The following is a 114,404-nucleotide window of genomic DNA, read 5'->3' as shown; positions in this document are numbered from 1 at the left end:
GGGCGGACAGAGCACGGGAGGGGGCCGAGCGGGCCCGGCGAGCGGCGGTGCTGGTGACGGGGCCGCTGGGGCTGTGCTTTCTGCCGGCCTTCCTGGCGGTGGGAGTGGCGCCGGTGGTGGTGGGACTGGCCGGGGCGCTGCTGTGAGGCAGGAGAGGGGCCGACTCGTGGAGGGAGAGGGAGAGATGGGCGGAGCGAAGGCGCGTGTGACGGCGGCGGTGGCGCTGCGGAGGCTGCGAGCGGCACGGGACGCGGGGATGTCCACCGCCGAGTACGCGGTGGGGACGATCGCGGCCTGCGGGTTCGCGGCGGTGCTCTACAAGATCGTCACGAGCGGTGCGGTCAGCGCGGAGATGCAGCAGCTGATCGAGAGGGCGCTCAGTGCGAAGTTCTGAGAGCTCTGCATCTGTGAGTCCTGCACCTGAGAGTCCTGAATCTGGGAGCCCTGCTGGGAGTCCTGAAATCGGCGAGGGCGGGCCGGCGGACGAGAGTCCGGGGGAGGCGGCGGGGAGGAGTGAACGGGCGGGTGCGGACCGGGGGTTCGTGACGGCGGAGGCCGCCGTGGTGCTGCCCTCGCTGGTGCTGTTGCTGGCGGTCCTGCTGTGGAGCGTGATGGCCGCGGCGGCACGCATCCAGTGCGTGGACGGCGCCCGCGCCGGTGCCCGGGCGGCGGCCAGGGGCGAGGCGCCGGGCGGGGTACGGGCGGCGGTGCTGACGGCGGCACCACGCGGCGCGCGGATCAGCACGGCACGCGAGGGCGACCTCGTACGCGTCGCCGTCCGGGTCAGAACCCCCGGGCCCGGTCCGCTGACGCTCGGGCTGCGGGCGGACGCCGTGGCGATGGCGGAGGACACCGTAGGGGAGGGGGCCGTGGATGACGCGGGAGGGTGAGCGTGGCTCGGCGACCGTGTGGGCGGCGCTGAGCGCGACGGTGCTGTGCGTGGTGCTGGCGGCGGTGCTCGGGCTCGGCCAGGCGGTCGCCGCCCGGCACCGGGCGGGCGGCGCGGCCGACTTGGCGGCCCTGGCCGCGGCGGACCGCGCCCTGGAAGGGGCGGGACCGGCGTGCGCGGCGGCCCGCACGGTCGCCTCGGCCCAGGAAGCGCGCCTGCTGCGGTGCGGGGTGCGGGGCACGGTCGCGGATGTGTCGGTGAGCGTACGGGCGGGACCTTACGCGCCCTCGGTCCGCTCCCGTGCGGGGCCGCCGGGGACGGCGGAGGGAAGCACCCGTGCAGGGCGCGGGGGAGCGGTCGGGCAGCGGCCGACCCGGCTCACGGGGCGGACTTGAGGAGGGTGGTGAGGAGGCGGATCGCGCCGCGTTTGTGGAGCGGATCGTTGCCGTTGCCGCACTTGGGCGACTGGATGCACGAGGGGCAGCCCGCCTCGCACTCGCAGGCGGCGATCGCGTCGCGGGTGGCTGTCAGCCAGTCGCGCGCGGTGTGGAAGGCGCGTTCGGCGAAGCCCGCCCCGCCGGGCTGGCCGTCGTAGACGAACACCGTCGGCAGGAGGGTGTCGGAATGCAGGGGGACGGAGACGCCGCCGATGTCCCAGCGGTCGCAGGTGGCGAAGAGCGGAAGCAGGCCGATCGCGGCGTGCTCCGCGGCGTGCAGGGCGCCGGGCAGCACCTCGGGGTTGATCCGGCCGTCGTCGAGCTGGTCCTCGGTGACGGTCCACCAGACGGCGCGGGTGCGCAGCGTGCGGGGCGGGAGGTCGAGCTTGGTCTCGCCGAGGACCTCGCCGGTGATGATGCGGCGGCGCAGATAGGAGACGACCTGGCTGGTGACCTCGACCGTGCCGTAGCAGAGCCGGCCCTCGCCCCAGGGGACTTCGGACTCGGTCTCCAGGACGGAGACGGAGGTGGTGTCCCGCGCCATCGTCGTCCAGGGCGGGTTGGACTCCTCGACGAGGGCGGCGGAGTCGTCCAGGTCCAGGTGCTGGACGACGTAGGTGCGGCCCTGGTGGAGGTGGACGGCTCCCTCGTGGACGGTGCTGTGGGCCGCCGAGGCGTCGACGGTGCCCATCAGCCGTCCGGTGCCGGCTTCGACGACCTGGACGGGCCGGCCGCCGGAGCCGCGGATGTCGACGAGGTCGGCGGCGCTGTCCTTGCGGGTCCAGTACCAGGCGCGGCCCCGGCGGCGCAGCAGCCTGCGCTCTTCGAGCTGTCCGAGGAGCTCCGTGCAGGCGGGGCCGAAGAGCGTGAAGTCGGCTTCGGTGAGCGGGAGTTCGGCTGCGGCCGCGCACAGGTGCGGCGCGAGGACATACGGGTTGTCCGGGTCGAGGACGGTCGATTCGACGGGCCGCCGGAAGAGGGCTTCCGGGTGGTGCACGAGGAAGGTGTCCAGCGGGTCGTCCCGGGCGACGAGGATCGCGAGGGCACCCTCTCCGGTGCGGCCGGCCCGCCCGGCCTGCTGCCAGAGGGAGGCCCGGGTGCCGGGATAGCCCGTGATGATCACCGCGTCGAGGCCTGACACGTCGACGCCGAGTTCGAGGGCGTTCGTGGCCGACAGGCCGAGGAGTTCCCCGGTGTGCAGGGCGCGTTCCAGGGCGCGCCGTTCCTCGGGGAGGTAGCCGCCGCGGTAGGCGGCTATCCGGGAGGAGAGCCGGCGGTCGACGGCGGCGAGCCGGTCCTGGGCGATGACGGAGACGAGTTCGGCGCCCCGCCGGGAGCGTACGAAGTCGACGGTGCGCACGCCCTGGAGCGCCAGGTCGGTGAGCAGTTCCGCCGATTCGGCGGTGGCGGTGCGGCGTACGGGGGCTCCGCGTTCGCCCTCGAGTTCGGTCAGCGGCGGCTCCCACAGGGCGAACACCAGCTCGCCGCGGGGCGAGGTGTCCTCGGTGACGCCGGTGACGGGCACCCCGGTGAGCCGCTCCGCGGACTCGCCGGGGTCGGCCGAGGTGGCGGAGGCGAGCAGGAAGACCGGATCGGCACCGTACTTGGCGCAGATCCTGCGCAGCCGCCGGATCACCTGGGCGACGTGCGAGCCGAACACGCCGCGGTACGTGTGGCATTCGTCGATGACGACGTAGCGCAGGGCGCGCAGGAAGGAGGACCAGCGGGCGTGCCGGGGCAGGATGCCGCGGTGCAGCATGTCCGGGTTGGTGAGGACGTAGTTGGCGAACAGCCGTACCCATTCGCGTTCTTCGGGCGGTGTGTCGCCGTCGAAGAGGGCCGGACGGACGGCGTCCCCGAGCGGCGCGGCCAGTTCGGTGACGGCCCGTCGCTGGTCGGCGGCGAGCGCTTTGGTCGGCGCGAGGTAGAGCGCGGTGGCGCCGCGTTTGTTCGCTGCGCGAGAACCTTCGTCGAGCGCGTGCAGCACCGGCAGCTGGTAGGCGAGGGACTTGCCGGACGCGGTGCCGGTCGCGATGACCACCGATTCGCCGTCCAGGGCGTGTTCGACTGCCTGCGCCTGGTGTTCCCAGGGCAGTTCGATGCCGGTGGCCCGTACGGCGTCGATCACTTCCGGCCGGATCCGGTCCGGCCAGTCGGCATGGCGCCCCTGTCGCGGGGGCAAGTGCTCCGTATGGGTGACACGGGCAGCGCGATCCGCCCCCGCGGTGAGCCGGCCGAGAACCGCGCGGGGATCGCTGTGGGAGACCTTGCGGGATGGCACAGCACGTGAGCGTACGCTCGTTGACCGTGCACTCTGTCCGTCGGCGTTCCCCGTTCCCCGGCGCCGCGCTGACACTCAGGGTGTCACTGGCGTGACGGACAATGGCCGCAAGGCGTCGTGCGAGCAGGCGTGTAAGTGATTGAATGCCTCTGCGGCCGCCGATCCGTCCCCGCCTCGGCCGGGAGGCTTGGGGCGGACGACTCGATAGCAAGGTGCTGGAGGATCCGTGGACCTGTCCCTGTCGACCCGGACCGTTGGCGATCGGACGATCGTCGAGGTCGGTGGCGAGATTGATGTATACACCGCGCCCAAGCTGCGCGAGCAGCTGGTCGAGCTAGTGAATGACGGCAGCTACCACCTCGTTGTGGACATGGAAGGCGTCGACTTCCTGGACTCCACCGGTCTCGGTGTGCTGGTCGGAGGGCTCAAGCGGGTGCGTGCCCACGAGGGCTCGCTGCGCCTGGTCTGTAACCAGGAGCGCATTCTCAAGATCTTCCGTATTACCGGTCTGACCAAGGTGTTCCCCATCCACGGCTCGGTCGACGAGGCCGTGGCGGCCACCGACTGACATTCCATGGGCCCGGCGGCAGATCCGCCGGGCCCATGGCCGGACCGGACGCGAGGCCCGGGCTCCCCAGCCCGTCCCGTGAGTGATCGAGCAGGACCGAGGGGGTTGGCATGGCCACCGTGGAACTCCGCTTCAGCGCACTGCCTGAGCACGTGCGTACGGCGAGGCTGGTGGCCGCCGCCGTGGCACGCCGGGCCGGAGTGGACGAGGCCGTGCTGGACGAGGTGCGGCTGGCGGTGGGCGAGGCGTGTACGCGCGCCGTCGGTCTGCATCTGAGCCATGGCGTGGAGAGCCCGGTGCGGGTCGCGCTGATCGAGGAGGAGAAGAAGTTCTCCATCGAGGTCGGCGACGAGGCCCCGCCCCTGACGCAGTCGGCCGGCCGGTCCGAAGACCGGGGCGTCGAGGGCCTGTTGGTGCCGGGCGCGCGCAACGGACACGGCGGTGCCGGTGCGGACGACGACGAGGCGGACGGCGAGATGGGTCTCGCCGTGATCAGTGGTCTCGTCGACGACGTGGAGGTCACCTCCGACGAGAACGGCGGGGTCATCCGTATGACCTGGCCCGCCGCGCCGGAGCCCGTGCTCCCCTGAAGCTGAATCCGGGCCCCGTCCGGCCCGGCACGACGTACAGAAGGCCCCCAGCCGTTCCCGGCTGGGGGTCTTTTCGTGAGAAATGATCTGCTTTTTCACCCCGCCGGCGGGCGCGGCTTTACGGCGTCAGCTTATTTGTAAAGCTCCCTCGTGCGGGCGAATTATCGGAGCAGAATTTTCCTGATCTCCCCTGTCACAGCCGAATTGGCAGTGCTGCGCCCTGTTTTGATCTGGAGCGGCTCCATACAATCCGTCCACATCTTCGCAGCAGGAGCCGAGGGCACTCCGCTCGCCCCTGCCCCCGACGTCAAGGAGGACGAATGGCGGGGCAACTCACCCCAGTTCAGGACCCTCAGTATCTGGCCGACGCCGTACTCACCAGCGCCAACAGAGGGCTGGTCATCGTGATCGCAGTGGTCGCGCTGGCGGCACTGGGCGTCGCACTGGTGCTGGTACGTCAAGTGCTCGCCGCGGGCGAAGGCACCGACAGCATGAAGAAGATCGCAGCTGCCGTGCAGGAAGGCGCGAACGCCTACCTCGCACGGCAGTTGCGTACGCTCGGCGTTTTCGCCGTGGTGGTGTTCTTCCTGCTCATGCTGCTGCCGGCCGACGATATGAACCAGCGACTGGGACGATCGATCTTCTTCCTGGTCGGTGCGGTTTTCTCGGCGGCCACCGGCTATATCGGAATGTGGCTCGCGGTGCGCAGCAATGTGCGTGTAGCGGCTGCGGCGCGTGAGGCGACACCGGCGGAAGGAGAGCCGGAAAAGGATCTCACCATGGTCTCGCACAAGGCCATGAAGATCGCTTTCCGTACGGGCGGTGTGGTCGGCATGTTCACCGTCGGCCTCGGACTGCTCGGCGCGGCCTGCGTGGTGCTGGTGTACGCGGCCGACGCGCCCAAGGTGCTGGAGGGCTTCGGCCTCGGCGCCGCGCTCATCGCGATGTTCATGAGGGTCGGCGGCGGCATCTTCACCAAGGCCGCGGACGTCGGCGCCGACCTCGTCGGCAAGGTCGAGAAGGGCATCCCCGAGGACGACCCGCGGAACGCGGCCACCATCGCCGACAACGTCGGGGACAACGTCGGCGACTGCGCCGGCATGGCGGCCGACCTCTTCGAGTCGTACGCGGTCACCCTGGTGGCCGCGCTGATCCTCGGCACCGCCGTGTTCGGCGACGCCGGTCTGGCGTTCCCGCTGATGGTGCCGGCGATCGGCGTCATCACCGCGATGATCGGTGTGTTCGCGGTGGCGCCGCGGCGTTCCGACCGCAGCGGCATGACCGCCATCAACCGCGGTTTCTTCATCTCCGCGGTGATCTCACTGGTGCTGGTCTCCGTGGCCGCGTACGTCTATCTCCCCTCCAGCTACGCCGACTTGAACGGTGTGGCGGGGGACAACGCCAAGGAGGTGCTGGGTCACTCGGGCGACCCGCGGGTGCTGGCCATCGTGGCGGTGGCCATCGGCATCGTGCTGGCCGCCGTCATCCAGCAGCTGACGGGCTACTTCACGGAGACCACGCGGAAGCCCGTACGGGACGTCGGCAAGACCTCGCTCACGGGGCCGGCGACCGTCGTGCTGTCGGGCATCTCGCTCGGGCTGGAGTCGGCCGTCTACACGGCGCTGCTGATCGGCCTGAGCGTGTACGGGGCCTTCCTGCTGGGCGGCGGCACGGTGATGCTCGCGCTGTTCGCCGTGGCGCTGGCCGGCACCGGCCTGCTGACCACCGTCGGGGTCATCGTGGCGATGGACACCTTCGGCCCGGTCTCCGACAACGCGCAGGGCATCGCCGAGATGTCCGGCGACGTCGAGGGCGCGGGCGCCCAGGTGCTCACGGACCTGGACGCGGTCGGCAACACCACCAAGGCGATCACCAAGGGCATCGCCATCGCCACGGCGGTGCTCGCGGCGTCCGCGCTCTTCGGGTCGTACCGCACGGAGCTCGGCCACGCGCTGACCGACGCGGACCAGAGCGCCGGGAAGATGCTGGAGCTCCTGGACATCGCCCAGCCCAGCACGCTGGTCGGGCTGATCTTCGGCGCCGCGGTCGTCTTCCTGTTCTCCGGGCTCGCGATCAACGCCGTGTCCCGGTCGGCGGGTTCGGTGGTGTACGAGGTGCGCCGCCAGTTCCGGGAGAAGCCCGGGATCATGGACTACAGCGAGAAGCCGGACTACGGGCGCGTCGTCGACATCTGCACCAAGGACGCGCTGCGCGAGCTGACCACACCGGGGCTGCTCGCCGTGCTGGCACCGATCTTCGTCGGCTTCACCTTCGGGGTCGGCGCGCTGGCCGCGTTCCTGGCGGGCGCGATCGGCGCGGGCACGCTGATGGCGGTCTTCCTGGCCAACTCCGGCGGTGCCTGGGACAACGCCAAGAAGCTCGTCGAGGACGGGCACCACGGCGGCAAGGGAAGCGAGGCGCACGAGGCCACGATCATCGGCGACACGGTCGGCGACCCGTTCAAGGACACCGCGGGCCCGGCCATCAACCCGCTGCTGAAGGTGATGAACCTGGTCGCCCTGCTGATCGCTCCGGCGGTCGTGCAGTTCAGCTACGGGGACGACAAGAGCGTGCTGGTCCGGCTCGTGGTCGCGGCGCTGTCGATCGCGGTCATCGTCGGCTCGGTGTACATCTCGAAGCGGCGCGGCATCGCGGTGGGTGACGAAGACCACGCGGAAAGAACGGCGAGCCCGGGTGATCCGGTGACGGCTACCTGACCACCCGACGGGAAATCAGAACATAGCGGACCAAGCGGTCCCAATTCCCGGGCGGGCGAGGCGCGTTGGCGCTTCGCCCGTCCGTTCTTCGTGTGACGGATGTCCCAGAATGAGGCGCCGCGGAACCGGTGCGCTTTTAGTGCAAATGGCTGCAATCATGGACAGATGGTCCGTACGAGTCGCCGTCGACACCCTGTGGGCGTGTATGTTCCGGGCCGAACAGCCATGGAAGGGACCGATCCGGTGAACAAGAAGCTTGCGGCTGCACTGTCCGGCGGTGCGGTACTCGTACTCGCGCTGTCCGGTTGCAGCGACGACAGTGCGGAAAAGACGGACGCGTGGGCCAAGAAGGTCTGCGATCAGGTGGGGCCACAGGTCACGAAGATCAACAAGGCGAACGCCTCCATGGATGCGGCATCCAAGGACAAGAAGAAGTCGGCGAAGGAAGTCCAGAAGACCGACTCGGCCGCCTTCCAGCAGATCTCCGACGCGTACAAGTCGCTCGGCAGCGCGGTCGACAAGGCGGGCGCCCCGCCGGTCGACAACGGCTCGAAGCTCCAGAAGGACGCCGTGAAGGAGCTCGACACCCTGTCGACGAAGTACGGCGACCTGAAGAAGCAGGTCGACAAGCTCGACACCAAGGACTCGGCGAAGTTCGCCAAGGGCCTGCGCGGTCTCGCGCCCAAGCTGGACGAGCTGGGCAAGAGCGGCGACAAGGCACTGCAGAAGCTGCAGTCCGGTGACGTCGGCAAGGCGATGGCGAAGCAGGAAGGCTGCAAGCGGCCTTCTCCGAGCGCCTCCGCCGGCTCCTGACGGACCGCGCCGGCCGGCAGCCGGCGCATTCCGGCGCACAGGACGGCCGGGCAGCGGCTCGCACGAGAGCCGCTGCCCGGCCGTCGCCGTGTCGCGTGCCCCGGGGTCCGGCGGAACGCCGTCGCGTACCGCTCCGCCTCCACGGCGGCGGGACGCGACACAATGGCTGGCGTGAGTAAGAGCCAGCCCCTCCCCCAGGCAGACCCCGACCGCACCGCACGGCTCCGCGAGGCCCTGCTCGCCGCCGACTTCACCGCCGACGGCCTGCTGGAACTCCTCGGCGCGCCGGCGTACTCCGCGCTCGGCCGCAGCGAGACCGTTCCGGCCCTGCGCGCCACCCGCGGCGACAGCCCGCCGGAGACGCTGGTGCAGCTCTTCCTGCTGCAGCAGCCCGCTCCCCGCGAACAGGCCGCCGCGGCACTGCCGTTGGAGGACGCGCTCGCCGACGGCTGGCTGGTCCCGGCGGACTCCGGCGACGTACGCGCCGCCGTGGACCTGCGGCCCTACGGCGGCCCCGACGGGCAGGACTGGTGGATCGTCGCCGACCTCGGCTGCGCCGTCGGCGGCGCCTCCGGCAGCGCGGCCCGTCAGGAGGACGTCGTGCTCGGGGTGGGCGGCGCGTCCACCACCCTCGCCGGGATCACCGTCCGTACGCCCGTGGCCCGGGCCCTCGACCTCGGTACGGGCTCCGGCATCCAGGCCCTGCACGCGGCACCGCACGCCACACGTGTCACGGCCACCGACGTGAACCCCCGCGCACTGGAGTGCACCCGGCTCACGCTCGCGCTCTCCGGGGAGCAGCCGGCCGATCTGCGGGAGGGTTCGCTCTTCGAGCCGGTGGCGGACGAGGCACCCTACGACCTGATCGTGTCGAACCCGCCGTTCGTCATCTCGCCCGGCGCGCGTCTCACGTACCGCGACGGCGGGATGAGCGGCGACGACATGTGCCGCACTCTCGTCGCGCAGGCCGCCGACCATCTGGCGGACGGCGGCTACTGCCAGCTGCTCGCCAACTGGGAGCACCAGGACGGCGAGGACTGGCGCGACCGGGTGAAGTCCTGGGTGCCGCGCGGCTGCGACGCGTGGATCGTGCAGCGCGAGGTGCAGGACGTGCACCAGTACGCCGAACTGTGGCTGCGCGACGCGGGCGACCACCAGTCCGGCGCCGCCGAGTACGACGCCCGGTACGACGCCTGGCTGGACGAGTTCGAACGGCGCGGCACCCGGGCGGTCGGCTTCGGCTGGATCACGCTGCGCAAGACGGCGGACGAACACCCTTCGGTTGTCGCCGAGGAGTGGCCGCACCCGGTCGAGCAGCCGCTCGGCGACGTGATCCAGGGGCACTTCGAACGTCAGGACTTCCTCCGCTCCGTGGACGACGCGGCCCTGCTCCAGTGCCACTTCACGCTCGCCCCGGAGGTCGTGCAGGAGCAGGTCGGGCTGCCCGGCGCCGAGGACCCGGAGCACGTCGTGCTGCGCCAGAACCGCGGGATGCGCCGGGCGACGACCGTCGACACGGTCGGCGCGGGCTTCGCCGGCGTGTGCGACGGTTCGCTGTCCGCGGGCCGGATCCTGGACGCCATCGCCCAACTCGTGGACGAGGACCCGGTGGTGCTGCGCGAGCGCACCCCCGAGGCCATCAGGCTGCTCGTCGAACAGGGCTTCCTGCTGCCCGTCGAGGGACTCGGCGGCAACTGACCCGCCGTCAACCCGCCGTCAAGGGAAGCCGTTCACCCGCAGTTCGTACGGGCGACGGCCGCCGGTGCCAGGGTGCGCCCCATGGAGAGTGCACCCGCTGTCTTCGCCGGTTCGGTCCTCGCGCTGTTCGGGGCCGGACTGCTGCTGTGGCTCACGGTACGTACACGGTCCGGCCGGCCCGTCGCGGAAGGGCCGGCCGGATCCGCCGGAACGCGTCCCGGGACGATCGCCGTACTGACCGGACTTTCCGGGGTGATTTCCCTCATGACGGGTGTCTGGCTGCTGCTCTCCGGCTGAGCCGGGGCCGGTCTCCGGAAGCGGCGCGGCCGGATACGCGGCCGGGTTCCCGGTGCGCACCGGGCGGCAGGATGGATGGTTGTCGGGTTACCGTTCGAGTGGCGTTGCGGACTTTTACCGTTTGACACGGGGGCGGGATGTACCGTCACACTCCGCAGCGACACCGATGCCGTACGCCCACAGCCAACCGGAGAGAAGAGCAGAAGTTGTCCCCGACCAGCGAGACCGCAAACGGCGGGCGTCGACTCGTGATCGTCGAGTCGCCCGCCAAGGCCAAGACGATCAAGGGCTATCTCGGTCCTGGCTATGTGGTCGAAGCCAGCGTCGGGCACATCCGTGACCTGCCGAACGGTGCTGCTGAGGTCCCCGCCAAGTACAAGGGCGAGTCCTGGGCGCGCCTCGGCGTCAACGTGGATCACGACTTCGAGCCGCTCTACGTGGTGAACAGCGACAAGAAGGATCAGGTCAAGAAGCTCAAGGAGCTGCTGGCCGAGTCCGACGAGCTCTACCTCGCAACGGATGAGGACCGCGAGGGCGAGGCCATCGCCTGGCACCTCCGCGAGGTGCTGAAACCCAAGGTCCCGGTGCGCCGGATGGTCTTCCACGAGATCACCAAGGACGCCATCCAGGACGCGGTGCGGCAGCCCCGTGAGCTGAACCAGCGGCTGGTCGACGCGCAGGAGACCCGCCGCATCCTCGACCGTCTCTACGGCTACGAGGTCTCGCCCGTGCTGTGGAAGAAGGTCATGCCGCGGCTGTCGGCGGGCCGTGTGCAGTCGGTGGCGACGCGGCTCGTGGTCGAGCGGGAGCGCGAGCGGATGGCGTTCCGCTCCGCCGAATACTGGGACCTCACCGGAACGTTCGCGACGGGGCGGGCGGGGGACGCCTCGGACCCGGGGACGTTCGGCGCCAAGCTCGCGACGGTCGACGGCAAGCGCGTCGCGCAGGGCCGCGACTTCGGTTCGGACGGGCAGCTGAAGAGCCCCGACCAGGTGCTGCACCTGGACGAGGAGAACGCCCGGGCGCTCGCCGCCGCGCTGACGGACACTCAGTTCGCCGTCCGCTCGGTCGAGTCCAAGCCGTACCGCCGCTCGCCGTACGCCCCGTTCCGTACGACGACGCTGCAGCAGGAGGCCAGCCGCAAGCTGGGCTTCGGCGCGAAGCGCACCATGCAGGTGGCACAGAAGCTGTACGAGAACGGCTTCATCACCTATATGCGTACGGACTCCACCACGCTCTCGGACACCGCCATCACCGCGGCCCGTACGCAGGTGACGCAGCTGTACGGGGCGGACTATCTGCCGGACAAGCCGCGTGTGTACACCGGCAAGGTGAAGAACGCGCAGGAGGCGCACGAGGCGATCCGCCCCTCCGGCGACAGCTTCCGCACCCCGGCCCAAACGGGCCTGAGCGGCGACGAGTTCCGGCTGTACGAGCTGATCTGGAAGCGCACCGTCGCCTCGCAGATGAAGGACGCCACCGGGCACTCGGTGACCGTCCGGGTCGGCGGCGCGGCGAGCGACGGCCGGGACGCCGAGTTCAGCGCCACCGGCAAGATCATCACCTTCCACGGCTTCCTCAAGGCGTACGTCGAGGGCTCCGACGACCCCAACGCCGAGCTGGACGACCGCGAGCGGCGGCTGCCGCAGGTGAACGAGGGCGACGCGCTGACGGCCGAGGAGATCTCGGTCGACGGGCACGCGACCAAGCCCCCGGCCCGCTACACCGAGGCCACGCTGGTCAAGGAGCTGGAGGAGCGGGAGATCGGGCGTCCCTCGACGTACGCCTCGATCATCAGCACCATCCTGGACCGGCGGTACGTCTTCAAGAAGGGCACCGCGCTCGTCCCCTCCTTCCTCTCCTTCGCCGTGGTCGGCCTGCTGGAGAAGCACTTCGGCCGCCTCGTCGACTACGACTTCACCGCGAAGATGGAGGACGACCTCGACCGGATCGCCGCCGGTGACGCCGAGTCGGTGCCGTGGCTGCGGCGCTTCTACTTCGGCACGGGCGAGGAGGGCATCGACCCGGCCGCCCCCTCCTCCGGGTCGGCGGCTTCCGCCGCGGACTCCGGCAACGGCGACGGCGACCACCTGGGCGGGCTGAAGGAGCTCGTCTCCGACCTGGGCGCCATCGACGCCAAGGGCATCTCGTCCTTCCCGGTCGGCGAGGGCATCACGCTGCGCGTCGGCCGCTACGGCCCGTACGTGGAGGGCCCGCCCGACAAGGAGGGCGAGGCCGGTCAGCGCGCCGATGTGCCGGACGACCTGCCGCCGGACGAGCTCACCGTCGAATACGCCAAGGAGCTGCTGGCCAAGCCCAGCGGCGACTTCGAGCTGGGCACCGACCCGGAGACGGACCGTCCGATCGTCGCCCGCGACGGGCGCTACGGGCCGTACGTCACCGAGGTGCTGCCCGAGGGCACGCCGAAGACCGGCAAGAACGCGGTCAAGCCGCGTACCGCCTCGCTCTTCAAGTCCATGACGCTGGACACCGTCACGCTGGAGCAGGCGCTGAGGCTGCTGTCCCAGCCGCGTGTCGTGGGCACCGACCCCGAGTCCGGTGAGCAGATCACCGCGCAGAACGGGCGGTACGGCCCGTACATGAAGAAGGGGACGGACTCCCGCTCGCTGGAGGAAGAGGAGCAGATCTTCACGGTCACGCTGGAGCAGGCGCTGGAGATCTACTCCAAGCCGAAGCAGCGTGGCCGGGCCGCGGCCAAGCCGCCGCTGAAGGAGCTCGGCACCGACCCGCAGACCGAGAAGCCGGTCGTGGTGAAGGACGGCCGCTTCGGTCCGTACGTGACCGACGGCGAGACCAACGCGACGCTGCGGCGGGACGACGAGGTCGAGTCGATCACGCCGGAGCGGGGCTTCGAACTCCTCTCGGAGAAGCGGGCCAAGGGGCCGGCGAAGAAGACCGCGAAGAAGGCGCCGGCCAAGAAGACGGCCGCGAAGAAGGCTCCGGCGAAGAAGACGGCGGCGAAGAAGACCACCGCCAAGAAGACCGCCGCGAAGTCCACGGCCGCGAAGAAGACCACGGCCAAGAAGACGGCCGCGAAGAAGTCGACGGCGAAGAAGACCGCCGCGAAGTCGGCGGCCTCCTCCGAGGAGTCCGGCTCCGAGCAGTAACGGAGCCGCGCGGGCAACTCCCGTGCGGGTCCCGGCCGTTGGACGTCCTCGTGACGTCCGGCGGTCGGCATCCCGTACGGGAGAGCCACGCGAATCTCACAAATCCCACGGGGCCCGCCAGTTTGTCGGAGCACCGGCACAACAGCCCAGCTGCTGGCTATACGCTGGCAGGATGACGCGTGCAGAGCAGCCAACGGGCGTGACCCCGCCACCCGACGAAGCACTCGCCGCAGAAGCCCGGGAAAGTGCTGTCGGCGCACTGCTGCGCTACCCGCCGCTGCGGCGGCTGTGGAGCGCCCAGCTGACCGGCGCGATCGGCGACGCACTGGGCCTGCTGGTCCTGGTGCTGCTGGCCCTGCAGGCAGTGACAGTGCAGGGCGCCGCAGGCGAACAGCTCCTCGGCGGTGGTTATCGCGGCCTCGCGCTGGCCGTCACCGCGGTGTTCGGGCTGCGGCTGCTGTCCACGCTGCTCTTCGGCGCCGTCCTGCTCGGTCCGCTCACGGCGCTCGTCGCCCCCGGCAAGGGGTTCCTCGACCGGCGCTGGACCATGTTCGGCGCCGACGTGCTGCGTGCGCTCGCGCTGATCGTCGCCCCGCTGTGGATCGACTGGACGCCGGGCAACGCCTTCACGCTCATCCTGGTGACCGTCTTCGTCACCGGCATCGCCGAGCGCTTCTGGACCGTGGCCAAGGACAGCGCGGCCCCCGCTCTGCTGCCGGCCGCGCCCCCCGAGGGCGACGCCGTACGCCCGCTGCCCGACCACCACGACGCGCTGCGCCGGCTGTGGCTGCGCACCAGCTTCCTCTCGCTGCCCGTCGCCGCCGCCGGACTGGTCGTGGTCTCGCTCATCAGCAATCTGCTGGGCGCCGGCATCGACTGGTTCCACACCCACCAGGCGGCCCTCGGCTCGTACGTGGCGGCCGGACTGTTCGCCGCCGCGCTGTCCGTCGTCTACTTCCTGGAGCTGCCCGACTCGGCGGCGCCGCGCCCCCGTTCACCCCTGGAGGGGCTGCGCCGGCCCAAGTCGGCCGACGGCGCCGGCCCGGACAAGGGCCGTACGGGAGCGGTCCCGCTGCTCGTGCTCGCCTGCGGAACGGTCGCCGGCGCGGTCTCCGCCGCCGTCGCGCTCGCGCCGCTGCACGCCGCCGATCTGCACGGCGGTCCCGTCGGGTTCGGGCTGCAGGTGCTCGTGCTGACCGGCGGCACCGCCGCCGGCATCAAGCTCGCCCCCCGCGTACTGCCCGGCCTGTCCCGCCGCCGGCTGCTGGCCCTCGCGCTGGCGCTGACCGGCATCGCGCTGCTCGCCTCCGGCCTCGTCGCCGACCCGGCCACCGTCCTCGCGCTGGGCCTGCTCGCCGGGCTGTCGGCGGGCGTCGCCGCGCACACCGGGCACAGCCTCCTGGACCAGGAGAGCGAAGCCGCCCGCCGGCCGCGGATGACGGAGCACCTGCAGGCCGTCGTCCGTACGGTCATCGCCGTGTGCGCGCTCGTCGGCCCCGCGCTGGCCGCGCTGATCGGCCATCACCGGGTGCAGCGCGGCTCGTTCGTCTTCGACCACGGCGGCGCGGCGTTCGCGCTGATGCTCGTCGGCGCGCTGCTGCTGCCCGTCGCCGCGTTCGTGCTCAGCCGTACGGACGACCGGCACGGCGTCCCGCTCCGCCGGGACCTGCGCGAGGCCTTCGGCGGCGGCAATCCGAAGCAGGCCACCGCGGCGAGCGGCTTCTTCATCGCCCTGGAGGGCGGCGACGGCGCCGGCAAGTCCACCCAGGTCGAGACCCTCGCCGAGTGGATCCGCAACAAGGGCCACGAGGTCGTCGTCACCAAGGAGCCCGGCTCCACGCCGATCGGCAAGCGGCTCCGGTCGATCCTGCTCGACGTGTCCTCGGCCGGCATCTCCGACCGCGCGGAGGCGCTGCTGTACGCGGCGGACCGCGCGGAGCACGTCGACACCGTCGTACGGCCCGCGCTGGAGCGCGGCGCCGTCGTCATCTCGGACCGCTACATCGACTCCTCCGTCGCCTACCAGGGCGCGGGCCGCGACCTCTCGCCGACCGAGGTCGCCCGGATCTCGCGCTGGGCCACCGACGGGCTCGTCCCGCATCTGACGGTGCTGCTCGACGTGTCGCCGGAGGCCGCCAGGGAGCGCTTCACCGAGGCGCCCGACCGGCTGGAGTCCGAGCCCGCCGAGTTCCACCAGCGGGTGCGGGCCGGCTTCCTGACGCTGGCCTCGGCCGATCCGGCCCGCTACCTCGTGGTGGACGGCGGCCAGGAGCCGGACGTCGTCACCACCGCCGTACGGCACCGGCTCGACCAGGTGCTGCCGCTCTCCGAGGCGGAGATCCAGGCCCGCGAGGAGGCCCGCAGGGCCGCCGAGGAAGAGGCCCGGCGGAAGGCCGAGGAAGAGGCCGCGCGGAAGGCGGAGGAAGAGCGCCAGGAGAAGGAACGCCAGGAGCAGATGGCGAAGCTGCGCGCCGAGGAGGAAGAGCGCAAGCGCCGCGAGATCGAGCTGGAGAAGCAGCGGCAGGAGGCTCAGCGCGCGGAGGAGGCCCGGCAGCGGGCCGAGGAGCAGCGCCGCCGCGAGCAGGAGGAGCGCGAGCGGCGCGAGGCCGAGGAGCGCACCCGCGCCGAGGAGATCGAGCGGCAGCGGCGGCTCGCCGAGGAGGAGGCCCGGCTGCGGGCCGAGGCCGAGGAGCGCCGGCTGGAGAAGCAGCGCAAGGCGGAGGAGGCGCTGCTGCGGGCCGAGGAGCAGCGCCGGGCGCAGCACCCCGGTGCGACGCCGGCCGCCGCGCCGGACCCGGACGGCACCGACGCGGACACGGCCCAACTGCCGCAGGTGCAGCTGCCGGAGGAGTCCGACGCGGAGCGTACGACGGTGATGCCGGCGTACAACGAGGACGAGACGACGGTGCTGCCCCAGGTCGGCGAGACCGACGGCGGGGAGGACCGTACGCGCGAGATTCCGCAGGTCGACCCCGAGACGGGGCAGCCGCCGCGGCGCCGCTCCGAGTGGGCGGAGGAGACTCCGCTGGACGACGTCCCGTCCCTGGCGGACGAGCTGCTGGGCCCGCGCGACGACGACTCCTCGGTCACCCAGGAGCAGCCCCGCCCGTACGACCCGCGCCGGGACCGCCGCGACGACGAACGCTGACGCGGTACGTCCGCGCCGCGGGCCCGGTCCCCTCCGCGGGGGCCGGGCCCGCTGTCTTCTGTGGGGCCGGACCCGGTGGGCGTTCGCTGTCAGTGGGATGGCCGACAATGGGGGTCTCCGTACGAAAGGGGACGCGGCGATGGGCGTCTGGGACGACCTGGTGGGGCAGGAACGCCCCGCGGCGCAGCTGAGCGCCGCGGCGGCGGACGCCGACGCCTTCGTCACCGCCGAGGCCGAGGAGCGCGGTTCCGCCCGCCTCTCCGGTTCCGCCATGACGCACGCCTGGCTGTTCACGGGCCCGCCCGGGGCCGGACGGGCCACCGCGGCCCGGGCCTTCGCCGCCGCGCTGCAGTGCGTCAGCCCGGACCGTTCCCTCGGCGCCGCGCCCGGCTGCGGCTTCTGCGACGGCTGCCACACCGCCCTCATCGGCACCCACGCCGACGTGGAAGTGATCCGCACCGACCTGCTGTCCATCGGCGTCAAGGAGACCCGGGACCTCGTGCGCCGGGCGCAGATGTCCCCCGCGGGCGGCCGCTGGCAGGTCATCGTGCTCGAAGACGCCGACCGGCTCACCGAGGGCGCGGGCAACGTCCTGCTGAAGGCCGTCGAGGAGCCCGCGCCGCGTACGGTGTGGCTGCTCTGCGCGCCGTCCACGGAGGACGTGCTGCCGACGATCCGGTCCCGCTGCCGCCATCTCGCCCTCCGTACGCCCCCGGTGGACGCCGTCGCCGACCATCTGGTCCGGCGGGACGGCATCACACCGGACATGGCGGCGTACGCGGCGCGCGCCACCCAGGGCCACATCGACCGTGCCCGCCGGCTGGCCACCGACGAGCGGGCGCGGGCCCGCCGCGAAGCGGTGCTGAAGCTCCCGGCGCGGGTGCACGACGTGGGCGCCGCGCTGAAGGGCGCCCAGGAGCTGATCGACGCCGCGGGGGAGGACGCCAAGCAGGTCGCGGAGGAGCTGGACGCCAAGGAGACCGAGGACCTGCGCGCGGCCCTCGGCGCCGCCGAGGGCAAGCGCATGCCGCGCGGCACGGCGGGCGCCATGAAGGAGCTGGAGGACAAGCAGAAGCGCCGCGCGACCCGTACGCAGCGGGACTCGCTCGACCTCGCCCTCACCGACCTGACGGCGTTTTACCGGGACGTGCTGGCCCGCCAGTTGGGCTCCGGCGTGGCCCTCGCCAATGCCGAGGCGGCGGATGTGGTGGCCCGCATCGCGGACGGCTCGCGCCCCGAGCAGACGCTGCGCCGGATAGAGGCGGTGCTGGACTGCCGGCGTTCCCTGGACCGCAACGTCGCCCCGCTGCTCGCGGTCGAGGCGATGACCATGGCGCTGCGCTCGGGCTGACGCGCCCCTCCGGCGGGTACGCTCGCCGGACCTGCCGTACACGCGCTGTAGTGCGCCGCAAAGCGAGGGATGGTCCATGGCCACCAGGCGTCGCCCGTTCCGCACCTCTTCCGCCGTGCTCGCCGCGGCCGCTCTGGTGCTGATGTCCGGCTGTTCGTCCGGGAGTCCGGGCTCGGACGCGTCCGGCGGTACGGAGCAGGGGCAGGGGCCGGGACGCAGCGAGAGCGCCATCGGCGACGCGGACGCCGCGAAGCTGAAGCCGCTGCCGGAGAAGGTGCCGGCCGCGCTCAAGCCGTACTACGAGCAGAAGCTCAGCTGGCACGCCTGCGGCTCGCAGGGCTTCCAGTGCGCGACGCTCAAGGCCCCGCTGGACTACGACAAGCCGCAGCCCGGCAAGGACCTGAAGCTCGCCGTCTCCCGCAAGCCGGCCGAGGGCGGCGGAAAGCGCCTCGGCTCGCTCATGGTGAACCCGGGCGGCCCGGGCGGCTCCGCCGTCGAGTACGTACAGCAGGCGGCCGGCGTCGGCTATCCGCAGCAGATCCGCCAGCGCTACGACCTCGTCGGCATGGACCCGCGCGGCGTCGCCGGCAGCTCGCCGGCCGTGAAGTGCCTGGACGACAAGGCCATGGACTCCTTCACGCAGACCGACCAGACCCCGGACGACAAGGGGGAGGAGGGCAAGCTGTCCTCCTCGTACGAGAAGTTCGCGAACGGCTGCGAGCAGCGTTCCGGCGACCTCCTCGGGCACGTCTCGACGGAGGAGGCCGCGCGCGACATGGACGTGCTGCGCGCGGTGCTCGGCGACAAGAAGCTCAACTACACCGGCGCCTCGTACGGCACGTACCTCGGCGCCACGTACGCCGGGCTCTACCCGAAGCGCGCCGGACGGCTCGTGCTCGACGGCGCCATGGACCCGTCCCTGCCGGCCGAGCGGGTCAACCGCGACCAGACCGGCGGATTCGAGACCGCCTTCAAGGCCTTCGCGAAGGACTGCACGGAGCAGAAGTCCTGCCCGCTCGGGAAGAAGAACGTCGCCGACGCCGGGAAGCGCATGAGCGCCTTCTTCAAGAAGCTCGACGCGAAGCCGGCCGGCACCGGCGAATCGCGGAAGCTCACCGAGTCGCTGGCCACCACCGCGGTGATCCAGGCCATGTACGACGAGGGCTCCTGGCCGCGGCTGCGCGAAGGCCTGACGAAGGCCCAGAAGGGCGACGGCTCGCAGCTGCTGGCGCTGGCCGACGAGTACTACGACCGCGATCCTGACGGCTCCTACGGCAACATCATGTTCGCCAACCCGGCCGTCAACTGCCTCGATCTGCCCCCGGCGTTCAAGGGCCCGGACGATGTGAAGAAGGCCCTGCCCTCCTTCGAGAAGGCCTCCCCGGTCTTCGGCCGCGGCTTCGCGTGGGCCGCGCTCAACTGCGGCTACTGGAAGCAGAAGCCCGCCGGTGAGCCCCACCGCATCAGCGCCGAGGGCGCCTCGCCGATCCTCGTCATCGGCACCACCCGTGACCCGGCCACCCCGTACTCCTGGGCCCGCGGCCTCGCCAGCCAGCTCTCCTCCGGCCGCCTCCTCACGTACGAGGGCGACGGCCACACCGCCTATCTGCGCGGCGGCCCCTGCGTGAACGACGCCGTCGACCGCTACCTCCTCACGGGCAAGGCCCCCAAGGACGGCACCAGCTGCAAGCCGGGCGTGTAGGAGCGCCCGACGGGCCCGCGCGGCGCCGCGGCGTACGTCACCCCGGGCCGCTGCCCACCTCGTTCGGAGCACCCCCGAACACTGTGTAGACTTGTCCGCGCTGCGGCTGCCACGCCGGTCGCACGCGGCAAGCCGCCTTAGCTCAGTTGGCCAGAGCGACGCACTCGTAATGCGTAGGTCGGGGGTTCGACTCCCCCAGGCGGCTCAGATGAGGGCCAGGTCAGGGTTTTTCTGATCTGGCCCTTTTTGTGTGGTGGGGCTGGGAGTTTTCCAGGGCGGTGAGGTGGTCGATGAGGGTGATCGCGTCGTGCGGGCCGTCGTGGCGGCGGTCGCCGATGTAGAACGTGGGGGTGCCGCCGACGCCCGAGGCGCGGCCCGTGGCGGCGTCGTCGTGGGCGCGGTGGGCGTGGACGCCGAGGCGCATGTCGCGGTCGAAGCGTTCCGTGTCGAGGCCGACGGCGGCGGCGTGGGCGAGGAGGCTGTCGTAGTCGAGCGCGTCGCTGTGGGCGAAGAGCCGGTCGTGCATCTCCCAGAACCGGCCCTGGGCCGCGGCCGCTTCGCTCGCCTCGGCCGCGGTCTCGGCGTGCGGGTGGACGTCGGTGAGCGGATAGTGCCGGAACACGTAGCGGAGCCGGTCGCCGAAGTGCCGGCGTACCTCTTCGATCGCGCCGGTGGCGCGGCCGCAGAAGGGGCACTCGAAGTCGCCGTACTCGACGAGGGTGAGCGGCGCGTCGTGCGGGCCGCGGATGTGGTCCCGTGCCGGGGCGACGGGCACCAGCAGCCGGTCCGGGCTGAACTCCCCGTCGGGGGCCCGGCGTTCGGCGCAGCGGGAGATGAGCCAGCCGGCCAGTACGGCGAGGGCGGAGGCGAGGAGGACGCCGATACGGGCATCGTTCTGCAGGACGGGGTCCTCCAGGGCGAGGTCGACGATGAACAGCGAGATGGTGAAGCCGATGCCCGACAGGGCCGCGCCGCCCGCGACTTGGGGGAGCCGCAGCCCGGACGGCAGGCTGCTGCCCGGGATCAGGCGTACGGCCAGCGCCGTGGCGCCGGTGATGCCGACCGTCTTGCCGACGACGAGCCCCAGCACGATGCCCCAGGTCAGCGGGGGCCGGAGGGCGGCGGAGAGGGTGGGCCCGTCCAGGCGTACGCCGGCGTTGGCGACCGCGAAGAGGGGGACGATGGCCAGCGTGCTCCACGGGGACCACAGCCGGTAGAGCCGCTCGTTGATGGAGACGGCGCGTTCCATGCCGAGCCGCGCGAGCCGCCCGAACTCGGGGCTGGGGGACTGCCGGAAGCGGCGGGCCATCAGCGCCGCTTCCTCCACCTCGGTACGGCGGGGCGGGTAGACGGGCATCAGCAGCGCGATGGCCACGCCCGCGATGGTGGGGTGCACGCCCGAGGCATACACGCTCAGCCAGACGATCACGGCCAGCACCAGGTACGCGGGGCCGCGCCACTGTCCGAGGCGGGCCAGTACGGCGATGGCGAGCAGCCCGCAGACCGCCGGGATCAGCGGTAGGAGCGACAGGTCCGCGGTGTAGAAGAGCGCGATGACCAGCAGCGCGCCCACGTCGTCCGCCACCGCGAGCGCCAGCAGGAACGGCCGCAGCCGGCCCGCGCTGCGCGGCACCACCAGGGCGAGCACGCCGAGCAGGAACGCGGTGTCGGTGGAGATCACCACACCCCAGGCGCCGGCTTCCGCGCCGTCCGGGTTGAGCAGCAGGAAGAGCACCGCGGGTACGGCGAGTCCCGCGAGCGCCGCCGTCAGGGGGACGCGGGCCGTACGCCGGTCCGTCAGCTCGCCCATCACCAGCTCGCGCCGTACCTCCAGGCCGACGACGAAGAAGAAGACCGACATCAGCCCGTCGTTGACCCAGTGCCGCAGGTCGAGGGAGAGCACGGCGTCGCCCCAGCGCAGCGCGACCTCGGTGTGCCAGAAGCGCGCATAGCTGTCGCCCCAGGGCGAGTTCACCCACAGCAGCGCCAGGAGCGTCGCGGCGAGCAGCAGGCCGGCGGCGAAGGTGTCCGTACCGGCGGCCGCGGCGATACGCGTGGCCGCGCGCCGGACCGGTGACGGCTTCGGGGGTGTGGCGGGGGACGCGGAGGAGCCGGTGCTCATCGGGTGATTATTGACGAGTGGAGCGGTGAGTGCCTCGTGGGTGTCTCGCGGACGGGTGCGGCTCGCGCTGTGGTCCGGCTGATTTGCGCCGTTCCCCGCGCCCCCACCGGTCAGTGGCCGTCGAGGGCCCGCAGCCGCTCCAGTTCGCGCCGGTCCCGCTTGGTCGGGCGGCCCGCGCCGCGGTCCCGCTGCGGTACGGCGGCCTTCTCCGCGCGGGGCGGCGGCGGAGGGCTGTTGTCGACGTAGCAGGTCACGGCGACGGGGGCGCCGACCCGTTTCCGTACGAGCTGCTTCACGACGACGATCCGCTCGCGCCCCGCGTGCCGCAGCCGTACCTCGTCGCCGGCCTGCAGAGCGTACGCGGGCTTCACGCGGTCGCCGTTGACGCGCACGTGTCCGCCGCGGCAGGCGGTGGCCGCCTGCGAGCGCGTCTTGGTGAGCCGCACGGACCAGATCCAGGCGTCCACCCGGACGCTGCCCCCGCCGTCTCCGCTGCCTTCGCCGCCTTCAACTGAAGCCATGGGAACGACTCTAGGACAGGCACAGGCCCGTGCCCGGATATGTGCCGGATCTGCCGGGTCTGGGGAACCGCGGACGTTGGTAGCGTGTCGTAGTCCATGAATGCGGCGTGCCGCCCGGCCCGCGCTACACAGCCGATGAGGAGTCCTCCCAGTGACCCAGCTCGCCCTAGGTCCCTCCTGGCTGGACCCGGACTACCTGATCCAGACCTTCGGGCTGATCGGGATCCTGGTGATCGTCTTCGCCGAGTCCGGGCTGCTGATCGGCTTCTTCCTGCCGGGGGACTCGCTGCTGTTCACGACCGGTCTGCTGGTCGCGACCAACCAGTATCTGCACTACCCGCTGTGGCTGGTGTGCCTGCTGATCGTCGTGGCCGCCGTACTGGGCGACCAGGCCGGATATCTCTTCGGACGCAAAGTCGGCCCCGCGCTGTTCAAGCGTCCCGACTCGCGGCTCTTCAAGCAGGAGAACGTCGAGAAGGCGCACGAGTTCTTCGAGAAGCACGGCGCCAAGTCCCTGGTCCTGGCCCGGTTCGTGCCGATCGTACGGACCTTCACGCCGATCATCGCCGGCGTGAGCCGCATGCGGTACCGCAGCTTCGTGACGTTCAACGTCATCGGCGGTCTGCTGTGGGGCGCGGGCGTCACCCTGCTCGGCGCCGGGCTCGGGCAGATCGCCTTCGTACGGGACAACATCGAGGCGATGCTCGTCCTCATCGTGCTGCTCTCGGTGATCCCGATCGTCATCGAGTATCTGCGGGCCCGCTCCAAGAACGCGAAGGCCGCGAAGAACGGCGGGAACGGGACGGCGCAGGCCGCGGGCCCCGGCACGGGCGGCCCCGGTACGCCGGAGCCCCCGGCCCAGGGAGGCCGGGGGCGCCACGCGCGCCGGTAAGGACGTGCCCCGGAAGGGGCGCGGGGAACGGCGCGAACCCGGCCATGGACGCGGCCGCACCCGCCCGGCTCCCGCAACAGCGCACCCGGTCGGGCGTCCGCGGAGTCCCCACGAAGCGCTCAGCGCGCGGGCTCCGGCGCCAGTTCGGGTGTGGCGCCTTCGGCGCCATCGTCGTCGCCCCCTTCGGGGCCTCCCTTGTCGCGGCCGGGCAGGATTCTGGCCAGCCAGTGCGAGCGGCCGGCGGCCAGCGGGGCGATCACCGCGAGGATCAGCACGTAGCCCGCGATGAACGGGGACAGCCGCTCGTCGAGGTCGGCCGTCGCCGCCATCGTCGCGAGGATCAGGGCGAATTCGCCGCGGGCCAGCAGCGTCGTGGCGATGTTGGCGCTGGGCTTCGGGCCGAACCCGTACAGCCGCGCCGCGGAGATGCCGGCCAGCACGTTCATCACGATGGTCACCGCGACGGCGATCAGGACGGGGCCCGCGACCGACGGCAGGTCGCCGGGGTCGATGGACAGCCCGAAGGCGAAGAAGAAGATCGCCGCGAAGGCGTCGCGCAGCGGGTGCACCAGCTCGCGGATGCGTTCGCCGGAGGTGGTGTTGCCCAGCATCAGGCCGACCATGAAGGCGCCGATCGCGTCCGCGACGCCGAACACCTCGGCGATCCCGGACACCAGCACCGCCGCGCCGAGGAACGAGATGACCAGCAGCTCGTTGTCCTTGGTCGCGAACATCCGGCCGATGATCCGGGTGCCGTACCGGGCGGCGACGGCGAGCACCAGCAGGAAGCCGAAGGCCTTCCCGATCTGGAGCGCGGCGCTGACCATGTCGTCGGCGCCCGCCAGCACGGGCTGCAGGGCCGCCAGATAGAGCGCGAGGAAGATGTCCTCGACGACGATGATGCCCAGGATGGGCTTGGTCTCCGGACTGCCGATCCGTCCGAGGTCGACCAGCACCTTGGTGACGATCGCGGAGGACGAGATGCCCAGGACCCCGGCGAGGACCAGCGCCTCCGAGGTGCCCCAGCCCAGCAGGAAGCCGAAGGCGAGTCCGGCGCCCACGTTCAGCCCGAGATAGACCCCGCCGGCGGTGGCCATCTTCTTGCCGCCGGTCTTGAGGTCGTCCATGTGGAACTCGAGGCCGAGGTAGAAGAGCAGCAGCACCAGGCCGAGGGCCGAGAGCATTTCCAGTTCGTGCGGGTCCTCGATCAGCACGAAGCCCGGTGTGTTCGGGCCGAGCAGGATGCCCGCGAGGATGAACAGCGGGATGGTCGGCAGTCCGATGCGGTTGCCGAGCCGGGCGAGTACGGCGGCGGCCACGAAGGCGCCGCCCATGGCGAGCAGAGTGTCGGCGTGTCCCATGGTCACACCACCCCGGCTATGGAGTGTGCGGGGCGGCGCGCGAACGGGCCGGGTCTGGCGGGCGTCAGCGAGTTGATGGTTCCTCCTGTGCGTCCGGACGACCTCGGTCAAGAGAGCGTCAAGAAAGCGTCAATACTTAGCCTAGCAAACGACTTCTCACGCCTTCTGAAGACCCCGTCGGCCGCCCGGACGCACTCGCGCTACGCCTCCGTACGGCGCCCCCTGACCAGCCGCTTCAGCCACGGCCAGGCCAGCAGCAGCACGATCACGGCGTAGACCGTCGCCGCGAAGGGGGTGTTGACGAGGCCGGTCACGCTGCCGTCGCTGATCTGGAGGGCGCGGCGCAGCTGCTGTTCGGCGGACGGGCCGAGGATCACGCCGATCACCGCCGGCAGTACGGGCAGTCCGAAGCGCCGCATCATCAGCCCGAGGAGCCCCACGACGAGCAGGATCACCAGGTCGATGGCTTCGCCGCCGACCGCGTACGCGCCGATCCCCGCGAAGAAGAGGATCCCGGCGTACAGGTACGGGCGGGGGATGCGCAGCAGCTTGGCCCACACCGGGGCCAGCGGCAGGTTGAGCACCAGCAGCAGCACCATGCCGACGAACAGCGAGGCGATCAGCCCCCACACCAGCTCCGGCTCCCGCTCGAAGAGCAGCGGGCCCGGCTGGATTCCGTACTGCTGGAACGCCGCGAGCATCACCGCGGCGACGGCCGTGGTGGGCAAGCCGAGGGTGAGCAGCGACACCAGGGTGCCCGCGGCCGAAGCGGAGGACGCCGACTCGGGTCCTGCCACGCCCTCGATGGCGCCCTTGCCGAACTCCTTCTTGTGCTTCGAGAGACGCTTCTCGGTGACGTACGAGAGGAAGGTCGGGATCTCCGCGCCGCCCGCCGGGATCGCGCCGAACGGGAAGCCGATGAGCGGGCCGCGCAGCCAGGGCTTCCAGGTGCGCCGCAGATCGGCCCGGCCCAGCCACGGCGTACCGACCGGGATCGACTCCCCGCCGCCGCGCCGGAGATGGGCCGCGACCCACAGGGCCTCGCCGATCGCGAAGAGGCCGACCGCGACGATCACGACGTCGATGCCGTCCGACAGCTGGAGGCTGCCGAAGGTGAGCCGCTGCTGGCCCGTCATCTGGTCGAGGCCGACGAGCCCCAGGGTGAGGCCGATCAGCAGCGAGGCGAAGCCGCGTACTCGGGAGGAGCCCAGCACCGAGGTGACGGCGATGAAGGCCAGCACCATGATCGCGAAGTAGTCGGGAGCGCCGATGTCCACGGCCAGTTCGGCGACCGTCGGGGCAAGCGCGACCAGCAGGATCGTGCCGGCCAGGCCGCCCGTGAAGTGCCCGATGGCGGCCGCCGCGAGGGCCTGCGCGCCGCGTCCGGCCTTCGCCATCGGGTTGCCCTCGATGGCGGCGACCACCGCGGCGCTCTCACCGGGGGTGTTGAGCAGGATCGAGGTGGTGGAACCGCCGAACATCCCGCCGTAGTAGATGCCGGCGAACATGATGAACGCGCCCACCGGGTCCAGTCCGTACGTGACGGGCAGCAGCAGCGCGACGGCCATGGCCGGGCCGATGCCGGGCAGTACGCCGATGGCGGTGCCGAGGAGGACGCCGACGGCGGCCCACAGCAGATTGAGCGGCGTCAGTGCCGTACCGAAGCCGTCCATGAGGGAGTTGAGGGAATCCACTCAGATCACTCCCATCAGCGGGCCGCCCGGCAGCGGGACGCCCAGCGCGGTGTTGAAGACGAGATAGGTGAAGAGGGAGAGGGCCGCGGCGATCAGCGGGTCCCTGCGGAGGTTGCGGCTGCCCAGCGTGTACGCGGAGCCCCAGAACAGCCCCGCGCCGGACAGCGGGAAGCCGAGCGGGTCGATCAGCGCGGCGAAGGCGAGGAAGATCCCCGCGAGCAGCGCGACCGTACGCCAGTCGCCGGGCTCGGCGAGGTCCACGTCCTCGCCGCCCTCCGCCTCGCCGCGGCCGCCGCGCAGCACGTCGACGGCGAGGACGACGGCGACCAGCAGCAGCGCGCCGCCGACCACGTACGGCACGGTCTTCGGGCCGACCGGGCCGCGCTGGCCCGACACGGTGTCCATGGCGAGCGCGTCGCCCAGCACCAGCAGGCCGATCACCAACAGCAGGGCGCTGACGCCCAGTTCGGAGCGGCCGCGGAGTCTTTCGCGCAGCGTCTGCGGTGCGTCCGTCACTGTCCCAGCCCCTTCAGTACGTCGTCGACGCGCTTGTCCTGGGTCTTCAGGAAGCGGCCGTACGCGTCGCCGGTCAGATACGCGTCGTCCCAGCCGTTGGCGCGCATCGACTTCTTCCACTGCGGTGAGCGGTGCAGCGCGTCGAAGAAGCCGATCAGGCGGTCGCGTTCAGCGGGCTTGAGACCGGGGGGCGCCATGATGCCGCGCCAGTTCGTGAACTCCATGTCCACGCCGGACTCCCTGAGGGTCGGCGCGTCGAAGCCCTTGATCCGCTCGGGTCCCGTGGTGGCGAGCATCCGCAGCTCACCGGACTTGATCTGGTCGCGGTACTCGCCGATGCCGGACACCCCGAAGGCGACCTTGCCGCCGAGCACGGAGGCCAGCAGTTCGCCGCCGCCGTCGAACGGCACGTAGTTGACCTTCTTCGTGGGGATGCCCGCCTTCCCGGCCATCATCATCGGCGCGAGGTGGTCGGGGCCGCCGGCGGAGGAGCCGCCGCCGACGGGCAGGCTGCCCGGCTTCTTCTTCCAGTCGGCGAGCAGCTGCCGGAAGGTCTTGTACTTGGAGTCCTTGGAGACCACCACGATGTCCGGCTCCTCCACCAGCCGCGCGATCGGGGTGGCGTCGGCGAGGGTGGAGGGGGAGTTGTTGGTGTGCACGGCGCCGACCACGCCGAGACCCATGGACATCGTGAGCTTGCCGTTGCCGCGCTCGTTGACGAGCCGGCTCAGCCCGACGGTGCCGCCCGCGCCGGGCAGGTTGAACACCTCGATGTTGTGGTTGAGTTCGGCGTCCTCGGCGTTCTTGGCCGCTGTGCGCGCGGTGATGTCGTAGCCGCCGCCCGGGGTGTTGGGCACCATGAGGCGCAGACCGGGAATGTTCGTCCCGCTGTCGGAGCCGCTGCCCGTGGTGATCAGCGGCGGGCCGATCAGCAGGAGCAACGCAGCGCCGAGCGGGAAGAGAAGGGCTTTGAAGCGCACCCGTGTGCACCGCCTTCCGTGGCGTTCCGTTGTGGGACGCGCCACATCGTGCACAGTGGACTCCGCAGTGTCGCCCCTCGTGCACGGGGAAAAGTATTGGTCGTTGTGTACGTTGTGTTCACGGCTACGCTGCCGCCATGCTCCACCTTCGGATGATCTCGCCCGCCGCCCGCACGGATGAGCTGGTCGGCCTGCTGGAGAAGACGGTCGGGACGGCACATCTCGTGGTGATGACCGGTGCGGCCCGTGACCCGGCCGGGGACGTCGTCACGTGCGACATCGCCCGGGAGGCCGCCGACGGTCTGCTGCACAGGCTGCGCGAACTCGGCCTCGTACGCGAGGGGTCGGTCTCGGTCGAGCACATCGACCTCTCGCTCTCCGACCGGGCGGACCAGGCAGAAGTGGACGCGCCCGGCGAGGGCGTGGACGCGGTGCTGTGGGAGTCGCTGACGGGTGCCACACACGAGGAGTCCCGGCTGTCGGTGACCTATCTGGCGTTCCTCACCGTGGCGACGATGCTGGCCGCGTGCGGTGTGGTCACCGACAGCGCCATTCTGATCGTGGGTGCGATGGTCGTCGGCCCCGAGTTCGGACCGCTCGCCGGGGTGTGTACGGGGCTGGTGCGGCGCCGCCCGAAGCTGGCGGTCCGCTCCCTGCTGGCGCTGGTCGTGGGATTCGCCGTGGCGATGCTGCTGACCGGTGTCTTCGGGATGCTGATGGACGGTCTGGGGGTGTTCTCCCACGAGCAGTTCAGCAAACCGCACCCGGAGACCGCATTCATCTGGAATCCGGACAAGACCTCATTTGTGGTTGCGCTGCTCGCCGGTGTCGCCGGAATTCTCTCGCTCACCTCGGCGAAATCCGGCGCACTGGTGGGAGTGGCGATTTCGGTAACGACGGTGCCCGCTGCGGCATTTGCGGCACTGGCTCTGAGTTACACCGAATACAGCGAGATGTGGGGCGCCGTGCTCCAACTCGGCGTCAACGTCGCGGGGATTCTGCTCGCCGGTACGTTCACGCTCCTCGCGCAGAAGGCGTTCTGGGCCTGGCGCCGCGGCAGGGGCCCGGACAAGCGCTTCGCCCTGTAACGGTTAAAAGCCGTGCCGGCCCGGCCGCGGAAACGGGAGCGCCCCGCCACAGCCGGGCTGTGACGGGGCGCAACTCGCTTGCGGGGGACGGACGTCAGGTGTCCTTGCCGGTCGGCAGTACGCCGGCCGGGCTGGCTCCGCTGTCCGGGCCGTCCTCCTCGTCGGTGCCGTTGGTCGGCCCGATCTGGATCTCGAAGTCGCCGCCGTACTGCTCGTGTCCGGCGACCACGGCGGTCTCGATGGCCTCGGTGCCCCGCTCGCCGATGACGATGAGCCGGTCGCTGCGCAAGTCGCGGGTGAGCGCGATGCACAATCCGATCATGACGAGGGTGAAGGGCACCGCCACGAGAATCGTGAGGTTCTGCAAGCCCGTTAGCGCATCAGCCCCACCACCTCCGATCAGCAGCATGATCGCCGCCACCGCACCGGTGAGCACACCCCAGATGACCACGACGGGCGTGCTGGGCTCCAGCGTGCCCCGCTGCGACAGCGTCCCCATGACGATCGAGGCCGCGTCCGCACCGGACACGAAGAAGATGGCGACCAGGATCATCACGATCAGCGTCGTGACGCCCGCGATCGGGTACTCCTTCAGCAGGCCGAAGAGCTGGCCCTCCTGGGTGTCCTCGCCGGCCAGGTCGGTCCCGGTCTCCTGCAGGTGAATGGCCGTGCCGCCGAAGACGGCGAACCAGATGAGGCTGACGACGCTCGGCACCAGGATGACGCCGCCGACGAACTGGCGGATCGTCCGGCCGCGGCTGATGCGCGCGATGAACATGCCGACGAACGGCGTCCAGGAAATCCACCAGGCCCAGTAGAAGACGGTCCAGGAGGACAGCCAGGTCGCTGTCTCGGGGCCGCCCGTGGAGTCCGTACGCGACACCAGTTGCGCGAATTCACCGAGGTACGAACCGGTGGACGTCGGCAGCAGGTTGAGCATCAGGACGGTCGGCCCGACGATGAACAGGAAGACCACCAGGAGCGCGGCCAGCACCATATTGATGTTGGACAGCCACTGGATGCCCTTCTCCACGCCCGACACGGCGGACAGGATGAAGGCGAGGGTCAGCACCGCGATGATCACCACGAGCATGCCCTGGCTCACGTTGTTCGACCAGCCGACTTCCTTGACGCCACTGCTGATCTGCAGTGCGCCCAGGCCGAGCGAGGCGGCGGAGCCGAACAGCGTGGCCAGGATGGCCAGGATGTCGATGACCTTGCCGACGGCGCCGTTGGCGTGCCGGTCACCGAACAGGGGGGTGAAGACCGCGCTGATGGTCTGCCGCCGGCCGCGCCGGAAGCAGCTGTACGCGATGGCGAGGCCGACGACCGCGTAGATGGCCCACGGGTGCAGAGTCCAGTGGAACAGCGTGGTGGCCATCGCTGTTTCCATCTTCTCCGCGTCGTTCGTCGGGTGGGTTCCCGGCGGCGGATCGGCGAAGTGCGTGACAGGCTCGCTCACGCCGAAGAACATCAGACCGATGCCCATGCCGGCGCTGAACATCATGGCGACCCAGGACGAGGTCCTGAACTCCGGTTCCTCGCCCTCCTTTCCGAGCGTGATCTTCCCGTAGCGGCTGAACGCCAGCCACAGCGCGAAGACCACGAAACCGGTGGCGGCGAGTACGAAGAACCAGCCGCCGTTCTTCATGACGCCGGTCAGCATGGAGGCGGAGACGCTCTCCAGCGATTCGGTCGCGACCGAGCCCCATACGACGAAGGCGAGCGTCAGCGCGACGGTAACTCCGAATACCACACGGTCCGTCCGCGGCACCAACGCGGCTCTCAGATTGCTGGAGGAGCCTGGTGGCCCCTCATTTTCAGGTGCGTTCCGTTCCACCCGTTCCTCCGGCACGCTCAAGACCTTTCATCTCCTGGACTGGGTTAGCACTGCAAGCAACTACCCGGCTGCTCGCAATGCATGTGTTGATGAGCCGTCAACGATATGCAAAGAAGGTCACTGTGAGGTTTAGACCCTGGGAACCCGTCTGCTGAGCGGTCGTTGGGGCGGCGATCCTGGCGTATCCGGGGGTACGTGCGGACGTCCACGGACATTGGAGACCAGAGGGGCACGGGGGGCGACAGGTGGCATCTCCGCGCCAAGTGACCGAAAACCACCCCTTGGAGTGCTGGCGCGTCGGGCGTCGGCCCGGGCACGATCTGCCTCATGCCGCACCGCTGGGGACGTCCCAGCTGAACGATGGAGGATCCCATGCGCGCATTCTGGCGGACCGTGGTCCGTGTGGCGCGTGAAGTCGCGTACGGCGTCAATGCGTTGCACGCAATGCAGCACCGTGCGCCTCCGGTGGTCCCGCCGTATCCGCCGCCTGTGCTCTTCAGTTCGCCCCCGGCCCAGCGGCAGGCCCCGCCGTGCAAGTGCGCGTGCGCCGCGGAGACGGACACGGACACGGAAACGGACACGGAAGCCGGCGCCGGCCGCTGACTCCGGGCACGGCCTGTACGGGCACGGCGGGCGGAGCCCACGCGCCGGCCGGGGGTCATGGCGCGTCGATCCGGAGCGGTTCCACGTTCCCCTCCATCAGCGCCGCCAGACCGTTCACCGCGCTCAGCGAGGGCTGTTCCGCGATGTGCACGGACATTCCCGTACCGGCGCGCAGCCGCTCGTCGAGTCCGGGGAGCAGCGCGCTGCCGCCGGACAGCACCATGCCGCGGTCCCCGAGGTCCGCCACCAGGTCGGGCGGGCAGCGGTGCAGTACGTCGCGGACGGCGTCGAGCAGCCCGGTCACCGGCGGCCGGATCGCGGACCGTACGTCGTCGGGGTCGACGGTCACCGTACGGGCGAGGCCGGTGACCACGTCGCGGCCGATCACCTCGGCGCCGTCGGAGCCGCTGACGGCACCGGCGAGTGCCAGGTGCAGCGGCTGCATGTTCTGGCTGGGCAGCAGCAACTCGTGGTCGTTGCGCAGGTGCTGGACCACCGCGTGCCGGATGGTGTTGCCGCCCAGCGGCACCGACTCGGCCGCCACGATCGCGCCCAGCGACAGCACCGCGACCTGGGTGGTGCTCGCGCCGCACACCAGCACCATGGCCGCCTCGGGCTGGCCGACCGGCAGCCCGCAGCCGACGCCCACCGCGGTCGGGGTGTCCACGAGTTCGACCCGCCGGGCGCCCACCCCGGTCAGCGTCTCGACGGCCGCGCGGCGCGCGAGGGGGTCGGCGTTGTAGGGGATGGTGACGGCGATGCGCATGACGGGCCGGCGGCGGAGCCAGGCCCGCCGCAGCGTGGTGCCGAGGAGGGCGCGCAGCATCCGCTGGGCCATGTCGATGTCGACGATGGTGCCGTTGCTGACGGGCCGGACGACGCGGATGTGCTGGGGCGTGCGGCCGTCCATGCGCTCCGCGCCGGTGCCGACCGCCATCAGCGCGCCGGTGTGTGTGTTGACGGCGACCGCCGACGGTTCGTCGACGACCAGGCCCGAGCCCTTCACGTGGATGCGGACGCGGGCGGAGCCGAGGTCGACGGCGACGGAGCAGCGGCGGAGCTGATCGAGTCGGTAGGTCACGGTGTTCGGATCCTTCCCCGAGGTGAGCGAGCGGGCGGACCGCACATGACGGTCCAGTGATCACGATGAACTCCGTGGAGAGGCCCCGCCTGCCGGGCTGAGCCGGACGGGCGAGGCCTCTACTGCGCTCCGGGGGAAGGGAGCTGGCGGGGCGTCAGTCCGCCGCGCCGGCCAGCGGCTGTGCCGTTTCCTCGCTGAACTGCGTGCGGTACAGCTGCTCGTACCGGCCGCCCCGCGCGAGGAGTTCCGTGTGCGTGCCGCGTTCCACCACGTGTCCGTCCTCCAGGACCAGGATCAGGTCGGCGGCCCGTACGGTCGACAGCCGGTGGGCGATGACCAGCGAGGTCCGGCCGGCCAGCGCCTCGGCGAGGGCCTCCTGCACGGCGGCCTCGGAGGTGGAGTCGAGCGCCGAGGTCGCCTCGTCGAGGATCACCACCCGCGGCTGTGCCAGCAGCAGCCGGGCGATGGTCAGCCGCTGCCGTTCACCGCCGGACAGCCGGTAGCCGCGCTCGCCGACGAGGGTGTCGAGGCCGTCGGGCAGCGAGGCGACGAGCCCGTCGAGGCGGGACCGGCGCAGCGCGTCCCACAGTTCCGCGTCGGTCGCCTCCGGGCGGGGCAGCAGCAGGTTGGCGCGGATCGTGTCGTGGAAGAGGTGGCCGTCCTGGGTGACCATGCCGAGGCCGCGCCGCAGGGTGGCGGCGGTCAGATCGCGTACGTCCTTGCCGCCGATCCGCACGCTGCCGCTGTCCGCGTCGTACAGCCGGGGCGCCAGCGAGGCGATGGTGGACTTGCCGGCGCCGGAGGAGCCGACGAGGGCGACCATGCGGCCCGGTTCGGCGCGGAACGAGACGCCGTGCAGCACCTCTTCGCCGCCGCGGGTGTCGAGCGTGGCGACCTCTTCGAGGGAGGCGAGCGAGACCTTGTCGGGGGAGGGGTAGCTGAACCGTACGTCGTCGAACTCGACCGCGACCGGGCCCGCCGGCAGCTCCTCGGCGTCCGGCTTCTCCTCGATCAGCGGCTTCAAGTCGAGGACCTCGAAGACCCGTTGGAAGCTGACGAGCGCGCTCATCACCTCGACGCGGGCGCTGGCGAGCGCGGTGAGCGGGGCGTAGAGCCGGGTGAGCAGCATCGCGAGGGAGACGATGGTGCCGGCTTCGAGTGTGCCGCGCAGCGCGAAGAATCCGCCGAGCCCGTAGACGAGGGCGAGGGCGAGGGCGGCGACGAGGGTCAGGGCCGTGAAGAAGACCTCCTGGACCATGGCCGTGCGGACGCCCAGGTCGCGTACCCGCCGGGCCCGTACGGCGAATTCGGCGGACTCCTCGGCGGGCCGCCCGAAGAGCTTGACCAGGGTGGCGCCGGGTGCGGAGAAGCGCTCGGTCATCTGCGTGCTCATCGTCGCGTTGTGGTTGGCGCGTTCGCGCTCCAGGCGGGCGAGCCGGGCGCCCATCCGGCGGGCGGGGAGGACGAACAGCGGCAGCAGGACGAGTGCCAGCAGGGTGATCTGCCAGGAGAGGCTGAGCATCACGCCGAGCGTCAGCAGCAGCATCACGAGATTGCTGACGACGTCGGACAGCGTGCTGGAGAAGGCGCGTTGGGCGCCGATGACGTCGTTGTTGAGGCGGCTGACGAGGGCGCCGGTGCGGGTGCGGGTGAAGAACGCGACGGGCATCCGCTGCACGTGGTCGTAGACCGCGGTGCGCAGGTCGAGGATCAGGCCCTCGCCGATCCGCGACGACAGCCAGCGCGTGAGGATGCCGGTGCCCGCCTCCCCGAGGGCGATGAGCGCGATGAGTCCGGCGAGGGTGAGAACAGTGCCGGTCGCGCCGGAACCGCCGCCGGTGATGGCGTTCACGACCTTGCCGGCCAGCAGCGGAGTGGCGACGGCGAACACGGCGAGCAGGCTGCTGAAGACGAGGAACGCCGCGAGTTTGCGGTGGTGCGGGCGGGCGAAGCGGAAGATCCGGCGCAGCCCGTCGAGAGAGAAGGGGTGGTGGTCCTGGTGCGCGTGGCGCGAGTTGTACAGGGCGTTCCACGCGGTCATCTCCATGCTCATGACCCGAAGATAGAAATTGAAGTTAACTTCAAGTCAAGAGGGCGGGACGGAGCCGGCGCCGCGGGCGGGGCCGCACCCCTGCCCGCGGCGTACGGGACTCCCGTCCGTGGCGTACGGGTGCCGCCTACCAGCTGGACTTGCGGACGCCCGGGAGGAAGCCCGCGTGGGCCTGTCCGCGGAGGTTGATCCGGGAGAGACCGAAGGCGCGCAGGTGGCCGCGGGGGCGGCCGTCGATGCTGTCGCGGTTGCGGACGCGCGTCGCGCTCGCGTCCCGCGGCTGACGGTGCAACTCCCGCTGCGCGTCCAGCCGTTCGGCCTCCGGCGTGGCCGGGTTCCGGATGAGCTCCTTCAGCTCGGCGCGCCGCTGGGCGTACCGCGCCACGACCTGCTTGCGCTGCTCGTTCTTCGCGATCTTGCTCTTCTTCGCCATCAGACCTTCTCCCCTCGCGCGCGGATCCGGGCGACCGCCGCCTCGACGCCGATCGACCCCACGGTCTTGATGCCGCGGGTGCTCAGCGTCAGCCGTACGTGCCGGCCCTCGCTCTCCAGCCAGTAGCGCTTGCGCTGGATGTTCGGGTTGAAGCGCCGGCGGGTGCGCCGGTGCGAGTGGGAGATGTTGTTGCCGAACGCGGGCTTCCGCCCGGTCAGCTGGCAGTGCGCGGACACCTTTGTGCTCCTCCAGTCTTTATGAAAATGGTTTTCGTTTGTGTAGGGTAGCCCATATGGCCCGCAACGAACTACGTCCGGTGATCAAACTCCGGTCCACAGCCGGCACCGGCTTCACCTACGTGACCCGCAAGAACCGCAGGAACAACCCCGACCGCCTGGTGCTGCGCAAGTTCGACCCCGTCGCAGGGCGGCACGTCGACTTCCGCGAAGAGCGCTGACGCGAGAGCGCGAGAAGAAGAGGAGCAGCTCAGTGAAGCCCGGAATCCATCCCCCGTACGGGCCCGTCGTCTTCCGTGACCGGGCCGCAGACGTCGCCTTCCTCACCCGGTCGACCGCCACCAGCGAGAAGACCGTCGAGTGGGAGGACGGCAACACCTACCCCGTGATCGACGTCGAGGTCTCCTCCGCGAGCCACCCGTTCTACACGGGCACCGCGAAGGTGCTGGACACGGCGGGCCGCGTGGAGCGGTTCGAGCGCCGTTACGGCAAGCGCGGAGCCCGCTGATGGAGGGTCAGGACCGGCTGCCCGTCGTCCTCGTCGGCGGGCTGCACGCGGACGCGCGCAAACTGGCCGTCGACCGGCTGCTGCGGGACGCACCCGGCGCGGTGGCCCTGCACCACGACCTGACCACCGCCACAGCCGGCTCCGTACGCCGCACCGTGCGCTCGCACCGCGGGCTGCTCGACGAGGGCGCGGCGCCGCTGGTGAACAACTGCGCCTGCTGCGCCCTGCGCGAGGATCTCGTCCCCGAGCTGGAGCGGCTGGCCGCGGCCGGTGACTGCGAGCTCGCCGTCGTCGAACTGTGGGACTCCGTCGAGCCGAAGGCCATGGCGGAGGTCGTCGCCGCGCACGCCGGCGAGGGGCTGCGGCTCAGGGGTGTGCTGACCGCGGTGGACCCCGCGCTGCTGCTCCCGTACCTGGGCTGCGGCGACGACCTCGCGGAGGCCGGCCTCGCCGCCGCGCCCGGCGACCAGCGCACGGTCGCCGACACGTTCGCGCGGCAGCTGGAGTACGCGCCGGTGCTCGCCGTCGCGGACGGCGAGGAGGAGGCGGAGCCCGCAGACCTCGCGCTGCTCGCCCAGCTGCACCCGGTGGCCGACCAAGTACGGGTCGGGGCACCGGACTTCGCCCGCGCGGCGACCGTCGGCTTCGACGTCGAGGCGGCCGCCGCGCGGCAGCACCCCGCGTGCGCGCTGCTGCCGCAGGAGGCCGACGCGGAGGGCGTGGCGACCCTGGTGTGGCGCCGCCGCCGGCCGTTCCATCCGGGCCGGCTGTACGCCGCGCTGGAGGACCTCAGCTGTGCCGCCGTACGCAGCCGCGGGCGCTTCTGGCTCGCCGACCGGCCGGACACGCTGCTGGCGTGGGACGCGGCGGGCGGCGCGCTGTGCGTGGAGAGCGCCGGGCCGTGGCTGGCCTCGCTGCCGGACGCCGCGTGGGAGATGGTGCCGCCCGTACGCCGTGCCGCCGCGGCCATGGACTGGGACCCCGAACAGGGCGACCGCGCCCAGCACCTGGTCTTCACGGCGCCCGGCCTGGACACCGACGGGCTCTGCTCGCTGCTCGACTCGTGCCTGCTCACGGACGCCGAGTTCGCCGGCGGGCCCGAGGCCTGGCGGCTCTTCCCCGCGGCATTCGACGAGTTGCTCGACCCGGTCTCGTAACCCTCGGCGCCCGTACGCCACTTCAGCACTTCAGCATCGGAGGAACGCATCCATGGCCCGCCGCCCGTACGACCGCAAGCAGGTCAAGAACCGGCCGAACCCGCTCGACGCCGCGGGGATCACGTACATCGACTACAAGGACACCGATCTGCTGCGGAAGTTCATCTCGGACCGCGGCAAGATCCGCAGCCGTCGTGTCACGAGGATCACGTCGCAGCAGCAGCGGCAGGTGGCCCGCGCGATCAAGAACGCGCGGGAGATGGCGCTGCTGCCGTACGCCAGTCGCTGAGACGCGGCCTGCCGGCGGCTCGTCCGCGGTCCGTCCGCGGTCCGTCCGCGGTCCGTCCGCGGTCCGTCCGTCATCGGCCGGGGCTCCTGGGGAGCCCCGGCCGACTGCTGTGCGGGGGACCCCGCGTGACGGGACGGCAGCACTGTGCCACCCGCCCTGACCGGGCGTGATGAGGATGCGACAGCATGTCGTGCACGTGCATTCGCCCATGCAGCGGCATGTGAACGAGGGTTATGATCCGGGTAGTTGGGGCTTGCCGGGTACGTACCTGGCAGCCCCGCGTGCCACCCCCCACAGCACACACCCGGGAGACCCGAGTGCCTCACGCGTACAACGGTATGGCCGCGAAGGACCTCCAGGAGGTCTTGTGGCTGAAGAGCCGGCACAGCAATTCACAGGGCACGTGTGTGGAGTTCGCCAAACTGCCGGACGGCGACATAGCCGTACGGAATTCCCGATTCCCCGAGGGCCCCGCGCTCGTCTACACGACGGCGGAGCTGGAAGCGATGCTGCGCGGCGTCAAGGACGGCGAATTCGACCACCTCGTACAGGACTGACCGCTGAACCGGCCGGCCCGCGTACGGAATTGACCACCGCGCGGGCGGGGCCGGGCGCCCCGCCGGCTCACTCCCCCTCGGGAGCGAGCCGGAACAGCGCCCAGACGACCTTTCCGCGGGTATCGCCGGACAGCGGGTGCCAGCCCCAGCCGTCGCTGAACGACTTGACGAGGTGCAGGCCGCGGCCCGACTCGGCGGAGAAGTCCACGAATTCGTCCTCCTCCGTCGCGGTGGCCTCCGGGGCCTCGTCGCTGGGGTCGCGCACCGCGCACACCAGCCGGGCCGACCAGCGCACCAGATGCAGCCGCACCGGCGGCTCGGCCTCGGCCGCCGCGCCGGACAGCCCGTGCCGCAGCGCGTTGGTCACCAGCTCGGACACCACGAGCGCGACACCGTCGAACTGGGCGGTCAGGTCCCAGCGTTGCAGCGTCGTACGTGTGAACTCGCGCCCGCTCCGCACCGCGTCGTAGCGCGGCGGCAGTGCGCAGGAGGCGGAGCCGGAAACCGCGGACGGTTCGAGCGGCGGGAGCCCCTGCCACTGCCATAAGGGCTCCAGCACGGTCGATCCTTTGGTCCCCATGACGAGCCACTCCTGGCATTCACGGCAGTGATGATCCTGTGTGGATCCTGTCGGCTGTGCTCCCCCGGACGGTTCTCGCTGCGCACTGCCCCGATCCCCAACAGGGCTGGCACTGCGTGCACTTGCGCACTCCCCATGGTTCCCAAAGCCCACAGCAGATGCAAGGGCAGATGCACGTGCACGGGAGAGTTTCGATCGTGTGTAATCACATGGGCACGCAACGGAGCCCAGTGATGGCAGACTTCGCGTCAATCAGGGCGGAGGGTTGTTCGGAATGGATGCGAAACCGGAAAGCAGTGGCGCAACGGGGGCAACTGGCTCAAGTGGCTCCATGGTGCGCCGCATCCTGCTCGGGTCACAGCTGCGGCGGCTGCGCGAGGCGCGCGGAGTGACGCGGGAGGCCGCCGGCTATTCGATCCGGGCTTCCGAATCCAAGATCAGCCGGATGGAGCTGGGCCGGGTGAGTTTCAAAGCGCGGGACGTCGAGGATCTGCTCACCCTCTACGGAGTCACCGACGAGGCGGAGCGCGAACCGCTCCTCGGGCTCGCGCGCGAGTCCAACCGCGCCGGCTGGTGGCACAACTACAGCGACGTGCTGCCCGGTTGGTTCCAGACGTACGTGGGGCTGGAGGAGTCCGCCTCGCACATCAACACGTACGAGGTGCAGTTCGTCCACGGCCTGCTGCAGACAGAGGACTACGCGCACGCGGTGGTGACCGCCGGCCACCAGAGGGACCTCCCCCGGGACGAGGTGGACCGCAGGGTCGCGCTGCGCCTGGAGCGGCAGAAGCTGCTGCTGGACGAGCGCGCGGCGGACTTCCTGTGCGTACTGGACGAGGCCGCGCTGCGCCGCCCGTTCGGCAGCGCGGCCGTGATGGACGCGCAGCTGCAGCACCTCGCGGAGCTCTCGGAGCGGCCCAACGTGACCGTGCAGGTGGCCCCGTTCGCGCTCGGCGGGCACCCGGCGGAGAGCGGCGCGTTCACCCTGCTGCGCTTCCCCGAGCAGGATCTGAGCGACATCGTGTATCTGGAACAGCTGACCAGTGCGCTGTATCTGGACAAGAAGGAGGACGTCGTCCAGTACGACGACGTGCTGCGACGCCTGGTGGACGACAGTCTGTCGCCCGCGCGCACCCGGGATCATCTGGCCAAGATCCGCCAACTCCCGTAACCCGCCAGTACGATGACGTGCCATCAGCCCCTTCCACCCCCCCCCAGAAGGAATGGCATGTCCTACTTCGCGGAGCTGGCACTTCAGTACATCGACGGCGAGTGGCGACCCGGGAACGGCTCCTGGGACATCATCGACTTCAACCCGTACAACGGCGAGAAGCTGGCCGCTGTCACTGTCGCCACCGTGGACGAGGTCGACCAGGCCTACCGTGCCGCGGAGCGGGCCCAGCCCGCCTGGGCCGCCACCAACCCGTACGCCCGCCGGCTCGTCTTCGAACGTGCGATACGCATCGTCGAGGAGAGCGAGCAGGAGATCACCGAGGCGATCATCGCGGAGCTGGGCGGCACCCGGCTGAAGGCGGCCTTCGAGATCCACCTGGCGAAGGAATTCCTGCGCGAGGCCATCCAGCTGGCGCTGCGCGCCGAGGGGAAGATCCTGCCCTCGCCGGTCGACGGCAAGGAGAACCGCGTCTACCGCGTGCCGGTCGGCGTCGTCGGCGTCGTCTCGCCCTTCAACTTCCCCTTCCTGCTGTCGCTGAAGTCGGTGGCGCCCGCTCTCGCCCTCGGGAACGCGGTCGTCCTCAAGCCGCACCAGAACACCCCGGTGTGCGGCGGCGCGCTCGTCGCGAAGGTGCTGGAGGAGGCCGGGCTGCCGCCCGGGCTGCTGAACGTCGTCATCACCGACATCGCCGAGATCGGCGACGCGCTGCTCTCCCACCCGGTGCCCAAGGTGATCTCCTTCACCGGTTCGGACAAGGTCGGCCGGCACGTCGCGACCGTCGCGGCCTCGCACTTCAAGCGCTCGGTGCTGGAGCTCGGCGGCAACAGCGCGTTCCTCGTGCTCGACGACGCGGACCTCGACTACGCCGTGGACGCGGCCGTGTTCAGCCGCTACGTGCACCACGGCCAGGTGTGCATGGCAGCGAACCGGATCATCGTGGACCGGTCCGTGGCCGAGGAGTTCAGCGCCCGCTTCGTCGCGAAGGTCAGGACGCTGAAGGTCGGCGACCCGGAGGACCCGGGCACCCACATCGGCCCGCTCATCAACTCCTCGCAGGCGGAGAGCGTCAGCGCCGCCGTCGAGCAGGCCGTCGCGGCCGGCGCCCGTGCCCTGCTGCACGGCGGCGTGGACGGCAACGTCGTCTCGCCCAGCGTGCTGACCGACCTGCCGGAGGACGCCTCCGTGCTGCACGAGGAGATCTTCGGACCCGTAGCGCTGATCATCCCGGTGGACGGCGAGGACGAAGCCGTACGGGTAGCCAACGACACCCCGTACGGGCTGGGCGGCGCCGTGCACACGGCGGACGTGGACCGCGGCGTACGGGTGGCCCGGCGGATCGAGACCGGCATGGTGCACATCAACGACTCGACCGTCGCGGACGAACCGATCGTGCCCTTCGGCGGGGAGAAGCACTCCGGGCTCGGCAGGCTGAACGGGGAGCAGATGGTGGAGTCCTTCACCACCACCAAGTGGATCTCCATCCAGCACGGGCGCAGCGGCTTTCCTTTCTGAACGGTCCGGTTCCGGCCTGAACAGTCCGGTTCCGGAGGGGTTTCTCTTGTTTCCCGCGGGCCGTTCCGCGCCACGGGCGACTCCGCTAGCTTGAACAGCCCTGAACGGCTGCGACCGTTCCGACCGCCTGAGTGCTGACGAAAGCGAGTGATTCATGCCCACAGTCGTGCCGCCCGAGCAGACCGGCGACGAGCGGGGTGCGCTCCTGGCCTACCTGGACGCACAGCGCGGCGGAATCCGGCGCGTCGTGCACGGTCTGACGGAGGAACAGGCGCGCAGCAACCCGACGGTGAGCGCGTTCTCGCTGTCCGGCGTGCTCAAGCACGTCACGCTGGGGGAGCGCGGCTGGCTGCGCACGATGCGGGGCGAGGGCGGGGCGGCGTACGGCACGGAGCAGATGAAGGAGTGGGAGGACAGCTTCCACCCGCACCCCGACGAGACCGTCCAGGTCCTGCTCGACCGGTACGCGGAGGCCGCGCAGGCGACCGACGACGCCGTACGGGCCGTCGCGTCGCTCGACGAGACCTTCCACTCGCCCAAGGCCCCCTGGGACGACGGCGGTCCGCGCTCCTGGCGCTACGGTCTGCTGCACCTGATCGAGGAGACGGCCCGGCACGCCGGTCACGCCGACATCATCCGCGAGACCATCGACGGCAAGGGTGCCTTCGACCTCGTCTTCGAGACCGGCGCGATGCCGGAACCGGACTGGTCGGCCTTCGGGGAGTGACCCCCTCGCCGACTGCCGCGCGCTGACGGACCGGCCTGCGGGACCGGCCCGGCCGCCCGTCTAACCTGTGCGGGAACACAGGCTGGACGGGCGGAAGGCGGACGATGCCGGCGACGAGGCTGCTGGTGCTGGGCGCGGTGCGGCAGCACGGGCGGGCGCACGGCTACGCGGTACGCAGCGACCTGGAGATGTGGGGCGCGCACCGGTGGTCCAACGCCAAGCCCGGGTCGATCTACCACGCGCTCAAACAGATGGCGAAACAAGGCCTGTTGCGCGCCCACGAGGTCGCGCCGAGCGACGCGGGCGGCCCGCCGCGCACCGAGTACGAGCTGACCGGTGCGGGCGAGGAGGAGTTCCTGCGGCTGCTGCGGCAGGCGCTCACCGCCATCGACGAGAAACAGGACATGCTCACCGCGGCCGTCGGCTTCCTCGTCGACCTGCCGCGCACCGAGGCCATCGCCCTGCTGGAACAGCGCGTGGCGGCGCTGGAGGAGTGGCGCGACGACGTCACCCGGAACTGGATGCCGGGCGAGGACACGGTCCCCGAGTGGGCGCACCTCCGCGAGATCATGGGCCTCTGGGTGCACAACGCGGACTCCGGCGCCGCCTGGGCGCGCGGCCTCGTCCGGCGGCTGGAGGACGGCGCGTACGTGATGGCCGGCGAGGGCGAGCCCCGGAAACCGGTCCAGCCGTCCGGCTGACCCGCGTACAGGCCGGTCCGGTCCGGGAGACGGTGGAGTAAGGCGCTCACCCCATGGGGTGAGCGCTCGCCGCGGATCGCTGACAGTCCTTCCGGGACGCCCCTCCCGGAGCGCAAGGGCGGTCGCAGCGGGGAATCGGCTGGACAGCACAGGGTCACGTGAGCTCCTCTGGGCAGAAGCGTTCACAGTGGGAACCAGTGGGCCCTGAAGAGGCGTCGAGCATGTGGATTTAATTAGAGGCTTACGGTCTGAACAGACCCCAAATGGGCCTCAAGTGTTAAGGAGCGGACAGGAAGTGGTCGGTGAGCCCCAGGGGGCACCTTCCGGCGAAGGCCGGGGGAGGGACGGTGAGGCGGAAGAGCCTCCGGAGACCCCGGAGGATGCCAAGCCGGTTTCCGACGAGGCGCACAGCGCGTTCACTCCTCCACTGGGCGTCCCCGTGCCGCCCATGCCGGAGGACGACGCCCCGACATCCGAATTCGCCGTCCCCGAGGGGCTGCTGACGTCTCCTCCGCAGGAGCAGATCAGCGCGTTCACACCCCCCGAGGGCATCCCGCAGGTGTCGCTGGTCAAGCCCGGCGCGCCCTGGCAGGACCGGATGCGGGCCATGATCCGCATGCCGCTCGCCGAGCGGCCGGCGCCGGAGCGCCCGCGGCGTACCGAGGAAGCGGACGTCGGCCCTGCCGCGCCGCGCGTCCTCGACCTCACCCTCCGCATCGGCGAACTGCTGCTGGCGGGCGGCGAGGGCGCGGAGGACGTGGAAGCGGCGATGTACGGCGTGGCCCAGGCGTTCGGCCTGGACCGCTGCGAACCGACCGTCACGTTCACCCTGTTGTCGATCACCTATCAGCCGTCGCTGGTGGACGACCCGGTGACGGTCGGCCGGACCGTACGCCGCCGGGGCACCGACTACACGCGGCTCGCGGCCGTCTTCCGGCTCGTCGACGACATCACCTCCAGCGACGTCTCGCTGGAGGAGGCCTACCGCACGCTCGCGGAGATCCGCCGTAACCGGCACCCGTACACCAAGGGCGCCCTGACCATGGCCAGCGGCGCGCTGTCCGGCGCCGCCTCCCTGCTGGTGGGCGGTGACGGCGTGGTCTTCGTGCTGGCCGCGCTGGGCGCGATGCTGGGCGACCGGCTGGCCTGGCTGTGCGCCGGGCGCGGACTGCCGGAGTTCTACCAGTTCGTGGCCGCCGCGATGCCGCCGGCGACGATAGGCGTCGCGGTCGCACTGCTCGACCTGCAGTCCAACTCCGAGGTGAAGGCCGCCGCGGTCATCACCGGTGGCCTCTTCGCCCTGATCCCCGGACGGGCGCTGGTGGCCGCCGTGCACGACGGACTCACCGGCTTCTACATCACCGCCGCCGCACGTCTGCTGGAGGTCGTGTACCTCATCGTCGGCATCGTGTGCGGCGTGCTGCTCGTGCTGTACATCGGCTCCGCGCTGAACGCCAAGCTCGAACCCGACCAGTTGAAGCACATCGAGGCCCGCCCCGAGATCCAGCTGCCGGCGGCGATGCTGCTGGCGCTGGCGTTCTGCGTACTGCTCCAGCAGGAGAAGCACACCGTGGTGCTCGCGACGCTGAACGGCGGCGTCGCCTGGCTGATCTACGGCGCGATGACCATGAAGGTGGGCAACGAGTTCGTCGGGAACATCCCCGCGGTGCCCGCGACGGTGGCGGCGGCCGGACTCGTCGGTCTCTTCGGGCAGTTGATGTCGCGCTACCAGTTCGCGTCCTCATTGCCGTACATCACCGCGGCCATCGGACCGCTGCTGCCCGGTAGTGCGACGTACTTCGGGCTGCTGAACATCGCGCAGGGCCACATGGCCGACGGTGTGCAGTCCCTGTCCACCGCCGCGACCATCGCGTTCGGCATCGCCATCGGCGTGAACCTCGGCGGCGAACTGGCCCGGCTGTTCATCAAGTCGCCCGGCGTCGAGACGCCGCTGCCGGGCCGCCGCGCGGCCAAGCGCACCCGCGGCTTCTGACGCCCCGTCCCGCGGCGCCCTGTCAGAGGGGCTGAGGGGCCCGTACACAGCATGAAGGGGCGCGTCCCGCGGGACGCGCCCCTTCGTACTGTGCGGCGGGTGACCGGACGGCTCAGTGGCCGCCGTTGGCCTCCAGGCGCTTGACCGAGGCCTCGACCTCGGCCTCCGCCTCGGAACGGCCGACCCAGTTGGCGCCCTCGACGGACTTGCCGGGCTCCAGGTCCTTGTAGACCTCGAAGAAGTGCTGGATCTCCAGCCGGTCGAACTCGCTCACGTGGTGGATGTCCCGCAGGTGCTCCATCCGCGGGTCCGACGACGGCACGCAGAGCAGCTTGTCGTCGCCGCCCGCCTCATCGGTCATCCGGAACATGCCGATCACACGGCACTTGATGAGGCAGCCGGGGAAGGTGGGCTCGTCGAGCAGCACCAGCGCGTCCAGCGGGTCGCCGTCCTCGCCCAGGGTGTTCTCGACGAACCCGTAGTCGGCCGGGTACACGGTCGAAGTGAAGAGGTGGCGGTCCAGCCGGATGCGGCCGGACTCGTGGTCCACCTCGTACTTGTTCCGCGACCCCTTCGGGATCTCGATGACGACGTCGAACTCCAAGGGAGGCTCCTCCGTGATCAGCACATGTATCTGATGGTTAAGTGTCCCCCACGCACGTACACGCTCGCGAAAGGGGCTGGTCGAGGTGCGTGACACCGCGTCCGAGGTGCGCGACACCGCAGTCCGGGCGGGCCGTGCGGGCCGGGCTGTGGCCCTGAGGACCGCCCGGCAGGTCCGACAGCGCTGGCGGACCGCGAACCCCGCGCAGCGGCAGACCGTCCGCCTGACGGCGAGCTCCGCCGTGCTCGGACTCGTGATCGCGGGCACGGCCGTGGCCACTGCGGGGCCATGGGACTCGGGCCAGCGTACGGCCGAGCGCACGTGGGCGAACGCCCAGGAGTACCGGAGTGGCCAGAAGCACACCGGGGAGGACGGCGGCGGCGGACCGCCCCGGGCCCCCGACGTGCTGGCCGCGCTGGCCCCCTCCCGTGCGCCCGCACGCGGCTCGGGCTCCGGCAGCGGCGGCGCCGACAACGTGCCGCCGCCCACCTCGGCAGCGCTCGCCGACGTCGTCGAACCCCTGCTGGACAACGCCGCCTTGGGCTCCGTACGCACCGCGTCCGTCGTCGACGCGGGCTCCGGCCGGCAGCTGTACGAGAAGGGCGCCGGCACTCCCGCCGTACCCGCCTCGACCGTCAAACTGGCCACCGCCACCGCCGCGCTCTCCGCCCGCGGCGCCGACCACCGGATTGTCACCCGCGCGGTGCGCGACGGCGGTCACCGTGTCGTGCTCGTCGGCGGCGGCGATCCGACGCTGGAACCCGGTGACCTGGGGAAGCTCGCCGCGGACACCGCCCGTACGCTCGGCGGCAGCGGCACCCGGAAGGTCTCCCTCGGCTACGACACCTCCGCCTACCGGGGACCCGAACGGCACCCCATCGGGGTCAACGAGAACATCGCCCCCGTCAGCGCCCTGATGGTGCGTCAGGGGCGGCTCGACTCCTCGGACCAGGGGCCGGCGCCCCGCTCCGCCGACCCCGCGCAGGACGCCGCCGACGATTTCGCCGCGGAGCTGAAGAAACACGGCATCACGGTCGAGGGCTCCGCGGCGCAGGCGAAGCACAAGCCGGCCGAGGGCGCGCAGGTACTCGGCACCCACCGGTCCGCGCCGCTGTCCTCGCTGGTCGAACGGATGCTGACGCACAGCGACAACGACATCGCCGAGGCGCTCGGACGGCAGGCCGCGCTCGCCGACGGCGGCTCCGCCGGCTTCGCGGACACCGGCAAGGCCGTACGGAAGCGGCTGGACGCGCTCGGACTGCCGCTCGGCGGCGCCCACTTCGAGGACGGCAGCGGCCTCGACCGGGACGACAAGGTCACCTCCCGGCTGCTCACCCGGCTGCTGGTGCACGCGGCGGGACCCGACAGCCCCGGGCTGCGGTCCGTGCTGACCGGACTGCCCGTCGCCCACTTCACCGGCACGCTCGGTGAGCGCTACGACGGCCCGCAGGGCGCACCCGGCGCCGGCCTCGTACGGGCCAAGACCGGCACTCTGACCGGGGTCAACTCGCTGGCCGGCACCACCGTGGACGCGGACGGGCGGCTGCTCGCCTTCGCCTTCATGACCTCCGGGGCCACCGACCGGGACGCCGCGCAGCGCGGTCTGGACCGGATGGCTGCGGCGCTCTCCAACTGCGGCTGCCGCGACTCGCCTTCGGCGGGTTGATCCGGTGGCCCCGCCTCCGCTCCGGGCCCGGCGCGCGGTCTCCTCCCGCTGGGCCCCTTCGGCACGTACCGTGAAGTCATGACGAGCCTCGGTGGTGTGGAGATGGTCGACTGGAATCTCGCGGTCGCGACCGCGACCCGGCTCGTACGGCCGGGACCCGAAGTGAGCCGTGACGACGCCCGCGACGTCGTGGCCGAACTGCGCAGGCACGCGAAGGCATCCGAGGAGCACGTGCGCGGCTTCACGCGGATGGCGCCCGACCGCCCCGAGGAGGCGGACACCCCGGTGCTCGTCGTCGACCGGCCCGGCTGGGTCCGGGCCAACGTCGCCGGCTTCCGCGAACTCCTCTCCCCGTTGCTGGAAAAGATGCAGGACCGCCGCTCCGGAGTGCCCGGCGGCGCCGTGCTCGGCGCGGTCGGCGGCAAGGTCACCGGCGTCGAGGTGGGGATGCTGCTGTCCTTCCTCGCCTCGCGTGTGCTCGGCCAGTACGAGACCTTCGCGCCGGCCACGCGAGAACTGCCCGCGGGCCCCGGAGGCGGGGGCCGGCTGCTGCTGGTCGCGCCGAACATCGTTCACGTCGAGCGCGAACTCGACGTCGCACCGCACGACTTCCGGCTCTGGGTGTGCCTGCACGAGGAGACGCACCGCACCCAGTTCACCGCCGTGCCCTGGCTGCGCGACCATCTGCGCAACGAGATCCAGGAGTTCCTCGGCGAGACCGAGATGGACCCCTCCACGCTGCTGGAGAGGCTGCGCGAGGCGGCGCAGTCGCTCACCGGCAACAAGGAGGGCGCCGAGGGCGACGAAGCGGACGCCGCGGCGGCGCGCGAGGCCCGCGGCAGCATCGTCGAGCTGGTGCAGACCCCCGCGCAGCGGGAGATCCTCGCCCGGGTCACCGCCGTGATGTCCCTGCTGGAGGGGCACGCGGACTATGTGATGGACGGCGTGGGCCCGCAAGTCGTGCCCAGCGTCGCGGAGATCAGGGAGAAGTTCCAGAAGCGCCGGGCCAGCGGCGCGGGCCGGCTCGACCAGGCGCTGCGCAAGCTGCTGGGCCTCGACGCCAAACTGCGCCAGTACCGGGACGGCGAGCGGTTCGTACGGGCCGTGGTGGACGAGGTCGGCATGGACGGCTTCAACCGTGTGTGGACCTCGCCGAACACGCTCCCGACCAAGTCGGAGATCGCCAAACCGGCGGACTGGATCGCGCGGGTGCACCGCTAGCCCGCGAAAGCCCCCGGTTAGCCTGCGGATCCGAAAACTGACTACCGAACGCCTCGCCAATCACCCGTCCGAGGGACCGAGATCGCCGGGTGCGCGTGCGATGCTCGGGGAACACGGTTCGTCTCTGTCACTATCGACGCACTCTGCGTGACCAAGATTCCCCGTCGTTCCCCTCCCGAGGAAGTGAATCGGACATGGGTCCCCACCCCGCGGTCGCCGCGATACGTCTGGCGGTCCGCCGCACCCTCCACGACGTGCTCGGCGAGCACGCGGCACAGCGCCGCGCGACCGGCTCGCCCGCAGCACCCCCGCTCGTTCTCGTCGCCTGCTCCGGCGGCGCCGACTCCATGGCGCTCGCCTCCGCGCTCGCCTTCGAAGCCCCCCGCCTCGGTGTGCGCGCCGGCGGTGTCACCGTCGACCACGGACTCCAGGAAGGCTCCGAGGGCCGGGCCGACGAGGTCGTCTCCCGGCTGACGGCGCTTCAGCTCGGCCCCGCCGAAGCCGTCGCCGTCGACATCGCCCGCACGCACACCGGCCCCGAGGCCGCCGCCCGCGACGCCCGGTACGCCGCGCTCGACGAAGCCGCCGAACGGCTCGGCGCCGCCGCCGTGTTGCTCGGCCACACCCGCGACGACCAGGCGGAGACCGTCCTGCTCGGACTCGCCCGCGGCTCCGGTACGCGCTCGCTGTCCGGCATGGCCGCGGTGACCGGCGCCGAGGGCAGATACCGCAGGCCGTTCCTCACCGTCGACCGGCAGACCACCCGCAAGGCGTGCATGGTCCAGTCGCTCCCCGTCTGGGACGACCCGCACAACGCCGACCCCGCCTACACCCGCTCCCGGGTCCGGCACGACGCGCTCCCCGCCCTCGAAAAGGCCCTCGGCAAAGGCGTGGTGGAGGCCCTGGCCCGTACCGCCGCGCTGTCCCGGGACGACGCCGACGCGCTCGACGCCTGGGCCGACGAGGCGGAGCGCTCCGTGCGGACCGACGTGCCGGGCATGGACGGGGACGGCGGATGTGAGCTGGACACCGTGGGGCTGTACGCGCTGCCGCCCGCCGTGCGGCGCCGGGTGCTGCGCCGCGCGGCCGTCGCGGCGGGCGCGCCGGCCGGCTCGCTGTTCGCCCGGCACATCGAGGAGGTGGACCGGCTGATCACCGCCTGGCGCGGGCAGCGGGCCATCAATCTCCCCGGCCGTGTCGAGGTGCGGAGGCAGGGTGGCAAACTGGTCGTCCGGCATGGCTCAGTGGCCTCACCGACCTCACAGGGCTGACGCCCCGCACCGCGTCACCGCCCCGTGCACCGGGAGTACCGCGGGCCGAGACCTCGAGCGAGAGCGGCACGGGTGGACGAGAAAGACATGGGCACCGACCTCAAGTCGGTGCTCATCACCAAGGAAGAGATCGACGCGAAGCTGGCCGAGCTGGCCGCGACGATCGACGAGGAGTACGCGGGCAAGGATCTGCTGCTGGTCGGCGTCCTCAAGGGAGCCGTCATGGTGATGGCGGACCTCGCCCGCACCGTCTCCACCCCGGCGACGATGGACTGGATGGCGGTGTCGTCGTACGGTGCCGGCACCCAGTCCTCGGGCGTGGTCCGCATCCTCAAGGACCTGGACACCGACATCAAGGGCAAGCACGTCCTGATCGTCGAGGACATCATCGACTCCGGTCTGACGCTGTCCTGGCTGCTGTCCAACCTCGGCTCCCGCGAGCCGGAGTCGCTCAACGTCGTCACGCTGCTCCGCAAGCCGGACGCCGCGAAGGTCGACATCGACGTGAAGTGGGTCGGCTTCGACATCCCCAACGAGTTCGTGGTCGGTTACGGCCTGGACTACGCGGAGAAGTACCGCAACCTGCCGTTCGTCGGGACACTCGCTCCCCATGTGTACGGCGGCTGATCCCGTTTCTGACGGACAGTCGGACGCCGCGGCGCGTACGGGAACTCTCAACGGCGTCGCGCCGTTGGAGGATGGGAGGCGGACTCTGGTTGACCGTCCTCGGCGGCGCCGGGTGACAATGCTGGGGTACCGTCCGAAGGTCAGCGTTTTCAACTCACTGTGGCAGGAGGGACGGGGCGCTCGCGCTCCGTATGCATGGACGTGAAGCGATACTTCCGCGGGCCGGTCATGTGGATCGTGCTGGCCGTCCTTGCCGTGGTCGTGTTGATGCAGGTCGTCGGCTCGTCCGGCGGCTACAAGACGGTGGACACGGGTCAGGTCGTCCAGGCGATCAACCAGGACAAGGTCAAGTCCGCCGAGCTCACGACCGGTGACGAGCAGATCGTGAAGCTCGAGCTCAAGGACGGCGCCAAGGTCGACGGCAGCGACAAGATCAAGGCGAGCTACATCGACAACCAGGGTGTCGATGTCGCCAAGAGTCTGCAGGCCAAGTACGAGCAGAAGGAAATCCCCAGCGGGTACACGGTCACGCCACAGAAGCAGAATCCGTTCGTCGGGTTCCTGCTCTCGATGCTGCCGATCCTGCTGATCGTTGTCATCTTCCTGTTTCTGATGAATCAGATGCAGGGCGGCGGCTCCAAGGTGATGCAGTTCGGCAAGTCCAAGGCCAAGCTGATCACCAAGGACACCCCGAAGACGACCTTCTCCGACGTCGCCGGATCCGACGAGGCGTGCGAGGAGCTCCAGGAGATCAAGGAGTTCCTGCAGGAGCCCGCCAAGTTCCAGGCGGTCGGGGCCAAGATTCCCAAGGGCGTGCTGCTCTACGGCCCGCCCGGCACCGGTAAGACCCTGCTGGCGCGTGCCGTCGCGGGCGAGGCCGGTGTTCCCTTCTACTCCATCTCCGGCTCGGACTTCGTCGAGATGTTCGTCGGTGTCGGCGCCTCCCGGGTGCGCGACCTCTTCGAGCAGGCCAAGACCAACGCGCCGGCCATCGTCTTCGTCGACGAGATCGACGCGGTCGGCCGGCACCGCGGTGCCGGCATGGGCGGCGGTCACGACGAGCGCGAGCAGACGCTCAATCAGCTGCTGGTCGAGATGGACGGCTTCGACGTGAAGGGCGGCGTCATCCTGATCGCCGCCACGAACCGTCCCGACATCCTGGACCCGGCGCTGCTGCGTCCCGGCCGGTTCGACCGCCAGATCGCGGTGGACCGCCCGGACATGCAGGGCCGCAAGGAAGTCCTCGACGTGCACGCGAAGGGCAAGCCGATGGCGCCCGACGTGGACCTGGGTGCGGTGGCCCGGCGTACTCCCGGCTTCACCGGCGCCGACCTGAGCAATGTGCTCAACGAGGCGGCGCTGCTCACCGCGCGCGGTGACCAGAAGCTGATCGACAACAACTACCTCGACGAGGCGATCGACCGTGTCGTGGCCGGCCCGCAGAAGCGGACCCGGATCATGAGCGACAAGGAAAAGAAGATCACCGCGTACCACGAGGGCGGTCACGCCCTGGTGGCGGCGGCCTCGCCGAACTCCGATCCCGTCCACAAGATCACGATCTTGTCGCGAGGCCGGGCGCTCGGTTACACGATGGTGCTGCCGGACGAGGACAAGTACTCGACCACGCGCAACGAGATGCTCGACCAGCTCGCGTACATGCTGGGCGGGCGCGCGGCCGAGGAACTGGTCTTCCACGACCCGACGACGGGCGCGGCCAACGACATCGAGAAGGCGACCGCGACCGCCCGGGCCATGGTCACGCAGTACGGCATGACCGAGCGGCTCGGTGCGATCAAGTTCGGCTCGGACAACTCCGAGCCCTTCCTCGGCAAGGAGATGGCGCACCAGCGCGACTACTCCGAGGAAGTCGCCGGCCTGGTGGACGAAGAGGTCAAGAAGCTGATCGAGACGGCGCACAACGAAGCCTGGGAAATCCTGGTGGAGAACCGCGACGTCCTCGACAACCTCGTCCTCGCCCTGCTGGAGAAGGAGACGCTCGGCAAGGAGGAGATCGCCGAGATCTTCACTCCGGTCGTCAAGCGTCCGGCTCGCCCGGCCTGGACGGGCTCCTCGCGGCGTACGCCGTCGACCCGGCCGCCGGTCTCGGCGCCGGCGCTCGCCAACGGCGCCAACGGAACGAACGGCGCGAGCCCCGCTCTGGAGAAGGGCGGCAAGGAGATCGGTCCTCGTGACTCGGACGCGATCGTCGAGCCGGTCGATCCCACGGAGAACTGAGCACGGAATGCACACGGCGCCCCCCGGGTTCACCGACCCGGGGGGCGCGGTCATTTCCGGTGGCTGTGCGTACAGGACGAGGAACTACGAGGAACGGGACTGCACATGACCGACCCGGTGACGCTGGACGGCGAAGACGGCCCGATCGGCACTTTCGACGAGAAGCGGGCCGAGAACGCCGTGCGCGAGCTGTTGATCGCGGTCGGCGAGGACCCGGACCGCGAGGGACTGCTGGAGACGCCGGGCCGGGTGGCCCGTGCGTACCAGGAGATATTCGCGGGTCTTCAGCAGCGTCCCGAGGACGTGCTGACGACCACCTTCGACCTGGGCCACGACGAGATGGTGCTGGTCAAGGACATCGAGGTGTATTCGACCTGTGAGCACCACCTGGTGCCCTTCCACGGTGTCGCGCACGTCGGCTACATCCCGTCCTCCACCGGGAAGATCACCGGGCTGTCGAAGCTGGCCCGGCTGGTGGATGTGTACGCCCGCCGTCCGCAGGTCCAGGAGCGGCTGACGACGCAGGTCGCCGACTCCCTGATGCGGATACTGGAGCCGCGCGGCGTGATCGTCGTCGTGGAGTGCGAGCACATGTGCATGTCGATGCGCGGCATCCGCAAGCCCGGCGCGAAGACCACCACCTCGGCGGTGCGCGGACAGCTGCGGGACGCGGCGACGCGGTCGGAGGCGATGAGCCTCATCCTCGCCCGCTGAGCCGCAGGCACAGCGGGACAACCCACAGCGCAGTCAGACCGAAAGCAGAGCGCGCGCCCGGTGTCGAACCGGGCGCGCGCTCCGCTGTGTTCAGCTGTTCTGTGGTCGGGCTGACGGCTCAGGCCGCGGCTGCCGTGGGGCCTTCCTCATCGTCGTCGTCCGGGAGCCGGCAGACGCGCTCCAGGAAGACCGCCGCGGCGACCACCGCGATCCCCGCGAGGACGGCCAGGCCCGCGTACAGCGCCTGGTCGCGGCGGGCCGCGGCGTCGGGGGCGCCGAGGAGCAGGAAGGCGCCCGTACCGCCGTACAGCCCGGCGACGAGCGCCGCCACCAGGGCGCTGGCCTGACCGAAGAGCACGGCGCGGGCCGCCATCATCGGATCCACGCCCTTGGCGCCCGGCTCGCGCTCGCGCTGGGCCTTGAGCCGGGCACGCAGCGAGAGCGCCGTGGCGAGCAGCACGACGGCGATCAGAGCGAGGACGACCGGCGCGGCGACGGGCACTCCCGGCAGATCGCCGAGCGTGTCCCAGAGCCGCGCGCCCGCCCATGACAGCACCCCGGCGACGACGAAGAGTCCCGCCAGGGTGCGGATACGGAGTTCCCTCACGAGGATCCCAACGACTATTCGGGCGGACTGAGTTCCGCGTCCGCGCGGGCCACGACGCCCTCCCGGCCGACCGTCTCCAGCAGACCGGCCACGCTGCCGTGCCCGGGCACCTCGGCGCCGGGGTCCACGTCGTGCCACGGCGCCAGCACGAACGCCCGCTCGTGCACCCGCGGATGCGGCAGGGTCAGCGACGGGTCGTCGGAGATGACGCCCTGATAGGAGACGATGTCGACGTCGATGGTGCGCGGACCCCAGCGCTCCTCCCGCACCCGCTCCAGCGCCTCCTCGATCGCGTGCCCGCGTTCGAGCAGCGAGCCCGGCGGCAGGGTGGTCTTCACGATCACGACGGCGTTGAAGTACGCGGGCTGGCTGCCGGGGTCGACGCCCCACGGCTCCGTCTCGTACACCGGCGAGACGGCCTTGACCTTCAGGCCGGGGGTGTCGGCGAGCGCGTCGACGGCGCTCTGCAGCTTCTCCAGCCGGTCACCGAGATTGCTGCCGAGCGCGAGCACGGCGAATTTCGGGTTGTGCAGAGTCGAATCGGCCGCATCGACCTGGTGCACCACCGAAGCGGGCACCGGCTGTACGGTCGGGTCACTGTTCGGCGTCATGCGCGGCTCCGCTGGATAGTGATGGTCACGTCGGCAAAGGGGACGGCGATCGGGGCGTCCGGTTTGTGGACGACGACCTCGACCTCCTGGACGGCCTTGTGGGCGAGGCAGACGTCGGCGATCCGCTGCGCGAGGGTCTCGATCAGGTCGACCGGCTCGCCCTGGATGACCGCGACGATCTCCTCCGCCACGACGCCGTAGTGCACGGTCCGTTCGAGGTCGTCACCATCGGCTGCGGGCCTGGTGTCGAGGCCCATGTCGACGTCCACCAGGAACGTCTGGCCCTCCTCGCGTTCCCGCTCGAACACGCCGTGATGCCCGCGGGCCTGCAAGCCGTGCAACGCGACACGGTCCACGCGTATCACTCCCGTCGTCGGTCCTGGTCGATCGGTCTGTCCTCGGCCGGGCGTCCGGTCCGCGGTCGTACGGATGCAGCACGCCGTACAGGCGTGCTGCCGGATCGAATCTACCTGCGAACGCGGCCCGCTTTCCCCCTCGGGGGGCCGTGGACAGCCGTGCCCAGCGCTGTCCCGCGGCTCGCGCCGCCGCTTACCCGAAACCGCCCCGCGCCACTCTCGCATTCCCTGTGACATGGCCCGAATGAGTGTCATCCGGGGCGGGTTGCTGACCATTTCCGAACGCGATTGACCATGTTCATTGGATAGACAGCTCAGTCATTGGATGGACAGCTCAGTCACCGGGTGGATGGCTGGAGCACTGGACGCGTGGCTCAGAGTTCGATGTCGCCCTCGTCGGTCTCGCTGCCGTCCTCGTCCTCGCTCTCGACCAGCACGGGGGAGCCGTGGTGCGACCACACCTTCCACAGGCCGTCGTCGCCGCGGCGGAACACGTTGGTCGCCACGACCAGCCCGCCCACCAGCGGGCCCGCGGAGCCGTCGTCCTCGGCGGGGCCGCCGCTGAGGATGTTCTCCGTGCAGGTGACCAGCGCGGTGTCGCCGAAGACGGAGATCTCCACATCGGTGAGGAAGAACTGCACATAGTCGGTGTTCGCCATGATCAGCGCGTACGAGCGGAGCACCTCGCCGCGGCCCGTCAGTACGGGCCAGCCCGGGTGGATGACGCTGACGTCCTCGCTGTCCTCACCGTCCAGCCACAGGGCGCCGAGCGCGTCGATGTCGCCCTGCTCGACCGCCTCGTACAGCGCGGTGTTGGCGGTCTCGACCGCCTCGATGTCGGTGTGCGCGCCGCTCACTGCGGGCGCCCCGCGCCTTCGACCGCCCGCGCGACCCGTACGGCGTCGGCGCTCGCGCTCACTTCGTGCACCCGCACCGCCCAGGCGCCGGCCTGCGCGGCCAGCGCGGTGACCGCGGCCGTCGCCGCGTCCCGCTCGCGGGCCGGCGGCGGGGCCGCGCCCTCGGTGTCGGCCAGCACCCGGCCGAGGAACCGCTTGCGGGAGGCGGCGACCAGCAGCGGAAGGCCCAGTTCGGCGCGGAGTCTGCCGGTCGCCGCGACCAGCGCCAGATCGTGCTCCGCCTGCTTGGCGAAGCCCAGGCCCGGGTCGGCGACGATGCGTTCCGGCGCGATACCGCCCTCGACGGCGCGGTCCAGTGCGGCCTTCAGCTCGTCGGTGACCTCGCCCACGACGTCCCGGTACACCGCCCGGTCGTTCATGTCGGCGCTCTGGCCGCGCCAGTGCATCACCACAAACGGAGCCCCCGACTCGGCCACGGTCGGGATCATCGCCGGGTCGGCGCGGCCGCCGCTGACGTCGTTGACCAGCACCGCGCCCGCGGCCAGCGCCTGTTCGGCGACGGCGGACCGCATCGTGTCGACGCTGACCACCACGCCCTCGGCGGCGAGCTCCCGTACGACCGGCAGGACCCGGCGCAGCTCCTCGTCCTCGTCGACACGGGGTGCGCCGGGGCGGGTCGACTCGCCGCCGACGTCGATGAGATCCGCGCCCTCGGCGACGAGTTCGAGCCCGTGCTTCACCGCGGCCTGGGTGTCGAACCACTTGCCGCCGTCCGAGAAGGAGTCCGGGGTGACGTTCACGACTCCCATCACGGCGCATCGGTCCCACTCGGGAAGTCCGGCTACCTGGCCACGCGTAGCGTTCATGCGTCCAGCGTAGAGGTGACGGGAAGTCCCGCCGCGCGCCAGGCCTGGAAGCCGCCGTCCAGGTCGGTGACCTGCGAGAGGCCGAGCTGCTGGAGGGAGCGGGCCGCGAGGCTGGACGCGTAGCCCTCGTTGCAGACCACGATCACCGGCAGGCCGGTGCGGGTGGCCTCCGGTGCGCGGTGCGGACAGCTCGGGTCGAGGCGCCATTCGAGCTCGTTGCGCTCGACGATCAGGGCGCCCGGGATGGTGCCGTCCTGCTCGCGCAGCGCGGCGTACCGGATGTCGACGAGCAGCGCGCCGTCCCGCTGGGCGCGGGCGGCCTCGCCGGGGGCGACCCGGGCGAGGTGCGTACGGGACTCCGCGAGGAGGGCGTCGACACGGGACGCGGGGGTGTCGTCTTCGTGGCCGGCGGGCCCGGGCTCGGGCCCTGGCGCGGGCTCGGTGGCTGGGGCGTCGGGCTCGGGCTTGTGGTCGCGGGTCATTCCCACTCTCCGGGGCGTTCGATCTGCTCCAGGCGCAGCGTGGAGCCGGTACGGCTGTAGCGGCGCATCAGGGGGAGCGGCGGGTAGTAGGCGTGCACGGACACGGCGTGCTCGTGGGGCGAGCGGTTCAGTACCTCGTGCACATGGTGCGGGCCGAACGCGCGGCCGCGGCCCGCCGTGAGCCGGCGCTCCCGGTCGACTCCGTCGGCCAGTTCCAGGGTCCGCCAGCCCTCGGTGGGGAGGCGTGCGGCGAGGGACAGCTCCGTGAGCTCGCCGCCGGCCGCGGTGAACGCGCCGTGCGAGCCCCCGTGATCGTGCCAGCCCGTGCCGGTGCCGGGCGGCCAGCCGATGAGCCAGGCCTCACTGCCGCCGGGCCCTTCGAGCCGCAGCCACGTGCGGTCCTCGGGGTCGAGCGGGAGGGAGGACACGAGGGCGGTGTCGGCGGCGGCGCGGCGTACGAAGGCGAACAGGTCCGCCTCTGTGGGGGTTTCGCGGGTCTCGGTCGTGCTGCCGGGAGTGCGCAGGCGTGTGGGGGTGCGGAATGCGGATGCCTGAGTCATGGGTGTGCCGTCCTGAAGCGGGTCGGCCTGGCGGCCGGGGGTGGGGCGAGAACGGCGGGCGCGGGGGCGTACGTGTCGTACGTGTTGTCCGTGTCGTACGTGTTCGTGTACGTGGGGCCGTGTACGGGGGCCGTGTGCGGGGGTGTTCGCGGTGCCGCATTACGGCTTCCGCCTCACGGCTTCCGCCTCACGGTTTCCGCCTCACGGCTTCCGTCTCACGGGCCCGGCGCGCGGTCGCTCGCTTCTCGCGGGGGCGCTTGCTCGCTTGATCAGCGGGACGGCTGACACACGCAGCCCGCGTAGCGGACGAGGTCCAGATGGACCCTCCGCCAGAACGGGGTCGGTGCGTGCGTGCGCATGCGGGGAGTAGAGCACCGGGTGGGGGGTGGGGTCAATGCGGGGTGCCCCTGGCGGGGCGGGCCTCCACGGGTGGGGGCGGAGCCCCCGGTTCCTCCTTTCCTCGCCCCGGGGGTGTGGCCCCCGGTTCCTCTTTTTCCGCCCGGGGCGGGGCCTGGGGCGGCAGCCCTCCGGTTTCGCGCGGAGCGGGGGCGGGGCGGCGGCCTGGCCTCTCCTCGTGTCCTATCGGGGGCGGGCGTGTCCCCGGGTTTTGTGCGCGCAGCGGGGGTGTGGGGCGGAGCCCTCGGTTCCTCCTTTCCCGCCTGGGGCGGGGTCAGGGGCGGCAGCCCCCGTTCTTTCGCGCGGCGCGCGGTGGGGGCCGGGGCGGCTGCCCCGGAAGAAACGGGTAGGGGCGGGTCTGGGGCCAACCCCTCATCGGGGCGCGTGCGTTGCGTGCGTGGGGACAGGCCTCGCGGGTGCGGTCCGGTGTGCCCACCCGTTCCGCCCCTTGGGCGGACCAGCTGCCCACACCTCGGTGGGGGGTGTGCCCGTCCCGCGCGGCGGGGCCGCACATCCGACGTAGCCGGCCCTTGGCGGACCGTCTGCCCACACCTCGGTGGGACGTCGCGCGTTTTGTCAGGGGGTGGGGATTGTGGTGAGGGTTACTTGGTCTCGGGGGAGGTCTCGGGCGTCGGCGTCGATGGAGCGGCGCAGCGCCTCGTGGAGCCGGGAGGGGGTGAGGACGCCGAGGAAGTGGCCCTCCGCCTCCTCGTCGATCACCGCGATCCACCCCGCGTCGTGCTGCAGCATCGTGCTGAACGCCTGCTTGAGCGGCGCGCCCAGCGGGAGCCACGCCTCCATGCGGCGGGCGACGGACCGTACGGTGCCGTCCGCGGCCGGGGTGCCGTCCTCGGCGAGCGCGTCGGCGGAGACCCAGCCGTGCAGGTCTTCCGCGTCGTCGAGGACGACGGCCCAGTGCGCGTCCTGCTCGCGGAGTCTGGCGTCCGCTTCGGTGAGCCGGTCGTCGAGGTGGACGACGGGCGGCTGTTCGAGGTCGGCGTGCTCGACGGGTGTGACGGAGAGCCGCTTGAGGCCGCGGTCCGCTCCGACGAAGTCGGCGACGTACGGGGTGGCGGGGGCGCCCAGCACCTTCGCCGGCGGGTCGAACTGCTCGATGCGGCCCTCTCCGTAGACGGCGATGCGGTCCCCGAGACGGACCGCTTCCTCGATGTCGTGGGTGACGAACAGGACCGTCTTGTGGAGCGAGGACTGGAGCTTGAGGAATTCGTTCTGCAGGTGTTCGCGGACCACGGGGTCGACCGCGCCGAACGGTTCGTCCATCAGCAGGACGGGCGGGTCGGCGGCCAGCGCGCGGGCCACGCCGACGCGTTGCCGCTGTCCGCCGCTGAGCTGGTCGGGGTAGCGGTCGCCGTGCAGGGAGGGGTCGAGGCCGACGAGGTCGAGGAGTTCGGCGGCGCGTTCGCGGCGCTTGGCCTTCGGCCAGCCGAGCAGGTGCGGCACCGTCGCGGTGTTCTCCAGCACCGTCTTGTGGGGGAACAGGCCCACCTGCTGGATGACGTAGCCGATTTGGCGGCGCAGCTCGACGGGGTCTACCGAAGCGATGTCCCGGCCTTCGAGCAGGATCCGTCCGGACGTCGGCTCGATGAGGCGGTTGACCATCTTCATGGTGGTCGTCTTGCCGCAGCCGGACGGGCCGACGAGGGTGACGAGTTCGCCGTCGGCCACCTCGAAGGAGAGGCCGTCCACCGCGTTGGTGCCGTCCGGGTATCGCTTGCTGACGTTCTCGAAGCGGATCATGGGTCCATTCTTCTCTCCCTGCGCGCGGCTGTCCGGCCAATCGGGCGTGCACGGCATGAAGGGTGTGTTGCGGGAGTGTGGCACTCCCGGCCGGTTGTCGGTAGCGGGCGGTATGGTCACCGGAGTTGACCGCGCGTGACCGGTACGGGGAGGTGAGCGGCATGGCCCGACCCGGGCTGACCGGGCAGGACTGTCTCACCGCGAACGACTGGATCTGCGGTGAGTACGTGCGCAGCCGCAGCGGCGAGCTGGTGTCGGCGACGGGCCAGCACATCTGGATCACGGTCGCCGCGATCGTCATCGCGCTGCTGGTGGCGTTCCCGCTCGCGCTCACGGCGCGCCGCTGGCGTGCCGCCGCGGGCCCGGTGCTGGGGCTCACGACCGTGCTGTACACGGTGCCCTCGCTGGCCATGTTCGCGCTGCTGCTGCCGGTCTTCGGCGTCTCGGCCGCCGTGGTCGTGACGGGCCTGGTGCTGTATTCGCTGACCGTCCTCGTGCGGAACATACTGGCCGGTCTGGACTCCGTTCCCGAGGAGGCGCGGGAGGCGGCCCGCGGGCTCGGGTACGGACCGATGCGGCTGCTCTTCGAGGTCGAACTGCCGTTGGCGCTGCCCGCGTTGATGGCCGGCGTGCGGATCGCCACGGTGTCCGCCGTGTCGCTCACGACGGTGGGCGCCATCGTCGGTTTCGGCGGGCTCGGCAATCTCATCTACGAGGGCATGGAGACGCTCTTCAAGGCGCAGGTGCTGACGGCGTCGGTGATCTGTGTGGTGCTGGCGGTGGTGGCCGATCTGCTGCTGCTGGCCCTGCAGCGGGCGCTCACCCCGTGGGCGCGGCAGCGGGGTGCGGGGCGTGCCCGGCTGCGGTCGCTCCGCGTACGGAAGGCGGCGTGAGCATGGGCGTGTTCGGGGACGTCTGGACGTGGTTGAGCACCGCTTCGAACTGGGAGGGCGGCAACGGCGTCTGGTTCCGGCTGGGGCAGCACGTCTATCTGACGGGTGTCTGTCTGGGCATCGCCTGCGTGATCGCGCTGCCGGTCGCCCTGTGGCTCGGGCACATCGGGCGGGGCGGCGCGCTCGCGGTGAATCTGTCCAACGTGGGGCGCGCGGTGCCGACGTTCGCGGTGCTGGTGCTGCTCACGCTCAGCCCGCTGGGTACGGAGGGGGACTGGCCGACCGTCATCGCGCTGGTGCTCTTCGCCGTGCCGCCCCTGCTGACGAACGCGTACGTCGGCATGCGCGAGGCCGACCGCGATGTGGTGGAGGCCGCGCGCGGGATGGGGATGTCCGGCGGGCAGCTGCTGTTCCGGGTCGAACTGCCGCTCGCCTTCGGCATGGTGATGACCGGTGTGCGTTCGGCGGCCGTGCAGGTGGTGGCGACCGCGACGCTCGCGGCCCTGCCGGGCGGCGGCGGGCTGGGCCGGCTGATCACGGCGGGCTTCAACACGTACGACACCGCGCAGGTGGTGGCCGGCGCTGTCCTCGTCGCGGTGCTGGCGCTGCTGGTGGAAGGGGTGCTGGTGGCCGCGGAGCGGCTGCTGGACCCGATGCGCCGGCGGCGTACGGGGGCGGGGGCCGGCGGCGGACCGCCCCGTATCGGCGAGCCCCGGATCGATGACAAGGTGACTCCCGCTCACTCGACGGCCTGACCGGCGGCCGGACGTCCCCACAGTCCGAATCTGACAGCTGACGACCTGACGAATGGTGGCCCGCATGAACGAGTCCGTACGCACCGTGCGAATGTCCCGCGCCATGACGGCTGTCGGTGCGGCCGCGGCGCTGACCGTGGCGCTGGGCGCGTGCGGCGGCGGCAGCCTGGAGGAGCAGGGCGGCGGTGCGGCGGACGGCGGCTCCAAGGGGAAGCTGGTGGTCGGCTCGGCCGGGTTCACCGAGTCGCAGATCATGTCCGAGATGTACGCGAAGCTGCTCGCCAAGGCCGGTTACAGCGCCAAGGTCCAGAAGATGAACAACCGCGAGCTGTACGAACCGGCCCTGGAGAAGGGCCAGATCGACGTCGTCCCGGAGTACGCGGCGACGCTCGCCGAGTTCCTCAACGCGAAGAAGAACGGCCCCAAGGCGAAGCCCGTCGCCTCCAACGATGTGGAGACGACCGTGACCGCGCTGGAGAAGCTGGCCGGACCGCGCGGGCTGAAGGTGCTGGAGGCCGGCAAGGCCGTCGACCAGAACGCCTTCGCGGTCAGCAAGGGCTTCGCGAAGAAGCACAAGCTCAAGAGCCTGACGGATCTGGGCAATTCGGGCCAGAAGGTGAAGCTCGCGGCGGGTGACGAGTGCGAGGAGCGCCCGTTCTGCCGGCCGGGTCTGGAGAAGACGTACGCGATCGACGTCACCGGTGTGGACCCGAAGGGCGTCGGCACCACGCAGTCCAAGCAGGCCGTGAAGAGCGGCGCCGACCAGATGGTGCTGACCACGACGACCGACGCCACGCTCGACGACTTCGGTCTGACGCTGCTGGAGGACGACAAGGGGCTGCAGAACGCCGACAACGTCCTGCCCGTCGTCAACGCCAAGCAGGCCGGTGGGAAGAGCGTTTCGGACGCCTTGGACAAGCTGACCCGGGTGCTGACAACACAGGACTTGGCGGATCTGAACCGTAAGGTCGATTCCGAGCGGCAGAAGCCGAAGGACGTGGCGGCCGAGTACCTCAAGTCCAAGAACCTGCTCTGAGCGGTCAGTTGGTCCGATGACGGACGGGACCCGTGCACACGCCGGGTTGTGAGGGGATAACGATGCCCCTGTCCGGTGTTCGCCGGGACGGCACGCACGGTAAATTTCAGGCCATGCCACGTGGACGTCACCGCCATTCGCAGCCCCTGCACCGGCTCCTGCCCCCCGTCGCGGTCGCCGCCGTCGCGCTGGCGTGCGCCTGCGGCTCATGGCTGGTGGGCGAACCGGGCATCGGCGACCCCGCGACCGTGACGCTGCGCGGCCTGTGTGCCGCTGCCGCCGTCGCCGCCGTGACCGGCTCGGTGCAGGCGCGGCGCTGGGACCGGGTGGCCGGCAAGCGCGTGGGCGAGCTGAAGGCCCGGCAGGCCAGCGCCGACTGGCGCGCCGAGGAGCGGCAGGCCGAGCTGGAGGACGAGGCGGAGCAGGCGCGCGAGGCACGTACCCGCGCGGAGACCCAGCTGCGGGCCAAGCGCACCGAGCTGGCCCGGCTGCGGTCCGAACACGCGGACCTGCTGCGGCGTTACGCGCACGCCGAGGCCGATCTGGCGAGCGCCCTGGAGGGCCGGCGGCAGCTGGAGCTGGAGGCGGCCGAGCCGTCGAAGGCGCTCACCGCCGGGACCACCGACCACCGTGACGCCTCGGGTGCTCCGTCGGCGCTCACCTATCTGCAGGCGCGCGACGCGCTGCGGAACCTCGTACGGAACGCCATCAAGCAGCGGGAGCGCGCCGAGCGGGAGCGGCCCGTCGCGGAGCCCGACACCCGCAAGCCCGCCTCGGCCGTCGTACCGGCGCGCGGCTTCGAGCGGGAGCGGAGCCGTCAGGACGACGCCGCCCGGGAGAAGGGCGGTGCCGGCTGGGGAGCCGCCGCCGCACCGGACACGGGCCGGGAGGGCGCGGCCGAGACGTTCGACTTCTTCGGCAAGGGCGCCCCGGACACGGCGGCGGGCGCCCCGGACACGGCAGAGGCGCCGCGCGGCCGGCGCCGCCGCCCCGCCGTTCCCACACCGCTCGGCGACAAGGGCCCCCGTGCGGCGCGCGGTGGCGCGCAGCAGGGTGGCCCGGCCGACGGGGAGGACGGCTCCGGCCGGGCCCCCGCGAGCCAGCCCACCCTGCCGCCGAGCGCGGCGGCCCGTACGGCGCTCGGGACCGGCGCGTCCGGGACCGGGGCCACGGCCGGTTCGGGCACCGCCGAGTCCGGCACCCCCGAGTCCGGCACGTCCGATCCCGACACCGGATCCGACGACGCGGACCTGGACATCACGGAGCTGCGCAGCGCCATCTGAGCGCCCCCGCAGGCCACTTGGCGCCGGCGGCCGCTCGCCGGCGCCGGCCTACTTGTCGATGTCGCCGACGACGAAGAAGAACGAGCCGAGAATCGCGACCATGTCGGCGACCAGCGTCCCCGGCAGCAGCTGGGTCAGCGCCTGGATGTTGTTGAACGACGCGGAGCGCAGCTTCATCCGGTACGGCGTCTTTTCGCCCTTGGACACCAGGTAGTAGCCGTTCAGCCCGAGCGGGTTCTCCGTCCAGGCGTACGTGGTGCCCTCGGGCGCCTTCAGCACCTTCGGCAGCCGCTGGTTGACCGGCCCCGGCGGCAGTTCGGCCATCCGGTCCAGGCAGGCGTCGGCCAGGTCCAGCGAGTTGTACGTCTGCGCCAGCAGCACCTCGAAGCGCGCCAGGCAGTCGCCCTCCTCGCGGGTGACGACCTTCAGCCTGTCCCGCAGTCCGGGCTCCCCGTACGCCAAGTACGGCTCGTCGCGCCGCAGATCGAAGTCGACGCCCGAGCCGCGCGCGATCGGCCCGCTCACGCCGTACGCGTGCACCGTCTCCGGTGACAGCACGCCGACGCCGCGGGTGCGGCCGCGGAAGATCTCGTTGCCGAGCACCAGCTTGTCGAAGGTGTCCATCCGCGCCCGTACGGCCGCGACCGCCTGCCGGGCCCGGCCGAGCCAGCCTGCGGGCAGGTCCTCCTTGAGGCCGCCGACGCGGTTGAACATGTAGTGCATCCGCCCGCCGGAGATCTCCTCCATGACGTGCTGGAGGCCCTCGCGTTCGGTGAAGGCGTAGAACATCGGGGTGATCGCGCCCAGTTCGAGCGGATACGAGCCGAGGAACATCAGGTGGTTGAGCACCCGGTTCAGCTCCGCCAGCAGCGTCCGCGTCCACACGGCGCGCTCCGGCACCTCCATGCCGAGCATCCGCTCGACCGCCAGCACCACACCGAGTTCGCTGGAGAAGGCGGAGAGCCAGTCGTGCCGGTTGGCGAGCACGATGATCTGCCGGTAGTCGCGGGCCTCGAAGAGCTTCTCCGCGCCCCGGTGCATGTAGCCGATGACCGGTTCGGCCTCGCTGATGCGCTCACCGTCCAGCACCAGGCGCAGCCGCAGCACGCCGTGCGTCGAAGGGTGCTGTGGGCCGATGTTGAGCACCATGTCGGTGCTCTCGGCCGCACCGCCGATGCCGACCGTGGTCTCCGTCTGACTCATGGCCCTTAGTCTCGCAGCTTCGTTCCTGAGGTTGATACGGAGTGTCACAGGGCGCCCATAGGCTGGGCCGTATGGCGACAGAGCACGGCGATACGGACGGCGGCGCTGACGACAGCGACGCGGACAGCGGTGCGGCCGTCGGGACGGCGGGCAGTACGGACACCGGAGCCGGCGCGCGGTGGCGCGGAGTCGAGCGGGCGCTGCTGCCCATGCGGCGGCTCGTGCTGCTGTGCTGTCTGCTGCCCGCGACGGTCGCCGTGGCGCTGCTGCTCGGGCTGACCGCGGGCCCCGGCTGGGCGGCGTGGGCGCTGGTGCCGGCGGCGGCCGCCGTGTGGGGCTGGGGCGCGCTCGCCCGCAACTGGCGCTCCTGGCGGTACGCGGAGCGCGCCGACGACCTGCTCATCAGCCGCGGGGTGCTGTGGCGGGAGCTGACCGTCGTGCCGTACGGACGGATGCAGCTCGTCGAGGTCACCTCGGGCCCGCTGGAGCGGCGGTACGGGCTGGCGCGGCTCCAGTTGCACACCGCCGCGGCGACGACCGACGCCACGATCCCCGGGCTCGCCCCCGACGAGGCCGAGCGGCTCCGCGACCGGCTGACCGAGCTGGGCCAGGCCCGCTCGGCCGGACTGTGAGGCGTACGGCATGGCGGATCTGAAGCCGGCCCGGCAGGGGAAGTCCGTACGGCGGCTGCTCCCCGAGCGTCCCGAGGGCAAGCCGCTGCACCCGGTCACCCCGTGGCGCCGTGCGTGGGCGCCGGTCGCGGCACTCCTCGCGTTCTCCGTGCACGACTTCGAGCGCACCCGCAGCTGGTTCGAGAAGCTGACGCCGGGCTGGGTGCTGGCGGCGGTGCTGGTGCTGCTGCCGGTGGCCGCCGCGTACGGATTCCTGTCCTGGTGGTGCACCAGCTATCTGGTCACGGAGACCGAACTGCGCATCCGTACGGGCCTGTTCTTCCGGCGCACGGCGCACATCAGGCTGGACCGCATCCAGGCCGTCGACATCGGACGGCCGCTGCTGGCCCGGATTGCGGGCGTCGCCAAACTGCGGCTGGACGTGGTCGGCGCCGAGGCCAAGGACGAACTGGCCTTCCTCGGCGAGCCCGAGGCCCTCGCGCTCCGTGCCGAACTCCTCGCGCGCGCCGCCGGGATCGCCCCGGACGCCGTGGCGGACGCCGGGGAGGCGCCGTCCCGCGAGCTGCTGCGGGTGCCGCCGCGCACCCTCGCCGTCGCCCTGCTGCTGGCCGGCGGCGGCGTGCCCGCGCTGGCCGCGGCGGTCGTGGCCTCCGCGTTCATCTATCTCGCCGCGGACAGCGTGTGGCCGGCGCTCGCGGTCCTGCTGCCGCTCGGCGGACTCGCCTGGGCGAACAGCGCCGGCCGGTTCCTGCGCGAGTACGACTGGACGGTCGCCGAGTCGCCGGACGGGCTGCGCCTCGACTCCGGCCTCCTCGACCGTGTGCACGCCACCGTGCCGCCCGGCAGAGTGCAGGCCGTACGGGCGGTCGAACCGCTGCTGTGGCGGCGGCGCGGCTGGGTGCGGATCGAGCTGGAGGTCGCCGGGTCCGGGGCCGGCAAGAGCAGGGCGGACAAGCAGAAGGAGGGCGTGCTGATCCCCGTCGCGTCCTGGGACGAGGCGGAACGGGTGCTGGCGCGGGTGCTGCCCGGCACCGGACTCACCGAGGCGTGCGCGATGCTGCGTCCCGCGCCCCGGCGTGCGCGCTGGTGTGCCCCGGTGTGGTGGCGGGGCTACGGACACGGGGTGACGGACGCGGTGTTCCTCACCCGCGAGGGGCTGCTGCGCCGCCGTACGACGCTGGTCCCGCACGCGAAGGTGCAGAGCGTACGGCTGACGCAGGGAGCGTGGGCGCGGCGGATGCGGCTGGCCCGGGTCACGGTCGACCACGGCGCGAACGGGTCGGCGGCCGCACATCTGCGGGACGTGGGCGAGGCGTACGAGCTGGTCGACGCGCAGGCCGAGCGCTCCCGTACGGGCCGCCGCACGGCCCGCCCCGAGCGCTGGCTGACGTGACCGGGGCCCGTACGGGGGTGGCCGGAGTCCGTACGCGGATGACCGGGGCCCGTACGCGGACGGCGGCCCCGGAGGGCTGAACGGCCGTCAGCAGTGCGGGGTTTCCAGGGTGCCGGGGACGCGGGCGGCGTCCGCCGCGGCGGGCGCGTTCCGCAGCCGGCGGCGGAAGCGCAGCCCCTCCCACAGGGCGCGCAGCACCCGGGCCTCATGGGTGCCCGGCGCAGGGGGAGCGGGCAGGTCGTGCTGTGCGAGACGGTGGACATCAAGTGCGTACTGCTGCGAGATGCTCATGCCGTCGACGGTGCGGCCCGGCGGCACCCTCCCGCACGCCGATTGACGACGGGCGTCAATCGGCGGCCCGGCACCCCCGCCGAACACGGAGGATGGGGCCATGAGCGTCGTCGTCGACATCGCGGGACTGCCCGCGGAGCGGATCGCCTTCCGGCTGTCCCCCCTCGCCGAGCTGGGCACAGCGCTGCACGCGCTGTCCGAGCCCGGACACCACCCGGGCGTGCACGGCTGGGCCACCGCCACCAACGCCTCCTTCAAGCCGGACTTCGCCGACCGGCTGTGCGAGGCGGACTTCCTGTGGCGCACCAGCTTCTCCGACATCCTGATGGGCTTCGCGGGCATCCCGGACGCCGGCGTGCAGCCGGGCGAGACCCTCACCGAGGACCTGGACCTGGTGGACCGGCTCAGCGACGAGGACTTCGTCGCCGCCGCGCTGGAGTTCACCTGCCACAGCCTGTACGGCACGGACGCGCCCTCCCCGCTGGCCGACGCCGGGGTGAGGCGGCGCGCCCTGGACATGGCCGCGGCGCGCGGGCAGGTCCAGGAGGACTTCACCCGCCGCATGCTGGCCGACCCGCCGGGCGTACGGACGTGGATCCGCCGCCTGTTCGAGGACTGCGACGACGCGTTCTTCCGCGACACCTGGCAGCGCGTACGGCCCCAACTGGCCGCCGACGCACGGCACAAGACGCAGCTGCTGCGGCACAAGGGACTCGCCGACACCCTGGAGGCCGTCTCGCCCGCGCTGTCGTTGACCGGGGACGGCACGCGGATCGAGGCGGACAAGCTGACGGAGGGGCGTACGACGACGGCGGACACGGCCGGCGGGCCCGGCCTCACCTTCGTACCGACCGCCTTCAACTGGCCGCACCTGATGGTGCTGCACCGTTGGCGCTGGCGCCCCACCATCCACTACCCCGTCGCGGCACCCGACTTGGCGGCGCCGTCCTCCGTGGAGGAGCTGACCCGGCGGATGGAGGCACTGGCCCACCCGATGCGCATGCGGCTGTGCCGCAGTCTGGCCCGCGCCCCCTACACGACCGGTGAACTGGCCGAGACGTACGGCCTGTCGGCGCCCGAGGTGTCCCGCCATCTGTCCGTGCTGAAGAAGGCGGGACTGCTGACGACGCGCCGCCGCGGCCGGTACGTGCAGTACCAGCTGCAGCTGAACACGGTCACCCGGCTCGGCGGCGACTTCCTGGAGACAGTGCTGCGGTGACGGCCCACTGTCTGACCGTTCTGCCGCGGCAGAACGGTGAACCGGTCGTCGGCAGGATGGTGAGCCGGTCACCGGCAGGATGGTCAGCCGCCGGCCCGTACGAGGCCTGATTCGTACGCGAGCACCACCGCCTGCACGCGGTCGCGCAGTTCCAGCTTGGTCAGAATGCGGCCCACGTGCGTCTTCACGGTCGCCTCCGACAGGACGAGCTGTGCGGCGATCTCACCGTTCGACAGGCCCTGGGCGATGAGGGTCAGCACTTCCCGCTCACGTTCCGTCAGTCTCGCCAGCGCGCCCGTCAGTTGGGCGGGCTCCGTCGCGGGCAGTACGTCGGAGAACCGGTCGATCAGCCGTCGTGTCGTCGACGGCGCGACGACCGCGTCGCCGCTGTACACGGAGCGGATGGCGTGCAGCAGGTCGCCGGGCGGCACGTCCTTGAGCATGAAGCCGCTCGCACCCGCCTTCAGCGCGGAGAAGGCGTACTCGTCGAGGTCGAAGGTGGTCAGGATGAGCACCTTCGGATCGCCGGGCCCGCCCTGGCCGTCCTCGCAGATGCGGCGGGTGGCCTCGACACCGTCGACGTTCGGCATCCGCACGTCCATCAGCACCACGTCGACCTCCCGCGCGCGCAGCACGTCCAGTGCCTCCGCGCCGTCCCCCGCCTCGGCGACGACCTCCATGTCCTGCTGTGCGGCGAGCACCATGCGGAAGCCGGTGCGCAGCAGCGCCTGGTCGTCGACGAGCATCACGCGGATGGTCATGGAGACTCCGTTCCTGTCCGGCCTGTCGGCCCTGTCGCCTGTTGCCCTGTCATCTGCCGGCCCTGCCGGCCTGTCGTTCGCCGGCCCGCACTGCCGGCCGCCCGCACTTCCGACTGCCGGGCCGCTCCGTCACGTACGTCAGCGGGTGCTCTTGAGCGGCAGCACCGCGCTGATCCGGAAGCCGCCGCCGGGACGCGGCCCGGCCTCCAGGCTGCCGCCCACCATGCCCACACGTTCCCGCATACCGATCAGTCCGTGCCCGAGCCGGTCCGTGCCGCCCTCCTCGTACAGTTCGCGCTGCGCGCCCCGCCCGTCGTCCTCCGCCAGCACGGTGACCGCGTCGTCCGCGTAGCTCAGCCGCACCTTCGCGCCGACGTGCGGGCCGCCGTGCTTGCGGGTGTTGGTCAGCGCCTCCTGCACGATGCGGTACGCGGTGAGCTCCACGCTGCTGGGCAGCGGGCCCGGTGCGCCCTCCACGGTGAAGTCCACCGCGACGCCCGTACCGCGCACCTGCTCCACCAGATCCGCCAACTGCTCGACGCCCGGCTGCGGTACGTACTCCCCGCCGCAGCGCTTCCCGTCCGTGCCCTCCTCGCTGCGCAGCACGCCCAGCAGCCGGCGCATCTCGGCGAGCGCCTGCCGCCCGGTGCCGGAGATGGTCTCCAGCGCCTGCTTCGACTGCTCCGGCGCACTGTCCAGCACGTACGCGGCACCGTCGGCCTGCACCACCATCACCGACACGTTGTGCGCCACGACGTCGTGCAGCTCCCGCGCTATACGGGCGCGTTCGGCCGCCGCGGCGATCTTCGACTGGGCCTCGCGCTCCCGCTCCAGCCGCGTCGCCCGCTCCTCCAGCTGCTCGTAGTAGGCGCGCCGGGTGCGCATCGAATCGCCCAGCACCCACGCCAGCACGAAGGGGATCGTGACGAAGATGCAGCCGAACACCGTGCTGAGCAGCGACTGGTTCGGATCGGGCCACCGCACTGTCGCGACGGCGGGAGCGACGATCCCGCCCGCCAGCGCGACCCGGGACGGCCAGGCGGTGTTGCGGGACGACACCGTCGCGATGATCACCAGGAAGGCGAAGTCCGCCGGATTGGACTCGACGTCGGTCACCAGCTGTACGAGGCCGACCGCGACCGCCAGCAGCAGCATCTTCTCCGGCGCGCGGCGGCGCAGCGCGACGACGAGACACAGGGCGAGCACGACCGGAACGGCCGCGATCTGTTCGACGGGTCCGCGGCGTTCACCGTGCGGACCCACCTCCATGGTGGACATCCACCACGTCGCCGACACCATCAGCAGCAGGACAGCCCAGAGGGCGTCCACCCAGGCGGGGTGCCTGCGGATGAAGTCGTAGAGACGGTTCACTGAGTTTCACCTCGTGAGGCCGGGTCGCGCGGGCGCGGCGACCCGGTGCTCCGGCCGGGGGTCCGGGGGTCCGCCCCGGGGAGATGCAGCACATCACCAAGCGTATGGAGGCGGAGTACGTGCAGGGGTCAACCGGGCGGCCGATCCCTGGCTCCCCGACTACTCCCCAAGGTGGAGGGCCGACCTCCACACGTAGCGTGATCCGGGTGGACCCGGAGCGGAGGAGAGCACGGACGATGGACCCGGCAGACGGCGAATGGACGACCTGGAGCCGTGCGGCGGAGCGGGCGCTGTACGGGCCGGACGGCTTCTTCGTACGGGAGGCGCCCGGCGCGCACTTCCGCACCTCCGTGCACGCGTCGCCCCTTTTCGCCGGCGCGGTCGCACGGCTGCTGCTGCACATCGACGAACAGCTGGACCGTCCCGCCGTACTGGACTTCGTGGACGTCGGCGCCGGACGGGGCGAACTGCTGACCGGCGTACTGGCCGCCCTGCCCGCCGAAGTGGCCGCGCGGACACGGCCGTACGGGGTGGAGCGGGCGCCGCGGCCCGCCGGGCTCGACCCCCGCGTCGAATGGTCCGCCGAACTGCCGGACGGCGGACTGACCGGCCTCCTGTTCGCCAACGAATGGCTCGACAACGTGCCGGCCGACGTCGCCGCGACCGGCCCCGGCGGCGACGTACGGCAGGTGCTCGTACGGGCCGACGGGGAGGAGCGGCTCGGCGGCCCGCTGCCCGCCGAGGACGCCGAATGGCTCGCGCGGCACTGGCCGTTGGGCGGTGAGGACCGCGAAGAGGGACTGCGCGCGGAGATCGGCAGGCCCCGGGACGCGGCGTGGGCGGCCGCGGCCGGAACGCTGTCGCGGGGCCTCGCCGTGGCGGTGGACTACGCGCACGTACGGGGGGCGCGGCCGCCGTGGGGGACGCTCACGGGGTACCGCGGGGGGCGCGAGGTTCCGGCCGTGCCCGACGGCTCTTGTGACCTGACCTCGCATGTGGCGCTCGACGCGTGTGCGGCGCCGTACCGTGACGCCGCGCTGCTTTCGCAGCGGGAGGCGTTGCGGGTGCTGGGGGTGGACGGGGGGCGGCCGCCGCTGGCGCTGGCTTCTTCCGATCCGGTGGCGTACGTGCGGGCGTTGAGCGTTGCCGGGGAGGCGGGGGAGTTGGTCGACGCGTCGGGGCTCGGCGGCTTTACGTGGCTCGTCCAGCGGATCGGTGCGTGCGACTCCCCCTTCGGGGGGTGACCGCCTCGGCGCTTCGCGCCATTGCGCGGGGCGCGTGCGTTGGGTGCGTGGGGGACAGATCTCGCGGGTGCGGTTCCGGTGTGCCCGCCCGTTCCGCCCTCTGGGCGGACCAGCCGCCCACACCGGGGTGGGCTTAGCATGGAGCGGGCTCCGGGGTGGTCCGGGGTTTGTAGTACGTCCGGTACCTGGGTCAGGACCGGAACGGAAAACGGAAGGCAAGCCACTCCGTGGACGCACAGCATCCCGAACAGTTCGCCCGCGCCGAGGACCGTCCCGCACGGCTCAGCGTCGGTGTCGTCGGGGCGGGCCGCGTCGGCCCGGCCCTCGCCGCCGCGCTGCAGCTCGCCGGGCACCGGCCCGTCGCCGCGTCCGGCGTCTCCGACGACTCCCGCCGCCGCGCCGAGGCCCTGCTGCCGGGCGTACCCCTGGTCGATCCGCCCGATGTGCTGGCGGCCGCCGACCTCGTCCTCCTCACCGTTCCCGACGACGCGCTGCCCGGCCTGGTCACGGGGCTGGCGGAGACGGGTGCCTTCCGGCCGGGGCAGCTCGTCGCGCACGCCTCGGGCCGGTACGGCGTCCAGGTGCTCGAACCGGCGCTGCGCGCGGGCGCGTTGCCGCTGGCGCTGCACCCCGTCATGACGTTCACCGGCACCCCCGTCGACGTACAGCGGCTGGCCGGCTGCTCCTTCGGCGTCACCGCGCCGGAGGAGATCAGGCTCGCCGCCGAGGCGCTGGTCATCGAGATGGGCGGCGAGCCCGAGTGGATCGCCGAGGAGAACCGCCCGCTGTACCACGCGGCGATCGCCATGGGCGCGAACCACCTGGTCACGCTGGTCGCACAGGCGATGGAGCTGCTGCGCACCTCCGGCGTCTCCGCTCCGGACCGGATGCTCGGGCCGATCCTCGGCGCCGCCCTCGACAACGCGCTGCGCTCCGGCGACATGGCCCTGACCGGGCCCGTGGCGCGCGGGGACGCGGGCACCGTGGCGGCGCACGTCACCGAGCTGCGCAAGCACGCGCCGCACGCGGTCGCCGGCTATCTGGCGATGGCCCGTACGACTGCCGACCGGGCGCTGGACAGCGGGATGCTGAAGGCTTCGAGCGCCGAGGACCTGCTCGGGGTGCTGGCGGAGGAAGAGGACGGTGGCCGCGGATGACCGGCGACGAGGGCATACGGCTCGCCCATACGGCCGCCGAGCTGCGGGCGCTGCCCCGCGACGGCGGCCGGGAGCGGGCCGTCGTGATGACGATGGGCGCGCTGCACGACGGACACGCCGCGCTGGTCCGGGCCGCGCGGGCGCGGGTGGGCGACGGCGGGCAGGTGGTCGTCACCGTGTTCGTGAACCCGCTGCAGTTCGGCCCCGGCGAGGACCTCGACCGCTATCCGCGGACGCTGGAGGCGGACCTGCGGATCGCCGGACAGGCTGGCGCGGACGCGGTGTTCGCGCCGTCCGCCGACGAGGTGTATCCGGGCGGGCAGCCCGAAGTGCGGGTCACGGCGGGCCCGATGGGCGAGCGGCTCGAAGGGGCCTCGCGCCCCGGGCACTTCGACGGGATGCTCACCGTCGTCGCGAAGATGCTCCATCTGACCGCGCCGGACGTGTCCTTCTTCGGGCAGAAGGACGCACAGCAACTCGCCCTGGTGCAGCGGATGGTGCGGGATCTGAACTTCCCCGTGGAGATCGTCGGCGTGCCGACGGTACGGGAGCCGGACGGGCTCGCCCTCTCCAGCAGGAACCGCTATCTCTCCGAGCAGGAGCGCACCACGGCACTCGCCCTCTCCCGCGCGCTGTTCGCGGCGCGGGACCGGCTCACCGCGGAGGGCGCGCTGCACGCGCGGGCCACCGCGGCGCGGGCGACGACGTCCCGTGCGAGCGCGTCCCGCGCGGCGGCGCTGGCCGCGCTGGGGGAGCCGCGCGCCTCGGCCGACGCGCACGCGGTGGCGGGCGCGGAGAGCGCCGTGGCACGCAGCCGGCAGACCGTACGGGCCGCCGCCGCGGCGGTGTTGACGGACGCGCGGCGGTACCGGCCGCCGCTGGAGCTGGACTATCTGGCACTGATCGACCCGGCGGACTTCACCGAGGTGGGGGACGACTTCGAGGGCGAGGCGGTGCTGGCCGTCGCGGCCCGCGTCGGAACGACCCGCCTCATCGACAACCTCCCCCTGTACGTCACCCGTTCCGCGGGAACCGCCCCCGGAACCGCCCCTTCCGCAGGGCCCGCACCTTCCGAGGGGCCGGGCCGGTGAACCGGGACCGGGCAACAGCGGTGCGGGGCACGGGAGTCAACGGCCACGGAGGCGTCGTATGAGCGAGCACCCCATTGCCCGGCCCGCGTCCGCGCTGCCCGCGCCCGCCGCGGGATGGACGGTGGAGGCCGATGTCGTGGTCGTCGGGTCCGGCGTGGCCGGGCTCACCGTCGCGCTCCGCAGCGCCGCCGCCGGGCTGCGGACCGTCGTCGTCACGAAGGCGCGGCTGGACGCCGGTTCGACCCGCTGGGCGCAGGGCGGCATAGCCGCCGCGCTCGGCGAGGGGGACACCCCTGAGCAGCACCAGGAGGACACGCTCGTCGCCGGTGCGGGGCTCTGCGACGAGGAGGCCGTCCGTACGCTCGTCACCGAGGGGCCCGACGCGGTGCGCCGGCTCATCGGCGAGGGCGCACGCTTCGACACCGACCCGGCGACGGGCGGCATCGAACTGACCCGGGAGGGCGGCCACCACCGCCGCCGTATCGCGCACGCCGGCGGGGACGCGACGGGCGCGGAGATCTCCCGCGCGCTGGTCCGCGCCGTGCAGGACGCCGGTATCCGTACGGTCGAGAACGCGCTCGTCCTCGACCTCCTCACCGACGCCACCGGGCACGCCTCCGGGGTGACGCTGCACGTCATGGGCGAGGGCGAGCACGACGGCGTGGGCGCCGTGCACGCGCCGTCCGTCGTCCTGGCGACAGGCGGCATGGGCCAGGTGTTCGCCGCCACGACCAATCCCGCGGTGTCGACGGGCGACGGCGTCGCCCTCGCGCTGCGCGCCGGCGCCGAGGTGTCGGACCTGGAATTCGTGCAGTTCCACCCGACGGTGCTCTACCTCGGCCCGGACGCCGAGGGCCAGCAGCCGCTGATCTCGGAGGCCGTACGGGGCGAGGGCGCGCACCTCGTCGACGCCGACGGCGTCCGCTTCATGACCGGGCAGCACGAGCTGGCGGAGCTGGCGCCGCGCGACATCGTCGCGAAGGGCATCATGCGCCGCGCCGCCGAACAGGGCACCGGGCACATGTACTTGGACGGCCGGCACTTCGGCGCCGCCATGTGGGCCGAGCGGTTCCCGACGATCCTGGCCGCGTGCCGGGCGCACGGCATCGACCCGGTGACGGAGCCCGTCCCGGTCGCGCCGGCCGCGCACTACGCCAGCGGCGGAGTCCGTACGGATCTGCACGGCCGCACCACGGTGCCGGGGCTGTACGCGTGCGGGGAGGTCGCCTGCACGGGCGTGCACGGCGCCAACAGGCTCGCGTCGAACAGCCTGTTGGAGGGCCTGGTCTTCGCCGAGCGCATCGCGGCGCACATCGGCGCGCGGCCCGCGGCACGTACCGGCGCGCACGTTGCCGCACCGTCCGACGGGCCCGCCGCCGGCACGGGCTCTGTGGCACCCGCCGCCGTACCGGCCGGTGCACGTACCGTTCCGAGCGCCCCCACGCGCCTCACCGCGCCCCTGCTCCCGCCCGAAGCGCGCCCCGCCATCCAGCGCATCATGACCGAGGGGGCCGGCGTGCTCCGCTCGGAGCGCAGCCTCACCGAGGCCGCGGCCCGGCTGGACGCGCTGCCCTCCGAGTACGCACACAAGAGGGCCGAACCGGGCGTCGACACCTGGGAGACGGCGAATCTGCACCTCGTCGCCCGGGTCCTGACCGCCGCCGCGCTGCGCCGCGAGGAGACCCGCGGCTGTCACTGGCGCGAGGACCACCCCGAGCGCGCCGACGCCGCCTGGCGCCGGCACCTCGTGGTCACCCTCGGCGGGGCGGGCACCACCGGCGCCCGTACCCTCGACCTCCGTACGACCGCATCCACCGCTTTTCCTCCGGCAGCGCCCGCAGCGGACGCCGGGGCAGCACCCGAGGAGACACCGTGACCAGCTCCATCCCCGACCCGGAGGAGCGGCGGCCCGAGCCCGTCGATGTCCCCCTGCTCCACATCGGCGGCCCGTCCGCCCCGGCCGCGGGGACGGCCGGCGGCTGCGGTGACGGCTGTGGCTGCGGTGACGGAGGGGATGAGGGCCTCGACCCGCTGGAGTGCGGGCTCGACCCCGATCTGGCGACGCTGCTCGTCGAGGCCGGGCTGGACCCCGTACAGGTCGAGGACATCGCGCACCTCGCCATCGAGGAGGATCTCGACAACGGCGTGGACGTGACCACGCTGGCGACGGTGCCCGAAGACGCCGTCTCCACCGGCGACTTCACCGCGCGCGGTGAGGGCGTCGTGTCGGGTCTGCGGATCGTCGAGGCCGTGCTGTCGGTGGTCTGCACGGACGACGTCGAGGTCGAGCGGCACGTCGAGGACGGCGACCGGGTCGAGCCGGGCACCCGGCTGCTGACCGTCCGCACCCGCACCCGCGATCTGCTCACCGGCGAGCGCAGCGCCCTCAACCTGCTGTGCCACCTGTCCGGCATCGCGACCGAGACCCGCCGCTGGGCGGACCTGCTGGACGCCGCGAGCACGGGCACCACCGGCACCCGCGTACGGGACACCCGGAAGACGACGCCGGGCCTGCGCTCCCTGGAGAAGTACGCCGTGCGCTGCGGCGGCGGCGTCAACCACCGCTTCTCGCTGTCCGACGCCGCGCTCATCAAGGACAACCATGTCGTCGCGGCGGGCGGCGTCCCCGAGGCCTTCCGGCTCGTACGGGAGGAGTTCCCGGACGTGCCGATCGAGACGGAGGTGGACCGGATCGAGCAGATCGAGCCGGTGCTCGCCGAGGGCGCGGACCTCGTCCTGCTCGACAACTTCACGCCGGAGGAGACCGCCGAGGCCGTCCGTCTCGTCGCGGGCCGGGCGCGGCTGGAGTCCTCCGGCGGGCTGACGCTGGACACCGCCGCCGCGTACGCCGCGGCGGGCGTCGACTACCTCGCGGTCGGCAGCCTCACCCACTCGTCGCCGGTCCTCGACATCGGCCTCGACCTGCGGGACGAGCCGGCCGGTGAGGAGGCAGGCGCCTGATGCTGCTCACCATCGATGTCGGCAACACCCATACCGTGCTGGGCCTGTTCGACGGCGAGGAGATCGTCGAGCACTGGCGCATCTCCACCGACGCGCGGCGCACGGCGGACGAACTCGCCGTGCTGCTCCAGGGTCTGATGGGGATGCACCCGCTGCTCGGCGAGGAGCTGGGCGACAACGTCGAGGGCATCGCGATCTGTTCGACCGTGCCGTCCGTGCTGCACGAGCTCCGCGAGGTGACCCGCCGCTACTACGGCGACATCCCCGCCGTGCTCGTCGAGCCGGGCGTGAAGACCGGCGTGCCGATCCTGATGGACAACCCGAAGGAGGTCGGCGCCGACCGGATCATCAACGCCCTCGCGGCGGTCGAGCTGTACGGCGGCCCGTGCGTCGTCGTCGACTTCGGTACGGCCACCACCTTCGACGCGGTCTCGGCGCGCGGCGAGTACGTGGGCGGCGTCATCGCGCCGGGCATCGAGATCTCGGTGGACGCGCTGGGCGTCAAGGGCGCACAGCTGCGGAAGATCGAACTCGCCCGGCCGCGCAGCGTGATCGGCAAGAACACCGTCGAGGCCATGCAGTCCGGCATCCTCTACGGCTTCGCCGGCCAGGTCGACGGCGTCGTCGACCGCATCGCCCGGGAGCTGACCGACAATCCGGACGACGTGACCGTCATCGCGACCGGCGGGCTCGCCCCGATGGTGCTCGGCGAGTCCGCCGTCATCGACGAGCACGAGCCGTGGCTCACCCTGATCGGTCTGCGCATCGTCTACGAGCGGAACGTGGCCCGTTCCTGACGGAGTGACAGGTCCCGGGGATTGGAGAGCGGCCGGCGGTACGGGCCGGCCGCCACGCCGCAAAACGGGCGATAAGCACATTTAGTTCGTCATGCGCTTATCGTCGCCCCATGCCCACGCCATACGGTTTCCAGGGCGGCATGGCGTTCAGCGCGGACGAGCTGCGTGTGCTCCGAGGCGCCCTCGCCGCCGCCGTACTGCCCGGCTCCGCCCCCTCGCAGGGGGCGGAGGAGTACGCGCGCCTCGCCGCGGCCATGGAGGAGACGGCCGGCGAGGCCGACCGGCTCCGGTCCTTCCTGCTCGCCGATCTCACCCGCTACCGGGACGCGCTTCCCGGCTCGGCCGCCGGCTTCCTCGGACTGCTGGAGGACGCCCTCGGCGCCGGCTGTCCGCCGCGCCACGAGGACCTCGCGGCGCTCCGTACGCTCGCCGCCGAGGCGTCGGGCCGGGCCGAGCGGGAGCGCCGCCGCACGCTGCTGCGGCGCTGCGAGCGGCTGGCCGAACAGGCCGTCCGCACACGGCTGCTGCTGCTTCCCGGCGGCCGTACGGCGCCCGACGCCGCCGCTCCCGGACGGGAGCCGGAGCGGAAGCCCGAACGGGCCGAGCCGGCGCGTGAACCGGGCCGTACGCCCGCGCCGCCGTCCCGCCCCGTGCCCACCCCGGCCGAGGTCTTCCCGCCGCGCCGCCGCCCGGCCCCGCCCGCGGACAGCGCCCTGACGGCCTGAGGTCCGCCTCCCGGCGTTACGAATTCACCGGCCTTCTCCGCTGTGAATTCCGGCCCTCCGAGAGCGCCTTCCGGCTTCCCTCCGGTGCGCCCTCGGGGGGCCGGTGGCGCGGAGTTAAGGTGGAGGCCTGCTCATTGAGGAGGCCCAGAGCCATGGACTACGTATCCGCGCTGACCCCGCCGCTGGTGATGGCGGTCGCCTTCACCGCGCTCATCGTGACCATCGTGAAGAGCCAGGGCGGTGCGAACAAGAGCAAGGAAGACGCAGCCGTGGACGCCGCGTTCGCGCGGGCCGAGAGCACGAAGCAGCAGAAGAAGCGACAGGACGACTGATCGGAAAACATCCCTGAACCGGGACAACTCCGACTAGTGTTATCCCTGTGCCTCGGCCATTGGGAGAGTTGGAAGACGCCGTGATGACGCGGGTATGGCAGTGGAACCGCCCCGTCACCGTGCGAGAAGTCCTGGAGGATCTGCAGGAAGAACGGTCCATCGCGTACACCACGGTGATGACCGTAATGGACAACCTGCATCAGAAGGGCTGGCTGCGGAGGCAGCAAGAAGGCCGCGCCTATCGATATGAGGCAGTGGCCACCCGCGCCGCCTACTCCGCGGCTCTCATGAAGGAAGCGTGGGCCGCGAGCGACAACGGCGCCGCCGCGCTCGTGGAGTTCTTCGGGAGGATGTCGGCGGAACAGGCCGACGCGCTGAGGGATGCGTTGCGTGTCGTACAACTGAACGGCATCCGCGTCGACTCCCCCGAGCAGCAGGCCGGTTCTTCGGAGCGATAGCGTCCGTTCATGCCGCAACGCCCGCCGGAACCCCTGAGGGAAGTCACCGTTCGCCGCGCCCGGACCACTGATGTGCGCGCCGTGCGCCGGCTCCTCGACTCGTACTCGCGCGACAGCATCCTGCTCGACAAAGCCACGGTGACGCTTTACGAGGACATCCAGGAGTTCTGGGTCGCGGAACGCGACCACGACGCTGAGGTGGTCGCCTGCGGCGCGCTCCACGTGATGTGGGAAGACCTCGCCGAGGTGCGTACGCTCGCCGTCGCGCCCGCGCTGCGCGGTACAGGCGTCGGTCATCTGCTGCTGGAGAAGCTGCTGCAGACCGCGCGCTGGCTCGGCGTGCGGCGCATTTTCTGTCTCACCTTCGAAGTGGACTTCTTCGCCAAGCACGGCTTCACCGAGATCGGTGAGACGCCGGTCGACGGGGATGTCTACAGCGAGCTCCTGCGTTCCTATGACGAAGGCGTCGCGGAGTTCCTCGGTCTCGAACGAGTGAAGCCCAACACCTTGGGTAACACTCGCATGCTGCTGCATCTCTGAGTGGGCGGTCTCCGCGGCCCGTTGCCCGCAATCGGTGCGCGCTATGTCCGAAACATCCCGCCGCTTCCCGGGGCTTGACGGTCAAACTTCTCCAAGGGTTTGTGTTTCTCCGGGAAAAGCGGTTTGCTTTCGTCGGCAGTATCAGTATTCAGTTATCCATGACGAATGGGAGCAGCCGGTGGCTCAGAAGGTTCAGGTTCTTCTCCTCGATGACCTCGACGGTGGCGAGGCGGACGAGACCGTGACGTTCGCGCTCGACGGGAAGACCTACGAGATCGACCTCACCACCGCCAACGCGGACAAGCTCCGCGGCGCGCTGGAGCCCTATGTGGCGAAGGGCCGCCGCACCGGCGGCCGTTCGCAGCGCGGAAAGGGCCGCGCTTCCTCCGGCGGCGGAAGCAGCAGCCCGGACACCGCGAAGATCCGCGCCTGGGCGAAGGACCAGGGTTACGAGGTCAATGACCGGGGTCGCGTTCCGGCCAATATCCGTGAGGCCTACGAGAAGGCCAACGGCTGATTCGCCGGGACTGTCCGCGCCGTACGCGTCAGACGTGCACGGTGGCATTCCGTCGCCGCCGCACCGACCAGCCGTACGAGATCGACGCGGCCCGCTCCGAACCCCCGCTCGGGAGACCGTAGCCACACTGCGGTCTCCCGAGGGGTGTGCGGGGACCGGGCCGTGAGCTCCAGCCCCACCCCGTCCCACTCCAGCCACGCCAGCAGTCCCGGCAGTTCGTCGGCACTGCCCTCCGGCACCAGCAGCTGGATGCGCCTGCTCGCCCTGTCGTACGCGACGGGCCCGGTGGGCACCTCGCGCCGCAGCAGTGCCAGGCCCGCGTCGGCCGGCAGCTCCAGTGCGTCGGCGGGGCCTCCGGCTCCGAGGTCTCCCAGGGCTCCGAGGGCTCCGGGCGTACGGGGTACGGGAATCGCGAAGGTCATGCACGGAGCAACTGCCGAACACCCCACGGGTTACGCAGCGTTGGCGCACGGTTACCCACGGCTGATCTCCGTCATGCTCCGCATCCCCGCGCAAGGCTGTTCGCCAACAGCGGATGCGGGGGGCCGCTTGGGCCGTATGCGGCATGGACTGACGGGGCGACCGGGTAAGAAGTCCCTAGTGGAACGGGGGTGTGGATCGGCGATGTCAGCGAGCGACGGGCGTGTCGGGGAAAAGGCGTTCGCCGTCGGCGTAGTGGATCCAGGTGAATACGCCTGGCCTGCGGGAACATCGTCTCGCACCATCGGGTTGGAACTGTTGTCGGCCGTCTGGGGCACGGGAAGTGCAGCTCACGTGTTCTCCGCTCGTGCGGGGATGTTCCTGAGGATGTTCCTGGGTGTCGGCAGTTGGAATGAGCGGTCCCCGCTTGCGGGACTAAGCTGCGGAAGGACAGAGAGGGGAGCGTCCCCTCACTGCCTGACCGCTCTGAGGAGCGATTAACGATGTTCGAGAGGTTCACCGACCGCGCGCGGCGGGTTGTCGTCCTGGCTCAGGAAGAAGCCCGGATGCTCAACCACAACTACATCGGCACCGAGCACATCCTTCTGGGCCTGATCCACGAAGGAGAAGGTGTCGCCGCTAAGGCACTGGAGAGCCTCGGGATTTCGCTCGAGGCGGTCCGCCAGCAGGTGGAGGAGATCATCGGCCAGGGGCAGCAGGCCCCCTCCGGCCACATCCCCTTCACCCCCCGTGCGAAGAAGGTCCTGGAGCTGTCGCTCCGGGAAGCCCTTCAGCTCGGCCACAACTACATCGGTACGGAGCACATCCTGCTCGGCCTGATCCGCGAGGGCGAGGGCGTCGCCGCCCAGGTCCTCGTGAAGCTGGGCGCCGATCTGAACCGGGTGCGGCAGCAGGTCATCCAGCTGCTCTCCGGTTACTCCGGCGGCAAGGAGGCGGCCACCGCGGGCGGCCCCGCCGAGGGCACGCCCTCGACCTCCCTTGTCCTGGACCAGTTCGGCCGCAACCTCACGCAGGCCGCGCGCGAATCCAAGCTCGACCCGGTCATCGGGCGCGAGCAGGAGATCGAGCGCGTCATGCAGGTCCTGTCGCGCCGTACGAAGAACAACCCGGTCCTCATCGGCGAGCCCGGCGTCGGCAAGACGGCGGTCGTCGAGGGCCTGGCGCAGGCGATCGTGAAGGGCGAGGTGCCCGAGACCCTCAAGGACAAGCACCTCTACACCCTGGACCTGGGTGCCCTGGTCGCCGGCTCGCGCTACCGCGGTGACTTCGAGGAGCGCCTGAAGAAGGTGCTCAAGGAGATCCGCACGCGCGGCGACATCATCCTGTTCATCGACGAGCTGCACACCCTGGTCGGCGCGGGCGCCGCCGAGGGCGCGATCGACGCGGCGAGCATCCTCAAGCCGATGCTGGCCCGCGGCGAGCTGCAGACCATCGGTGCCACGACGCTGGACGAGTACCGCAAGCACCTGGAGAAGGACGCGGCGCTGGAGCGCCGTTTCCAGCCGATCCAGGTCGCGGAGCCGTCGCTGCCGCACACCATCGAGATCCTCAAGGGCCTCCGCGACCGGTACGAGGCGCATCACCGCGTCTCCATCACCGACGCCGCCCTGGTCGGCGCGGCGACGCTCGCCGACCGGTACATCTCGGACCGCTACCTGCCGGACAAGGCCATCGACCTGATCGACGAGGCCGGCTCCCGGATGCGCATCCGCCGGATGACCGCGCCGCCGGACCTCCGCGAGTTCGACGAGAAGATCGCGAACGTCCGCCGGGACAAGGAGTCCGCGATCGACTCGCAGGACTTCGAGAAGGCCGCCTCGCTCCGGGACAACGAGAAGCAGCTCCTGGCGCAGAAGGCCAAGCGGGAGAAGGAGTGGAAGGCCGGCGACATGGACGTCGTCGCCGAGGTCGACGAGGAGCTGATCGCCGAGGTCCTCGCCGCCTCCACCGGCGTCCCGGTCATGAGGCTGACCGAGGAGGAGTCCTCGCGGCTGCTGCGCATGGAGGACGAGCTGCACAAGCGCGTCATCGGCCAGCAGGACGCCATCAAGGCGCTCTCGCAGGCCATCCGGCGTACGCGTGCGGGCCTCAAGGACCCGAAGCGGCCCGGCGGTTCGTTCATCTTCGCCGGCCCGTCCGGTGTCGGTAAGACGGAGCTGTCCAAGACGCTCGCCGAGTTCCTGTTCGGCGACGAGGACGCGCTGATCTCCCTCGACATGTCGGAGTTCAGCGAGAAGCACACCGTCTCGCGGCTGTTCGGCTCGCCTCCCGGCTACGTCGGGTACGAGGAGGGCGGCCAGCTCACCGAGAAGGTGCGCCGCAAGCCGTTCTCCGTGGTCCTCTTCGACGAGGTCGAGAAGGCCCACCCGGACATCTTCAACTCGCTGCTGCAGATCCTGGAGGACGGTCGTCTGACCGACTCCCAGGGCCGTGAGGTTGACTTCAAGAACACGGTCATCATCATGACCACCAACCTCGGCACCCGGGACATCTCCAAGGGCTTCAACCTCGGCTTCGCCGGCCAGGGCGACACCAAGGCCGGGTACGAGCGGATGAAGTCCAAGGTCAACGACGAGCTGAAGCAGCACTTCCGGCCCGAGTTCCTCAACCGTGTCGACGACACGGTGGTCTTCCACCAGCTCACGCAGGAAGACATCATCCGCATCGTCGACCTGATGGTCGCTCAGGTGGATGAGCGCATGAAGGACCGGGACATGGGCATCGAGCTCAGCACCGACGCCAAGGAGCTGCTCGCCAAGAGGGGTTACGACCCGGTGATGGGTGCCCGGCCGCTGCGCCGGACCATCCAGCGGGAGATCGAGGACGCGCTGTCCGAGAAGATCCTCTTCGGTGAGCTGCGCGCCGGCCACATCGTGGTCGTCGACATCGAGGGCGAGGGTGAGGAGAAGAAGTTCACCTTCCGCGGCGAGGAGAAGTCGGCTCTGCCGGACGCTCCGCCGGTCGAGTCGACAACCGGTGGCGGCGGCACGAACCTCTCCAAGGAGTAACCGCCGCGCGGTGAGCCGTACATCGTGAAAGGGGCCCGGGTCATTGCGACCCGGGCCTCTTCGCGTGCTCAGGAGAGGATCCGGATTCCCTCCGGGACGTCGGTCACCCGGGGGAGGCGGGGGTTGACGCGGAGCGTCGTGAGCTGGGGGAACGCCGAGAGCCAGCTCATGTCCGCGTGCCCCAGGTCGTACGCCAGCCACAGATGCGTGAGCCCCTCCGCCGGCAGCCCCTTCAGCAGCTCCTCCACGCCGAACCTGCCGACGACCTGGATGCGTTCGCGTCCGCCCAGCTGCTGCAGGGCCGCCAGCTCCACCCGGTCGGAGACCGGAAAGTACAGCCCCTCCGGATCCAGGTGACGGATCACTTCGTCCGCGTACCGGTCCGTCTCGAAGTTCCGCCAGCCACGCGCCAGTTCGGCCCGCAGCTTCAGTGACGTACGGCCCCGCAGCTGCGCCAGATAGTGCACCGCCGCGTCGTCGTTGATCCGGGTCACGGTCACCGCCGCCCGGTGCGCCTCCTCGTCGGAGAGCGTCCGCGGGTCCGGCAGCATCTCCAGCACGATCGGCCCGACCCAGCCGAGGCCACGGGCCGCGGCGGCGTTCGCGGGCCGCACCATGTTCCGCGTCTCGCGGCGGATGCGCTCGTGCGTCTCCGGATCGAGCTCGGTGACGTGCTCCAGGCAGGCGGCGGCCAGCAGCCGCCGACGGTTGCGCTGCAGCCCCGTGTGGCCCGGCGCCAGCAGCCCCCGCAGCAGAGTGGCGCACTCGGCGGGCCGCGCGTGCGCCACCGCCATGCGGAAGACCTCCTCCCACTCCGGCTCGTGCGCGTGCCGCAGCAGCAGCTCGAAGTCGCCCTGGTCGACGGCCTCCTTGGCGGCCAGATAGTCCTGCACGGTGCGGTGCACGAACTCCACGGTGCCTTCCCCAAGCTCTCGGCTTCGCTCGAGCAGGGGAGCCCCCACTGCCTGTTCGCGCAGCAGCCCCGTCCGCAGCAGCAGATGCCCGAAGATCTCCTCGGGTTCGCCCTGCCCGTACGTGGCGGGGATCGCCGGCAGCGCGCCGGCGAGGACGCCGAGCGCCGTGTCGCGGTCCAGGTCGGAGCGTTCGTCGAGGAGCATCCGGTGTGCGAGCTTGCGCAGCAGCCGCTCCCGCGAGGCCCGGTGCAGCCGTACGGTGTCCGCGTGCTCCACGCGGCGCTCCGCGTCGCGGCGCTGGAGCAGCATCTCCATGGCCGCCTCGTACAGCTCCTTGCGGCCCTGCGGCAGAGAGCCGGACCGGTCGCGGTTGAGGGCGCAGATGAGGCCGCACATCAGGGGGTTGGTGGCCAGCCCGCGCAGCTCCCTGTGCAGCGGTACGGCCTGCAGCAGCCGCTCCCGGTAGGCGTCGAGGTGCGCGTGGTCCTTGCCCTCGTCGGTGCCGGCCGCGGTGTGCCAGGCGGTGATGAACGCGGCGACCTGGTCGCGGTCCATGGGCGTGAGCGTCAGCTCGCTGAAGCCCTCGTCGGCGAGCCAGTCCCGGTCCACGGCCGGCGGGCGGGACGTCACCAGGCAGCGGTTGCCGCTGTAGATGCGCAGCAGACGGCGCAACTGGGCGCGTATCTCGGCCCGTTGCGTCTCGGGCGCCTCGTCGATGCCGTCGACCAGCAGCAGCGCCCGCTCGTCGGCGAGTACGCGGGCGACCCACCCGTCGGGCGCCTCCGCGGCGAGCGGGTGCCGTACGGCGGCCAGGAACTCGTCGGGCGGCGGAAACCCGTCCCGGGCGAACCGGCGTACGGGCAGCACCAGCGGGATCCGCCCCCGCAGTACGGCCAGCTCGTCCGGCAGCTCGTCGCGGGCCGTACGCAGCGCCAGATACTGGATGAGGGTGGTCTTCCCCGAGCCGGCGACACCGCGCAGCAGCACCCGCTCGTTCCCGGCCAGCGCCCGGTCGGCGGCGGTAACGGGCTCCCCGTTGTCTCCCTCGTTGTCCCCGCTGCTCCTGCCGCTCCCGCCGGCCTGCGTGTCGAACTCGGCGGCGAGGCTCAGATAGGTGGCGTCCAGCGGCCACGTACCGGGCGTGTTCGGGTTGGGCAGGTCGATCCCGTGGATCGTGACCCGGCTGAACTGCTCGACGAGACTCTGCCGGTAGCGCTCCTCGAACGGAGCGTCCTCCGTGGACGGCGCACGCCGCCCCCGTACGACCTCGGCATCGTTCAGGTCGACCAGCTGCCCTATCCGGTGACTGCGCTCCGCCAGCCGGCCCGCCAGCGCGGGGGACCGCTGCAGCAGCTGATTCAGCAGATGCAGACACACCGTCACCAGCAGACTGTCGTGGAACCACGCGGCGTCGCTGGACAGTTCACGGTCCGCGCCGGGCACGGCGCTGCGCAGCCGCCGCGCGAAATCCTGCGGTCCGAGCCGTACGGCCTGCTCGTCGGTGACGTCCAGCTCCCCGACCGTCCACAGGGTGCGCGCCAGTACGTCCTCCACCCCGTCGACCTTCGTCAGCATGGGCGTGAAGTGCGTGTGCCGCCGCGCCAGCCGCGTCAACTCCCGCGCCACCCGCAGCAGATCCGCGTACCCGGTGCTCGGATCCGCCCCGCGGAACGTGGTCAGCGCGCCCAGCAACTCGGGCCCGCCCGAGTCCCCCTCCCCGGACACCAGAAGCTCCCGGATGACGGGCTCGGCAGCATCGGAGGCGATGCGTACTGCGGGTTCCATGACAGTGACGGGTCTCCCCGGACTTGCGGACGTCAGGCCAACGCACAGCCTATGCGGGGCGCTTGGCCGCGGGGGAGGGGGTGATCATGGGTGGCGGGGGCGGGGTGTGACGGTGAGCGTGACGTGCCCGGGGAGGCGTTCCGCGTTGCGGAGGTGCCGTACGCGGGCAGTGTGCACCGACTTCAGGTGCGGCAGCCGGCTCAGGGGAAGGAGGTCCGCTTCTGCAACCGGGCCGGTCAGCTGGAGCACTTCCAGCGCTGGGAAGTGGTCCGTCAGGGCGTCGAGTTCGAAGGCGTCGGACGAGTCTCCATGATGTGACAGTGCCAGGTGCGTGACCCCGGGGAACGTGGACTCGCCGGGTGGCAGAGCAGCAAGGTGTACGCCTTCGACGACGAGTTTTTCCAGCACCGGCAGATTGGCCAGTGCGCGCCAGTCGTCGGACGTCAGCGGGCGCAGGACGCGATAGAGATTCACGTCCGTCAATTGCCGGAACTCGGAAATCCCCGAGAGATCCTCGACGGTGGCGGGAAAGGCAAGGTCGGTGAGCGAGGCCGACCGGGGAATGCAGGAGAAGCCCGGCCAGTCGGTGCTGTCGCGCAGCGTGATCCATTCGAGCCCTGTCAGGCCGGCGAGCCCGGGCAGCCCCTCCTGCTCCTTGAAGTCCCACAGCCAGAGCTTGCGCAGGTCGAGAGCTCCCAGTGGTGACAGATCAGTGATGCGCGGGCAGCTGCGGAGATCGAGATGTTCCAGCCGGGGGAATGCCTCCAGCCAGCTCAGGTCGGTAAGCGTGCTGTTGTGCGAGAGGGTGAGTGCCACGAGAGAGTCCGGGGCCAGCGCCGTGGTGATCTGCTGGGGTGTGAATTCCCCCTGGAGCGTCACCCGCGCGGCGCCGCCGAGCCGTCGCAGACAGTCGAGCTCCGCTTGCGACCGGACACTGATGGTGGCCTCGGCATCCCCGGCGAGGTGCCGGATGACCCGCTCCCCGTACTCCTCGGTGTCGAACCGGTCCCAGTGGCCGCCCAGTTGATGACGGGAGTGCGTGTAGGCGCGCTTCCGGTAGCTGTCCAGAATGGGCAGCGCGGCGTCCGTGGCGACCTGTGCCGCCACGTGGACCGTGGCTTGGGCTTCGTCGGCTTCCAACGCCTCGGGCTCCGGCAGCAGCTCCAGCACCACCGGTCCGACCTGCGCCAACACCTTCGCCTCATCGATACTCCGCGGCGGAATCAGCGCCGCCGCCCGCTCCTCGACCTCCTCCCGCACCGCAGGATCAAGCTGCGTCGCGTGCTCCAGGCAGGCCGTCGCGAGCAGGTGGAGGCGCGTACGGTGCTCCTCCTCCGCGTCGCCGCGCGCGACGAGCTTGCTCAGCAGCCGCGCCCGTTCGTCCGCGCGGGCGTGCGCGACGGCCATCCGTACGACGTCCTCCCACTGGTCCAGATGCGCGTGCCGCACCAGCAGGTCGAAGTCGCGCTGCTCCACGGCGTCCCTGGCGCCGAGGTAGTCCTGGAAGGTGCGATGGATGAAGTCCACGGCGCCCGCGGCGGGTTCACGCAGCAGCCCGGACCGCTCCAGCAGATACCGGAAGACGGCGTCCGCGTCGCCCTGCCCGCCGACGTACGGCATAGACGGCAGCACGCGCTCCAGCAGCCCGACAGCATCAGTCTGCTCCATCTCCGAACGGCCGTTGCGGATCAGCCAGTACGCGAGCTTCTGCAGCAGTTCGGTCTGGGATTCCTCGTCCAGCTCCATCGAGCCGGCGCCGTGCATGTCGCGTTCCCGGTCGCGGCGTTCCAGCAGCATGCTGAGCGCCGCGTCGTACAGCGCCTTCCGCCCGCGCGGCAGAAAGCCGCGCCGTTCCCGGTGCAGGGCGCAAATCAGCCCGCACATCAGGGGGTTGGTGGCCAGCCGGCCCAGGTCGGCCTTGGTGCGTACGGCCTGGAGCAGGCTCGCCGCCAGCTCGGGTTCCGCGCCGGCCGCCTCGTGCCAGCGGTCGATGAAGACGGCGATGTCGTCCCGCTTCATGGTGGCGAGACCGATCTCGGAGAAGTCCTCGCCGCCGAGCCAGTCCTCCCGTATGGCGGAGGGGCGGGAGGTGACGAGCAGCAGGCTGTCCGGGAAGGCGCCGACGAGGTCGCAGATCCAGCGGCGGGTACGTTCCCGGTCCTGCTCGGGGACCTCGTCGATGCCGTCCACGAGCAGCACGCCCCGCCCGGCGCCCAGCACCCGGCCTGCCCACCCCTGCGGCTGCGAGCCGGCGAGTGGGCAGCTGACGGCGTGCAAAAAGGCGTCGGGCGTGGGCAGTTCGGACCCGCCGCGGGTGAGGGTGCGCAGCGGCAGGACGAACGGGACGCGGCCCATCAGATGCGCCATCCGCCCCGTGAGCTCGCCCTGCCGGGCGGTCGTGACGGCCAGCCACTGCACGAGGGTCGTCTTCCCGGAGCCCGCGTTGCCGCGCAGCAGCACACGCTGGTGACCGGCCAGCACCTGTTCCACAGGCTGTGCAGTGGTCCGGGGACCGTGGTGCAGGTCGGAGACCTCTTCCGGAGTGGAGGACACTGCTTCCAGGCTCAAGTACGCGGTGTCCAGCGGCCATTCACGTGCCGCGTTCAGATCGATCCCGTAGATGGTCAGCTTGCTGTGCTTGTGGGCGACGTACTGCGCGTACTGCTCCTCGAACCGGGCGTCCTCCGCGGAGCGGGACGGCAGCCGCTCGATCAGCAGGTCCAGTCTCGTGATCGCGTCGTTCAGCTGACGGCTCTGCTCGACGAGCGTCCGGGCGACGAACGTCGAGCGCTGCGTGAAGAAGTTCAGGATGTGCAGACAGGCCACGTGCAGCAGGGAGTTGTGCAGCCGGAGCCCGTCGGGCGACAGGAACAGAGGCCGGCGGGCCTCTTTCCGCAACAGCCACGAGAGGCTCTCGGGACCGAGCTGCACGGCTTGTACGTCGTCCATGTCGAGCTCACCGAGCACGTGCAGGGTGTGCATCAGCGTCTCGGAGACGATGTCCTGCTCCTCGACGGGCACCGGCGGGTCGTGCGGCCCGGTCTCCTGCACCGCCCGCTGGACCAGCTCCCTTGTGAGCCTGCGCATGTCCTTCTCGGTGAAGGTGCGCTTCTCGCCGGTGAAGGAGACCAGACTCGACACCCGCACCGGCCGGTCCACCAGCCCCGCCCCCGGGCCCTCCCGTACGAACAGCTTCTTCACCAGCGGCGCCACAGCACTCGAAGCAATCCGCGCCCCAACTACCCCCGCATCCATGCCAATCACCCTAGGACGCGGGGGTGACAGCGGTCAGCGGTTCGTACGGCACCGGGGGCAGCGGCAGGGTGGGTACGATGTCGGCTCCGGGAGGGGTGTGCCTTTCGGCGGGTGGCGCACCGTGCGGGCGAGGACGCGGATCCGGGTGCCGTCCGGCCGTACCCGGTACACGGTCAGCGTCATCTGCGGACGCGGCGCCGAGCTCACAGGTAGCCGCCGCCCAGTGCGACCCCGTGAATGACGTACGGGCCGACGTCGATCCTGTCCAGCGCGAGCGCGAGTGCCGTGCGGCGCTCCTGCTGCTCGTACGCGGTCACGTACGGCCGTACGAGGGGGCTGCGGCCGGCGTCCAGCGGTTGCAGCGGCAGCCCGTACGGCGAACGCGGGCGCGGCATCGGCGGGTTGGGAGCGGCCCCCTTCACGGGGCGCGGGCCCGGCGGGAGCGCCCCGTGCGGTGCGACGGTGCGCCGTCGCCTTCGCCGAGTGCCGGACCATGAGACGACGCGACGGATAACCTTGCGCATGCGGGCGCTCCCTTTGGGACCTTTGAGCGTTGGCCACACCCCCGGGTCGTTACCGCGACCGCGGGGGCCCCTTACGCAACGTCATCTTGCCGACGTACAACGGCCGGAGTGTTCCTCAACGGGGAACACTCCGGCCGTAACCTGCGGCGGTCCGCTACATGCCGACCCAGCCCGCCAGTGACGTCAGCCCTGACGGGGTGCGCCGCCGGCGGCGGACCAGCACGCCGATCGTGGAGCGCATCAACGGGTGGTAGCGGGCCTGCTGCGGGGCCGCCTCGCGGGCCAGGTGCAGGGCGCGTTCCGCCGCCTCCGGCCTGCCCATCTGCGCGTAGGCGCGGGCCATTTCTATGTGATACCTGCCCACCCGCATCTTCGGGTGCTCCACCGGGAAGCGGACGTCCCGGGCCTTCTTCGCGGCCTCGCCGAGCTTGCCCAGTTCCACGGAGTTGGCCACGTCGAAGTGGGCGACGTTGGTGGCGCCGAAGCTCGACCAGTAGACGCGGGGGACGTCCCGGCCGATGCGCGTGGCCGCCTGCCGCGCCAGCTCCATGTTGCCGTTGACGACATCCTCGTTCTTCGCCTGTGCGGCGGCGATCGCCGCCGCCAGATGGAGACTTCCGGTCACAGCAAGAGCCGGAACGGCGTCCGGGTGCTCGTGCTGCCCGACGAGCTGGTGGCCGCGGTCGAGCACGCGGAGGGCCATCTGGTTGTTGCCGCGCCGCAGCAGCATGCTGGAGCGCTTGTTGAGCCGGATGGCCAGCAGCAGCGGGTCCTGGGCCCGTTCCGCCATCCATCCCATGCGTTCGAGCGCGAGGGACGCCAGGTGCTGGTAGCCGAGCCGGTAGGCGAATTCGTAGGCCATCCAGTAGCACCAGCTCAGGGCGGTTGCTACGGCTTCCTGGTCCCGATCGTGCGGCAGCGTGCCGAGCGCCGTGGTCAACTCGCCCAGCAGGCCCGGCAGCTGGGTGCCGACCTTCTTGTACTCGGTCGCGCAGGTGGCGGCACACAGGGCGTCGACGTCGGCCGTGATGCGGTCCACGGGGCGGGGCGTGAGGTCAGGGTCCGGCCCGAGGTCGTACGCGTCCAGCGCGTCGGCCAGCGGCGCGATCATCAGGTCCAGCCGGTCCTGCTGCATCTCCGTGAGGTACGGCTGCCCGTTCAGCACCGGCACCTCGACCTCCAGGGCCCGCGCCACGGCCGCGACGACGGCGGGGGAGGGCGGCGTCAGCCCGGCCTCGATCTTGGCGATCGTCCCGCGCGACACGAACGCGCGCTGCGCCAGGCCCACTTGGGTCAGCTGCCGCAGCTTGCGGTAATCCGCGATCCGGGCGCCGGTGTGGTCGTCGTCAGCCAGATGCGCCATGCCGCGCTCCGTTCCGAGGTCTCACGAGGACGGTACCTCCGCGGTGGCGCGGCTCGGTGCGCAATTGCGCAACAGGCTGTTGCGCAATTGGCCAACACAGCGTTGGCCATTCACGGAGGCCTCGCCCGGTGTGCAATTTGGCAACAGGCTGTTGCCTAATTGTCCAACAGGCTGTTGGACAGTCACGGGGCGACGGAGCGCGTGCGTTGGGTGCGTGGGGGACAGACCTCGCGGGTGCGGTCCGGTGTGCCCACCCGTTCCGCCCCTTGGGCGGACCAGCTGCCCACACCTCGGCGGCCCCCTCACCCCCTCCCACCTCACTGTTTGCGTGGTCGCGGGTGGGGGTGGGGGTGTAGGGGGCGCCCCGGGACAATAGAGCGTGATTTTCGGGCCGTGCACAGCCAATGACGGGTCGGCCCGGACGTGTCGGGGGGCGCGGCCCGTAAATCATGCGTCCCGGGGTCCCCCGGAGCCACCACCCCCACCCCCGCACACCGGCAAACCGCCCCACCCCCACTGCCCAGCGCACAGCGTCAGCGCAACCTCACCCCTCCCCCTCCTCCGGCGGCAGCGCGAGCGTTACGTGCCTCGGGATCGTGGCCGCTGTGAAGCGGGCCGGGGGTGCGGGGAGGACGAGGGTGTGGAGGTGGGGGAAGGCGTCGAGCCAGTGGCCGCCGTCGAGGTCGCGGTAGCCGTTGGTGAGCCAGAGGTGGGTGAGCCGGTCACGGGGGATGAGGTCGCGCAGCATGCCGGGTTCGTGCTCGCCGACGACCTGGACGCGGGCCCGTCCGCCCAACTCGGCCAGCGCGGCGAGCTGTTCCCGGTTGTGGACGGTGAAGTAGAGGTCCGTCTCGTCGAGTCGGGCGATCACTTCGCGCGCGTAGTCGGCGGTGTCGAAGCGGTGCCAGGGCCACACCAGGTGGCGCCGTACTTCGAGCGCGGGGTGGCCGGCGTAGCGGGCGAGGAGGGGGACGGCCGCGTCTCCGGCGATGCGGCTGGCGGTGACGACGACGTTGGCGGCCTCGTCGTCGGTGAGCCCGTCGGGGCCGGGGAGGACGGCGAGGAGGCGGGTGCCGCCGGCGTCGGCCAGGAGGCGGGCGGTGCTCCGGTCGCGGGGCGGCACCAACGCGCGGATGCGGCCGGTGATTTCGGCGACCGTCGCCGGGTCGATCTCGGTGGCGTGCTCCAGGCAGGTCGCGGCGAGCAGCACATTCCGCAGCCCGCCCGCCTCCGGCCAGCCGGCGCCCGCCTCCGGCCAACCGGCGCTCACGTCCGGCCGGCCCGTGGACGCCTCCGCCCGGCCGCCAACGACCCCCGGCACGGCAACAGCCCCCGGCCCAACGTCGGCCCCCGACCCCGACCCCGCGCCGGCCCCGGCCCCGGCCCCCTTCCCGCCGTCCAGCAACCCCTCCAGAATCCGCTTCCGCTCCCCGCGCCGACCCAGCGCCACCGCCATCCGCAGCACGTCCTCCCACTGGTCGCGCCCCGCGTTGTCGAGGAGCAGCGGGAAGTCGCCCTCCTCCACGGCGGCCTTGGCGGCGAGGTAGTCCTGGAAGGTGCGGTGGGCGAAGGCGAGCCGGTCGGCGGCCGGCTCCAGGAGGAGGCCGGAGCGGGAGAGGAGGTGCCGCAGGACGCGTTCCGGGTCGGACGGTACGTGCGCCATGTAGCCGAGTGCGCGGTCCAACTGGGCGCAGGCGTCGGCCCGTTCCATCTCCGCGCGGTCGTTGCGCAGCATCCAGTGGGCGAGCCGCTGGAGCAACTGGACCTGGGTGTCCTTGGACAGCCGGAGCTCTTCGTCGACGGCGACGCCCCGTTCCACGTCGCGCCGTTCCAGGAGCATGCCGAGCGCCGCCTCGTACAGGTCCTTGCGGCTGTGCGGCAGGAAGCCGCGCCGTTCCCGGTGCAGCGCGCACAGCAGCCCGCACATCAGCGGGTTCACGGCGAGCCGGCCGAGGTCGCCGTTGCTGCGTACGGCGGCGAGCAGCGCGTCGCCGAGGTCCTCGTCGGCCTGGGCCGCCACGTGCCAGCGCCGTACGAAGTGGGTGACGTCGCCGCGCGACATGGGGGACAGCGTCAGCTCGGTGAAGCCCTCGCCGTGCAGCCAGTCCTCCCGTACGGCGGAGGGGCGGGCCGTCACGAGCCACAGGTTTCCGGGGAAGTCGGCCATCAGTTCCCGCATCCAGCGGCGCACCGACTCCCGTTCGCCTTCCGGGATTTCGTCGATGCCGTCGACGAGGAGCAGTCCGCGTCCGGCCCGCAGTACCCGGTCCGCCCAGCCGGCCGGCTGGGCGCCGGCGGCGCTGCTGCGGACGGCGTGCAGGAAGCGGTCGGGGGTGGGCGGCAGCCCGCCGTCCATGACGCGCCGCAGCGGGAGTACGAAGGGCACCCGGCCGATGAGGTGTGCCAGGTGCTCGTCGTACGTCTGGTTGGCCGCGGTGACGGCGAGCCACTGTACGAGGGTCGTCTTGCCGGAGCCCGCACCGCCGCGCAGCAGCACCTTCTCCTGGCCGGAGAGGGCCTGTTCGGCCCGCAGCGGCGGCCCGGTGTCGTCGTGCGAGGCCTCCAGCGACACGTACGCGGAGTCCAGCTGCCACTCCCGCGCATGGTTCATGTCGAGCCCGTAGATGGTGAGTTCGCCGTGCTTGCGGGCGATGTGCTCGGCGTACGTCTCCTCGAAGCGGAGGTCTTCGCCGGTACGGGACGGGATCCGCCGCGCCAGCAGGTCTGTGACCGTCACCAACTGCTCCAGCTGCCGGGTCTGTTCGGTGAGCGTCCGCGGCACGAACGCGGAGCGGCGGGTGAAGAAGTCCAGGATGTGCAGGCAGGCGGTGTGCAGCAGCGGCCCGAAGTGCGCGTCGGCCGCCTCGGACAGGCCGGTGGGGCGGTGGAGTTCGCGGGCCAGCCCTTCAGGGCCGAGGCGTACGGCCTGTACGTCGTCCATGTCCAGGTCGCCCAGGCTGTGCAGGGCCGCGGCGAGCGCGTCGGTGATCTCCTGCCGGGTGCCGCTGTCGGGCGCGTCGTGCGGACCCTCGGCCCGTACGGCGCGCTGCACCAGTTCCGCCGCCAGTTTCCGCAGGTCCTTCTCGGACAGTTCGCGCTTCTCGCCGCGGAAGGAGACCAGCCCGGAGATCCGTACCGGCCGTTCGGCCAGCCCGGCGCCCGGAGCCTCCTGCACGAACAGCTTGCGGATCAGCGGCGCCACGGCCGCCGAGGCCAGGCGGGCGGCGATGGTGGTGGGCTCCATGCCCGGATGGTAGGTCACCGGCCTGTACGCCGGCTTCCCCAACCCGCCCTGGACGCCGCGCTGTTGGGGGCGGGCCTCGTCAGCCCTTCCCCTCCTCCCGCTCCCTGCGGTCCAGGGCGCGGTGCCCGCTCCGTGCGGCGAGCAGCGCCAGCAGTACGGAGGAGCACGTGGCGGTCAGCACCATGCGCAGCCTCAGCTCCCCGTCCGGTGCGACCGCGGCCGCGAGGCCGCCCAGCAGCAGCGCGCCGCCCGACGCGTAGCACCAGGGTGCCGCGACACGGTGCACCAGCAGCCACTCCCGGTCGCCGGCCAGCGAACGCCGCGTACGGATGCCCGCGACGCGGTTGCGGTGCAGCCGGCCCGTCGCACCGAGCCGGCCGATGGCGGCGATGAGCAGCCCGCCGACGGCGAGGACGACGGCGAGCGCCAGCCGGCTGAGGGCGTCCGGACCTTCACCTGCGCTGGTGACGCTCGCGATGACAGGCATCGGTGCTCGTGCCTCCGTCCGCGGTGGGCGCCCCCGGTCCGTGCCAGCGTACGGCGCGCGGAGGCGGCGGAGTGGCCCAGCGCACAGTCCCGTTCCGCACGCCGGGTGCGGCGCGTGAGCCAGTGCACAGCGCCGCCGTCCGCGACGCCCGCCACGGGTGAGCTCACCCACAAGGCCGAACGCCCCTACGAGCGGCCTTAGGAGTACGGGCTGCCGGACCGGCCGGAGCGGTGCGCGCGTCGCCGGAGTGTCAGATGTGCGAGCGGAAGCGGCAGTTCGTGCGAAATGTGCACTGGGTCACGGTGGAATGTCCGGAAAGTCGGGCAAGGGGGTTCAGGTAACTACGGGTGGTTTTAGTAATAAGGGTCGTTGTCTGAGGCGAATGGTCCGGGTTACCAATGCATCTGTTCCCGGCACGTACGGCGCAGACGGCGCCTCCGCACCGGTGAGCACGTCCCCGTACGACCGGCGCGTCCCACGACGGCACGCGCCTCCCGCATTCGCACCGCTCCGGAGGTACTGCCCGTATGTCGAAGACCACCACGAACCGCACCGCCAAGGCCGACGCCCGTACCCGTACGCGGGCCGCGGTGCTCGCCGCGGGCTTCGGCGCGTCGATGGCCCTGGGGGCCGGCGTGGCGATCGCCGCCGACGGGGCGCACACCACCGCCGGGCAGGACACCTTCGCCGCGTCGACCGCGATACATCTGGCCGACTCCACCCGTTCGCAGGCCGACACCCAGAACGCCGTCGCGCAGGCCGCGAAGAAGGCCGAGCAGCGCAAGCAGGAGGCGAAGGCCAAGGCGGCGCGCGACGCCGCGCGCAAGGAGGCCTCCTGGGTGAAGCCCGTCGTCGGCAAGTACTCGCTCGGCCCGTCCATGGGCAAGAGCGGCAGCCACTGGGCGCACGGCCACTCCGGCCAGGACCTCGTGGCCGACCCCGGCACGAAGGTGCTGTCCGCGCACCACGGCACCGTCGTGAAGGCCGGCGGCAACGGCGCGGGCGACGGCCCCGCGTACGGCAACGCCGTCGTCATCAAGCACAAGGACGGCACGTACACCCAGTACGCGCACATGAAGACGCTCAAGGTCCACGCGGGCCAGCAGGTGAAGACCGGTCAGCAGATCGGCACCGTCGGCTCCACCGGCAACTCCACAGGCCCGCACCTGCACTTCGAGGTCCGCAGCACCCCCGACTACGGCTCCGCCAAGGACCCGGTCGCGGGCATGAAGCACGCCGGCGTCCGCCTGTAAGACAGGCTTCGCCTGTCAGTCGGGCCCCCGCCCGTAAGCCGGGCTTTCGCCCGTAAGCAGCCCGACGTCAGGTGAGCGGCAGCCGGTACGTACCGCCGGAGAGGGGTTCGACCAGGCCGTCGGCGACGAGCCCGTCCAGCGCCCGTGCGCGCTGGACGGGCTCGTTCCACACCCGGTCCAGGTCCGCCTGCGGCACCGGATCGACCGCCTCCCGCAGGACGGCCAGCAGCTTGCCCCGCACCTGACGGTCCGTCCCCGCGTACGACTGGGTCCGGCGCGCCGGGCCCTCGTGCTCGGGCGCCCCCGCCAGCTGCCACGCGCACTGCTCCGTGATCGGGCAGCGGCCGCACTGCGGGCTGCGCGCCGTGCACACCAGCGCGCCCAGCTCCATCGTGGCGGCGGCCCAACGGGACGCCGTCGCCTCGTCGTCGGGCAGCAGCGCCCGCGCCAGCCTCCGCTCGGCGGCGGTCGTCGCGTTCGGCGGATACTGCGCGCCGCTCACCGCCCGCGCGAAGACCCGGCGCACATTGGTGTCCAGCACCGCGTGCCGCTGCCCGTACGCGAACGAGGCCACGGCGGCCGCCGTGTACTCCCCGACGCCCGGCAGCGCCAGCAGCTGCGCGTGGCTCTCCGGAACGTCCCCGCCGTGCCGCTCCGCTATCGCCGCCGCCGCGCCGTGCAGCCGCAGCGCACGCCGCGGGTAGCCGAGCCGGCCCCAGGCGCGTACGGCCTCGCCCGGCGCCTCCTCGGCCAGATCGGCCGGGCGGGGCCAGCGCTCCAGCCACTCCTCGTACACCGGGAGCACCCGGTTCACAGGGGTCTGCTGCAGCATGAACTCGCTGACCATCACACCCCAGGCCCCCGCCTCCGGGCGGCGCCAGGGCAGGTCGCGGGCGTGCGTGGCGAACCAGTCGTTGACGGGGGAATGCAGGGCCCGAGCGGTCTCGGCGGACGCGGCGGCAGATACGGAGGTCGCAGTCATGGCACTCACGATCCTGGCACGGACGCGGGCGCCGGAGAAATGTCCGCATGCGCGGTACACGCGCGCGGCACGGCGGTCATTCCCAACATCCGTACGGCGGGCCCCTCTTGGGCGCCGGGGCGGCGGAAGCCGGTGAACGCGCAGCGCTTCCGTACCGTCACATCGGGCGAACAGCGCAGCCTGCGGCTGACGTTCGGCTGACGTCCGGTCAGCCGGAACCGGCCGCGCCCGCCAGCTCATCACAAAAGTCGTCCGATCCGGCGGCGGGTACGGCTCTGTGGTGCGGGTGTTGTCTCGTAAGGTTTCCGCGTGGGATCTCTGCGCAATCCGATCGGGCCGCTCCCCTCCTCCATCTACTGGCGACGGAGGGCGGTCGCTCTTGCCGTGCTGGCGCTGCTGGTCCTGCTGATCGTGTGGGCGTTCAGCCTCGGCGGTGGCGGCAGCAGCGACCAGGGCAAGGGCGAGGGCGGCGGCGGCCCCGCCGGCACCATCACCCCGGGACCGAGCGACTCCGGGCCCGCGATCACCGAACGGCCCGGCGGCCGCGACACCGGCGGCGGTACGGGCGGTACGGGCGGCGCCGACGCGGGAGGGGCCGGCTCGGGCGGTTCGGGCGGCGCCGGTGGCGGCGCGGTCGCCCCGCCTGTCTGGGCACCGGGCCCCGGCTCCGGCACGGACGCCGAGAGCACCACGGGCGGTGGCAGCACGGCAGGCGGCGGCGCGGGAGGCGGCGGCAGCGCCGGCGGCGACGCGGGCAAGGGGCTGCCGGACTGCGGGCCTTCCGCGGTCTCGGTGTCGCTGAGCAGCGTCAAGGACACCTACGAGGCGGGCGAGAAGCCGAAGTTCGAGCTCACGGCGAAGAACAGCCGGGGCAGCGCGTGCAAGATCGACCTCGGCCGCGCGGCGAGCGTCGTCACGGTCAAGGACTCGGCGGGCGACAAGGTCTGGGCGTCCGACGACTGCCCCCGCGAGGACTCCCCGGTCCTCGCGGAGATCCCCGCGAACGGCGAGTCCACGCACACCCTGACGTGGCTGCGGAAGCCGAGCGCCGCCAACTGCGGGACGCCTCCGGCGGGTTCGGCGAAGCCGGGCAAGTACGAGGTGGAGCTGAAGCTCCACGCCCTCAAAACCCTCAAAACCAAGTTCGAACTCGCCTGACGGCGGCGGCTCCGCCGCCCCGGTGTGGGCCAGGCGTGCCCCGAGGTGTGGGCAGCTGGTCCGCCAAGGGGCGGAACGGGTGGGCACACCGGACCGCACCCGCGCAGGGAACGCACCCCGAACGCAACGCAGGCGCCCCTGGGGCGCGTACGTCACGTGCGGGGGACAGACCTCGCGGGTGCGGTCCCGGTGCCCGCCCGTTCCGCCCCCGAGGGCGGACCAGCCGCCCACCGAGGGGCAAGACCCGCCAGGGTCAGACGTAGCGCTCCAGGATCGACGACTCCGCGAGGCGCGAGAGGCCCTCGCGGACCGACCGCGCCCGCGCCTCGCCCACGCCGTCGACCGTCTGCAGGTCGTCGACGCTCGCCGCCAACAGCTTCTGCAGGCCCCCGAAGTGGTCCACGAGCCGTTCGATGACCGCGCCCGGCAGCCGCGGCACCTTCGCCAGCAGCCGGAAACCGCGCGGCGACACCGCGGAGTCGAGCGTCTCCGGCGAGCCGCTGTAGCCCAGGGCCCGCGCGACCGTGGGCAGTTCGAGCAGCTCGGAGTGGGTGAGCCGGTCCAGCTCGCCGAGCGCTTCGGCGACCGTACGGGACCGGCGGCCGCTCGGCTGCGGCACGTAGTCGCGCGCCACCAGCTCCCGCTCCGGCTCGACGCCGGCGATCAGCTCGTCGAGCTGGAGGGACAGCAGCCGCCCGTCCGTGCCGAGTTCGACCACGTACTCGGCGATCTCCGTGGCGATGCGCCGCACCATCTCCAGCCGCTGTGCGACGGCCGTGACGTCGCGGACCGTCACCAAGTCCTCGATCTCCAGCGCCGACAGCGTGCCGGCGACCTCGTCGAGCCGCAGCTTGTACCGCTCCAGGGTCGCGAGCGCCTGGTTCGCGCGGGACAGGATCGCCGCGGACTCCTCCAGCACGCGCCGCTCGCCGTCGACGTACAGCGCGATCAGCCGCATCGACTGGCTGACGGAGACCACCGGGAACCCGGTCTGGATGGACACCCGCTGCGCCGTACGGTGCCGGGTGCCGGTCTCCTCGGTGGGGATCGCCGCGTCGGGGACGAGCTGCACACCGGCCCGCACGATCTTCGAGATGTCGCGGTCCAGGATCAGCGCGCCGTCCAGCTTGCACAGTTCGCGCAGCCGGGTCGCGGAGAAGTCGACATCCAGGATGAAGCCGCCCGTGCACAGCGTCTCCATGGTCTTGTCCATGCCGAGCACGATGAGACCGCCGGTGTTGCCGCGCAGAATGCGCTCGAGCCCGTCACGCAGGGCCGTTCCCGGGGCGACCGCGCTCAGCGATGCGCGCATCAGACCCTCGGCACCGGAACTCCCGCCGGCCCTGCCGGAAGCTGCTGCCCGGTCGTTGGCTGCCACTGCACTCCTTAGGTCGTGCGTCCGCGTGTTGTGCCTCGGCCCGGCCTGCTGCTCCGGCCGGGGACCGGCCCGCGGCCGGGCCGCCTCGGGGCGAGTGTCCCCGGGGGATGCGGCATCACCGGGGTGAGATCGGGCCAAAGTCTACCGGCGTCAGTTCTCCGCCCCTCGCGCAGCGGCACGCGCCGGGCGGGCGGGGAGCACCCGCAGTGCCTCCCCCATGTCCGCGACCTCCAGCACCCGCATGCCGTCCGGGATCTTCCCCGGGTCGGTCGGCACCAGCGCGTGCGTGAAGCCGAGCCGCGCCGCCTCCGCCAGCCGCCGCTGTACGCCCGTCACCCGCCGGACCTCGCCCGCGAGTCCGACCTCGCCGATCGCCACCAGGTTCTTCGGGAGCGGCGCGTCGCTCGCGCCGCTGGCCAGCGCCAGCGCGACCGCCAGGTCGGCGGCGGGCTCGGACAGCTTCACCCCGCCGACCGTCGCGGTGTAGATGTCGCGTTTGCCCAGGGCGCTGATCCGGCCGCGCTGCTCCAGCACCGCCAGCATCATCGACACCCGGGACGTCTCCAGGCCCGAAGTCGTCCTGCGCGGCGAGGGGATCTGGCTGTCGACGGTCAGCGCCTGCACCTCGGTGACCAGCGGCCGCCGCCCCTCCAGCGTCACCGTCAGACAGGTGCCCGGCACCGGTTCGGCGCGCCGGGTGAGGAACAGGCCCGAGGGGTCGGCGAGTCCGGTGATGCCCTCGTCGTGCAGCTCGAAGCAGCCGACCTCGTCCGTCGTGCCGTATCTGTTCTTCACGCCGCGCACGAGGCGCAGCCGCGCGTGCCGGTCGCCCTCGAAGTTCAGCACCACGTCGACGAGATGCTCCAGCAGCCGCGGCCCCGCGATCGAACCGTCCTTCGTGACATGGCCGACCAGCAGCGTCGACATGCCGCGCTCCTTCGACGCGCGGATCAGCGCCCCGGCCACCTCGCGCACCTGCGAGACACCGCCGGGCGCGCCGTCGATCTCCGGTGAGGCGACGGTCTGTACGGAGTCGAGGATCAGCAACGACGGCTTCACCTCGTCCAGATGACCGAGCACCGCCGACAGATCCGTCTCCGCGGTGAGATAGAGGTGGTCGCTTATCGCGCCGATCCGGTCGGCCCGCAGGCGCACCTGCGCCGCGGACTCCTCCCCGGTCACATACAGCGTGCGCTGCGACGCGCTGCTCGCCTTCGCCGCGACGTCCAGCAGCAGTGTCGACTTGCCGACGCCGGGCTCCCCGGCCAGCAGCGCCACGGCGCCCGGCACGAGCCCGCCGCCGAGCACCCGGTCCAGCTCGTCGACGCCGGTGCTGCGCGCCGTGGCCTGTTTGCCGTCGACCTCGCCGATCGGCAGCGCGGAGGCGGTGACGCGACCGGCCGCGGTCGTCCGCACGGCGGAGGCGCCGCCGGTCTCCTCGACGGTGCCCCATGCGTGACATTCCGGGCAGCGGCCGAGCCACTTGGCGGTCTGCCAGCCGCATTCGGTACAGCGGTACGAGGGACGGTCCTTGGCGGACGACTTTCGGGCAGCCATGACGGTCACCGTATCCGCAGCCACCGACACCGGGGCCCGCCGTGCCCGCCGCGTACGGCAGGGAGCGCCGCCGCGTACCGCCGGAGCGGGAGGGGGAGTTCAGCCGGAACGTCCCCCCTGTCCCCCATCGAAGGAACTAGTCACCCGTAAGGATTAAACCCGCGCAAGCGGGTCCAGCGAAGCGCCATCATCCGCCTACCGTCGCCGAGTGATGAGCACCAGGCGCGAGCACCTCACGGAGACCACCGGCGCACACCGGGCGCACCCGGTGCGGGAGCCGAAGCAGTACGAACGCTCGGGGCGGCAGGACAGTCGCAGCGGCAGTACGGTGCCCGATCCGCGGTCCACCGTCTTCCCCATGGACCGCTACGAGCCGTTCCTGGACGGCCTGTTCACGTACTGCCTGTCCGTCATGTGCGAGCACGACGCGGCCACCGCCGCGCTCGGGGAGGCCCTCGCCCTCGCCGAGCGCCGGCACGACCGCGGCCGCGTGCCGACCGAGCCGGGCCTGCACCGCCCCTGGCTGTACTCCCTGGTGCGCTGGGCCTGTCTGCGCCGGCTCGCCGAGCAGGGCGGGGAGAGCGACACGTCCCGCTCCGCGCCGGTCCCGGGCGCCACGGGCGAGCTGTCCACAGCGGCGGCCAACCAGCGCCGGCGCGAACTGGCCGCGCTGGCCTGGCCGGAGGCCGCCGGGACGGCCCCCGAGCAGCGCGAGGCCCTGGAGCTCGCCGTCCGCCACGGCCTGCCGGCGCACGAGGTCGCCGCCGTGCTCTCGCTCAGCCCGGAGTCCGCGAGCGGTCTGCTCGCCAACGCCGCCTGCGAGGTGGAGCGCACCCGCGCGGCGCTCGCCGTCGTGAAGTCCGGCGGCTGCCCCGCCGTCGCCCGCCTCGCGGGCGACGACCACCTCCTGCTCGGTACGGCGCTGCGCCGCGAGCTCGTCCGGCACGTCGACGAGTGCGTCGAGTGCCGGCGTGCCGCCGAGCGCGCCATGGCGGGTGTCGGCTGGCCGGGCACGGCCCCGGCGGGCACCGCGCAGCTCGCCGTGCTGGAGGCCCCGCGCCCCGCGGTGCACGCCGCGGTCGCCGCCGTCCGCCGGGCCAGGGTGCAGTACAGCCCACGGTTCGCGAAGTCCGGTTTCCCCGCGCAGGTCAAGGACCGCGAGGCGCGCCGGGACCGGATGCGCAGCAGGGTCGTCACGACCACGGTCGTCGCCACGGTGCTGACCGCGCCGGTCCTCGCGCTCCTGGCGGCGTACCGGGGCGCGCCGCTCACCGGCGAGACCGACGGCTCCGCCGTCTCCGCCACCGAGCACGACGCCCGCCCCGGCATGGACGGCGAGCCGTACGAGAACGCCGCGCAGGGCACAGGACCCGACAAGTCGCCAGGAAAGAAAGGGAGTTCGAGCCCCTCCGCCTCGGGCGACGTGTCGGTCGCGGTCGACAGCGGGCGGGGGAGAGGCAAGGAGAGCGGGACCCCTTCGTCCGCGCCGCCGACGTCGGGGGACCGCGCGGGAGCGCCCGGCCGGCTCAGCGTCGACGCGCAGCCGTCCGGCGACAGCACCCTCATCACGCTGCGCGCCTCCGGCGGCCGGCCCGTCCAGTGGAGCGCGGCGCCGGACGCCGGGTGGCTGCTCCTCAGCCAGTCGCAGGGGCAGCTCAGCCCCGGTGAGTCGACCACGATCCGGGTCACCGTGGACCACGCGCGGGAGCCCGCAGGCGCCTGGTCGGCGGCCGTGCGGATCGCCCCCGCCGGCGCCGTCATCACGCTGGAGGGCCGCGGCCAGTCGCAGAGTCCTACCCAGAGCCCCACCGACGAGCCGACGACGCCGCCCCCCTCGCAGGAGCCGACCCCGTCGGACCCGCCGTCCTCGCCGCCGCCCTCCTCGGACTCCCCGAGCCCGCCCCCCTCGGGCTCGGAGAGCGGCTCCCCGGCCCCGGGCTGACCCGCCCCGGAGACGCCGCACGCCCCGGAGACGCCCCGTACGAGCCGGGAACGCCGTACGAGCCGAGCGCCGTTCACGCCGCGAAAGCGGTACGGGCCGCGCGGCGGGTGCCGTGCGGCCCGTACGGACAGCGGTCTGCGGGGAGTTCAGGGTGCGGGGAGTTCGGTCCCCGGTGGGAGTCCGGCCCCTGCCGGGAGTTCAGCCGTCGGTGGGCGGCGGGTCCGCGGGGTGCGGTGCCAGCAGCGGCAGCCCCTTCGGCAGGGCCGCGAGCCGCTCCTCGCACATGCCGGCCAGCACGGCGTAGCCGCCCTCGCCCATCAGCTCCGTCAACTCCGGCTTGTACGACACGTACACGGGGTCGGTCGCGCCGTGCGCCGACGGCGCCGAGGTGCACCACCAGTTGAAGTCGTGCCCGCCGGAGCCCCAGCCCGCCCGCTCGTACTCGCCGATCGACACGATCAGCTTCTGCTCGCCGTCCGGCTGCTCCACCCACTCGTACGTGCGCCGCACCGGGACCTGCCAGCACACGTCCGGCTTCGTCTCCAGCGGTTCCTTGTCCTCCTGCAGCGCGAGGATGTGCAGCGCACAGCCGTAACCGCCGGAGAATCCCGGCCGGTTGTGGAAGATGCAGGCGCCCTGCCAGCGCCGGGTCTGCCGGTCGCCGTCCTCGTCCACCTGCGTCCAGCCCGACGTGGTGCCCACGTCGTGGAACTGCCAGGTGTCCGGCGTCAGCCGGGCGACGTTCTCCGCCACCCGCTGCTCGTCCTCCTCGTCGGCGAAGTGCGCGCCGAGCGTGCAGCAGCCGTCCGCGGCGCGGCCCGGCTGGATGCCCTGACAGCCCTGCCCGAACACGCAGTTCCAGCGGGACGTCAGCCACGTCAGGTCGCAGCGGAAGATCTGTTCCTCGTCGGCGGGGTCGGGGAATTCGACCCAGGCGCGCGGAAAGCCCGGCGCGACCTCCTCACTACGGGGCTCCGGCACGGTGTCCTCACCGGTCACCGCGGCCGCGGACTTGCCCTGCTTCTTGTACTTCGCCGCTTTCGTCTTACCCACGCCCCCAACCCTAAGCGCGACGGACCCGGGCGCGGCGCATACGGACCGGGTCGTTCCTTCCGCACATCAGGCCGCCTGCCCACGCGGTCGTGCGGGGGGCTAGCGTGCAGTACATGAGACTCGGTGTCCTCGACGTGGGCTCGAACACGGTCCACCTGCTCGTCGTCGACGCGCATCCCGGCGCGCGTCCCCTGCCCGCCTACTCCCACAAGGCGGAGCTGAAACTCGCCGAACTACTCGACGACGACGGCGCGATCAGCCCTCAAGGCATCGACAGGCTCAGCTCCACCGTCAGCGACGCCCTGCGGGTGTCGGAGGACATGGGTGTCGAGGATCTGCTGCCGTTCGCCACCTCGGCGGTGCGCGAAGCGGGCAACGCGGACCAGGTGCTGGCCCGTGTCGCCGACGACACCGGCGTGAAGCTGGAGGTGCTGTCCGGCGAGGACGAGTCACGGCTCACATTCCTCGCCGCGCGCCGCTGGTTCGGCTGGTCAGCGGGCCGGCTGCTGGTGCTCGACATCGGCGGCGGCTCCCTGGAGGTCGCGTACGGGCTGGACGAGGAGCCCGACGCGGCCGTCTCGCTGCCGCTCGGCGCGGGCCGGCTCACCTCCGGCTGGCTGCCCGGCGACCCGCCGGAGTCGGGCGACATCCGCGCGCTGCGCCGGCACGTACGGGCCGAAATCGCCCGTGTCGTGGGCGAGTTCAGCCGGTTCAGCCCGCCCGACCACGTCGTCGCCACCTCGAAGACGTTCAAGCAGCTGGCCCGCCTCGGCGGCGCGGCCCGCTCCACCGAGGGGCTGTACGTCCAGCGGGAGCTGACGCTGAAGTCGCTGGAGGAGTGGCTGCCCAAGCTCGCGGACATGCCGGCTGCCGAACGGGCCGAGCAGCCCGGCATCTCGGAGGGCCGGGCGCACCAGCTGCTGGCGGGCGCTCTGGTCGCGGAGGGCGCCCTGGAGCTGTTCAACATCTCGCGGGTGGAGATCTGCCCGTGGGCGCTGCGCGAGGGCGTGATCCTCCGCCGCCTGGACCACCTGCGCTGACGGCCCGCCCCGTACGCGTCGCGGCCCGCGCCGGGTGCCGGCCGCCCGTTCTGCTCCCCCGCTCGGACGGCCCGCGGTCTGCTCGCCCGCCGTACGTTCTAGGCTGTCTGTCGTGGTGTCCCCAGCAGTGCGCGTCCCCGGTGCGAAGGTCGCGCTGTCCACGGCCTCGGTCTATCCGGAATCCACGGCCACGGCCTTCGAGATCGCCGCCCGGCTCGGGTACGACGGTGTCGAGGTCATGGTGTGGACCGACCCCGTCAGCCAGGATGTGCAGGCCCTGCGCAGACTGTCCGACTTCCACGGCGTACCGGTGCTCGCCGTGCACGCGCCGTGTCTGCTCATCACGCAGCGGGTGTGGTCGACCGACCCGTGGACGAAGCTCCAGCGGGCCCGCGTCACGGCGGAGGAGCTCGGCGCCTCGACCGTCGTCGTGCACCCGCCCTTCCGGTGGCAGCGGAACTACGCCCGGGAGTTCGTGGACGGCGTGTGGCGCATGGCGGGCGAGACGGATGTGCGCTTCGCCGTGGAGAACATGTACCCGTGGCGCTACCGCGACCGGGAGATGATGGCGTACGCGCCGGACTGGGACCCCACCCAGGACGACTACCGGCACTTCACGATCGACCTGTCGCACACGGCGACGGCCCGTACGGACGCCCTCGCCATGCTGGACCGCATGGGCGACCGCATCGGCCATGTGCACATCGCCGACGGCAACGGCTCCGCGAAGGACGAGCACCTGGTGCCGGGCCGCGGCAAGCAGCCCTGCGGCGAACTGTTGGGCCGGCTCGCCGCGCAGGGCTTCGACGGGCACGTCGTCGTCGAGGTGAACACCCGGCGGGCCATGTCGGGCGCGGAGCGGGAGGAGGACCTCGCGGAGGCCCTGGCCTTCACCCGCCTCCATCTCGCCGCCGCGGCCCCGGACCTCCCGGAGCGGCCGTGACCGGTCGTCCCGCCCGCAGACGGGGCCGCCCCGCCTCGGCGGACCGCGACGAGAGCACGCCGGCCGCGCGCGACCGCATCCTCGTGTCGGCCCGCACCGAGTTCTCCGAGCGCGGCTACGACAAGGCGTCCATCCGCGCCATCGCCCGCGGCGCGGAGGTCGATCCGGCGCTGGTGCACCACTACTTCGGCACCAAGGAGGAGGTCTTCGCCGCCGCGGTCGAGGGCGCCTTCACGCCCGCCATGCACGTACCGGACCTGCTCGTCACGGGCAGCCGGGACGATGTGGGGGAGCGGCTGGTCCGCTTCATGTTCGGGGTGTGGGAGAACGCGCTGACCCGCGAGCCGCTGCTGGCGATCGTGCGCTCGGCGATGAACAACGAGACCGCCGCGCGGATCTTCCGCGGGCTGATCAGCCGCCAGCTGGTGTCCCGCGTCGCGGAGGAACTGGACGCGCCGGACGCCACCCTGCGGGTCGAGCTGGCCGTCGCACAGCTGGTCGGCTCCGCCCTGCTGCGGTACGTGATCAAGGTGGAGCCGCTGGCGTCGGCGGACCAGGAGGAGCTGGTCCGGCGGCTGGCCCCGGTGGTGCAGCACCATCTGTTCGGCGACTGACCGGCCGTCCTGTCCGCATGCCGGCCGGTCTGTGGGGCCCGCGTTCCGGCGGCCACGTCGAATACATCTCAGATTCCGGTCCCCCCGTCCCGGATCTTGAACTCGGGGCGTAGCCTCGGAAGACACGCTCATTTCGTACACAAGGAGTGGAGCAGCCATGCCCGAGCTGAGGTCCCGCACCGTCACACACGGCCGCAACATGGCGGGCGCGCGCGCCCTTATGCAGGCCTCGGGCGTAGCGCGGTCCGACATCGGGCGGAAGCCGATCATCGCGGTGGCAAACAGCTTCACCGAGTTCGTGCCGGGCCACACCCACCTCGCGCCCGTGGGCCGGATCGTCTCCGAGGCGATCCAGGAAGCGGGCGGTATCGCCCGCGAGTTCAACACCATCGCCGTGGACGACGGCATCGCGATGGGCCACGGCGGGATGCTCTACTCCCTGCCCTCCCGCGATCTGATCGCGGACTCCGTGGAGTACATGACGGAGGCGCACTGCGCGGACGCGCTGATCTGCATCTCCAACTGCGACAAGATCACCCCCGGGATGCTGATGGCCGCGATGCGGCTCAACATCCCCACCGTGTTCGTGTCCGGCGGCCCGATGGAGTCCGGCACCGCGACGCTGGTGAACGGCACCGTCAAGAAACTCGACCTGGTCTCGGCGATCTCCGAGTCCGCCAACGACAGCGTCTCCGACGAGGACCTGCGCCGTATCGAGGACGCCGCCTGCCCGACGTGCGGCTCCTGTTCGGGCATGTTCACCGCCAACTCGATGAACTGCCTCACCGAGGCGATCGGCCTCTCCCTGCCGGGCAACGGCTCCGTGCTCGCCACCCACACCGCGCGCAAGGAGCTGTACCAGACGGCGGGCCGTACGGTCGTCGACATCGCGAACCGGTACTACGGCGAGGACGACGCCACGGTCCTGCCGCGCACCGTCGCCTCCCGCGCCGCCTTCGAGAACGCCATGGCCCTGGACATCGCCATGGGCGGCTCGACCAACACGATCCTGCACCTGCTGGCCGCCGCGCACGAGGCCGAGCTCGACTTCCGCATGAAGGACATCGACGAGCTGTCCCGCGCGCTGCCCTGCCTCTCCAAGGTCGCGCCCAACGGCTCGTACTACATGGAGGACGTGCACCGGGCCGGCGGCATCCCCGCCATCCTCGGCGAGCTGTACCGCGCGGGCCTGCTCAACGAGGACGTCTCCTCCGTGCACAGCCCCACCCTCGCCGACTGGCTCAAGAACTGGGACATCCGCGGCGGTTCGCCGTCCGCCGAGGCCCTGGAGCTGTTCCACGCGGCGCCCGGCTGCGTCCGCTCCTCCCAGGCCTTCTCGCAGTCCGAGCGCTGGGACACCCTGGACACCGACGCGGCCGACGGCTGCATCCGCGACGTCGACCACGCGTACTCGCAGCAGGGCGGTCTCGCCGTGCTGTACGGCAACCTCGCCGAGAACGGCTGCGTCGTGAAGACCGCCGGCGTCGACGAGTCGATCCTGACCTTCACAGGACCTGCCGTGGTCTGCGAGTCCCAGGACGAGGCCGTCGAGCGGATCCTCAACAAGGAGGTCAAGGAGGGCGATGTCGTCGTCATCCGCTACGAGGGCCCCAAGGGCGGCCCCGGCATGCAGGAGATGCTGTACCCGACGTCCTTCCTGAAGGGCCGCGGACTCGGCAAGGCCTGCGCGCTGATCACCGACGGCCGCTTCTCCGGCGGCACTTCGGGCCTCTCCATCGGCCACGCCTCCCCGGAGGCGGCGTCCGGCGGCGCCATCGCGCTGGTCGAGGACGGCGACGAGATCGCCATCGACATCCCGAACCGCACGATGGAACTCGTCGTCCCCGACGCCGAGCTGGCCGCCCGCCGCGAGGCCCTGAACGGCACGTACGCCCCGAAGAACCGCGAACGCAAGGTCTCCACGGCCCTGCGCGCCTACGCCGCGATGGCCACCAGCGCCGACAAGGGCGCAGTCCGCGACCTGACCCAACTGGGCTGACCCGCGCCTGGGGCCGCCGCTTTCCGGCCCCCTGTTTCCGCCCCGGCGAGTCCCTTCCTTCTCCGCCGCAGCGGGAATCTCCCCGACGGATCCGGGCGGCGGTCTGAACGCAACTCGCGCTCAGACCGCCGCCCGCCCGCGCTCAACTCGCTTTCCGCCGCTGCGGAAATGGGCCGCAGGGGCGAAGCCCGAGGGGGTCCGGGGTCTCCCCGGTTCCGGGAAGGGGCGGGTCGGGGAAAGGGCGCCGCCAGGCACCACCCGCAGCGCCGCCGCCAGGCATAATCGCCCCGTGCATCCCAACGAGCCCGCCGACCCGGGCACCCCCCGACCGGAACCGCTCCGCTTCTTCGGCACGAGCTGGGTCGACCACACCGACGGCTACGCCGTCCGCCGCGCGGCCCTCGCCGCCGGCGCGCTGCTCGCGGCGGTGGCCGGCGCGTTCCTGCTCCGGCTCGCGTACCAGGGGCTCGCCATCGCCCAGGTCGGCGGCTGGATCACCGTGCTGATGGTGGCGGCCTTCGCCATGTGCAGCGCGCTCGCCTTCTCCCGCACGCTCGGCGGCTTCACGGCCCGCGACGGGCAGTCCGGGCGGAGCGCCCCGGACTCGTCGCTGCGCAGCGTGAAGACGATCGGCTTCATCGGCGTCCTCCTCGCGTACGCGGTCCGCTGCGCCGTCGAGGCGCCCGGCGAGAAGCTGCACCGCCGCGAGTACGAGGAGGCGCTGGCCCGCCACGAGCGGCGGCGCTCCTCCCGTACGGGCAACCCCGCGGCGAAGCGGAAGGCCAAGAGCAAGAACAGGCGCTGAGGGGCGCGGGGCACACACGGAAGCGCCCGCCCGCACCGGACGAACCGGTTGCGGACGGGCGCTCCGTCATGCCGGGCCGTACGCGGTCTCACGCACGGCGCCGCGCACAGGGTGCGGGGCTCACACTCCGGTGTGCTCCCGCGTCGCCCCGGACCCGGCGTACTCCGCCTGCTCCGGAACCGGCTTCCGCGCGGCCCTGTTGTGCTCCTCCTCCCAGGTGGAGAGCGCCAGCCCGCACGCGTGGTCCACGTGCCGGAGGCCGGAGAGGTTCAGCTCCACGGCCCGGTCGGAGGGCAGCGCCTCCAGCTGGTCCTGGAGCTTGGGCAGCCGCAGGAAGGTCGCGTTGCCCAGCACCATCACCCGCAGGGGACGGTCCGGGCCCGGGTCCTCCGTCTCCACGTGTACGTGGGAGGTCTCCCAGGCGGTCTTGATCACGGACATCAGCAGACCGATGATGACGCCCTCGAACATGTCGGTGACGACGATCGCGATCGCGGTGGTCGCCAGCACCACGGCCTCGGACCGGTGCGAGCGCCACAGCGGCATGAAGTCCTTGACCGGGAGCAGCTTCCACCCGGCGTGGACCAGGACACCGGCGAGCGAGGCCAGCGGGACCAGCCCGAGCACCGCGGGGAACGCCGCGGCGAACACCAGGATCCAGAGCCCGTGCAGGATGCGCGACAGCTTCGTCTTCGCCCCCGCGTGCACGTTCGCCGAGCTGCGGACGATGACCGCGGTCATCGGCAGCGCGCCGAGCACACCGCAGACGGCGTTGCCCGCGCCCTGCGCGATCAGCTCCTTGTCGTAGTGCGTCTTCGGGCCGTCGTGCAGCCGGTCCACGGCCGCGGCGCTGAACAGCGACTCGGCGGAGGCGATCAGCGTGAAGGCGAGCACCGTGCCGAGCATCCCGGCCGAGAGCAGCCCGGAGAACTCTCCGAGCGGCGGCGGCTGGATGGCCTCGAGCAGCCCGCTGACCTCGACCCGTGCGACGGGCAGGTCCATCGCCACGGTCATGACCGTGGCCAGCAGCACCGCGGCCAGCGGCGCGGGGATGATCTTCTGTGCGGCCTTCCACTTCGGCCAGAACGCGAGCACCAGGATGGTGCCCACACCGATCGCGACGGCGATCATGGCCTTGCTGTCCCCGAGGGTGCTGGTGACCAGCTTCCCGAGACCGAAGACCTTGTCGAGCCCGCTGCTGGGCTGGTCCGCGTCGGCCAGCGCGTACACCTGGCCGGCCATGATGACCAGGCCGATGCCCGCGAGCATGCCCTGCACCACGGCGACCGAGATCGCGCGGAACCAGCGGCCGATCTTGAGCACACCCATGGCGAGCTGGAGCAGACCGGTGGCGAGGACGATGACGCCCAGCGCGGCGAGCCCGTGCGTCTGCACGGCCTCGTAGCAGAGCACGGTCAGACCGGCCGCGGGGCCGCTGACCTGGAGTGAACTGCCCGGCAGGAAGCCGGTGACCAGACCGCCGACGATGCCGGTGATCAGGCCGAGTTCGGCGGGCACCCCGGACGCCACGGCCACGCCGACGCACAGCGGCACGGCGACGAGGAAGACGACGAGGGACGCGGTGAAGTCGGCGCGCAGAGTGCCGCGGCTGCGCATCGGGTTGATCATGCGCCACAGTCCGCCGCCGGAGGCGGCTGCCCCGGCGCCGGGGGCGTTCGAGGGACTGCTCCCCTGATGCTGTGTCATGTCGTCAGCCCTCCTCAGACCGGAAGGAAGGCGTCGGACTCCGGCTGGTGCGCGAGCACCAGGCCGCTGTCGATCGTGTAGAACCAGCCGTGCAGAGACAGCTCACCGGCGGCCTCCCGCTCGGCGACACACGGGTAGTCGCGCAGCCGGTCCAGCTGGCCGCGGACGTGCCGCTGGACGGCGGAGGAGACGCAGGTCTCCTCCTTCTCGGTGCTGTCGGCGAGTTCGGCGGGCTCGGCCAGCTGGTTCGCCAGCCAGCCGCCGACGGCGGGAACCGCCGCCAGATCCTCACCGCGCACCCGGGCGCCCACGGCGCCGCAGTGCGAGTGTCCGCAGACGATGATGTGCGGCACCCGGAGAACGCTCACCGCGTACTCGATGGTGGCTGCCTCGCCGCTGGGGTGATCCGCGGCGCCGTAGGGCGGTACCGCGTTGCCCGCCGTGCGCAGCTCGAACAGTTCACCGGGGCGTGCCCCGGTGAACAGGGACGGCACGACCCGGGAGTCGGAGCAGGTGATGAAGAGGGCTTCGGGCGACTGTCCCTTGGCCAGCCGGCCGTAGCTCTCGCGTTCGTCGTCGAGCGTGCTTATCCGGGAGTGGAAGTCGCGGGCGTTATGGATGAAGGACTGCATGAGGGTTACCTCCGGGCCCGGTCCTGCTGCACAGCGGACACCTGCCCATCGCCGCCTGGCCACGCTGCCATGGGGCGTGGGCTGGGGGACGAGGTGCCTGCGCAGAACGGGGCGAGTTCGTAGCGTCGTTGTTCGGCGTTACGGACAGGGATGCGCGCGGATAGGCGTGACCGCCACGCGGTACGGAGGCGTGGTGGAAACGCGGATATACGGCGCTTTCACGGACGGGGCAGGAAATGCCCCGGGCCCGGAATCAGCAGCGGAACACCTGGTGCAGCACGGAGAGATCCACTGATCTCCCGCGCGGGAAAGCTTCACTCCCCGTGACCGGGACCACGTATTTGGGGCCCAGGTCCGGACTGGCGTGGCAAACGCACATGTGCAGTGGATTCGCCGCCGGCGAGGGAGTGTTGACCGGGTTGCGCGCTCCGCGGTGCGACTTGCAGTCGGCGGGCACCGTCTGCGGCGAGTCCTCGGAGGAGTACTTCGTCCCCTCCGCTGACACGACGCCGTGCTCGGTGACCGGGACGACCTGCGCTGCCGCGCTGTCGGCGGCCAGGAGTGCGGAAAGCAGGAGGGCGATCGCGGTGACGAACGTACGGAGGACGGACGTGCTGCGTCGCATTTGCTCCCCCTTCCGCGCCACGGTCGACAGTCAGCTCCATTGTGTCCAAGCCGTCGTGCCAATTTGCAAGTCGCCCTGTGAACGCTGAGTGAACACCGACGCAGAATTGGCCTGATAACGCTCCTCACGCTCAGGAATGTCCGCCTTGTGAGACGGCGTACGCGCTTGACGCGCCGGTGCGTGCGCAGGAGTATTCAACACATGATGAATAACTCTCGGGACCCTGGCACCGACCCCGGGTCCGCTCCACCGCCGGTCACGGAGCCCGCCCTCCGCGCAGCCGGCCTCACCGTCGTACGCGGCACCCGTACGGTCATCGACGACCTCTCCTTCGCCATCCCGCCGGGCACCGTCACCGGCCTCCTCGGCCCCTCCGGCTGCGGCAAATCCACCCTCATGCGGGCCATCGTCGGCACCCAGGCCAAGGTCACCGGCACCCTCGAAGTCCTCGGCCGCCCCGCCGGATCACCCCCGCTGCGCTCCCGCGTCGGCTACGTCACGCAGTCACCCAGCGTCTACGGCGACCTGACGGCCCGTCAGAACCTCGACTACTACGCCGCCGTCCTCGGCATCCCCCGCCGCGACCGCGCCGCCGCTGTCGGCCAGGCCCTCGACGACGTCGACCTCATGTCGCACGCCGACGACCTCACCGCCAACCTCTCCGGCGGCCAGCGCTCCCGCGTCTCCCTCGCCGTCGCCCTGCTGGGCAGGGCACCGCTGCTGGTCCTCGACGAGCCGACCGTCGGCCTCGACCCCGTGCTCCGCCGTGACCTGTGGGACCTCTTCAACAGGCTGGCCGCGGAACGTACTCCGGACGGCGGCAGCCGCACCCTGCTCATCTCCTCGCACGTCATGGACGAGGCCGACCGCTGCCAGAACCTGCTCCTGATGCGCGAGGGCCGGCTGCTCGCCACCGGCTCCCCCGACGCGCTCCGCGCCGACACCGGCACCGAGACCGTCGAGGACGCCTTCCTCAAGCTGGTGGACGAGGCCCGCTCCACCCCCACCCCCGGGAGCCCGCAATGAGCCTCTCGCGCACCCTCGCCACCGCACGCCGGGTCCTCCGCCAGCTCAGCCACGACCCGCGCACCATCGCGCTGCTGCTCCTCGTCCCCGTCCTGCTGCTGGTGCTCCTCTACTACGTCTTCGACGCCGACCGCCAGAGCTTCGACGGCATCGGCGCCTCCCTGCTCGGGATCTTCCCGCTGGTGACGATGTTCCTGGTCACCTCCATCGCCACGCTCCGCGAACGCACCTCGGGCACCCTGGAGCGGCTGCTCTCCATGCCGCTGGGCAAGGGCGACCTGATCCTCGGCTACGCCCTCGCCTTCGGCCTGCTCGCCGCCGTCCAGGCGAGCGTCGCCACCGGAGTCGCCGTCTGGCTGCTGGACCTCAACTTCGCGGGCTCGCCCTGGCTGCTGCTCCTGATCGCCCTGCTCGACGCGGTCCTCGGCACCGCACTCGGCCTGTTCGTCTCGGCCTTCGCCGCCTCGGAGTTCCAGGTCGTCCAGTTCATGCCGGCCGTGATCTTCCCGCAGCTCCTGCTGTGCGGCCTCTTCGCACCGCGCGACACCATGCAGCCCGTCCTCGAATACATCTCGAACGTGCTGCCCATGTCGTACGCCGTCGACGGCATGACCGAGGTGCTCACCCACACCGAGATGACGGGCGACTACGTACGGGACGCGGTCATCGTCGCCGGCGCGGCCCTCCTCGTCCTCGCCCTCGGCGCCGCGACCCTGCGCCGCCGCACGCCGTAAGAGCACACGCGGCGACGGCCCCACCGGGGCCTTCCACCAGTCGGACAGACGGAGCACGGGGTTCGGGGCGGGTGCGAGTATGGCGCCGACGCATGCACGCACTGGACGAGGTGAGCCGCCCCATGACCCAGAAAGTCGCAGTCCTCGGCACCGGCAAGATCGGTGAAGCCCTGCTCTCCGGCATGCTCCGCGGCGGCTGGTCCCCGTCCAA

Annotated in this window: 104 protein-coding genes and 1 tRNA gene (2 of these 105 cut by a window edge); 64 read left to right on the top strand and 41 right to left on the bottom strand. The window is 71.6% G+C overall.

The annotated features are described in order from the left end of the window. The 4 genes from AC3AGO_RS16585 to AC3AGO_RS16570 all read left to right on the top strand — a co-directional run. On the top strand, positions 1-146 hold the end of the coding sequence (locus AC3AGO_RS16585) for a type II secretion system F family protein (protein WP_487820982.1). 691 nt of this gene lie to the left of the window's left edge; 146 of the gene's 837 nt are visible here — the last part of the coding sequence; the start codon falls outside the window, past its left edge; its stop codon occupies positions 144-146. Between the two features lie 38 nt (positions 147-184). Continuing rightward, positions 185-394 (top strand): DUF4244 domain-containing protein, encoded by a 210-nt coding sequence (locus AC3AGO_RS16580; protein WP_487820981.1) that lies wholly within the window; start codon positions 185-187, stop codon positions 392-394. 148 nt (positions 395-542) lie between these two features. Continuing rightward, entirely contained in the window at positions 543-890 is a 348-nt protein-coding gene (locus tag AC3AGO_RS16575; RefSeq protein WP_487820980.1) for a TadE family type IV pilus minor pilin, read from the top strand. Then, a complete protein-coding gene (locus AC3AGO_RS16570) occupies positions 874-1,284 on the top strand; it encodes an Rv3654c family TadE-like protein (RefSeq protein ID WP_487820979.1) in 411 nt (136 codons plus the stop codon). Before AC3AGO_RS16575 ends, AC3AGO_RS16570 begins: the two co-directional genes overlap by 17 nt. Here the strand turns inward: AC3AGO_RS16570 and AC3AGO_RS16565 are convergent. Further along, positions 1,268-3,607, bottom strand: coding sequence for a DEAD/DEAH box helicase (locus AC3AGO_RS16565; protein ID WP_487820978.1), 2,340 nt, complete (start codon positions 3,605-3,607; stop codon positions 1,268-1,270). The genes AC3AGO_RS16570 and AC3AGO_RS16565 overlap by 17 nt on opposite strands. Positions 3,608-3,833: 226 nt before the next feature. Here AC3AGO_RS16565 and bldG point away from each other — a divergent pair, with 226 nt between their 5' ends. From bldG to AC3AGO_RS16510, 11 genes are all read left to right on the top strand, one after another. Next, complete coding sequence (gene bldG / locus AC3AGO_RS16560; RefSeq protein WP_019547857.1) at positions 3,834-4,175, top strand: anti-sigma factor antagonist BldG; 342 nt, start codon at positions 3,834-3,836, stop codon at positions 4,173-4,175. 110 nt (positions 4,176-4,285) lie between these two features. Beyond that, positions 4,286-4,765 (top strand): ATP-binding protein, encoded by a 480-nt coding sequence (locus AC3AGO_RS16555; protein WP_487820977.1) that lies wholly within the window; start codon positions 4,286-4,288, stop codon positions 4,763-4,765. Positions 4,766-5,085: 320 nt separating this feature from the next. Beyond that, positions 5,086-7,482, top strand: coding sequence for a sodium-translocating pyrophosphatase (locus AC3AGO_RS16550; protein ID WP_487820976.1), 2,397 nt, complete (start codon positions 5,086-5,088; stop codon positions 7,480-7,482). Between the two features lie 243 nt (positions 7,483-7,725). Next, a complete protein-coding gene (locus tag AC3AGO_RS16545) occupies positions 7,726-8,295 on the top strand; it encodes a small secreted protein (RefSeq protein ID WP_487820975.1) in 570 nt (189 codons plus the stop codon). Between the two features lie 162 nt (positions 8,296-8,457). Beyond that, complete coding sequence (locus AC3AGO_RS16540) at positions 8,458-9,993, top strand: DUF7059 domain-containing protein (RefSeq protein ID WP_487820974.1); 1,536 nt, start codon at positions 8,458-8,460, stop codon at positions 9,991-9,993. 81 nt (positions 9,994-10,074) lie between these two features. Beyond that, positions 10,075-10,290, top strand: a complete 216-nt coding sequence (locus AC3AGO_RS16535; protein WP_487820973.1) for a hypothetical protein — start codon at positions 10,075-10,077, stop codon at positions 10,288-10,290. A 206-nt stretch (positions 10,291-10,496) separates the two neighbouring features. Then, positions 10,497-13,418: a type I DNA topoisomerase gene (gene topA, locus AC3AGO_RS16530; protein ID WP_487820972.1), complete on the top strand. Its 2,922-nt coding sequence runs from the start codon at positions 10,497-10,499 to the stop codon at positions 13,416-13,418. 172 nt (positions 13,419-13,590) lie between these two features. Next, positions 13,591-16,566 carry a dTMP kinase gene (gene tmk / locus AC3AGO_RS16525; RefSeq protein ID WP_487820971.1) on the top strand — a complete coding sequence of 992 codons (2,976 nt, stop codon included), beginning with the start codon at positions 13,591-13,593 and terminating at the stop codon, positions 16,564-16,566. A gap of 139 nt (positions 16,567-16,705) precedes the next feature. Further along, positions 16,706-17,917: a DNA polymerase III subunit delta' gene (locus AC3AGO_RS16520; protein ID WP_487820970.1), complete on the top strand. Its 1,212-nt coding sequence runs from the start codon at positions 16,706-16,708 to the stop codon at positions 17,915-17,917. 76 nt (positions 17,918-17,993) lie between these two features. Beyond that, the gene (locus AC3AGO_RS16515; protein ID WP_487820969.1) at positions 17,994-19,619 is read left to right on the top strand and encodes an alpha/beta hydrolase; all 1,626 of its coding nucleotides are present in this window, start codon (positions 17,994-17,996) and stop codon (positions 19,617-19,619) included. A gap of 131 nt (positions 19,620-19,750) precedes the next feature. After that, positions 19,751-19,824 (top strand) — tRNA-Thr (locus AC3AGO_RS16510). A 15-nt stretch (positions 19,825-19,839) separates the two neighbouring features. Here AC3AGO_RS16510 and nhaA read toward each other — a convergent pair. After that, positions 19,840-21,741 (bottom strand): Na+/H+ antiporter NhaA, encoded by a 1,902-nt coding sequence (nhaA, locus tag AC3AGO_RS16505; protein ID WP_487820968.1) that lies wholly within the window; start codon positions 21,739-21,741, stop codon positions 19,840-19,842. Between the two features lie 110 nt (positions 21,742-21,851). Beyond that, a complete protein-coding gene (locus tag AC3AGO_RS16500; RefSeq protein WP_487824683.1) occupies positions 21,852-22,364 on the bottom strand; it encodes an RNA-binding S4 domain-containing protein in 513 nt (170 codons plus the stop codon). Between the two features lie 49 nt (positions 22,365-22,413). Here AC3AGO_RS16500 and AC3AGO_RS16495 point away from each other — a divergent pair, with 49 nt between their 5' ends. Beyond that, on the top strand, positions 22,414-23,154 hold the full coding sequence (locus AC3AGO_RS16495; protein ID WP_487820967.1) for a DedA family protein: 741 nt from the start codon (positions 22,414-22,416) through the stop codon (positions 23,152-23,154). Between the two features lie 119 nt (positions 23,155-23,273). Here the strand turns inward: AC3AGO_RS16495 and AC3AGO_RS16490 are convergent, their stop codons facing one another. The 4 genes from AC3AGO_RS16490 to AC3AGO_RS16475 form a co-directional block, all read right to left on the bottom strand. After that, a complete protein-coding gene (locus tag AC3AGO_RS16490) occupies positions 23,274-24,488 on the bottom strand; it encodes a cation:proton antiporter (RefSeq protein WP_487824682.1) in 1,215 nt (404 codons plus the stop codon). Positions 24,489-24,715: 227 nt separating this feature from the next. After that, positions 24,716-26,209 (bottom strand): tripartite tricarboxylate transporter permease, encoded by a 1,494-nt coding sequence (locus tag AC3AGO_RS16485; protein WP_487820966.1) that lies wholly within the window; start codon positions 26,207-26,209, stop codon positions 24,716-24,718. Continuing rightward, entirely contained in the window at positions 26,210-26,725 is a 516-nt protein-coding gene (locus AC3AGO_RS16480) for a tripartite tricarboxylate transporter TctB family protein (protein ID WP_487820965.1), read from the bottom strand. After that, complete coding sequence (locus tag AC3AGO_RS16475; protein WP_487820964.1) at positions 26,722-27,705, bottom strand: Bug family tripartite tricarboxylate transporter substrate binding protein; 984 nt, start codon at positions 27,703-27,705, stop codon at positions 26,722-26,724. Before AC3AGO_RS16475 ends, AC3AGO_RS16480 begins: the two co-directional genes overlap by 4 nt. 137 nt (positions 27,706-27,842) lie before the next feature. Between AC3AGO_RS16475 and AC3AGO_RS16470 the strand changes: the two genes are divergently transcribed. After that, complete coding sequence (locus AC3AGO_RS16470; protein ID WP_487820963.1) at positions 27,843-28,793, top strand: DUF389 domain-containing protein; 951 nt, start codon at positions 27,843-27,845, stop codon at positions 28,791-28,793. A gap of 94 nt (positions 28,794-28,887) precedes the next feature. On the opposite strand, the gene AC3AGO_RS16465 is transcribed toward AC3AGO_RS16470, so the two are convergent. The 5 genes from AC3AGO_RS16465 to rpmB all read right to left on the bottom strand — a co-directional run bounded on the left by AC3AGO_RS16465 (position 28,888) and on the right by rpmB (position 35,036). Further along, positions 28,888-30,648, bottom strand: coding sequence for a BCCT family transporter (locus tag AC3AGO_RS16465; RefSeq protein ID WP_487824681.1), 1,761 nt, complete (start codon positions 30,646-30,648; stop codon positions 28,888-28,890). A gap of 643 nt (positions 30,649-31,291) precedes the next feature. Then, positions 31,292-32,317, bottom strand: a complete 1,026-nt coding sequence (locus AC3AGO_RS16460) for a rod shape-determining protein (RefSeq protein WP_487820962.1) — start codon at positions 32,315-32,317, stop codon at positions 31,292-31,294. A gap of 154 nt (positions 32,318-32,471) precedes the next feature. Next, positions 32,472-34,370 carry an ABC transporter ATP-binding protein gene (locus AC3AGO_RS16455; RefSeq protein WP_487820961.1) on the bottom strand — a complete coding sequence of 633 codons (1,899 nt, stop codon included), beginning with the start codon at positions 34,368-34,370 and terminating at the stop codon, positions 32,472-32,474. A 124-nt stretch (positions 34,371-34,494) separates the two neighbouring features. After that, entirely contained in the window at positions 34,495-34,800 is a 306-nt protein-coding gene (gene rpsN / locus AC3AGO_RS16450) for a 30S ribosomal protein S14 (protein ID WP_487820960.1), read from the bottom strand. Next, complete coding sequence (gene rpmB, locus AC3AGO_RS16445) at positions 34,800-35,036, bottom strand: 50S ribosomal protein L28 (RefSeq protein ID WP_487820959.1); 237 nt, start codon at positions 35,034-35,036, stop codon at positions 34,800-34,802. The genes rpsN and rpmB overlap by 1 nt, the downstream gene beginning before the upstream one ends. Positions 35,037-35,092: 56 nt before the next feature. On the opposite strand from rpmB, the gene rpmG reads away from it, so the two are divergent. The 5 genes from rpmG to AC3AGO_RS16420 all read left to right on the top strand — a co-directional run bounded on the left by rpmG (position 35,093) and on the right by AC3AGO_RS16420 (position 37,547). Beyond that, complete coding sequence (gene rpmG / locus AC3AGO_RS16440; protein ID WP_487820958.1) at positions 35,093-35,257, top strand: 50S ribosomal protein L33; 165 nt, start codon at positions 35,093-35,095, stop codon at positions 35,255-35,257. 32 nt (positions 35,258-35,289) lie between these two features. Beyond that, positions 35,290-35,544 carry a type B 50S ribosomal protein L31 gene (locus AC3AGO_RS16435; RefSeq protein WP_487820957.1) on the top strand — a complete coding sequence of 85 codons (255 nt, stop codon included), beginning with the start codon at positions 35,290-35,292 and terminating at the stop codon, positions 35,542-35,544. Next, a complete protein-coding gene (locus AC3AGO_RS16430) occupies positions 35,544-36,701 on the top strand; it encodes a CobW family GTP-binding protein (RefSeq protein WP_487820956.1) in 1,158 nt (385 codons plus the stop codon). Before AC3AGO_RS16435 ends, AC3AGO_RS16430 begins: the two co-directional genes overlap by 1 nt. A gap of 52 nt (positions 36,702-36,753) precedes the next feature. Then, positions 36,754-36,990, top strand: a complete 237-nt coding sequence (gene rpsR, locus AC3AGO_RS16425) for a 30S ribosomal protein S18 (RefSeq protein ID WP_487820955.1) — start codon at positions 36,754-36,756, stop codon at positions 36,988-36,990. A 317-nt stretch (positions 36,991-37,307) separates the two neighbouring features. Further along, complete coding sequence (locus AC3AGO_RS16420) at positions 37,308-37,547, top strand: DUF397 domain-containing protein (RefSeq protein ID WP_487820954.1); 240 nt, start codon at positions 37,308-37,310, stop codon at positions 37,545-37,547. Positions 37,548-37,614: 67 nt separating this feature from the next. Here AC3AGO_RS16420 and AC3AGO_RS16415 read toward each other — a convergent pair whose 3' ends face one another. Then, positions 37,615-38,127 (bottom strand): ATP-binding protein, encoded by a 513-nt coding sequence (locus tag AC3AGO_RS16415; RefSeq protein ID WP_487820953.1) that lies wholly within the window; start codon positions 38,125-38,127, stop codon positions 37,615-37,617. 331 nt (positions 38,128-38,458) lie between these two features. Here AC3AGO_RS16415 and AC3AGO_RS16410 point away from each other — a divergent pair, with 331 nt between their 5' ends. The 5 genes from AC3AGO_RS16410 (at position 38,459) to AC3AGO_RS16390 (ending at position 44,234) form a co-directional block, all read left to right on the top strand. Further along, positions 38,459-39,298 carry a helix-turn-helix domain-containing protein gene (locus AC3AGO_RS16410; RefSeq protein WP_487820952.1) on the top strand — a complete coding sequence of 280 codons (840 nt, stop codon included), beginning with the start codon at positions 38,459-38,461 and terminating at the stop codon, positions 39,296-39,298. A gap of 57 nt (positions 39,299-39,355) precedes the next feature. Further along, positions 39,356-40,813, top strand: a complete 1,458-nt coding sequence (locus tag AC3AGO_RS16405) for an aldehyde dehydrogenase family protein (protein ID WP_487820951.1) — start codon at positions 39,356-39,358, stop codon at positions 40,811-40,813. A gap of 154 nt (positions 40,814-40,967) precedes the next feature. After that, positions 40,968-41,540, top strand: a complete 573-nt coding sequence (locus tag AC3AGO_RS16400) for a DinB family protein (protein ID WP_487820950.1) — start codon at positions 40,968-40,970, stop codon at positions 41,538-41,540. 104 nt (positions 41,541-41,644) lie between these two features. Next, positions 41,645-42,241: a PadR family transcriptional regulator gene (locus AC3AGO_RS16395; protein WP_487820949.1), complete on the top strand. Its 597-nt coding sequence runs from the start codon at positions 41,645-41,647 to the stop codon at positions 42,239-42,241. 295 nt (positions 42,242-42,536) lie between these two features. Continuing rightward, complete coding sequence (locus AC3AGO_RS16390; protein WP_487820948.1) at positions 42,537-44,234, top strand: threonine/serine exporter family protein; 1,698 nt, start codon at positions 42,537-42,539, stop codon at positions 44,232-44,234. A gap of 112 nt (positions 44,235-44,346) precedes the next feature. Here the strand turns inward: AC3AGO_RS16390 and AC3AGO_RS16385 are convergent, their stop codons facing one another. Further along, a complete protein-coding gene (locus AC3AGO_RS16385; RefSeq protein ID WP_487820947.1) occupies positions 44,347-44,838 on the bottom strand; it encodes an inorganic diphosphatase in 492 nt (163 codons plus the stop codon). A gap of 85 nt (positions 44,839-44,923) precedes the next feature. Between AC3AGO_RS16385 and dacB the strand changes: the two genes are divergently transcribed. The 6 genes from dacB (at position 44,924) to folE (ending at position 52,572) form a co-directional block, all read left to right on the top strand. Next, positions 44,924-46,504 (top strand): D-alanyl-D-alanine carboxypeptidase/D-alanyl-D-alanine endopeptidase, encoded by a 1,581-nt coding sequence (gene dacB, locus AC3AGO_RS16380; protein WP_487820946.1) that lies wholly within the window; start codon positions 44,924-44,926, stop codon positions 46,502-46,504. A 78-nt stretch (positions 46,505-46,582) separates the two neighbouring features. Beyond that, positions 46,583-47,725 carry a zinc-dependent metalloprotease gene (locus tag AC3AGO_RS16375; RefSeq protein ID WP_487820945.1) on the top strand — a complete coding sequence of 381 codons (1,143 nt, stop codon included), beginning with the start codon at positions 46,583-46,585 and terminating at the stop codon, positions 47,723-47,725. Positions 47,726-47,919: 194 nt separating this feature from the next. Continuing rightward, the gene (tilS, locus tag AC3AGO_RS16370) at positions 47,920-48,996 is read left to right on the top strand and encodes a tRNA lysidine(34) synthetase TilS (RefSeq protein ID WP_487820944.1); all 1,077 of its coding nucleotides are present in this window, start codon (positions 47,920-47,922) and stop codon (positions 48,994-48,996) included. Positions 48,997-49,083: 87 nt separating this feature from the next. Beyond that, positions 49,084-49,623: a hypoxanthine phosphoribosyltransferase gene (gene hpt, locus AC3AGO_RS16365; protein ID WP_487820943.1), complete on the top strand. Its 540-nt coding sequence runs from the start codon at positions 49,084-49,086 to the stop codon at positions 49,621-49,623. Between the two features lie 195 nt (positions 49,624-49,818). Next, the gene (gene ftsH, locus AC3AGO_RS16360) at positions 49,819-51,858 is read left to right on the top strand and encodes an ATP-dependent zinc metalloprotease FtsH (RefSeq protein WP_487820942.1); all 2,040 of its coding nucleotides are present in this window, start codon (positions 49,819-49,821) and stop codon (positions 51,856-51,858) included. A 105-nt stretch (positions 51,859-51,963) separates the two neighbouring features. Next, positions 51,964-52,572, top strand: coding sequence for a GTP cyclohydrolase I FolE (gene folE / locus AC3AGO_RS16355; protein ID WP_487820941.1), 609 nt, complete (start codon positions 51,964-51,966; stop codon positions 52,570-52,572). 118 nt (positions 52,573-52,690) lie between these two features. On the opposite strand, the gene AC3AGO_RS16350 is transcribed toward folE, so the two are convergent. The 9 genes from AC3AGO_RS16350 to AC3AGO_RS16310 all read right to left on the bottom strand — a co-directional run bounded on the left by AC3AGO_RS16350 (position 52,691) and on the right by AC3AGO_RS16310 (position 59,065). Next, positions 52,691-53,179: a DUF3180 domain-containing protein gene (locus AC3AGO_RS16350; RefSeq protein ID WP_487820940.1), complete on the bottom strand. Its 489-nt coding sequence runs from the start codon at positions 53,177-53,179 to the stop codon at positions 52,691-52,693. Positions 53,180-53,193: 14 nt separating this feature from the next. Continuing rightward, positions 53,194-53,790, bottom strand: coding sequence for a 2-amino-4-hydroxy-6-hydroxymethyldihydropteridine diphosphokinase (gene folK, locus AC3AGO_RS16345; RefSeq protein WP_487820939.1), 597 nt, complete (start codon positions 53,788-53,790; stop codon positions 53,194-53,196). After that, entirely contained in the window at positions 53,787-54,146 is a 360-nt protein-coding gene (folB, locus tag AC3AGO_RS16340; protein WP_487820938.1) for a dihydroneopterin aldolase, read from the bottom strand. The genes folK and folB overlap by 4 nt, the downstream gene beginning before the upstream one ends. Positions 54,147-54,520: 374 nt before the next feature. Continuing rightward, positions 54,521-55,003 carry a nuclear transport factor 2 family protein gene (locus tag AC3AGO_RS16335; RefSeq protein WP_487820937.1) on the bottom strand — a complete coding sequence of 161 codons (483 nt, stop codon included), beginning with the start codon at positions 55,001-55,003 and terminating at the stop codon, positions 54,521-54,523. Then, positions 55,000-55,869 (bottom strand): dihydropteroate synthase, encoded by an 870-nt coding sequence (folP, locus tag AC3AGO_RS16330; protein ID WP_487820936.1) that lies wholly within the window; start codon positions 55,867-55,869, stop codon positions 55,000-55,002. The genes AC3AGO_RS16335 and folP overlap by 4 nt, the downstream gene beginning before the upstream one ends. Beyond that, complete coding sequence (locus AC3AGO_RS16325) at positions 55,866-56,351, bottom strand: rhodanese-like domain-containing protein (protein WP_487820935.1); 486 nt, start codon at positions 56,349-56,351, stop codon at positions 55,866-55,868. Before AC3AGO_RS16325 ends, folP begins: the two co-directional genes overlap by 4 nt. Continuing rightward, positions 56,348-56,911, bottom strand: a complete 564-nt coding sequence (locus tag AC3AGO_RS16320) for a cupin domain-containing protein (protein ID WP_487820934.1) — start codon at positions 56,909-56,911, stop codon at positions 56,348-56,350. Before AC3AGO_RS16320 ends, AC3AGO_RS16325 begins: the two co-directional genes overlap by 4 nt. A gap of 269 nt (positions 56,912-57,180) precedes the next feature. Further along, positions 57,181-57,270 (bottom strand): putative leader peptide, encoded by a 90-nt coding sequence (locus AC3AGO_RS16315; protein WP_487820933.1) that lies wholly within the window; start codon positions 57,268-57,270, stop codon positions 57,181-57,183. A 613-nt stretch (positions 57,271-57,883) separates the two neighbouring features. Next, positions 57,884-59,065 (bottom strand): ABC transporter ATP-binding protein, encoded by a 1,182-nt coding sequence (locus tag AC3AGO_RS16310; RefSeq protein WP_487820932.1) that lies wholly within the window; start codon positions 59,063-59,065, stop codon positions 57,884-57,886. 161 nt (positions 59,066-59,226) lie between these two features. On the opposite strand from AC3AGO_RS16310, the gene AC3AGO_RS16305 reads away from it, so the two are divergent. The 4 genes from AC3AGO_RS16305 (at position 59,227) to AC3AGO_RS16290 (ending at position 63,032) form a co-directional block, all read left to right on the top strand. Beyond that, positions 59,227-59,958 carry an ABC transporter permease gene (locus AC3AGO_RS16305; protein ID WP_487820931.1) on the top strand — a complete coding sequence of 244 codons (732 nt, stop codon included), beginning with the start codon at positions 59,227-59,229 and terminating at the stop codon, positions 59,956-59,958. Positions 59,959-59,960: 2 nt separating this feature from the next. Beyond that, complete coding sequence (locus tag AC3AGO_RS16300; protein ID WP_487824680.1) at positions 59,961-60,713, top strand: ABC transporter permease; 753 nt, start codon at positions 59,961-59,963, stop codon at positions 60,711-60,713. A gap of 64 nt (positions 60,714-60,777) precedes the next feature. Further along, positions 60,778-61,749, top strand: coding sequence for an ABC transporter substrate-binding protein (locus AC3AGO_RS16295; RefSeq protein ID WP_487820930.1), 972 nt, complete (start codon positions 60,778-60,780; stop codon positions 61,747-61,749). A gap of 113 nt (positions 61,750-61,862) precedes the next feature. After that, positions 61,863-63,032 (top strand): hypothetical protein, encoded by a 1,170-nt coding sequence (locus tag AC3AGO_RS16290; RefSeq protein ID WP_487820929.1) that lies wholly within the window; start codon positions 61,863-61,865, stop codon positions 63,030-63,032. A 48-nt stretch (positions 63,033-63,080) separates the two neighbouring features. Here AC3AGO_RS16290 and AC3AGO_RS16285 read toward each other — a convergent pair whose 3' ends face one another. Continuing rightward, entirely contained in the window at positions 63,081-64,235 is a 1,155-nt protein-coding gene (locus AC3AGO_RS16285) for an NADH-quinone oxidoreductase subunit D (RefSeq protein WP_487820928.1), read from the bottom strand. A gap of 71 nt (positions 64,236-64,306) precedes the next feature. On the opposite strand from AC3AGO_RS16285, the gene AC3AGO_RS16280 reads away from it, so the two are divergent. Then, positions 64,307-64,867: a PH domain-containing protein gene (locus tag AC3AGO_RS16280; protein ID WP_487820927.1), complete on the top strand. Its 561-nt coding sequence runs from the start codon at positions 64,307-64,309 to the stop codon at positions 64,865-64,867. 10 nt (positions 64,868-64,877) lie between these two features. Further along, positions 64,878-66,260, top strand: a complete 1,383-nt coding sequence (locus AC3AGO_RS16275; RefSeq protein ID WP_487820926.1) for a PH domain-containing protein — start codon at positions 64,878-64,880, stop codon at positions 66,258-66,260. Between the two features lie 87 nt (positions 66,261-66,347). Here AC3AGO_RS16275 and AC3AGO_RS16270 read toward each other — a convergent pair whose 3' ends face one another. Next, positions 66,348-66,551, bottom strand: coding sequence for a hypothetical protein (locus AC3AGO_RS16270; RefSeq protein ID WP_487820925.1), 204 nt, complete (start codon positions 66,549-66,551; stop codon positions 66,348-66,350). A 100-nt stretch (positions 66,552-66,651) separates the two neighbouring features. Between AC3AGO_RS16270 and AC3AGO_RS16265 the strand changes: the two genes are divergently transcribed. Next, positions 66,652-67,770, top strand: a complete 1,119-nt coding sequence (locus AC3AGO_RS16265) for a DUF5937 family protein (RefSeq protein WP_487820924.1) — start codon at positions 66,652-66,654, stop codon at positions 67,768-67,770. 83 nt (positions 67,771-67,853) lie between these two features. On the opposite strand, the gene AC3AGO_RS16260 is transcribed toward AC3AGO_RS16265, so the two are convergent. Together AC3AGO_RS16260 and AC3AGO_RS16255 are read right to left on the bottom strand one after the other, a co-directional pair. Beyond that, on the bottom strand, positions 67,854-68,531 hold the full coding sequence (locus AC3AGO_RS16260) for a response regulator (protein ID WP_487820923.1): 678 nt from the start codon (positions 68,529-68,531) through the stop codon (positions 67,854-67,856). A gap of 138 nt (positions 68,532-68,669) precedes the next feature. Beyond that, the gene (locus tag AC3AGO_RS16255; protein ID WP_487820922.1) at positions 68,670-69,902 is read right to left on the bottom strand and encodes a sensor histidine kinase; all 1,233 of its coding nucleotides are present in this window, start codon (positions 69,900-69,902) and stop codon (positions 68,670-68,672) included. Between the two features lie 236 nt (positions 69,903-70,138). On the opposite strand from AC3AGO_RS16255, the gene AC3AGO_RS16250 reads away from it, so the two are divergent. The 11 genes from AC3AGO_RS16250 to AC3AGO_RS16200 all read left to right on the top strand — a co-directional run bounded on the left by AC3AGO_RS16250 (position 70,139) and on the right by AC3AGO_RS16200 (position 79,724). Next, positions 70,139-71,146 (top strand): SAM-dependent methyltransferase, encoded by a 1,008-nt coding sequence (locus AC3AGO_RS16250; protein WP_487820921.1) that lies wholly within the window; start codon positions 70,139-70,141, stop codon positions 71,144-71,146. A 227-nt stretch (positions 71,147-71,373) separates the two neighbouring features. Beyond that, the gene (locus AC3AGO_RS16245; protein ID WP_487820920.1) at positions 71,374-72,303 is read left to right on the top strand and encodes a Rossmann-like and DUF2520 domain-containing protein; all 930 of its coding nucleotides are present in this window, start codon (positions 71,374-71,376) and stop codon (positions 72,301-72,303) included. Further along, a complete protein-coding gene (panC, locus tag AC3AGO_RS16240) occupies positions 72,300-73,394 on the top strand; it encodes a pantoate--beta-alanine ligase (RefSeq protein ID WP_487820919.1) in 1,095 nt (364 codons plus the stop codon). Before AC3AGO_RS16245 ends, panC begins: the two co-directional genes overlap by 4 nt. Before the next feature lie 58 nt (positions 73,395-73,452). Further along, entirely contained in the window at positions 73,453-75,270 is a 1,818-nt protein-coding gene (locus tag AC3AGO_RS16235) for an L-aspartate oxidase (RefSeq protein WP_487820918.1), read from the top strand. A gap of 8 nt (positions 75,271-75,278) precedes the next feature. Then, the gene (gene nadC, locus AC3AGO_RS16230; RefSeq protein ID WP_487824679.1) at positions 75,279-76,355 is read left to right on the top strand and encodes a carboxylating nicotinate-nucleotide diphosphorylase; all 1,077 of its coding nucleotides are present in this window, start codon (positions 75,279-75,281) and stop codon (positions 76,353-76,355) included. After that, on the top strand, positions 76,355-77,152 hold the full coding sequence (locus AC3AGO_RS16225; RefSeq protein WP_487820917.1) for a type III pantothenate kinase: 798 nt from the start codon (positions 76,355-76,357) through the stop codon (positions 77,150-77,152). Before nadC ends, AC3AGO_RS16225 begins: the two co-directional genes overlap by 1 nt. Before the next feature lie 110 nt (positions 77,153-77,262). Further along, on the top strand, positions 77,263-77,877 hold the full coding sequence (locus tag AC3AGO_RS16220) for a hypothetical protein (RefSeq protein ID WP_487820916.1): 615 nt from the start codon (positions 77,263-77,265) through the stop codon (positions 77,875-77,877). A 152-nt stretch (positions 77,878-78,029) separates the two neighbouring features. Then, the gene (locus AC3AGO_RS16215) at positions 78,030-78,209 is read left to right on the top strand and encodes a hypothetical protein (protein ID WP_487820915.1); all 180 of its coding nucleotides are present in this window, start codon (positions 78,030-78,032) and stop codon (positions 78,207-78,209) included. Between the two features lie 47 nt (positions 78,210-78,256). Then, a complete protein-coding gene (locus AC3AGO_RS16210) occupies positions 78,257-78,667 on the top strand; it encodes a BlaI/MecI/CopY family transcriptional regulator (protein WP_487820914.1) in 411 nt (136 codons plus the stop codon). Positions 78,668-78,676: 9 nt separating this feature from the next. Next, positions 78,677-79,207, top strand: a complete 531-nt coding sequence (locus AC3AGO_RS16205) for an amino-acid N-acetyltransferase (protein ID WP_487820913.1) — start codon at positions 78,677-78,679, stop codon at positions 79,205-79,207. A 178-nt stretch (positions 79,208-79,385) separates the two neighbouring features. Continuing rightward, the gene (locus AC3AGO_RS16200; RefSeq protein ID WP_487820912.1) at positions 79,386-79,724 is read left to right on the top strand and encodes a histone-like nucleoid-structuring protein Lsr2; all 339 of its coding nucleotides are present in this window, start codon (positions 79,386-79,388) and stop codon (positions 79,722-79,724) included. Here the strand turns inward: AC3AGO_RS16200 and AC3AGO_RS16195 are convergent. Then, positions 79,703-80,146, bottom strand: coding sequence for an SCO3374 family protein (locus tag AC3AGO_RS16195; protein ID WP_487820911.1), 444 nt, complete (start codon positions 80,144-80,146; stop codon positions 79,703-79,705). The two genes, AC3AGO_RS16200 and AC3AGO_RS16195, sit on opposite strands and share 22 nt — an antisense overlap. Before the next feature lie 501 nt (positions 80,147-80,647). Here AC3AGO_RS16195 and AC3AGO_RS16190 point away from each other — a divergent pair. Beyond that, complete coding sequence (locus tag AC3AGO_RS16190) at positions 80,648-83,173, top strand: ATP-dependent Clp protease ATP-binding subunit (protein ID WP_487820910.1); 2,526 nt, start codon at positions 80,648-80,650, stop codon at positions 83,171-83,173. Positions 83,174-83,241: 68 nt separating this feature from the next. Here the strand turns inward: AC3AGO_RS16190 and AC3AGO_RS16185 are convergent, their stop codons facing one another. The 6 genes from AC3AGO_RS16185 to AC3AGO_RS16160 form a co-directional block, all read right to left on the bottom strand. Next, the gene (locus AC3AGO_RS16185) at positions 83,242-85,872 is read right to left on the bottom strand and encodes an NACHT domain-containing protein (RefSeq protein ID WP_487820909.1); all 2,631 of its coding nucleotides are present in this window, start codon (positions 85,870-85,872) and stop codon (positions 83,242-83,244) included. 84 nt (positions 85,873-85,956) lie between these two features. Next, on the bottom strand, positions 85,957-89,127 hold the full coding sequence (locus tag AC3AGO_RS16180; protein WP_487820908.1) for an NACHT domain-containing protein: 3,171 nt from the start codon (positions 89,125-89,127) through the stop codon (positions 85,957-85,959). A gap of 203 nt (positions 89,128-89,330) precedes the next feature. Then, a complete protein-coding gene (locus AC3AGO_RS16175) occupies positions 89,331-89,522 on the bottom strand; it encodes a hypothetical protein (RefSeq protein WP_487820907.1) in 192 nt (63 codons plus the stop codon). 283 nt (positions 89,523-89,805) lie between these two features. Further along, positions 89,806-91,014 (bottom strand): helix-turn-helix domain-containing protein, encoded by a 1,209-nt coding sequence (locus tag AC3AGO_RS16170; protein WP_487820906.1) that lies wholly within the window; start codon positions 91,012-91,014, stop codon positions 89,806-89,808. Between the two features lie 544 nt (positions 91,015-91,558). Then, complete coding sequence (locus AC3AGO_RS16165) at positions 91,559-94,258, bottom strand: NACHT domain-containing protein (protein ID WP_487820905.1); 2,700 nt, start codon at positions 94,256-94,258, stop codon at positions 91,559-91,561. A 79-nt stretch (positions 94,259-94,337) separates the two neighbouring features. Beyond that, a complete protein-coding gene (locus AC3AGO_RS16160) occupies positions 94,338-94,745 on the bottom strand; it encodes an SdpI family protein (protein WP_487820904.1) in 408 nt (135 codons plus the stop codon). 527 nt (positions 94,746-95,272) lie between these two features. Between AC3AGO_RS16160 and AC3AGO_RS16155 the strand changes: the two genes are divergently transcribed. Then, the gene (locus AC3AGO_RS16155; protein ID WP_487820903.1) at positions 95,273-95,998 is read left to right on the top strand and encodes a M23 family metallopeptidase; all 726 of its coding nucleotides are present in this window, start codon (positions 95,273-95,275) and stop codon (positions 95,996-95,998) included. A 67-nt stretch (positions 95,999-96,065) separates the two neighbouring features. On the opposite strand, the gene AC3AGO_RS16150 is transcribed toward AC3AGO_RS16155, so the two are convergent. Beyond that, on the bottom strand, positions 96,066-96,980 hold the full coding sequence (locus AC3AGO_RS16150) for an HhH-GPD family protein (RefSeq protein WP_487820902.1): 915 nt from the start codon (positions 96,978-96,980) through the stop codon (positions 96,066-96,068). Positions 96,981-97,019: 39 nt separating this feature from the next. Here AC3AGO_RS16150 and AC3AGO_RS16145 point away from each other — a divergent pair, with 39 nt between their 5' ends. Beyond that, on the top strand, positions 97,020-97,181 hold the full coding sequence (locus tag AC3AGO_RS16145; protein ID WP_487820901.1) for a hypothetical protein: 162 nt from the start codon (positions 97,020-97,022) through the stop codon (positions 97,179-97,181). A 108-nt stretch (positions 97,182-97,289) separates the two neighbouring features. Then, on the top strand, positions 97,290-98,138 hold the full coding sequence (locus AC3AGO_RS16140) for a hypothetical protein (protein ID WP_487820900.1): 849 nt from the start codon (positions 97,290-97,292) through the stop codon (positions 98,136-98,138). 253 nt (positions 98,139-98,391) lie between these two features. On the opposite strand, the gene disA is transcribed toward AC3AGO_RS16140, so the two are convergent. Together disA and radA are read right to left on the bottom strand one after the other, a co-directional pair. Continuing rightward, positions 98,392-99,516, bottom strand: coding sequence for a DNA integrity scanning diadenylate cyclase DisA (disA, locus tag AC3AGO_RS16135; protein WP_487820899.1), 1,125 nt, complete (start codon positions 99,514-99,516; stop codon positions 98,392-98,394). Between the two features lie 150 nt (positions 99,517-99,666). Beyond that, positions 99,667-101,073: a DNA repair protein RadA gene (radA, locus tag AC3AGO_RS16130; RefSeq protein WP_487820898.1), complete on the bottom strand. Its 1,407-nt coding sequence runs from the start codon at positions 101,071-101,073 to the stop codon at positions 99,667-99,669. Between the two features lie 211 nt (positions 101,074-101,284). Here radA and AC3AGO_RS16125 point away from each other — a divergent pair, with 211 nt between their 5' ends. Further along, the gene (locus AC3AGO_RS16125) at positions 101,285-103,015 is read left to right on the top strand and encodes a BACON domain-containing protein (RefSeq protein WP_487820897.1); all 1,731 of its coding nucleotides are present in this window, start codon (positions 101,285-101,287) and stop codon (positions 103,013-103,015) included. A 198-nt stretch (positions 103,016-103,213) separates the two neighbouring features. Here AC3AGO_RS16125 and AC3AGO_RS16120 read toward each other — a convergent pair whose 3' ends face one another. Next, entirely contained in the window at positions 103,214-104,068 is an 855-nt protein-coding gene (locus AC3AGO_RS16120) for a DUF3109 family protein (protein ID WP_487820896.1), read from the bottom strand. 113 nt (positions 104,069-104,181) lie between these two features. On the opposite strand from AC3AGO_RS16120, the gene AC3AGO_RS16115 reads away from it, so the two are divergent. From AC3AGO_RS16115 to AC3AGO_RS16095, 5 genes are all read left to right on the top strand, one after another. Further along, complete coding sequence (locus AC3AGO_RS16115; RefSeq protein WP_487820895.1) at positions 104,182-105,108, top strand: Ppx/GppA family phosphatase; 927 nt, start codon at positions 104,182-104,184, stop codon at positions 105,106-105,108. A gap of 112 nt (positions 105,109-105,220) precedes the next feature. Further along, a complete protein-coding gene (locus tag AC3AGO_RS16110; protein ID WP_487820894.1) occupies positions 105,221-106,051 on the top strand; it encodes a sugar phosphate isomerase/epimerase family protein in 831 nt (276 codons plus the stop codon). Further along, entirely contained in the window at positions 106,048-106,665 is a 618-nt protein-coding gene (locus tag AC3AGO_RS16105; protein WP_487820893.1) for a TetR/AcrR family transcriptional regulator, read from the top strand. The genes AC3AGO_RS16110 and AC3AGO_RS16105 overlap by 4 nt, the downstream gene beginning before the upstream one ends. Before the next feature lie 157 nt (positions 106,666-106,822). Beyond that, positions 106,823-108,664 (top strand): dihydroxy-acid dehydratase, encoded by a 1,842-nt coding sequence (ilvD, locus tag AC3AGO_RS16100; RefSeq protein ID WP_487820892.1) that lies wholly within the window; start codon positions 106,823-106,825, stop codon positions 108,662-108,664. 289 nt (positions 108,665-108,953) lie between these two features. Next, complete coding sequence (locus AC3AGO_RS16095) at positions 108,954-109,469, top strand: hypothetical protein (protein ID WP_487820891.1); 516 nt, start codon at positions 108,954-108,956, stop codon at positions 109,467-109,469. Between the two features lie 120 nt (positions 109,470-109,589). Here AC3AGO_RS16095 and AC3AGO_RS16090 read toward each other — a convergent pair whose 3' ends face one another. The 3 genes from AC3AGO_RS16090 to AC3AGO_RS16080 all read right to left on the bottom strand — a co-directional run bounded on the left by AC3AGO_RS16090 (position 109,590) and on the right by AC3AGO_RS16080 (position 112,433). Beyond that, complete coding sequence (locus AC3AGO_RS16090) at positions 109,590-111,098, bottom strand: SulP family inorganic anion transporter (RefSeq protein ID WP_487824678.1); 1,509 nt, start codon at positions 111,096-111,098, stop codon at positions 109,590-109,592. 92 nt (positions 111,099-111,190) lie between these two features. Further along, entirely contained in the window at positions 111,191-111,808 is a 618-nt protein-coding gene (locus AC3AGO_RS16085; protein ID WP_487820890.1) for a carbonic anhydrase, read from the bottom strand. Positions 111,809-112,061: 253 nt separating this feature from the next. Next, positions 112,062-112,433: a hypothetical protein gene (locus tag AC3AGO_RS16080; protein ID WP_487820889.1), complete on the bottom strand. Its 372-nt coding sequence runs from the start codon at positions 112,431-112,433 to the stop codon at positions 112,062-112,064. A 201-nt stretch (positions 112,434-112,634) separates the two neighbouring features. Between AC3AGO_RS16080 and AC3AGO_RS16075 the strand changes: the two genes are divergently transcribed. The 3 genes from AC3AGO_RS16075 to proC all read left to right on the top strand — a co-directional run. Then, the gene (locus AC3AGO_RS16075) at positions 112,635-113,459 is read left to right on the top strand and encodes an ABC transporter ATP-binding protein (protein WP_487820888.1); all 825 of its coding nucleotides are present in this window, start codon (positions 112,635-112,637) and stop codon (positions 113,457-113,459) included. After that, the gene (locus tag AC3AGO_RS16070) at positions 113,456-114,193 is read left to right on the top strand and encodes an ABC transporter permease (protein WP_487820887.1); all 738 of its coding nucleotides are present in this window, start codon (positions 113,456-113,458) and stop codon (positions 114,191-114,193) included. Before AC3AGO_RS16075 ends, AC3AGO_RS16070 begins: the two co-directional genes overlap by 4 nt. Positions 114,194-114,315: 122 nt before the next feature. Beyond that, positions 114,316-114,404, top strand: partial view of a pyrroline-5-carboxylate reductase gene (gene proC, locus AC3AGO_RS16065; protein WP_487820886.1) — the beginning only. 721 nt of this gene lie beyond the right edge of the window; only the first 89 of its 810 coding nucleotides appear in the window; the start codon lies at positions 114,316-114,318; its stop codon lies beyond the right edge, outside the window.

The sequence above is a fragment of the Streptomyces sp. BL1 genome (genome assembly GCF_057628045.1).
This window is presented reverse-complemented; position numbering and strand designations above follow the sequence as displayed.

Coding starts and splice junctions, on each gene's coding strand:
- AC3AGO_RS16145 (WP_487820901.1), top strand. CDS start 97,020: ATGTCCGCATGCGCGGTACACGCGCGCGGCACGGCGGTCATTCCCAAC.
- AC3AGO_RS16490 (WP_487824682.1), bottom strand. CDS start 24,488: ATGGGCGGCGCCTTCGTGGCCGCCGCCGTACTCGCCCGGCTCGGCAAC.
- AC3AGO_RS16285 (WP_487820928.1), bottom strand. CDS start 64,235: ATGAGTCAGACGGAGACCACGGTCGGCATCGGCGGTGCGGCCGAGAGC.
- AC3AGO_RS16270 (WP_487820925.1), bottom strand. CDS start 66,551: ATGAGCATCTCGCAGCAGTACGCACTTGATGTCCACCGTCTCGCACAG.
- AC3AGO_RS16410 (WP_487820952.1), top strand. CDS start 38,459: ATGGTGCGCCGCATCCTGCTCGGGTCACAGCTGCGGCGGCTGCGCGAG.
- AC3AGO_RS16455 (WP_487820961.1), bottom strand. CDS start 34,370: ATGAGCATGGAGATGACCGCGTGGAACGCCCTGTACAACTCGCGCCAC.
- AC3AGO_RS16220 (WP_487820916.1), top strand. CDS start 77,263: ATGCCCACGCCATACGGTTTCCAGGGCGGCATGGCGTTCAGCGCGGAC.
- AC3AGO_RS16315 (WP_487820933.1), bottom strand. CDS start 57,270: ATGCGCACGCACGCACCGACCCCGTTCTGGCGGAGGGTCCATCTGGAC.
- AC3AGO_RS16375 (WP_487820945.1), top strand. CDS start 46,583: ATGACGAGCCTCGGTGGTGTGGAGATGGTCGACTGGAATCTCGCGGTC.
- AC3AGO_RS16300 (WP_487824680.1), top strand. CDS start 59,961: ATGGGCGTGTTCGGGGACGTCTGGACGTGGTTGAGCACCGCTTCGAAC.
- AC3AGO_RS16265 (WP_487820924.1), top strand. CDS start 66,652: ATGAGCGTCGTCGTCGACATCGCGGGACTGCCCGCGGAGCGGATCGCC.
- rpmG (WP_487820958.1), top strand. CDS start 35,093: ATGGCCCGCAACGAACTACGTCCGGTGATCAAACTCCGGTCCACAGCC.
- AC3AGO_RS16535 (WP_487820973.1), top strand. CDS start 10,075: ATGGAGAGTGCACCCGCTGTCTTCGCCGGTTCGGTCCTCGCGCTGTTC.
- AC3AGO_RS16155 (WP_487820903.1), top strand. CDS start 95,273: ATGTCGAAGACCACCACGAACCGCACCGCCAAGGCCGACGCCCGTACC.
- AC3AGO_RS16185 (WP_487820909.1), bottom strand. CDS start 85,872: ATGGAACCCGCAGTACGCATCGCCTCCGATGCTGCCGAGCCCGTCATC.
- AC3AGO_RS16260 (WP_487820923.1), bottom strand. CDS start 68,531: ATGACCATCCGCGTGATGCTCGTCGACGACCAGGCGCTGCTGCGCACC.
- AC3AGO_RS16280 (WP_487820927.1), top strand. CDS start 64,307: ATGGCGACAGAGCACGGCGATACGGACGGCGGCGCTGACGACAGCGAC.
- AC3AGO_RS16250 (WP_487820921.1), top strand. CDS start 70,139: ATGGACCCGGCAGACGGCGAATGGACGACCTGGAGCCGTGCGGCGGAG.
- AC3AGO_RS16580 (WP_487820981.1), top strand. CDS start 185: ATGGGCGGAGCGAAGGCGCGTGTGACGGCGGCGGTGGCGCTGCGGAGG.
- AC3AGO_RS16225 (WP_487820917.1), top strand. CDS start 76,355: ATGCTGCTCACCATCGATGTCGGCAACACCCATACCGTGCTGGGCCTG.
- AC3AGO_RS16125 (WP_487820897.1), top strand. CDS start 101,285: ATGAGCACCAGGCGCGAGCACCTCACGGAGACCACCGGCGCACACCGG.
- AC3AGO_RS16115 (WP_487820895.1), top strand. CDS start 104,182: ATGAGACTCGGTGTCCTCGACGTGGGCTCGAACACGGTCCACCTGCTC.
- AC3AGO_RS16170 (WP_487820906.1), bottom strand. CDS start 91,014: ATGGCGCATCTGGCTGACGACGACCACACCGGCGCCCGGATCGCGGAT.
- AC3AGO_RS16070 (WP_487820887.1), top strand. CDS start 113,456: ATGAGCCTCTCGCGCACCCTCGCCACCGCACGCCGGGTCCTCCGCCAG.
- folK (WP_487820939.1), bottom strand. CDS start 53,790: ATGACGCCGAACAGTGACCCGACCGTACAGCCGGTGCCCGCTTCGGTG.
- AC3AGO_RS16295 (WP_487820930.1), top strand. CDS start 60,778: ATGAACGAGTCCGTACGCACCGTGCGAATGTCCCGCGCCATGACGGCT.
- AC3AGO_RS16165 (WP_487820905.1), bottom strand. CDS start 94,258: ATGGAGCCCACCACCATCGCCGCCCGCCTGGCCTCGGCGGCCGTGGCG.
- AC3AGO_RS16405 (WP_487820951.1), top strand. CDS start 39,356: ATGTCCTACTTCGCGGAGCTGGCACTTCAGTACATCGACGGCGAGTGG.
- AC3AGO_RS16310 (WP_487820932.1), bottom strand. CDS start 59,065: ATGATCCGCTTCGAGAACGTCAGCAAGCGATACCCGGACGGCACCAAC.
- AC3AGO_RS16400 (WP_487820950.1), top strand. CDS start 40,968: ATGCCCACAGTCGTGCCGCCCGAGCAGACCGGCGACGAGCGGGGTGCG.
- folE (WP_487820941.1), top strand. CDS start 51,964: ATGACCGACCCGGTGACGCTGGACGGCGAAGACGGCCCGATCGGCACT.
- AC3AGO_RS16415 (WP_487820953.1), bottom strand. CDS start 38,127: ATGGGGACCAAAGGATCGACCGTGCTGGAGCCCTTATGGCAGTGGCAG.
- AC3AGO_RS16540 (WP_487820974.1), top strand. CDS start 8,458: ATGGCTGGCGTGAGTAAGAGCCAGCCCCTCCCCCAGGCAGACCCCGAC.
- AC3AGO_RS16515 (WP_487820969.1), top strand. CDS start 17,994: ATGGCCACCAGGCGTCGCCCGTTCCGCACCTCTTCCGCCGTGCTCGCC.
- AC3AGO_RS16080 (WP_487820889.1), bottom strand. CDS start 112,433: ATGCGACGCAGCACGTCCGTCCTCCGTACGTTCGTCACCGCGATCGCC.
- folP (WP_487820936.1), bottom strand. CDS start 55,869: ATGAACGCTACGCGTGGCCAGGTAGCCGGACTTCCCGAGTGGGACCGA.
- AC3AGO_RS16190 (WP_487820910.1), top strand. CDS start 80,648: ATGTTCGAGAGGTTCACCGACCGCGCGCGGCGGGTTGTCGTCCTGGCT.
- AC3AGO_RS16275 (WP_487820926.1), top strand. CDS start 64,878: ATGGCGGATCTGAAGCCGGCCCGGCAGGGGAAGTCCGTACGGCGGCTG.
- AC3AGO_RS16520 (WP_487820970.1), top strand. CDS start 16,706: ATGGGCGTCTGGGACGACCTGGTGGGGCAGGAACGCCCCGCGGCGCAG.
- AC3AGO_RS16570 (WP_487820979.1), top strand. CDS start 874: ATGACGCGGGAGGGTGAGCGTGGCTCGGCGACCGTGTGGGCGGCGCTG.
- AC3AGO_RS16325 (WP_487820935.1), bottom strand. CDS start 56,351: ATGACCCGCGACCACAAGCCCGAGCCCGACGCCCCAGCCACCGAGCCC.
- AC3AGO_RS16470 (WP_487820963.1), top strand. CDS start 27,843: ATGCTCCACCTTCGGATGATCTCGCCCGCCGCCCGCACGGATGAGCTG.
- nhaA (WP_487820968.1), bottom strand. CDS start 21,741: ATGAGCACCGGCTCCTCCGCGTCCCCCGCCACACCCCCGAAGCCGTCA.
- AC3AGO_RS16180 (WP_487820908.1), bottom strand. CDS start 89,127: ATGGATGCGGGGGTAGTTGGGGCGCGGATTGCTTCGAGTGCTGTGGCG.
- AC3AGO_RS16320 (WP_487820934.1), bottom strand. CDS start 56,911: ATGACTCAGGCATCCGCATTCCGCACCCCCACACGCCTGCGCACTCCC.
- AC3AGO_RS16430 (WP_487820956.1), top strand. CDS start 35,544: ATGGAGGGTCAGGACCGGCTGCCCGTCGTCCTCGTCGGCGGGCTGCAC.
- tilS (WP_487820944.1), top strand. CDS start 47,920: ATGGGTCCCCACCCCGCGGTCGCCGCGATACGTCTGGCGGTCCGCCGC.
- panC (WP_487820919.1), top strand. CDS start 72,300: ATGACCGGCGACGAGGGCATACGGCTCGCCCATACGGCCGCCGAGCTG.
- AC3AGO_RS16075 (WP_487820888.1), top strand. CDS start 112,635: ATGATGAATAACTCTCGGGACCCTGGCACCGACCCCGGGTCCGCTCCA.
- radA (WP_487820898.1), bottom strand. CDS start 101,073: ATGGCTGCCCGAAAGTCGTCCGCCAAGGACCGTCCCTCGTACCGCTGT.
- hpt (WP_487820943.1), top strand. CDS start 49,084: ATGGGCACCGACCTCAAGTCGGTGCTCATCACCAAGGAAGAGATCGAC.
- AC3AGO_RS16550 (WP_487820976.1), top strand. CDS start 5,086: ATGGCGGGGCAACTCACCCCAGTTCAGGACCCTCAGTATCTGGCCGAC.
- AC3AGO_RS16090 (WP_487824678.1), bottom strand. CDS start 111,098: ATGATCAACCCGATGCGCAGCCGCGGCACTCTGCGCGCCGACTTCACC.
- AC3AGO_RS16305 (WP_487820931.1), top strand. CDS start 59,227: ATGGCCCGACCCGGGCTGACCGGGCAGGACTGTCTCACCGCGAACGAC.
- AC3AGO_RS16150 (WP_487820902.1), bottom strand. CDS start 96,980: ATGACTGCGACCTCCGTATCTGCCGCCGCGTCCGCCGAGACCGCTCGG.
- AC3AGO_RS16395 (WP_487820949.1), top strand. CDS start 41,645: ATGCCGGCGACGAGGCTGCTGGTGCTGGGCGCGGTGCGGCAGCACGGG.
- AC3AGO_RS16215 (WP_487820915.1), top strand. CDS start 78,030: ATGGACTACGTATCCGCGCTGACCCCGCCGCTGGTGATGGCGGTCGCC.
- ilvD (WP_487820892.1), top strand. CDS start 106,823: ATGCCCGAGCTGAGGTCCCGCACCGTCACACACGGCCGCAACATGGCG.
- AC3AGO_RS16160 (WP_487820904.1), bottom strand. CDS start 94,745: ATGCCTGTCATCGCGAGCGTCACCAGCGCAGGTGAAGGTCCGGACGCC.
- AC3AGO_RS16175 (WP_487820907.1), bottom strand. CDS start 89,522: ATGCCGCGCCCGCGTTCGCCGTACGGGCTGCCGCTGCAACCGCTGGAC.
- AC3AGO_RS16085 (WP_487820890.1), bottom strand. CDS start 111,808: ATGCAGTCCTTCATCCATAACGCCCGCGACTTCCACTCCCGGATAAGC.
- ftsH (WP_487820942.1), top strand. CDS start 49,819: ATGGACGTGAAGCGATACTTCCGCGGGCCGGTCATGTGGATCGTGCTG.
- tmk (WP_487820971.1), top strand. CDS start 13,591: ATGACGCGTGCAGAGCAGCCAACGGGCGTGACCCCGCCACCCGACGAA.
- AC3AGO_RS16290 (WP_487820929.1), top strand. CDS start 61,863: ATGCCACGTGGACGTCACCGCCATTCGCAGCCCCTGCACCGGCTCCTG.
- AC3AGO_RS16555 (WP_487820977.1), top strand. CDS start 4,286: ATGGCCACCGTGGAACTCCGCTTCAGCGCACTGCCTGAGCACGTGCGT.
- AC3AGO_RS16205 (WP_487820913.1), top strand. CDS start 78,677: ATGCCGCAACGCCCGCCGGAACCCCTGAGGGAAGTCACCGTTCGCCGC.
- rpsN (WP_487820960.1), bottom strand. CDS start 34,800: ATGGCGAAGAAGAGCAAGATCGCGAAGAACGAGCAGCGCAAGCAGGTC.
- AC3AGO_RS16195 (WP_487820911.1), bottom strand. CDS start 80,146: ATGACCTTCGCGATTCCCGTACCCCGTACGCCCGGAGCCCTCGGAGCC.
- AC3AGO_RS16235 (WP_487820918.1), top strand. CDS start 73,453: ATGAGCGAGCACCCCATTGCCCGGCCCGCGTCCGCGCTGCCCGCGCCC.
- rpsR (WP_487820955.1), top strand. CDS start 36,754: ATGGCCCGCCGCCCGTACGACCGCAAGCAGGTCAAGAACCGGCCGAAC.